We start from the raw sequence: 115,343 nt of genomic DNA, 5'->3' as shown, positions 1-115,343 counted from the left end.
CTGCGCCGTTAGCACCTTGCGTGACGGTATCAACCGGGGATACTTCGCCGTTATCGACGTCAGTATCGTTCGCCGTAACATCAATCGTCACAGGTGTATCTTCATTCGTTGTCGCTGAGTCAGCAACCAATACCGTATCATCTGCGATTGGATCTACCGTCACAGTGACCGTTTCAGTAGTGCCATCTTCATTGGTATAAGTAAACGTGTCCGTACCATTGAAATCGGCATTCGGCGTGTAAGTAACCGTGCCGTCATCATTAATAGCCACAGAGCCATTCGCCCCTTGCGTGACCGTATCAACTGGGGATACTTCACCGTTATCAACGTCAGTATCGTTCGCGACTACATCAATGGTAATTGGTGTGTCTTCATTCGTTGTCGCTGAGTCAGCAACCAATACCGTATCATCTGCAATTGGATCAACCGTGACCGTCACGGTTTCAGTATTACCATCGACATTGGTATAAGTAAACGTATCCGTACCATTGAAATCGGCATTCGGCGTGTAAGTAACCGTGCCGTCATCATTAATAGCCACAGAGCCATTCGAGCCTTGCGTGACCGTATCAACGGGGGATACTTCACCGTTATCAACGTCAGTATCGTTCGCGACTACATCAATGGTAATTGGTGTGTCTTCATTCGTCGTTGCGCTATCAGCGACTAATACGGTGTCATCTGCAATTGGATCTACCGTCACAGTAACCGTTTCAGTATTGCCATCGACATTGGTATAAGTAAACGTGTCCGTACCATTGAAATCGGCATTCGGCGTGTAAGTTACCGTACCATTATCGTTGATCGCAACTGTACCATTCGAGCCTTGCGTCACGGTATCAACCGGTGAAACTTCGCCGTTATCAACGTCAGTATCGTTCGCGACTACATCAATCGTAATCGGCGTGTCTTCACTCGTCGTTGCGCTATCAGCGACTAATACGGTGTCATCTGCAATTGGATCAACCGTGACCGTCACGGTTTCAGTATTACCATCGACATTGGTATAAGTAAACGTATCCGTACCATTGAAATCGGCATTCGGCGTGTAAGTAACCGTGCCGTCATCATTAATAGCCACAGAGCCATTAGAGCCTTGCGTGACCGTATCAACGGGGGATACTTCACCGTTATCAACGTCAGTATCGTTCGCGACTACATCAATGGTAATTGGTGTGTCTTCATTCGTCGTTGCGCTATCAGCGACTAATACGGTGTCATCTGCAATTGGATCTACCGTCACAGTAACCGTTTCAGTATTGCCATCGACATTGGTATAAGTAAACGTGTCCGTACCATTGAAATCGGCATTCGGCGTGTAAGTTACCGTACCATTATCGTTGATCGCAACTGTACCATTCGAGCCTTGCGTCACGGTATCAACCGGTGAAACTTCGCCGTTATCAACGTCAGTATCGTTCGCGACTACATCAATCGTAATCGGCGTGTCTTCACTCGTCGTTGCGCTATCAGCGACTAATACGGTGTCATCTGCAATTGGATCTACCGTCACAGTAACCGTTTCAGTGTTGCCATCAATATTGGTATAAGTAAACGTGTCCGTGCCGTTGAAATCGGCATTCGGCGTGTAAGTCACGGTGCCATCATCGTTAATCGCAACTGCGCCGTTAGCACCTTGCGTCACGGTATCAACCGGTGAAACTTCGCCGTTATCAACATCAGTATCGTTCGCTAACACATCAATCGTGATTGGCGTGTCTTCATCGGTCGTTGCGCTATCGGCAGCCACAACCGTATCATCGGCCATCGCTTCAACCGTCACAGTGACCGTTTCAGTGTTGCCATCTTCATTAGTATAAGTAAACGTATCAGTGCCGTTGTAATCGGCATTCGGTGTGTAAGTCACGGTGCCATCATCATTGATCGTCACAGTACCGTTATCACCATCGGTCACAGAAGCGACAGGCGAGACCACGCCGTCAACATCAGTATCATTCGCTAACACATCAATCGTAACCGAGGTATCTTCACCCGTTGTAGCAATATCAGACGTTACAATAGTCGGATCATCTACCGTGGTCACACTTGGATCATCACTGACGGTGTCGCCATCGGCTGTGCCGTCGTTCACGGTTAAGGTATAAGCCGATAACTCTTCACCACTATTAACTAATGCTGCGCCAGCTTCGGTTAAGACAACCGTATTACCCACAATTTCGTAATTAATCGTATCGCTTAAGGTCACCGTGACGTCATCGCCATCTTCATCGGTCGTTTCAAACGTTGATACCACTGCGCCTTCTACGGCACTGCCATCATCTTCAGTAAAGTCATTTGAGCTGGTAATGGTGATCGTTGGGATATCGTTTACTGTCGTGACACTTGGATCATCACTGACCGTGTCACCATCAGCGGTGCCGTCGTTCACGGTTAAGGTATAAGCAGATAACTCTTCACCACTATTAACTAATGCTGCGCCAGCTTCGGTTAAGACAACCGTATTACCCACAATTTCATAATTAATCGTATCGCTTAAGGTAACCGTGACGTCATCGCCATCTTCATCGGTTGTTTCAAACGTTGATACCACTGCGCCTTCTACGGCACTGCCATCATCTTCAGTAAAGTCATTTGAGCTGGTAATGGTGATCGTTGGGATATCGTTTACTGTCGTGACACTTGGATCATCACTGACCGTGTCACCATCAGCGGTGCCGTCGTTCACGGTTAAGGTATAAGCAGGTAGCTCTTCACCACTATTAACTAATGCTGCGCCAGCTTCGGTTAAGACAACGGTGTTACCCACAATTTCATAATTAATCGTATCGCTTAAGGTAACCGTGACATCATCGCCATCTTCATCGGTTGTTTCAAACGTTGATACCACTGCGCCTTCTACGGCACTGCCATCATCTTCAGTAAAGTCATTTGAGCTGGTGATTGTTAGAGTAGGTACTGAATTATCACTTATACCATCGGCAGTAGCATTAATATTGTTTAAACTATCATCTGTAAATGTGACGATTGGGGAAGCGTCATCATCTAAGCCTGTAGTTTGAAAGTTAGTGGTTGCGATTGTTTCTTGTGCATCTCGCTCGAAATCAACAATTGTAAAACCACCGCCCGATTCTTCACCAGCCGCGGTTTCGATATCTAAATCAAAAACTTCTTCACCAAGTGCAAGTATCGCTTCGAGATCATTCACATCAATGTCGGGGTTTATGTCACCTGGAGCAGCAGATTCAGGCACATTAGGTTTCGCAGCATCAGAATTGACAGTTTCGTCATCGATTAGTGGGGGGAATTGTGGTTCGGCTGAGGTTAATGCTTCTCCAGACTGATTTAATTGATCTTTAGCTTGAATTAACTGCTCTGTCGTTAATTCAACATCAGTATCTTTGCTTTCATTAACTGGATTATTCTGTTCGGCCATGATTATTCCCCACGTGACTTTTAAAACTTCTAATAATTATGTACGACATAATTGATAATAGAATCAGCATTACAATTAATTATTTATGCTGTCCTTTTTAATACTTTTTTCTTTTTTCTTAAAAAGATAACGTTAAAAATGAAATAGAACACTCCTAAAGTAATAACTATAGACAAAGCCCTTACAATAGTAAATTTGATTATTAATTAATCTTTGCGTAAAACACAAAAAATAACCGAATAAAAAAATCAGGGTTTTATCCCTCTATTATTTACTAAAAATATGACAACTCATATTTAGCTAGTACAGAGAAAATCCTAAATTAATTCAATAGAAGCAACTCAAATGTAGTTATTTATTTTCAGGAATTTTTATTAAAAAAGCGCAAAACAGTAAGAGTTTAAATATTCAATTTTTTGGTTATGGTTAATACAATTTAGATATTATTAAACAACAGCCAATAATCTATTAGCTGTTGTTCAAATTAATTTTTGGTATAGGAATTTTACTTCACTATAATATTTAGAGGTTTAATTAAAGAGTAATGTAAGAGTGGATATTGAACTACCTTTAAAATAAGTAATTACTAACCAATATTAGGCCCCAACCAACGTTCTGCTGTTTGCATATCCCAACCTTTACGTTTGGCATAATCTTCAACTTGATCCTGTTGAATCTGAGCTATCGCAAAATAACGACTTTCAGGATGAGAGAAAATCCAACCTGAAACTGCCGCACCTGGATACATTGCATAACTTGAGGTTAGCTCCATACCAATCGCTTGCTCAACATTCATTAAATCCCAAATAACTGATTTTTCAGTATGTTCAGGACAAGCAGGATAACCTGGTGCAGGACGAATACCTTGGTATTTTTCGCGAATTAAATCATCGCTACCTAGAGTTTCATCAACCGCAAAGCCCCAATAGTCTTTACGTGTTTGTTGGTGTAAATACTCAGCAAATGCTTCGGCTAAACGGTCACAAACAGCTTGTACTAATATGGCATTATAATCATCGTTATCTGCTTTATAACGCTCAGCAACTTCTCGTTCACCAATACCACCAGTTACCGCAAAAGCACCAATGTAATCTGCAACGCCCGAAGACTTAGGCGCAACATAATCTGCTAGACAATGGTTAACAAACGGTGCTTTTTTCTCTGTTTGTTGACGTAATTGATTACTCACTTGTAAAACTTCAGTTCGTGTTTCATCGGTATAGATTTCAATATCATCACCCACGCTGTTAGCTGGGAATATACCAACAATACCAGCGGCGCTAATTTCACCTTCCGCTTCTACCGTATCTAACATCGCTAATGCGTCTGCAAATAAACGCGTTGCTTCTTCGCCAACGACTTCATCTTTAAGAATGCGTGGATATTTACCCGCTAATCCCCACGTCATAAAGAAAGGCGTCCAATCTATATATTCACGTAACACGCTGATCGGCATAGTTTTAAAGACTTGAACACCTAACTTGTTAGGCACTTTAGGTTGGTAATTTACCCAATCTAATTTAGCAGCATTCGCACGCGCTTGAGGCAAGCCAATTGGCGCACTACGCGGACGTTTATTTGCATGTTGCTCACGAACACGTTCGTAATCTAAATTTAATTTATCAACAAACTCAGGCTTATGCGCAGGTGTTAACAACTTCTGACAAACACCAACAGCACGCGAAGCGTTAGACACATAAACAACAGGTTGATCGTAATTCTGTTCAATTTTAACTGCGGTATGCGCTTTAGATGTTGTCGCTCCACCAATCAGTAATGGAATAGTTAAACCTTGACGTTGCATTTCTTTTGCAACATAAACCATTTCATCTAATGAAGGTGTAATTAATCCCGATAAACCAATTAAATCAGCATTATGCTCTAATGCCGTTTTAATAATTTTTTCAGTCGGCACCATCACGCCAAGGTCGATAATTTCATAGTTATTACATTGTAAAATAACACCCACAATATTTTTACCAATATCGTGCACATCGCCTTTAACCGTTGCCATCACCACTTTACCGTTAGTGGCGCCAACCGCTTTTGTTGCTTCGATATAAGGGTTTAAATAAGCCACGGCTTGTTTCATTACTCGCGCAGATTTAACCACTTGCGGTAAGAACATTTTACCTTCACCAAACAAATCACCCACTATATTCATGCCGTCCATTAATGGACCTTCAATGACTTCGATAGGCATGTTCACAGCTTGTCGTGCTAATTCTGTATCTTCTTCAATAAACTCAGTGATGCCTTTTACTAAAGCATGTGCAATACGTTCATTAACCGGTAATGCTCTCCATTCCAGTGCTTTTTTGTCATCAACTTTAACGGCACCATCACCACGGTATTTTTCAGCAAGATCTAATAATGCATCTGTTCCGTTGGCATGTTTGTTTAATACAACATCTTCAACGGCATCTTTTAATTCTTTAGGAATATCATCGTATATAGCTAATTGAGCCGCATTAACAATCCCCATATCCATACCATTTTGAATACAGTAATAAAGGAATACTGCATGAATCGCTTCTCGGACGGGATTATTGCCGCGGAATGAGAATGATACGTTAGAGACGCCACCAGAAATCATTGCATGTGGTAGGTTATCTTTAATATCTTTAACGGCCTCGATAAAATCAACCGCATAGTTGTTATGCTCTTCAATCCCTGTTGCGATTGCAAATATATTAGGATCAAAAATAATATCTTCAGGAGGAAAACCAACTTGATTAACTAAAATATCGTAAGAACGCTTACAAATTTCAAATTTACGTTTACGTGTATCTGCTTGGCCATCTTCATCGAAGGCCATCACAATCACAGCAAAACCGTAACGACGAATTAATTTAGCTTGGTGAATAAAGTTATCAACACCTTCTTTCATGCTGATTGAATTTACAATCCCTTTACCTTGCACACACTTCAAGCCCTCTTCTAATATTTCCCATTTAGAAGAGTCGACCATGATTGGAACACGTGAAATATCAGGTTCAGAAGCGCATAAATTTAAGAATTTTTTCATCGCATATAATGAATCAAGCATCGCTTCATCCATGTTGATATCGATAATATCAGCGCCGGCTTCTACTTGATGTAACGCAACTTCAAGTGCTTCATCGTATAATTCATCTTTAATCAAACGCTTGAAACGTGCTGAGCCCGTTACATTAGTTCGCTCACCGACGTTTTGAAATAGGGAATCATGACGAATGGTTAATGCTTCAAGACCACTTAAGCGACACGCTATTTCAATTTCTGGTAATTGACGAGGCTTGATATCAGCAACCGCATCAGCCATAGCTTTAATATGTGCAGGTGTAGTACCACAACAGCCACCCACTAGATTTAAGAAGCCACTTTCAGCCCATTCTTTAATATGAACTGTCATTTCGTCAGCTTCTAAATCATATTCACCAAAGGCATTCGGTAAACCAGCATTAGGGTGAGCAGAAACATAGGTTTCTGAAATACGCGACATTTCTTGAATGTATTGACGTAATTCGTCAGGACCTAACGCACAGTTTAAACCAAAAGTAAGTGGTTCAGCATGGCGTAGGGAATTGTAAAAAGCTTCAGTCGTTTGGCCTGATAAGGTACGACCCGATGCATCCGTAATTGTGCCGGAAATCATCAATGGTAATTTATAACCAAGCTCTTCAAATACTGTTTCAACAGCAAAAACAGCGGCTTTTGCATTTAAGGTATCAAAAATAGTTTCAATCAGAATTAAATCACAACCACCTTTAATCAAGGCTTTAGTTGATTCGATATAAGCAACCACTAATTCATCAAAGGTAACATTACGATAAGCAGGATCATTAACATCAGGAGAAATAGAACAAGTACGGTTTGTTGGGCCTAATACACCTGCTACAAAACGAGGGCGATCAGGTGTTTCATCTGTTTTTTCATCGGCAACACGTCGGGCAATACGAGCCGCTTGTAAATTAATTTCTGCCGATATGGATTCCATTCCATAATCAGCCATTGCGATGGTCGTTGCATTAAATGTATTGGTTTCAAGAATATCTGCACCAGCATCAAGGTATTCTCGATGTATATTGGCAATGACTTCAGGCTGAGTAAGCACTAATAAATCATTATTACCTTTTAAATCAGAATTCCAATCTTTAAAGCGTTCGCCACGAAAGTCTGCTTCTTCAAATTTATGATCCTGGATCATGGTGCCCATACCACCATCAATCAAAAGAATGTGTTTTTCTAGTTGTGCTTTAATCAACGCACCACGATCGCTTACTGACATAGAGTTCCCTGCTACTTATTCTAAGATAAAAACCAATTCGTATAATAACATAAAAGTCATCAGCAAACCCTTTCAAAGCGGATAACGTCTTGAAATATTCTGTTATAAATTATGAATTTTTTGATAGTTGTAATAGGAGGAAATGATGGAAAAAATCAGTATCGACAATAATTAAACATAAAAAAGCGAGCTAAGTAGCTCGCTTTAAAAATAAAAGAACAATTTAATTGTGATTATTAAAAGTATCATTGATATTCATAAAAAATTAACTACTTACCAATAAACCTTTACAAATAATCCACTATCTAATTCGATAAAAATAAGTGTTAGAAACGCCCATTGGCAATGAGTTTTAAAAAATAAACTCCTAACTCTGACACTTACTTTTAATAAAATGATAAAACGTAATAATAATTAAGCTCCTGTATATTTGAATACAACCAGCATTAATTCCTAAAATCCAAGATGTTCCCTATAGAGGGGCTGAGCGCTTAGTATAACAACTCAATAGTTAATGATTTTAGAACACTGGTACGAGTAAAATTTAAAATAACTGTATACCTCCGTCTTATTTTTATTAAAAAATGTGAAAACCAAATAATGGTATTTCACGTAATAATAACGCTATGTTAAAAACCAATCTGTGAACTTCACAGAACCTTTTCGAAATAATCTATATTTCTATAACAACTTATTCGTTAAGCTCCTCGCTATTTATTTATCACTAAATAAGTATAGGATAGGTTTTAATCTTTGCCAGTTTATTGTTGTAATTATGATTAAAAATCTTAAATAATAATTATATGCTATTTCAAGTCGGTTAAATCATATGGTGTAACCTGATAAACACAATAATTTAACCAGTTATTATATAAAAGATTTCCATGACTACGCCAAGTGGCACGAGGTGCTTGATTGGCATCATCATTTGGAAAATAATTAACTGGAAGTACAGGCTCCAAATCTTCTTCGATATCTCTTAAGTATTCATTACTTAAAGTATGAGCATCGTATTCTGGATGCCCAGTAATAAATACTTGACGACAATCCGGGCTCGCAGCTAAGTAAACACCTGCATCTGGTGCATCAGCAAAAACGGTTAAATCAGTTTTACTTTGAATCTCATTGCTATTAAATTCTGCATAGCGCGATAAAGGAGCCCAAAATTGGTCATCAAACCCTCTAACAAGTGGATGCTGATGATGGTGAGTATTATGAGAATAAATACCAGATAACTTATCGTCTCTCGTTACTTTTTCTAAATCATAAAGTATTTTTAAGGCCGCTTGTGCAGCCCAGCAAAGAAAGAGTGTTGAAGTCACGTTATGACGAGACCAGTTTACGATTTCAGTAAACTTATCCCAGTAATAAACGTTTTCAAATGGAATTGTACCTAACGGCGCACCAGTAATAATGAACCCATCCCATTTCTGACTTTTTATGCGCTCAAAGTCACCATAAAATTTATCGAGATGCTTTTGCGGTGTATTTCGACTCGCTCTTGCATCAACACGCAATAACTCAATATCAACCTGTAACGGTGTATTTGATAATAAGCGCATTATTTGCGTTTCAGTTTCAATTTTTTTAGGCATTAAATTTAAAATTAATACTCGCAGTGGACGAATATTCTGATGACTAGCTCGTGATTCAGACATAGTAAAAATATTTTCAGATTTTAAAATATTTGATGCGGGTAAATCATCTGGAATACGAATTGGCATAGTTGTTCCCTTTAGAATTTTTCATTTAGACATCTAGAAGTCTAACACTAAAATTGAATTTAAAAACATAAAATTTAAATAAGGCTTTTACTGGTATCCATATAACCCATTAGTTAGACTGAAAAAGAGTATTAATTATCAGATATAAAAGGAATTAAGATGTTAGAGATTCAAACGGTTGTAGCTGACTTAAACAATAAACAGCACGCAGATGCTTACCTTAGTTTAATGTCGCATTATGCTTGTGATCCAATGGGCGGTGGCGAAGATATTAATGACTTTGCAAAACAAAATTTAGTCTCAACACTGCTAAAGCGAACAGATATTTTTATCGTTTTAATTTTTAGTAGTGAAAAGCCTGCTGCTTTATTAACAGCCATTGAAGGTTTTTCTACTTTTGCCTGTAAACCGTTATTTAATATTCATGATGTCGTTGTACATAGTGATTTTAGAGGGAATAAATTAACTCAACATTTATTCGAAAAAATTGAAGAGATTGCTAAAGCTCGTGATTGTTGCAAAATCACATTAGAAGTATTGAGTGGCAATGAAGTTGCTTGTAAAGCTTACCAACGTTTAGGCTTTTCTGATTATCAACTTGATCCAGAATTTGGCAGTGCTTTATTTTGGACAAAGAAAATTTAATCTACGTTACGTTAATTCTTCGCTTAAAGATGAATAAACCGCTTAGTCTTAGTTAACTGCGCGGTTATTCTAAAAACGGGTCAATGTTAGCTACCCTATTGATTAATTTCATTATTATATTGTTGCTGTAATTCTTTAATATCTTCAACCATTAAATCCATATCTACGCTATTAATACCTTGCTTATTAGGCACAGACTTAAACGTTGCATGCAACTTTCCATCCGGGTCAATTAAAACAATAGATGCACTGTGATCGACCAAATAAAAATCATCTGTATCACCCGCTTCAACAATGCCATAAATTAAACCAAGCTGTGTTACAAAAGGCCATAGTTGTTTATGTGTGCTCGTTACACCGATAAAGTTTTTATTAAAATAATGAACATAGTCTGCGAGTTGTTCCGCTTTATCTCGATTAGGATCAACAGAAACAAATACAACTTGAGTGGTTGTATTATCATCATTAGTTAAACTAGGATAAATACGATCTAAATCAGCGAGTGTAGTAGGGCAAACATCAGGACAAAAAGTATAACCAGCAAAGAAAAGCGTCCATTTCCCTTTTAATGATTCATTTGTAAAAGCAACTTTTCCCGCTTTTTCAAAAGCAAACTCATTTAAAATAATACGCGGTTTAGCTAAAAATAAAGCATTATTATCTGTTTCAAATGTATCACCATTTTTAGCATTTAGATTAATGGCTTCTAATCCACCTAACGCAAAAAATAAACCCACGATTACAATACTGCATATAATTATTATACGTTTCATTTTTTTACTCTATTTGCTCAAAGCAAGTGATGAAAATGCCAATAAATAGAATAACTATTTATTGGCATTTTCTTCGCTTTATTAATTTATTTACTGCATTTACTTAAGCGATTAAGTTACAAAGCAGATAGATAAACGTTTACATCCAATCAGCAGTACGAATAACACCAACTGCAATACCTTCAATATCAAATGATTGAAACTCTAAATCAACCTTAATGGGATCGAATAATGTATTTTCAGCTTTTAATGTTATTTGCTTACCATCACGATAAAAGCGTTTAACGGTTACATCATCTTCAACTCTTGCAACAACTACTTGGCCATTATTGATATTTTGGGTTTTATGTACAGCTAATAGATCACCATCCATAATACCAATATCTTTCATGCTTTCGCCCTGAACACGCAATAAAAAATCTGCCGCAGGATGAAATAAAGTAGGATCAACATTGTAATGAGTTTCAACGTGCTCTTGAGCTAAAATCGGCTCTCCGGCAGCTACTTTACCGATTAAAGGCAAGCCTTCGTTGGCTGCTTCATTATCTTTATGCTCACTAATAACGCGAATACCACGAGATGTGCCAGATAATATTTCAATCGCCCCTTTACGTGCTAATGCTTTTAAATGCTCTTCTGCTGCATTGGCACTTTTAAAACCTAGAATTCTTGCTAATTCCACGCGTGTTGGTGGCATGCCAGTCTTTGTAATTTGATCTTTTATTACGTCTAGGACTTCGCCTTGGCGTTTAGTTAACTCTTTCATTAGGATCTCCACGCGATAATAAACTGTAAACAAACACAGTGTATATCCATACATGGTTAAATACTAGTTAAGACTCTTCTTTTTATTATTAGATAGGAAATAAAGTCCAATAATGCTAAATAATGACCCAACAATACTCTATTAATTCATTACTTAAAGTTGTCCACTAAAGCTAAGTGTCGTTGCCCCACTTTCGTTTTTTGGGCCAATCCACGTTAATGATTTAGCAATCGAAGGAGCCAACTTATCGGTTCCTTGAATCTCTCCATTTAACTTATATATGCCGCCTTCGCCTAAACTAATATCTAAGGTTGTTGCTAATTCATCTGACTCTTGAGTAACAAATGCCGTAACCTCACCATTATCACATCCGAGATCAACAGTAGGAGAAGCTAAATTGACTACGCCTAACTGACTAGATACGACAGCATTTTGCCAAAGTACGTTACCTTGTAATTGTTCACAATAGGGTTTGCCTTGTGTGAATTCTTTAATGACTGCGGAAAAATCTCCTGAAATTTTAGCCGGCAAACGCATTGGCAATAATGTTAATAATTCTTTTGAACTTAAATCTAAAATAACATTTGATGCGCTTATCCCTGAAAAACCATAACGAACAATACCTTTACCAGACATAGCTTGAGAACCGTTGTTAAATGAAGCATCGGCCTCTAGGTTTAATGTAAGTAATGCCATTAACTGCACATCCCATTTTACATTATCAAAGCGCAATTTACGGTTAACTACAATTTGCTTGGCTTGCCCTTTCCAGATCGTACCTGTGGCATTATTAACTTTAATCGCTCCTCTAGGAAGCCAATCAACCACAACAGCCAAAGGCAAATTAACCACTAAAGTAATTAAGTAAACGAATACGACCAAAATGGCGATTTTAAATTTCATTTGAAACCTTTATTATGCTTGAATTTAACTCTAATAACTTAATGATAAGCGACTAACTTTAATCATGCCTTGAACTTTATCTTGGCTTATATCAACACTCGCAATCTGTACGTTATGTTGATTTTGCAATACGGTTATCCACTCTATAAATTGATTAAATTCAATTTGGTTTATAGAAAGATCAACTGTTCCATTACGACTTTGGATACGTGCGATATTAATCTGATTGCGTTTAGCTGTACTATTAATAAGCTGTGATAAATTTTGTGGTGTTCCCGTTTGGGTGTCAATCAGTCCAGCAGCAATAATTTTATTTGAATTAACTTCAACCCATTGTAAAGTTTGTTGAGCACTATTTAGTTTCTGCTGGCTAATCGCTAAATTATTAGCTAGTGGTTGCCATAAAAGAAAATAGACGACAGCGATAAAAACAACCACGGCAGAAATAATCGTTAATCTTTGTTCTCTTTCAGTGGTGTTTTCCCACCAATCTTTGATTTCTTCAAACATTATTTTACCCCTACAGTCACAACACCACTAATGCGATTTTTATTGTTACTTAATGCACCTTGCTTAAAGCTATATTGTGTTGGTATTTTTGACGAAAACTGCTCAAAAGCTTGAAAACTATCCGCACTAATCGCTAAGCTAATTTCTTGATTTTTACCATTAAATTTTAACGTTGATATTTGTAAACTTGGTACAGCCTTTAAACTAGGAAGAAGGTCATTTAACATAATCAATAGCCCAGAATCTTGCTCTGTAATTGATGCGTTAGCTAATAATCCCTTTAACTTTTTCTTAATACGGCTATATCTTAAAGGACTTTGTTCAGGAAAAGCTTGTTTATACACCGTCTCGACTTGCCCTTTCACTTGTAAGGTTTGTTTATCTATTTGCTCTGTTTGTACAAATAAGTTAACTAATAGCAGAACAAATAATACTAACGCCGCGATCGCTGGCGCTTTCCATTTATACAATTGTAAATTTCTTTCTTTCTTAACTGAAAATTCACCGGTTAACAGGTTGAAAGAATGTTGAAAACAACCTTCTGCTAATAATTGCATCGGTAACATCGCTTGCTCAGCTTGCCATTGTCCGAATGAATGCTTAGGTACAGGGCTATAACTTTTAATAATTTGTTGTGGATTATCTGATAGACGTAGCTGTAAAATATCATTGAGCATTTCACTATCACAACTCCAACCTTGGTATACGCTTTCACGTATCAGCCATTGTTTTTCTAATTGTAACGCTTGCCATTCATGCTCTTCTGGTAATGGTAACGCTAACGCTTCTGGTAGTAATCGCTGACAAAAAATATCTGCATCAGCTAACCAATCTAACCACATTTGTAATTTGCTTTTAAAACAGATAGCAACATCAACTAAATCAGTTTTTTTAGCCAATACTGAAAAATGTAGTTTATCCACATCACTGGCTAAATCATCTTCAAGCATATAAGGTAAAGCTTGTTGCATTTGACGCGTAAAATTGCCTTTTATCACCACTGATTTTAAGGTGACATCTACACTAGGCACTAAACAAATCACTTTTCGTGACTGTGCTTTTTCAGTTAACAATTGTAGGTCTTGAGCATTTTCTAAATCACCAGAAGCAATGATCTCTTTTTCACTATCAGACCAAATCAACCAATGAATAGTTTGATGTGCTTCACTTGCTAGGCGAATAATTAATTGTTCACTCACTGCGCATCTCCATTTCCTACCATGTCTTCTATTCCTGCAAATTGGAAACGAACCGTAGTTGCTTCCTCATCTTCTACTTTAAATAATGACTTTAATGCAATTGTTCGATCATCAAACTCTGCTGACCCGTATAATTGAAAATAATCGCTGGTTACACTTAATTGTGATTGTACGTCTTCCGGTATTATTTTATCTGTTAACAAATCTGTCTCTAAAAAGTCTGCGACCGAACTCCAGCCACTAGTAGGTCTATCATTTAATAAGTCTTGAAAGTCTTCTATTGATAAACCTAGTTCTTCTGGAAATAAAGCATATAAAACCTCGGCTTTATCTTGTTTGACCGTATTAACATTAATCAATTGTTCTGACGTGGGTAAAGCACACAAGTGTCTTTTTATATGATCATAAATATTACCCGTCACTCCTTGTACAGCTCTTAACTCAGAGATATCAACCATCAAATCATTGGCCGCTAAATGAGGGACATTTTGAGCTTCATAATATCTATCTTCTGCACCTTCTGACTCATCGACGGTATCATTATTATCAAGCCAATCTCGAGTTGACTCTGCAATAACATCAACACTAAAGTCCTCAACCTCTAAAGCATTTAGCAGTAGTTTAAATTGAGTCAAAGCTAATGGTTCAGTATCGTCTTCCTCTTCTACTGAAAGCGCATTAATATTAAAACAACTACGATAATCAACAATATTCCCAGTGATAGTGCCTTCATCGACAGGAAAAACCAGATCAGGTGTCGCCCAAGTTTGATCTAAACTGATCACTTCACTATCTTCAAAGTCACTCTCTAAAATCATACGACCAAGCTCTATAGTTGCTTGTCCATACCAATAAATTTTTTCAGAATAGTTGAGCCCTTCAGTACGTAATAAACTAGCTGTCATTCTGCCAGTCATAGTCGCAGCGATCGTTACCATAATAGCCAAAACCAGTAATACTGTAATTAATGCAATGCCTGCTTGTTTTTTATGGCTAGTCATTAATCACCCACCACACTATTAGGCAATATAAAAACACGTCTTAACTCACCATAATGCTTACTAGTAATAGTAATTTCAATACCTGTTGGTATTTCTGAAGAGGAGTTCCATGAGCTTACCCAATCGTCACCCCAGAATCTAAAGGTTAAGTTTTCAATATCATGGAGAATTACTTGCTGTTCAGGTTCTTTGCCCGATATGGTATCAGGGTGTAAATAATATAAACGCTGTAACTGCCCTTCTTGCACTCGATAGCCAACACGTAAAATATTTGATCGAGGCAATAAATTAAGAGGGTTAGCCCAGCCTAAGCGATTAAATTCAATACCTTGATAATCTGAATCTAAGGTATTTTTTCCTGCATATAAAACTTGTAAGTTTTCATCGTCAGTACTGCCAGTACGAGAGGCCCTTGCAACCATTTGCACAAAATCTCGCTCAATCAATAGCATACCTCGTTGAATTTCAACTAAGTTGTGGTCATGTTCTTTACTAATTTCACCACTACGTAAAACACCCTGTAAAATCTGATAAGCAGCAAAACTTAACACTGCAAAAATAGCAATAGCAATCAACAGCTCAATAAGTGTGAAACCACTATTTTTTTTATACTGATAGTTTCTATTGTTTAGCAACATAAGTCCTTATGTAACCAAGAGCTTGGCCATCTTTTCTGTCACTCACTTCTACATCTAATGCTCTAAATCTTGAGTTCGCTGTCTCTACTCCTTCATAGCGTAAATACCATTTAACACCGGCAAACTCTACTTCTTCTCTAACCCAAGCCAAACCAGGCCACTTTTCTTCTAATTTCAATTCGGCAAGACGATTACTTGCTATCCAAGTAGCAAATGTTTTTTGTTGTAAATAATTTTGATTATTTAAAGATTGAGATGCGGCTTGCATAACTGCCAATCCAGCTGTTGCAAGAATCACTAGTGCCAACATGACTTCTAATAATGTCATACCGCTTTTATTGTTGAGAGAGTGTTTATTATTAATTTGTTTTGTCATGCTACTACTCACTTAATATTTCGATTAAGCCAGTCATGGCGACTTTAACAGTGACAGTATGTTCTTCGTCACCGACATTAGAAAATTGATAACTAAAAGGGGTCACTTCACCACTGGACATAACATACACACTCGGCTGAATAGTACTTTCCTGTTCTTCTCCAATATCCACTGTATATGACTCATCGATGAATGAATCATCATTAACCGCACTTTGTGCAGCTTCAAGTTCACCCCAAACACTACCCGCTAAGTTATATTCAGCAATCACAGTATCAGGGAGTATTACATCGGCTTCGATACGAGAATTAATCAGTGGTAACCATTGTCTTTTATTAACGTCATACGAAGCAAATGTATAGCCTTGCTCATTAAATTGGATGCCAAATTCAGTGTTTAATATTAACGCCTGATCTTGGGCAAGTTGTAATAACGTACTAAAACGTTGCGCATGCCATTGGCTACCTTGGGCAGTACTACCTGAACTGGGTAAAGTCATTACTACACCAACAGAAATCATCCCCATTAATAACATAACAAGCATGATTTCTAAGAGAGTAAACCCTTGTGCTTTACGCATCGTTATCAACATTAATAATATAAACTATTATTTGTCATTTAAGTTCCAGTTACCGATGTCATCATCAGTCCCTTCTTCACCATCAAGACCAACAGAAAGAATATCGACTTTTCCTTTTTCACCTGGACTATTTAACACGTAGTCATTTCCCCAAGGGTCTTGAGGAAGACGCTTAATGTAACCATCTTCTCGGTAGTTACGTGGTGATGGAGTAGAACTTGGCTCTGTAACTAATGCTTCTAAACCTTGGTCAGTTGTAGGGTAAATACTATTGTCTAATTTATACATATCTAATGCATTTTCTAATGCCACTACATCAGATTTTACTTTTTGAATATCAGCTTTATCTTTATTACCGATTAAATTAGGAACAACCATGGCTGCTAGTACACCTAAAATCACGATAACCACCATGATTTCTAATAAAGTAAAACCTTTTTGTTGAGTAGTTGATTTGAAATTTCTCACTCTTTAATCCTTTTTTATTATATAAAACAAATGGCTCAGCTAACCTGATACCATATTATTAAGTGCCAAAATAGGCTGTAAAATAGCAGCAACAATAAACAAAACAACACAGGCCATCGAAATAACCAGTGCAGGTTCAAATAAACCCAACGCTAATGTTACTTGTGCTGAAAACTGTTTGTCTTGATTATCTGCAGATCGTTCCAACATATTGCCTAATTCACCGCTACGCTCACCACTCATGATCATATGTAACATCATAGGAGGAAATAGCTTAGTACTTTCTAATGCCCTACCTAAACTTGTCCCTTCACGAACACGTTCGGCAGCTTCACCTACTTTTAAACGAATGTATTGGTTACTTAACACATCCCCTGCAATACTCATAGCATCCAGTAATGGAACAGCACTACTGTTTAAAATACTCAATGTTCTTGCAAAACGAGCGGTATTTAATTCATTTGCAACTTTACCAACAACAGGCACAGTTAATAAATAGCGATCAAATCGTAATTGGTTCTTGGCTTTTTTGAGATACTGTTTAAACAGTAAAGAAGCAATAATACACAGAACAACAAAATAGAAACCATAAGCACTTACCGCATCACTAGCGGCAATCAAAAAAGTAGTCGAGCCAGGAAGATCTGCTCCCATATGTTGAAACTGTCCAACAACTTGAGGCACAACAGAGGTCAATAAAATAGCCACAACCGATATAGCAACAAGCGTTAAAACGATCGGATAGATCAAAGCTTGCATCATTTTACTTTTCATTTCTTGTCGTTGCTCAGCGTAATCAGCGAGCCGATCTAATACTTTTTCTAAATGTCCTGATTTTTCACCGGCGGCAACCATTGCACAGAATAAGTTATCGAAGATCATCGGATAACTACGCATACTATCAGCGAGACTATGTCCTTCAATCACGCCCCCACGAACCGATGAGATCATATCTTTTATTTTTGGTTTATCACATTGATCTGCAACGGCTTGTAATGATTCTTCAATAGGAATAGAGGAAGCAACTAAGGTAGATAATTGACGCGTAATTAAAGCAAGATCAGCGGTTTTAATTTTGCTTTGAAGAAAGCTCTTACCTGCTTTTTTACGCTTAACTGAAATAGCCTCTACTTCTAACGGAGTCATCCCTGCATTACGTAATTGTTGTCGTAACATACGCGCAGAGTCAGCCTCTTGAGTCCCTTTTTTTTGTTTACCTTTTGCGTCTAGCGCTTTATAAGAAAAAGTAGCCACACTAATCCTCTCTAGTTACACGTAAGATTTCTTCTAACGTAGTCAAACCCACTAAGACTTTCTGTAGTCCATCGTCTCGAATACTCTGAGAGGTTTTACGTATTTCACGTTCAATGGCTTGTTCGCCAGCACCAGTATGAATTAATTCACGTACCACTTCATTCACCACTAATAATTCATGAATACCTGTACGTCCTCGATAGCCTGTATGATTACAATTATGGCAACCAGCAGGTCGATAAATAATAGCTTCTTCGTTTTCAGCTTTACCTAAAATAACTTTTTCAGAAGCACTCGCTGGATGAGCCGCTTTACATTTCGGACATAACCGTCGCACTAAACGCTGCGCTAACACACCAAGAATACTTGAGGATAAAAGGAAAGGTTCTACCCCCATATCACGTAAACGGGTTACCGCACCAACGGCCGTATTAGTATGTAAGGTAGATAATACTAAGTGACCTGTTAAGCTGGCTTGTACTGATATTTCCGCAGTCTCAAGGTCTCGGATCTCACCAATCATAACAACATCAGGGTCTTGCCGTAAAATAGCACGCAGACCCCGCGCAAAGGTCATATCAACCTTTGTATTAACTTGTGTTTGACCGATACCGTCAATGGAATACTCAATCGGGTCTTCGACGGTTAATATATTCCTATCTCTAGAATTAATTTCTAATAAACCCGCATAGAGAGTGGTACTTTTACCCGAGCCAGTAGGACCAGTAACAAGGATAATACCGTGTGGTTTATGAATGAGGTTTTGCAATAAAATATGGTTTTGCTTAGTCATACCAAGCGTTGATAAATCTAATTTAACTGCATTTTTATCTAATAAACGTAATACAACACGCTCGCCATGGCTAGCAGGCATAGTTGACACACGAACATCAACCGCTCGACCACCGATACGTAATGAAATACGGCCATCTTGTGGGATACGTTTCTCTGCAATATCAAGCTTTGCCATTACTTTGATACGTGAAACCAATAAAGCCGCTAATTTACGTTGCGGTTTCAATATTTCACGTAATACACCGTCAATACGAAAACGAATAACTAATGTTTGTTCAAAGGTTTCGATATGGATATCTGAGGCTTCTTCTTTAATCGCTTCGCCTAACATCGCATTAATCAACTTAATGATCGGCGCATCATCTTCGGCTTCTAATAAATCGTCGTCCGAGGGTAACTCTTCAGCTAACGTAAAGAAATCATCAGCTCCCAAGTCTTGCATTAATTGTTGCGCTTCCAATGATGATGATTGATAAGCACGGGCAACAAGTCGGTCAAAGGTTTCATCATCGACCTGCTGAGTAGTAAAGGAGTGTCCAATAACTCGTCTAGCTTCTACTAATAAATCTACAGTAGGCACTTGCTTAAAACATAGCGCACTACTTTTACCATCGTGAGACATAACGAGCTCATGCTTTTTAGAAAAAGCAAAAGGCAATTGTCCCGAAGGCGTAAATTCAACGACCTCCGGATCAACAATCGCAGCATCAACATCGCTTAAATCACTCATATTGGTCGATCCGCTTCTTTAATTACACTTTCAACTTTTTTATCAATAAAAGCATCAGAATGCCCTATAAAAGTCTCAGGATCAATTTCAACTGGTTGTCCCCATTCAGGTAGAAGAGGCACATTACTATCAGGCATTAAAGCAATGCCTTTTTCATCTTCACCAAGTTGCACTTCTCGCATTAAGCTATACTTACGCTGGCTTAATTCTCTCATCGTTTGGTCATCACGAATAATGGTTGCACGTAAAAAGATCATTAAGTTACGTTTTTCAGTACTGCTTTTAGTCGAACGGAATAACCAACCGATATAAGGGATATCACCTAAGATAGGCACTTTATCAACGGACTCATTAACTTCTTCATCAATTAACCCACCAATAACGATGGTTTCGCCTGATTTTGCTAACACAGTGGTTTTAACTGAACGGGTTGCAAAAACAACATCCACAGAGGTTTGTCCTTGGATACTCGACACTTCTTGCTCAATGACCATCTGCACCGAGTCACCTTCATTGATTTGAGGTGTCACTTTCAGCTTAATACCAACTTCTTTACGTTCAATTGTTTGGAAAGGATTGGCATTTGTTGAGCTAGATGTAGAACCTGTTAGTACAGGTACTTCATCACCAACAATGAAACTAGCTTCTTGATTATCGAGTGTTGTTAAACTTGGTGTTGCCAGAATATTTGATGTACTAGTACTGCTTAAGGCTTGTAAAATCGCAGCCCAATCACTACCAACATAACCAGCAATTCCACCTGAAATTGAAGAAATAGTTGAGGCTAAATCTTCAAAATCATCTGAATCATTATCAATAGCATAAGCACCTGCTGCTAATTCACCAATAGAAGCTCCGTTATCATTAAACTGAGTACCAAGACCTGAAGTAGAAGCCCATTGCACACTTAAATTTACACCGTCACCTTCAGATACTTCAACGATAATGGCTTCAACTAATACTTGCGCTCTACGAATATCAAGCTGATGAATAATGCTGCTTAATGATGACATTAACGCGGGTTGTGCAGAAATGATAATTGAATTAGTCGCATCATGCGCTTGAATATTTACATTCGGTTGTTTATTTGTTGAGTTAGATGATTTACCTGCTTCTTCAAGACCTTGACTAACACCACTTAACACCTGAACAACCTCTTTGGCGTTGGCATATTTCAGATAAAAAACACGTGTATTACCATTATTTTTTAATTCGTTATCTAATGATTTAACTAGCTTAATAACACGTGCTCGCGTATTTGGTTCTCCACTAATAATAACTGAATTAGTTCTTTCATCAGCCACTAAGCGAGGTTTAAGCACACTAGTAGAGCTATTTTTTGAACTAGTAGATGTTTGTTGAATAGAGTTGATCATATTCACCATATCTAAGGCACTAGCAAACTCTAGCTTAACAATATCAACTTCTTGGTCACCGGCCCTATCAACACGCTGAATAATTTTGACTAAACGGTTAACAACCGCAGCACGCCCAGTGATCATAATTACATTTGAAGGATCGTAATGCACAACATTACCACCGCCAGCACTATCATTAAGTTGACGTAATAAAGGCGCTAATTCTCTTACTGAGACATTGATGACGGGCACAACGCGCGTAACCATTTCATCACCTTTGTATTGATTACCATCATCAATAACAGGAATGGCGGCTACTTTGGCATCTTTCGATTTAATAACTTTAAGGATGCCATTATCCATTTCAACGACAGCAAAACCATAAACTTCTAATACATTTAAAAAGAATTGATAATATTGCTTTTCATTAAGAAGGTCATAACTACGTACATTAATTTTACCTCGTACAGCAGGATCCAAGATAATTGTTTTCTGTAAGTTTTTACCAACAATATTAATAAACTCATTAAGATCGGCATTTTTAAAACTTGCTGAAAACTCAGCCGCTTGCACTAGAGTGGACTGTGAAAGTAAAATAAAAACACTGGCCCCTATTAGTCTGACCAGTTTTTTCTTAATCCCTAAAATCATTACACCAACCTCATTTTTACATATTTCTGTATATAGTCATTAGTTAATAAACGACTGTTATTAGTAGTTTAGTTGTCTAAACTTATTTTTATACTTGCTTTTATATTATGGAATACTAATAAATAACTCATTTAACTCACCATCACGATCAACCGTTAAGCTCATTTCCGTCATGGTAGGGAACTCTTTCATTAAGCCTAATGCTTGAGTTATATCGGTTAAATCGACCCCATTTAGTTCAATGACTAAATCATCTGCTTGTAATCCAGCTTCTTCAAATAATTCTGGTTTTTTACCTGGGTTAACTTTATAACCTTTAATCAGATTTCCATCTCGTACAGGAGAGATATTAATATAATCAAGTAATTTTCCTGGGTCTTCGACTAATAATTCTCTATTTAGATCTATCTCTGTTGTCTTTTTTGTACGGCTTCTACGTTTTTTAGAAGGAACATTAACTTCCTGCCCTTTTTCGATAGTATCCATTCTTTTATTAGCTTGTTCTAACCCATCTAAGATTAAGGTTTGCTTTTCACCATTAACATTAATAATGATTCGATCACTATAAATTTCAGTCACGATTGCATCTGTGCCTGGAATTTCAGAATCTATAAAATAGCTATCTTGCATTCTTTTATATTCAATAATGACACTTGAAAATTGTGGTTCAGACGATGCGACAATACCCACTAAGGTAAGTTTAAGACGTGTTTTAGGAGCTTCAGTCAGACTTTCGTTATTAACGACTTTATTACCTTCACCTTCATACTTCCCAAATAATAATTGCTGTTGTAATTTTTTAGTATTTAACGCAATCGCTTTATTTTCTATTTTTTGAGCCGTTGGACTCCAATTATAAGATGATTCTTTAACTGGGTATAAAGACCAAGTTAATACACCTGATTGATAAGCGATTAAAGCACAGATCACTGCCAGTATTATTTTCGGTAGTAGGGAAATCATAACCTCTATTCTCATCCTGTAACTAAATCATTAAATATCAATTCTTATTGCTGTCATATTAATGCTAACGAAGCTGTTTATAAAAAGATATCATAAGACAATTTCAATAATGGGACTTAGGCTATAAGTTTAAGGTGCAGTTGTCGATAAAATAACGACTTTATAATCAATATTATGGCATAAACACGCCTTGATTTATCTGCTTTTGACCCCATCTATAAATAATCAGTTCATTATTTTGTTTTAGTTTAGTAAATAAGTGCTTTTTGCTATACTACACTTCGCTTTTTCGAGTTATAAATTATGACAAAATCAACAGTCAGATTAGATAAATGGTTATGGGCATCTCGGTTTTATAAAACTCGAGGCTTAGCACGAGATATGGTGCAAGGTGGCAAAGTCCATTACAACGGCCAACGCTGTAAAGCGAGTAAAATAGTAGAAATTGGCGCAACACTATCAATACGTCAAGGCGAACTTCTGTTTGAGGTGACTGTTGAAGCAATTTCAGAGCATCGCAGAGGTGCTCCGATTGCACAAACGCTATATCAAGAAACAGAAAAAAGTGTCGTTAAACGAGAACAACACCAATTGCTTCGTAAACTAAGTTTACAGAACGCGCCACATCCAGATCGTAAGCCAAATAAAAAAGAACGCCGTGAGTTAATACACGCAAAAACACAACGTAACACAGCGAATTTTGACTAGCCGCTGCAGAATATATATTGAGAGACTTTATGACAGACCAACTACAACGCTTCCTATTTGATGATTTTGAAATTCGTGGTGAAATTGCACAAGCACACAGTGCATTTGAACAATGCATTGATAACCACGACTACCCTGCTGAAATAGCGAATACTATTGGAGAACTGCTAATAGCAACTAGCTTATTAACCGCAACCTTAAAGTTTGAAGGAAAAATAACCGTACAAATTCAAGGTGATGGTCCACTCAGCATGGCAGTCATTAATGCGAATCAAGATTTAGAAGTACGTGGAACAGCGCGTTATGAAGGTGATACAACAGGTTTATCATTTTCACAACTAATTGGTAAAGGTAATCTGATGATTACTATCACACCCGAAGATGGTGAACGCTACCAAGGCATAGTCGCACTTGAAAAAGATACGCTAGCGGCATGTTTAGAAGATTACTTTGTTCAATCTGAACAACTCGCAACTAAAATCAGTCTATTTGCAGACAGCCAAGCAACTCCTGTACAGGCTGCTGGCCTATTAATTCAAACATTACCTGCTCACAGTGATACGCATGAAGAAGACTTCGCTCATGTATGTGCATTAGCGGGGACGATTAAAGCTGAAGAAATTTATACATTACAGAATGATGAATTATTATTCCGTTTATATCATCAAGAGAAAGTACGCTTATTTGAAATGCAACCAATTAGCTTCAAATGTGGTTGTTCACAAGAACGTTGTTTATCATCATTAGCATCACTTAATGAAACAGAAATAAAAGAAATATTGGAAGAGCAAGAAAGCATTGATATGCGTTGTGAATATTGCGCAACAACTTACTCTTTTAAAGAAAAAGATCTTCAAATTTTATTTACTTCTACAGACCCAAAACATTAATTATCATACAAAAGTGTGACCTCACAAAGTTGCCATAGATATTTTTCTGTGGCATCTATTTGATCAAGAATCAGACCCAGATCCCACTTCTTTTCCCATAATTCACTTACTCTCCAAATTCTTACTTCACTTTTTTTTAATAGAAAGATCATAAGTTATAAGGGGAAAAATAACATGGCTCAGACAGTACTATCGACAACACAACTGGAAAAATACGGCATAACAGATATCTCTGAGGTTATTTACAATCCTAGTTATGAAACCCTATTTATAGAAGAGACAGCGACCTCTTTAAGCGGCTGTGAAAAAGGTATCATTACTGAGAATGGAACCGTTGCTGTTGATACTGGCATTTTTACTGGTCGTTCTCCTAAAGATAAATATATATTAAAAGATGACACGACTCGCGATACTGTTTGGTGGAGCGATCAAGGTAAGAATGATAATAAAGCCATTGACCAATCAACTTGGTCGGCGCTTAAAACAGTCGTAACAGACCAACTTTCTAATAAAAAACTCTTTGTGGTTGATGCTTATTGTGGTGCTAATGTTAATTCACGTTTAAAAGTGCGTTTTATTATGGAAGTTGCTTGGCAAGCACATTTTGTCACTAACATGTTTATTCGCCCAACTGCGGAAGAATTAATTGATTTTGAACCTGATTTTGTAGTGATGAATGGGTCAAAAACAAATAACCCAAACTGGAAAGAGCAAGGGTTAAACTCTGAGAACTTTGTTGCCTTTAACTTAACTGAAAAAATACAAGTTATTGGTGGTACTTGGTACGGTGGAGAAATGAAAAAGGGTTTATTCTCTGTCATGAACTACTTATTACCTCTCAACGGTATGGCCTCTATGCATTGTTCAGCTAATGTCGGAAAAGCTGGCGATACGGCTATTTTCTTTGGTTTATCTGGCACCGGTAAAACAACACTTTCAACAGATCCTAAACGTCAATTAATCGGTGATGATGAGCATGGCTGGGATGATGATGGTGTATTTAACTTTGAAGGTGGGTGTTACGCTAAAACAGTACGTTTAAGTGCTGAAGCTGAACCAGATATCTTTGGAGCGATTAAACGTAATGCTCTACTAGAAAATGTGATGATAGATGAACAAGGTGTTGTTGATTATGATGATGCCAGTAAAACTGAAAACGGCCGAGTTTCATACCCAATTTATCATATTGAAAATATCGTGAAACCTATCTCAAAAGGCGGTCATGCTCAAAAAGTAATATTTTTAACCGCCGATGCATTTGGGGTTTTACCGCCAGTATCTAAACTTACTAAAGCACAAACACAGTATCACTTCTTATCTGGCTTTACAGCTAAGTTAGCGGGTACAGAACGAGGGATCACAGAGCCTACTCCTACTTTTTCAGCGTGTTTTGGCGCCGCTTTTTTAAGTCTGCATCCAACACAATATGCAGAGCAATTAGTCAAGCGTATGGAAGCTTGTGGCGCAGAAGCTTACCTCGTAAACACTGGATGGAATGGTTCTGGCAAACGTATTTCAATTAAAGACACTCGCGGTATTATTGATGCTATTTTAGATGGATCTATTGAAAAAGCAGAAACGAAAACTATCCCATTATTTAACTTAGAAGTGCCTACTGCATTACCTAATGTAAATAGTGCGATTTTAGATCCACGTGATACTTACGCTGATACTGAAGAATGGAATACTAAAGCAGAAAAACTAGCGCATCTATTCATTAAGAACTTTGATCGTTATACCGATAAAAAAGAAGGTAAAGTATTACTTTCTGCCGGGCCAATATTTACAAGCTAATCAACACTTAGTTATTAATACCGATTACATTAAATATGTTATCTAAATTTCGCGCTGAAAAAACAGTTCAATTCAAGGTGTAAATTGACGTAAACCGCTGTTCTATTTACGAAATTTACAACGAGGTAGTGGGCTGTTTTAACCAGTAAAATAGATAAACTATTTATTGTAATTGGTATAGTAGGCTACCAAGCCCATATTCATATGTTTAACGTTATATTAAACAGTGCATATGGGCTTTTTTTATTTAAGTGTTTTATTTTTTAAATCGCCTCCCCCAAAAAAATATACAGTGGTTCAGGTGAGGTTGAACTTAGATTAATAGGACTTGTCTATTTTTTCCAGAAAAAGGATTTAAATATAATTGCTTATTTCTAACTAAGAAAATTTAGATAATCAACGACTCTATAGGAAATGATAAAATGAAATATTGGTTAGCCTCTTTACTTTGTATATTGATGATCACTGGATGTGGTAGTAATTCATCAAGCAGCACAACTGAATCAACGAGTGATGAGGGTATAGAAAACACCTCAACAAGTTCATCCGATGATATCTCTACTGATGTCGATGAATCAAATAATGAAAGCACTACTAATGAGACTTCTGTTGATGATTCTGCGACTACAACTGAGACTGAGACTTCAAACGTAGATTACAGCCTAATGACATGCGAAGATAATTTATCTGAGGTATTAGCATTAATTAATCAGCTTCGTATTGAGAGTCAAACCTGCGGTAATACAAGCTACCCTGCTGTGGCAGAAGTAACTTGGAGTAGTACGTTAACCTTAGCGGCCAGTGAGCATTCAAATAACATGGCAAATTATAATTTTTTTGATCATACAGGTTTAGATGGAAGCACAGTTGGTACCCGTGTTACTGCACAAGGTTACACTTGGAGTCGTGTTTCTGAAAACATTGCTGGCGGTCAAATTTCAGCACAAGAAGTTGTTGATGGGTGGATGTCTAGTGAAGGTCATTGCATTAATATTATGAATTCAGATGTGACTGAAATGGGGTTAGCTTGCCAAGTAAATAGTGACTCTGACTATCAACGTTATTGGACTCAAGTATTCGCTAAACCAAGATAACTAGAAAATTTAAAAGGGATTACTCTTAATCCCTTTTAAATCATTACTTAGATTAACGACTATACATACCCATTACCATTAAAGATGCAAAAATCAGCAAGTCTTGCAGGTCGCCAACTCGAAAACCAATACTGCGTTGCAACACTCGATAAGGACTAGCCATTATCATTATGTTACGCCTTGTATTGATGTCCAAGTTAACGACTGGATAATGTATCTTGATTGGTAATCGGTATACATAATGACTTTGAACGAATAAACCTCATTTAATTTAGCTTAACAACATTCTTACCCACATACCAAATGGACTAGTGAAACCAGTTGTAACAGAAGTCACTTCACCTTTACTAATCACAATAATGGTCGGCGTTAAACTAATTCCCCATTCACGACCTATCTCCCCTTTGGGATCATTGACCACAGTAAAGTCATAATTTTTAGCACCTAGGTATTGTTGAATGCGCTTATTTTCACCAGAGTTCAGAGCAACAGTAACCACTTGCATCTGACCACTTACAAAATCAACAGAGGGGGAAACGGTGCTACAAATACTGCACCATGTGGCCCAGAAATAAACCAAAACAGGCTTATCTTGGCTCATTGCGATCAAATCAACTTTGTTGCCTTGTACACTAGTTGTCACTAATTCAGGTGCTTTACCAGATGCAATCGATTGAGCTCGCCATATATCAACACCCCAACCTAATGCCAATGCTAATAGCACATAAACAGCCAGCGATCTTAGTCGTGAACCCCAGCTTTTTTTTACTTTCGACTCTTGAAGGTTTGGTTCAATCATTTTATTGCCCTTTTGCTTGTTTTAATGCATCGATAACATCATCACTATTTAAAATAGTAGATAACTCAATACCATTAGGTGCCGCTGGGCCATAAACAATATTAAAAGGAACACCATAACGTCCAAATGATTGTAAATAGGCAGTCACCGAGTCAGAACGTACTGTCCAATCACCACTCATCGCTATAACACCATCTTCTTGTAATGCACTGTAAACAGGATTTTGCAATAACACACCAATTTTATTGGCCTTACAAGTGACACACCATTTTGCAGTCACATCTACAAATACAACATTGCCTTTATTCACTTCTTGTTCTATTAATTGTGCATTTAATGGTACCCAAGTGATCTCATCTTGTAATGGGTTGGCCCAATGCTTAGCCGTTAAACTACCTACAATCAAAACAATAGCTGCCACGATCATAAATATACCAAAAGCGATAAAGAATAAACGTTTACCATGCTTTTTCAGGATTAAAGCGGCAAATATAATTAAAATAAGCGCAGCAACTAAAATGGTATAAAGCAGTCCGATAAAACTACTTAACAAACTCACTAACCATAGACACGTTGCTAAAATAAGTAATCCAAACACTAACTTAATAGTCCCCATCCACTTGCCTGGTTTAGGCATTAACAAGGCAATACTTGGGAACAAGGCAATGAGTAACCAAGGCAATGCCATCCCTAAACCTAATGCAGTGAAGACAGCAAATAATTGCCATGCCGATGCACCTAATGCAAATGCAACAGCGGTTCCCAAGAAAGGTGCGCTACAAGGTGTTGCTAATAACGTTGCAAACATACCTTGTAAATAATGGCCTAGATAAGAATGCCCTCCTTTTGTTGCTAGCCATGTCTGCATTGAAGAAGGTAACTGAATTTCAAATAAACCAAGCATATTCGCGGTGAATATTGCGGTGACAATAATCATGAAAGTAATGAAGTAAGGACTTTGGAACTGAATCCCCCAGCCTAACGCTTCACCTGACAACTTGAGTATTAATAAAAACAGAGCCAGTAACCAGAACGAACTAATAATACCAGCACTAGAAGCTAAAAACTGTTTACGTACTTGTGAACGTTGACTGCCATCGACACCTAATACTGAGCTCAATTTCATGCCTAATACTGGTAATACACAAGGCATGATATTTAAAATTAAACCACCTATTAATGCCACCAAGAAAATAGACCAAATAGACTCGCCAACTGTTGAAATGGTCTGATTGCCTAAAGTAGTGGCAACTTCTACAGCAATATCAGCATCAACCACTGTAATGTTGACATTGGCATTACTTAAATCAACTTCACCACCCCAACTGCTTGCATTAAACGTCGCTGTAACTTGTTTTCCTGACACGGAGAGAATAGGTTTAGAAAAGAAGACATTCTCTAATTCAGGATCATTACTATCAATGAATACGTCAGGAGTTTCCCAGCCTATTTGATGTGATAGTTGTACTGATACTTCTTGATTAAATTGGTCCCATGAACTGATAATATTTGTAATATTGGCATTATTCTTTTGTGCTTTGATGGCACTTTGATCAACTAAAATCGGTACACTACTGGCGGCTTGCGCATAAGCAAAAGCAACATCTTCATTAATACTGAGGCCATTAGGATCAAAACTTAAATCAATTTCGTAATCAGTTAACACACAAATCGTGGTACATGACGCTAGCGTTAACGTACCTTTTAATCGACTGACTTGTTGAGGATCTTTCAGTTGTAACTGAATGGGGAAATGAATTTGATCTTTATAACCAACTGTTTCAACGCCTAATACAGGATAACGTTTAGGGGTTGGCCAAGACCAATCAACCGCATCAATATTATATGATTGATCAGTCCACTCAAATGTAGGAGCAACCCCACCTTCACCTGGAGATCGCCAATATGTTTTCCAATCTTTCGCTAAATCAACATTCAAAATACCATTCACAGTACTTTCTTGAACTTGCCCTGTTAGCTGCAAATTAACTTTAACAGGTAGGTGGTTAAAATTAGTGATCCATCCTGTTTCTGGCGCTTGTGCAAATGCACTACTGGAAAGACTGACAATGAACAGTAACGATGAAAAAAAATGCTTTAAAAAGGGCATGAAAACTCCGAGAAAATACCAAATGAAATAGTTTGTAGCATAAATACAGTCTGTGACCGAATAAAAATTAAAAAGTTCGCCACGATCACCCACAGTTGACCGTCAATAACCTGAATTTATTGCACTTTAAATGCAATAATTAATGAAAGAATTTATATCGTTATTTATATGTTTATTTATATAACAACAAAGTAATCCCTTTGCTTAAGTTACGACGTATAAGGTGTACAATTGTAAAATATAAAACAACAATAGATATTACTGTATTGCTGTTATTGATTAAAAGTACGATTATTTTGTTACAACATTACTTTTCAACACGGAGTTACCTTTATGAAAGTCGCAATGTTCAGTTCCCGTAGTTATGATATTCAGCATTTTAAACCATTGATTTCAGACCCTATCAGCATTAACTTTTTTGATACTCAACTTAATTCACACACCGCAGCATTGGCTACAGGTTATGATGCTATATGTGCGTTTGTAAACGATGATTTAAGTGCGCCTGTTTTAAATCAACTTCACGAGTTAGGTATTAAATATATTGCCATGCGTTGTGCTGGTTTTAATAATATTGACTTATTTTGTGCAAAATCACTCGGTATGACGATTGTTCGTGTTCCCGCTTACTCACCAGAAGCCGTTGCAGAACATGCCATTGCATTATTAATGACACTTAACAGACGAACACACAAAGCATATCAACGTACTCGTGATGCAAACTTCTCACTAGAAGGCTTAGTGGGCTTTAACCTACATGGTAAAACAGTTGGTATTATTGGTACGGGTAAAATTGGCCTAGCAACAATGACCATCTTTAAAGGCTTTGGCTGTAAGATATTAGCTTCCGACCCTTACCCATCTGATAAAGCTAAAGCGCTAGGTGCGGAATACGTTAGCTTAGAAACTTTATTTGAAAACAGCGACATGATCAGTTTGCACTGCCCACTCACCAGTGACAATAAACATTTATTAAACAAAGATACATTTGCATTAATGAAAGATGGCGTGACTATTATTAATACTAGTCGTGGTGGTTTATTGAATGCGCATGATGCCATTGAAGCATTAAAGTCAGGTCGTATTGGTGGCCTAGGTTTAGATGTATATGAAGAAGAAGAGCATTTATTCTTTAATGACCACTCGAGTGAGATCATAACCGATGATATTTTCCGCCGTTTATCTGCTTGTCATAATGTGATCTTCACAGGTCATCAAGCTTTCTTAACAAAAGAAGCATTAACCAGTATTGCACAAACAACGCTTGATAATTTACGAGAGCTATTAGAAGATAACAGCAGCATCAATCAAGTTAGTGAATAGCCATTAACCACTAACTCCACTAGTAAGCAGATAAAATCTAGTAAGCAGATAAAATCTATTTTCTTCCCCGTTTTATCTGCTACTTTTACATCCTAATCTCTAAAGCCAACGTCTAACTTTTTGTTTATATGTAATAAATGAATTCTCAAAAAGGATCAACAAAGCAGCTTCCTCCGGTCTAATAAAATATTTATTCATCGTATGAATATAGATGGGCAATAAGACTAAACATAATAAATTACTCAACAAGAAAGCTTCAGCTATTAAAAAGCCCAATAAGCCTAAATACATAGGGTTTCTAGAATAACGATAGATTCCAGAAGTCACTAAATGAGTCGTTTTTTCAGGAGTAGTAGGGTCTACCGTTGTATTTGCTTTCTTAAATTTCCATCCACTACTGATAATAACTAACACAGATACAAACAATGAAGTGGTTGATAACCAATCAAAGCTAAATGAGTTAACATTAAATAAAGGAGCCAAGATACTCATCAAATACATCATGATCATAAATGAAAGGGTTACCAATGGTGGATATTTCATTATTCGTTGCATTTTATTTCCTCTTTTTAAAAAATAGATTATTAATACCAATCACACTAATTAATTGATCTATTTCGCTGGTTAAAGTCACTTATTTCTTCGTTGTAAATTTCGTAAAGGAAGCAGCTATTAAAGAATTAACCTCTTTTAGTTAATCCTCCAACAGACGATTAACGAAGTTATACCAATGGAATTAAATAAGTGATCAGAGATTGCACAGGAAAAATTAACACTAATAAGGCGTGAGTTGTAGGAGATAGTTGTTCTCACTTCAAAACTCACAACGCTGTTAGGGGTAATTTTAACCAGCAAGAATGTTCACCTTATTAATTATTTTGGTATTAATCTTCAAAAGGCCTCAATTTACACCTTAAACTAAGTCATTATTCCTACGTAAAATTTAGATCACTTATTGAATGTAATCGGTATAAATAAAGACTTACCAATACTAAGATCAATAAAAGCAACATCATTAGATGTCATAATGAATAATAGTAACGTGTTTAAAATCTATAACTTACCTTGCGTAGCCATTATTTTATAGGATTTTTAGCATGCAAATTGTGCAGAGAGGTCTTTTTTAGTTTAAACTGCGCGACTAAATTAATTCCAGAGGAAAATGATATGTCTGATAAAGTCTTTATCACTGCACAACAATTACTTGAAGACTCATTTCGTCTTGCAGCACAAGTTTACGATAGTGGTTTTCGCCCACAGTTTATTGTTGGTATTTGGCGTGGCGGCGCTCCAATCGGTATTGCAGTTCAAGAATTCTTTGACTATCAAAAAGTAGAGACAGATCATATCGCAGTACGTACTTCTTCTTATTACGGCATCGGTAAACAAAGTAAAACAATTAAAGTACACGGTTTACATTACATTATTGAAAATGCTAATGCCGATGATGGCTTGTTAATTGTAGATGACGTATTTGACTCAGGCCGCAGTGTTGTTGCGTTAACTGAAAAACTAAATGAAGTAATGCGCTTAAATATGCCACGCGACGTACGCATAGCAACGCCTTATTACAAGCCTAAGAACAAAGCCGTATCTATTGTGCCAGACTACTATATTCATGAATCAGATGAATGGTTAGTATTCCCACATGAAGTATCAGGTTTGTCACCTAAAGAAATTTCTGAAGGTAAAAGCGACTTAAAAAATATCGCACACTTGTTTACTAGAGAAGACTAAATAATTACTTATAGTTAATTAAGCTTAAAGTAGCTTAAGCTTAATAATACGATTTTATAAAGGAGACAATTTAGTCTCCTTTTTTGTATCGAAAAAATTAAAAAACAACCAAAAAAGTGAATAATCACTTACCTTTTAACCTCTATAAATTCTTGGCTTGCTTTTAGCACATCCTCATATAAAGCAAAAAATACGACACTCAGATCTGCATAATTTTCCCTCAATACTTTTCCTGTTTCAGCTAAAGGTGCCATTCGTTCGCTTCGTGTTGCCATACGTTTTAAAGCATATTCAATATTTTCTATCTTTTGATAGGACTCGAGCCACTTATCTTTCCAAACCCAACCATTAATACGTTCAAAACGTTCTGGTAAAATAACGTCCTTTACTTGTGTTTCACTAACAATCTTTTGTTCTGCTAATTGGCAAAATTCAGCTAAAGTTAAATGATGAAAAGTGGTCCAATGTCGAGCCAAGAAATGATCCCAGAACATATCAAGTGCAATGGGAGCGTAACGCCGTAATACTTTAGGAAATAGTAATTTAGCAGCGAGTACTTGTGGGTGCTTATCCGTAAAACTATCGACATAACGATGTAAACGGATACCTTGGACTATATTAGTAGGAAATTGACCATCAGGATTGCCTTTAACAAAATCTCCTAAAAAATTACCACTAAAACTCGTATTGGTAGAAGCCGCGATATGTAAATGTGCAAGATAGTTCATAATGGCTTTACCTTAATCGCTATTGAGTTTGTATGTTTTGGCTAACGTTAGCATGGCGTTTACTGACCACGATACCAGTAAAAACAACAAAAATACTTCCCCATTGCCAAAGCGTTAATATCTCATTTAGTAATAATGCCGATAATAATAAAGCAAAAATAGGGACTAAGTTTGAATAAGCTGCGGCGGTTAATACTGAGCTTTTTGCAAGTGCATAGTTATACATCCCATAAGCACCTATTGTCACCGCAGAACCTAAATAAACAATATTCATTAACGCATTAATATCATGTTGTGGTGGTAACTCAATAAAGAATAAAAAAGGGGCAAAAAACACGGTACCTGAAAAACCTTGTAAAGCGATTAATGACAAAGCGGAGTATCTATTCAATAAATGTTTCATACTAACAACATAGAAAGCAGCACATACCATGGCTAAAAATTCTAACGTATTTCCGAGTAAAGGATTCGGAGCATGATCAGTATTAGGAGACACGACGCTTAGTAATACACTTCCCGTAATACACAAGCTGAAACCAACAATGATCTGTTTACTCAGCTTTTCTTGAATCAAGAAAAATGCAAACAAGGCGACCATTAACGGCAAACAAGAGACAATAATACCTGCCTGTGAAGCCGAGGTATATTGCATTGCATAACCTTCAAATAAAAAATATAAACAGGGTTCAGCTAACGACATGACCAACAACCATTTCCAATCTCCTTGCTGATATTGAAAACGTTTTATCCAACGCCATAAACATAAACAAATTAGAAGAGTGATTAGCATTCGTAAAAAGATAACAAAAGACGGTGGATAAATATCAATCGCCGCTTTCAAAGCAACAAAGGAACTACCCCATAAAAAAGTAGCAATTAAGAAACAAAGTCCAGCAGGCATAGATCATCTCTAAAAAATAAATTAAGGACGGTAAAGTGATAATTTTCTGCTCATTCTTATTTTCATCATCACTTTAAAAGTACACTATTAACACACGTTAGGTAATAGGCGTTAAGGTTTTACTAGAAGGTAATAATATCCATATTTATTCTATTTCTTGATGATATAACACGAATCCTCTGGCTTGATAATTAGCGAGTGCACTAGGATGGTCCAAACTACAGGTATGCACCCAAAGTCGCTTAGCATTGCACACTGTCCAAGCTTGTTGAATCGCATACGTTAATAAATAGCCGCCAAAACCTTTACCAATAAAAGCAGGCGCTAATCCAAAATACTTAATTTCAACGTCCTGTTCGTCACTCACTTCTAGCTCAAAATAACCCGCAATAGCACCTTTATAATAAGTGACCCAAGTACGTAAATTATCGCGTTCAGCATAAGCTTTCCAAGATTCATCAGACTCATTTAATTTGTCCAACCACTGCCATTTCTCGCCGACTAAAGAATATAAGAAACGATTAAAACGATACTCTTTGATAATAGACTCGGAAATACTTAACCCTTCAACTTTTGGTTTTTCATTAAGTTGTTCCGCTTGGTTCATTTCTAAATAATAGATAGTCGTTTGACTCATTCTGTTCCCTTAATAACATCATCTCAACTATAACTTTATTCTTATAACAATGCATTTAAGCGCTACTGAGTAGTCGCTTTCTCATATAATTCTTTAAAACCTTTAGTACTAAATACAAAACTTTCTTCGCCTGTATAAGGTTTTAATTTAACGACAGTGTTCTTCATGAATTGATCAAGTACAAAGTCGTTGCCTTCTTCTGTATCTGCATAAAAGGCCACTATTTCTCCTTTACATAAAAGGGTGAATTTAACTAAATCATCATTAACATACATAGGCACTGACTGAGATTTCTGAAGAGATTCATCTTCACACCCTTTTTCCGCACTTGCTTGAAAGAACACGCTCAGGTGCTGATATGATCCCCTACCTAATATAGCGACTAATGATCCACTAACCACTTCTTTAGTAATAATCATTTTCTGTTTTTTATTAATATACCAACCTTTACTATCTTCCACTTTCGTTTGTATAGAAATGTTATCTAAGTACTTAGGCATATCGTCAACATAAATATCTACCGATCTTGCAAAATTTTTCCAACGTTCTTTTACAGGGACATAATAATAAGCTAAATCAATAGCCTGACCATTAACCGTCAACTCCCATAAACCTTTGTAATTAGCATCTTGTATTGCGGCCTGGTCAATAACAACATTTTGAGGGAGCACGTCACCACATGGACTGCATAGTTTTTGAATAACATGGATATTTTCAGTTTGTAAAAGCTGCAAAGCGGCATTCGCTTCTTTTTTGCTTATCCGCTGAGCTTGATCTGCATAAACAATCGTATAAATAGTGCATCCAAGAAACACGACCAACAAACGTTTGATGATACTCATTAGTTTTAACCTTATTCGTATAAGCAATTTATTTTTAAGAAATTGTTTTTTAAGTAATTTTTCTATTAATGATTTTTTATATTAAGTTTCTTATATTAAACTTTTTATATTAAGAGTAGTGAATAATATTAAAAAAACGTAAAGGGATATCGCCAATATTACGATAAATATGTGACTGATTTGCATTAAACTTAGCTTTTTCGCCTGTATTCAATGTCTTCCATTGTCCATCAGCAAAATAGTCCATGCAACCACTGGTGACTACAATATGTTCAATCACACCTATTTGATGAGCCTCTGAATGCTGTTCATGACCCACCGCAAAAGATAATTCAAACATCTCAATACCTGTCTTTTCATCATATTCAAAAACAGTTTCAATACTGACTGTTTGGTCTTGATTAAAACCTGTGGTGTTCGTATCTAGTGGATTTTTTTGACCTAAGAAGTCTGATAAAGGCAGCTCAAAACCTGTCGCTATTTTCCACAGCTTAGCAATTGTCGGACTTGACTCCCCTCGCTCTATTTGCCCTAACATTGCCTTGGAAACACCGCAATGTTGACTTGCAGTATCTAAACTCCAACCTTTATTGGTGCGATTTTTTTTCAGCTGCGTGGCCACTGCTTTATTTATTGAATCAGACATATTTACCTTGTGCGTTATAACAGTCAATGTTAACTTTGGTTTTTTGTACGTTAAAACGCACAGGTCTATTATGAAAACACTTTTCCAACAGGTCAACTCAATAATTGCAGCGATGAGTGCAGGGTTAGTCGCCGTGATCGTCGGATTTTCTAGTTCAATAGCATTAATATACCAATTGGTGATTAATCTAGGCGGTGACAGCCACCTTGTTGCAAGTTGGCTTCTCGCCTTAGGTATTAGTATGGGTATTTTAAGCATTCTACTATCATACTGTTATCGCATTCCAATACTCATTGCTTGGTCTACGCCCGGAGCCGCATTACTGATTGCCAACGTACAAGGCTTTAACCTCAATCAAGCAGTCGGAGGCTTTATTGTCAGTGCATTGTTGCTGTTTATTTTCCCATTATTAATGCCGTTGGATAAATTATTTAAATGGTTACCTACACAGTTAGCTTCAGCAATGTTGGCTGGTATTTTATTGAAGTTTGGTTTTGCTGTTTTTGCACAAATGGAACTGCAACCGATTTTAATTATTAGCATGTTTATCAGTTACTTATTAGCAAAAAGATTGATACCACAATGGACGTTATTAATTGTAATCGCTGTTTCAGTGATCTTAGCTTGGCAGTTACAATTGATTGAAAATAAAGTTATTGAATGGCAATGGAGTGAGTGGCAATTTATTCAGCCAACATTTTCGTGGTCAATTATTGTAGGCATCAGTCTGCCTTTATTTATTGTCACCACTGCTGCTCAAAACTTACCAGGCATAGCAATGCTACAAAGTTTTGGTTATCAAGCTCCTATTAAACGAGTTTTATCAATGACTAGTTTGTTTAATATTATCGTTGCCCCCTTTGGTGGTTATGCACTCAATCTAGCGGCTATCAGTGCTTCAATCTGTATGACTGAAGATGTACATAAAGATGTTAATAAACGTTATTGGGCAAGCATTTGGGCTGGTATTTTTTATATTATTTTAGGGCTGCTAGCTGCCTATATCATTGCTTGGTTCGCTCTTTTGCCAGAGTCGTTAATATTAGCCTTAGCAGGCATTGCACTATTCGGGACCATTACTCATAGCTTACAGCAAAGTGTTAATAGTAAATCTAAACATATTAACGAAGCAGCAGTGATCACCTTACTTATTACAGCCTCACCCATTGCTTTATGGGGATTAAGCTCAGTAATATGGGGCGTTATTGGAGGGCTATTAGTTTTATTTTTCAGTCAATTATCATTTAAAAAACACGATTAAAAAGTTAACGAGATGCCTGAATTAAAAGATTACGAGGGGTAATCTTTACATCACAAAACCTCGATATTTTCACTTGGTAACCCACTTCTTGCAAACTTAAGGCTCGATCATAAACTAACCATAACTCTAAAGGATCACGGAAAAATTGTGACACTAATTCACAGCGTCTTAAGCGATTAAAACGTTCTCTTCCTTGATCTAAATACACTGATAAATCGCCTGGTAATTCGATATTTAGTTGTTTGTATGCTTTAACCCATTCTACAAAACCTCTAAAGTTATTGGATAACAACGTTTTGGGGAAACTGGGTACAGTTAAGTAGTCTTCTGTTTTTAAAAGTGCTTTTTGTAAACAATCAAAACTTAAACGCCACCAAACTTCTTGATCATTTAATTGTGTTTGCCTTTCTCCAGACGTACTTTGTTGTACCACTGCTAACTTTAAGTCTTGCTTGCTTAAAGTGATTGATGACAACAATTGGCTTTGTTGTAAAGCATAAGAGGACACCGCTTGGTAATTGTCATGTTCAGTCAAATGGTAGCAACATGGACTTATGGTTACTTTTTCTGTTAATGCTTTTTTAACACCATTAATAAGATGCACATGTAAATCACCACAAGCATGCAAAGCAACAACATGCTGTTCTTTATTAAGTAATTGGTTCCCCTCTCCCAACAAAACGTTAGCAACAAAGAAAGGTTGTAATATAGATTGTTGTTCGGCTAAGGCCAGACCTTGATTGCATAGCTCAGCATTCCATTCCACTGCACTGATTTGGTTTTTTGTTTTATAATGGATCAATCTTCCTAAATGCCCTTTACCAGCACACCACTCTAAAACAGGCAGGCTCTCACCTATATAATGAGAGAATTGATCTATTTGAACCCATTTTCGTCCTTTAATTCCCTTTTTTAACCAAAAAGGAATCTCGGTATGACTACTCAATTGATCGTATTTAATATCGAAGAGCACATCATTTACATTTAATAGATCGGGAATAAATTGCTTTAATAATGGATATAACAAAGTAGGATTTTGTTGATAACTCATTAATTTAGTGTCATCTATACCGTGTAAAAAGTTAATTAATTCTCTGTTGTCAGAAAAGGAAGGGTAATCATGTAAAATAAAAGCGTTATAATGCCAATATTGTTTCATTGTCGTTAAGTAGCGATCAATTCCATCAAAATTATGTTTTAACATGCGACTTCCCACCACCATTTCAAAAAACATTAAGATTGTTAAACTTTTTCAACACAAACTTTAATCTCAGAACTAATTAATAATTAATATCTAACAATCAATAACATATTACTGAACAACGAAATGATAAAATAATGATCTTAATTTCCACCTCATAAATAAATAATAACGAGTCTGTAACTCTGTCCCAAAATATCAACTAAAAAAATAAACATTTTAAATCAACACCATACTGGCAATAAATATTATTTTAGCAATTAAAGTCAACTATCTCCAATTGGATATCGAAAAATTTTACACTCAATTCACTTCATTACCATCTATTTAATATAAAAATTAAACTAACCAAAAAGAGTTATGATATAAATATCAAGTAAAAATAAACCCATTAAAAAACAAAAGGTTAACGAAAACTTGTAAATTCATAAAAAGTATTACTGCTTAAAATTTACATTATAAATTTATCGGAGGTAAATAATCACCGTTGAATAACTTTACAACTTAAATAAAACATCAAATAAAAAGCACCATTAAACATATAAACAACTGATAAATAACAACTTAATAAGTTGGCACATTACATGCTCTATATACATATGGAATTATCCATTTATACGAAGGAGAGAACACATGAAAAAATTTATTACATTAATCACTAGTTCATTTTTACTTTTTTTAGCAACCAGCTCTGCTTATGCAACGCCTATTGAAGGTGTTATACGATTTACAGGTTCTGCAACAGTGACTGGTACATACCCGACAATTAGTTCAATTGCGTTTACTGATACTTATGTTAGTTTAACTGATGCAAATGTAACAGGTGATTTTGATGGTTTAGAAGGATGGGCTGCAACATTCACTGACTATACTTTCGGAGATTCTTTACCTTATGTACTTTGGGCAGTAGATTCTTTTACATTCACAGCAACTAATTTTTCAATTGATAGCCTTACTCCAGCTCTAGGTGGTGGATTAACAGGTACAATTTCTGGTTCAGGATTCCTTACCAGCATAGACCCTCTATTAGATACAACTAGTGGATTATGGGCAATTACTGGTGAGTTATTAAATGGACAAGTATCTTTCTCTGCGACTACCGTTCCAGCTCCAGCTGGTGCAGCATTATTAGGTTTATCTTTATTAGGTTTTGGTTTCGCTCGTCGTAACAAAAAAACTAAATAAGACGCTTTTCTTTATAAACTGAATAATTCTATAAAGCCTAACAGTCGTTTGATTGTTAGGCTTTTTTATATCAACACTGACTAGTATTAAATATTGATTAAGAAATGCGTACTCAATATATCTTACTTTTTGTCATTAAGTTTAGTATTAGCTTCACTATTTATTTCACAGGCTTTAACTTTATTAGGCTCTTCATTATCTGATGCCACAGGGTCGCTACAACAACTGCCAAAGTGAACGCCATCTAACCATTGTTGCAACTCTTCTTCGCTCGGTTTGTTAGCTTTATTTATTTGTTCTTTTTTATCAGTCATATACTTTCCTTTACAAATAAAAAGATTATTTATTAGAGAATCTTATTAGAAAACCTTAAATACCAATACTATCTAGTATTTCTAAGAACACATCTTCTCGAGTTTTAGGAGTTAAGTTCGGATACAAACGACATAAGCGGATTGCTTGGCTAAACTTCTTTTTACCTAATACACTCAACACTCTTGTAAACAATGTTTCATCTAAAAAGAATGTTTTAACGGCATGTGTTACTGCGTCATCTAAAGAAACATATTGCACACCATCAAACTCAAAGCTTTCATTATCACTGTTCACTTCTAATGCTTCGTTATTAATCACAAGCGCCCAACCTTGATAGTTAATACGCGCTTGCATCATTTCAAACATAGGCCATGCACTACGCTTAAAGCCCTCAAACGCACTACCTTCCAACTCTGACTCTTCTAACTCTTGTTTCGTCCAATTAGACCCGATACTAAGTACTTTCTGATGTTTGGTAGTAAGTGCTTGTTTAACCGCATCACGATAACTATAAATAGAAGGAAATGCAGAACGTTTTACGATACTCGCACACTCTTTACAGCTAGGTAAACTCAGTGCTTGGTGATCTAAGATATTGATTTCGTATTCATGCTTAGGGAACTTAATTTTTTTATCGCTTGGCTCACCACAAAACCAGCAAGTATTGCGATAGTTAAAAGGAACTTCGACAGCAGAGAAAGTGGCCATATTATTTACCCGTAAAAAGAGCTAAGAGTACGTTTTGAATCACCAATAATCAATGATCTAATTTCTTTCGCTACAGATGAGCTAATAAATATTGAGGAAGTGTTGTTATAGAGTTTAATTAAAGTAACGCGATGTAACGATAAAGTTTTTGCTAATACGTAAAAACAGGAAAGGGCAGCCTAAGCTGCCCTAATTTAGTCACACTATCAAATCCATGATAGAAGTTGCTCCATGCAATAAATCCATTTGACTACTGCCATACTAGGCATCCTCTTCCCAAATCCTTTGAGCTTCTTCCTTGTTTCATATCCTTATCCGACAAACATCCAGTTCATCAATCCAACATCCTGCTGGCTTCTTCCATGACACATCCATATTTAATAAACATCCTGCTTATTAACTGCTCCCTATCCTTGGAAGGTGTCCTTTCTACATCCTATAATATCTTCCGTGTTCTTCCTTAACGATAAACATCCTGCTTATCTAACTCCGATCCTTGAAGTGTCCTTATTACATCCTGTAATGCCTTCCGTGTTCTTCCTTAACGATAAACATCCTGCTTATCTAACTCCAATCCTTGAAGCGTCCTTATTACATCCTGTAATGCCTTCCGTGTTCTTCCTTAACGATAAACATCCTGCTTATCTAACTCCAATCCTTGAAGTGTCCTTATTACATCCTGTAATGTCTTCCATGTTCTTCCTTAACGATAAACATCCTGCTTATCTAACTCCAATCCTTGAAGTGTCCTTATTACATCCTGTAATGTCTTCCGTGTTCTTCCTTAACGATAAACATCCTGCTTATCTAACTCCATCAACCCTTGAAGTGTCCTTATTACATCCTGTAATATCTTCCGTGTTCTTCCTTAACGATAAACATCCTGCTTATCCAACTCCAATCCTTGAAGTGTCCTTTTATCATCCTGATAGGATAAATAATCTTTATTTACCCTTTAACAACATCCTGTTGTTTCTTTGCTGTCCGTTGCTGATTTACATCCTGTAAATCATCTACGTTTCTTGTTTGCGGGAGAGATAATACGATGCATTTCTTAAATAAAACCAAGTAAATAAAGAACATACCGACAACAAAGCGAACAAAAAACAAACTTATCATTTAATTTCAAAGACTTAATTTAAAATTAAATTTTTAAAGTGTCTTAAATTAACTATTTAAAGTGAGGATCTACTACGTTGCTAATGGTCGATCTCGCACAAAGGGAAATGAGGGTAAAGTTAATATTGAAATAAACGGGAAATTATTATCGATCTAGATCACAAAGAAGAGGCAGTGATGTTATAAAAATGAAGATATAAAACGTATTTATTGAGTTATTTTAAGAATATTAGTGAATCAATTATAGATTCGGTCATGAATGACTAAAAAACAATCAATAAGCTTATAAAAGAGTGAACTAAGCATAGTATTTGATATAATTTCGCATTATATTCACACTTTCTTTATACCTCAGGTTATTACTATGACAGTTTATGCCACCTTTTGTTTCCTCGCCGCAGCAGCAATGTTAATTACATTCGTTAATAGTAAATTAGGTAAATGGCAAAATACCATTGCCATCACAGCTGGATCCTTACTTTTATCACTTATTATCGTTATTGCGGGTAAAAATGGCTTTACTCAATTACGAGAAATAGCCGTTACCCAACTTACAGAAATAGACTTCGAACATTTTTTATTAAATGGTTTATTAGGCTTCTTACTCTTTGCAGGTGGTTTAGGCATTAAGTTAGAAAGTTTAAAAGATCAAAAGTGGGAAATTACTGTACTTGCTTTAGCTGCAACACTCTTTTCTACCTTCTTTGTCGGCTTCGTATTGTATTATATTTGCCAACTTATCGGCTTACCTCTCGACCTCATTTATTGTTTATTGTTTGGTTCATTAATATCACCTACCGACCCTATTGCTGTATTAGCTATTGTTAAAAAGCTAGACGCTCCAAAAAGAATATCGACTCAAATTGAAGGTGAGTCTTTATTCAATGATGGCTTTGGATTAGTTATTTTTGTTACTTTATTTAATATCGCATTTTCTGGACAACCATTAACAATAGAAAGTGTTTCGATGCTTTTTTTACATGAAGCTATTGGCGGCATCGTTTACGGTTTTGCACTTGGGTTATTATTCCATTACTTAATCAGTGCGACCAATGACCATGCAATGGAACTCTTGCTTACCATTGGTGTGCCAACTGCTGGATTTGTATTTGGTGGAATGATTGGCGTTTCTGCTCCACTGGCGATGGTTGTTGCAGGTATCATGATTGGTAATTGGACTAGAAAAAATGGATTCTCTAAAGAGAGCAAAGCCCAGTTAGACCATTTTTGGGAATTAGTTGATGAATTCTTAAACGGTATATTATTCCTATTAATTGGTTTAAGCATGTTGCAATTCAGCTTCTATAAAGAAGATTGGATTATAATGCTTATTGCCATTCCTTTAGTATTATTAGCGCGTTACTTAAGCGTTCGCTTAGCTTATCTAGGTTTTAACCGCTTCCGTAGTTACAACCCTTATTCTGTACGAATTTTAACTTGGGGCGGATTACGTGGTGGACTTGCCTTAGCAATGGCAATGGCAGTCCCTGCCGGTGTGTGGGTATTACCTGAAAAAAATATTGATGTACGTGAAATAATATTAGTAATGACTTATGGCGTTGTATTATTTTCAATACTGATACAAGGCTCTAGTATTGTGCCATTAATCAATAAAGCTAAAGAATGGCAAAACAAAAATCAGTAATTAATCGCTCATTATTATCAGGCCATTTTATTAATAAATGGTCTGATAATGCCTCAATAAAGCTGAGTGAGACAAAATAATTAAAGTGTTTTAAGTCAAAATCCTCTATCCATATTACATCCCTTCAACCACAAGAATGACTAAACAAACAATTTAATAATACTTAACCTCAGCTCTAGTTAATGAAAGCGGAATTATATTTAAAATCAGAAGGTACTATTTTTTACTATGCAGTGCCGTTAGTTTTACGTAGTTCAAGGCGAATTATTGAAGCAATAACGGGTTATTGAAAAATAATTTAACGAAGAAATTCGCGGAAATAGCGATGTTGTATCGCTTTGCTTATCCAGAGCTGAGGTTACTTAGTAACGTTAAATAAAAAATATTTCTCTATCTTCAAAACAATCCCAATCATATATAAAAACATACAAAATAACGCATCAAAAACGATCTAATTTAAACCCAGTAAGAAATGAAATTAATACGAACAAAAACAGATATTACTGGTCGAATAAGAAGCAATGTATCCGTCGTAATCAATTTCAAGCTCAGATACAAAAATATGAATGCTTAAATTAACCAAAATAGATAAAAAGACATTATTTATAGCACTCACAAAACCATTAATCTGTAAAAACATTACATAATAAATTTTCAGGATGAATCATGTCTTCAAAGACAAAAAAAACAACACGCTCAATTCGCTTTACATTAATTAGAACTTTCATCTTCCTTTGTTTTTTGGTCACTACTGTCGCCATCGGCCTACAATATTATACTAGCCAATCAATTGCACAAAAATCAGCTTTACAACTTTTTAATACTAAAGCGCTTATTATTAGTAATAACATTAAACAGAAAGATAACGTAATAAATCACTACAGCACTCTACTTTCCAAGTTTAATAAATTAATCATTAATCAGAAATTACACCCTGATGCACTACAATTATTTGCTAATATAATGGAAGAAAATAAATCATATAATTCAATCTCTCTTGGATTTAAAAATGGTGACTTACAACAATTAATACATTTAAATAAGCCACAAAATAATCAGGACTTGCCTAAAGTAGAATCAGCAACATGGTTACTAGTATCAATTGCAAAGCAAGGGGATCAGAAAATACGTCAATTTTCTTATTTCGACGACACGTTTCATTTTATTAGCCAACATCAAGAAACGACAGATGATAACGTGACAAACCTTTCTTGGTATAAAGAGGCTAAAATACTAACAACGAATAAGTCTAAACTATTTCCTCTAGCGAACTCTTCTTCGTTAGGTCAAACCTCCTCAATCACTATCCCCCATACAAAAACAGTATTAGCAATAGATATCACCTTAGATCCATTCTCAGAGTTCGTGCAAAAAACAAATGATAATAATCAAAATCAATTATTAGATGAGATTTATTTATTTAATGGTACAGGTCATTTATTAGGGTCAAATCAAAAGCTCATAGAACTCAATAATACCGATAAACTATCATTTATCCCTTATCCAGAATTAACTGAATTGGCCTTACATCAAACGAGCTTAAACAAACTTAATAGCATCATAATTAATGATAAGCCTTATTACGCTTATGTAGCTGAAGTTGATGATAAAACCACTATTAATAGCTATTTAGCTATTTTAGTACCAAAAGAAACCCTACTTCTACCAAGTATCAAAACATCAATACAAATTTCAGCTCTCTGTTTAGCACTGTTATTAATTCTCTCATGGTGTTTTTCTTCTCCTTTAACGAATACGATTAAAGCATTATTGGGCGAAACCAAAAAAGTAAAATCACAAGATTATACACAGCTTCAACATATTGTAAGTCGTGTCACTGAGATCAAAGAGCTGAACAGTTCAATGGTTGAAATGAGCCAAATAATTGAAGAATACCAAGTGCAACAAAAGCAAATGACAGCTCTCTTTATTAAACAAACCGCACAGGCAATGGATGATAAATCGCCTTATACCTTTGGACATGCCAATCGAGTACCGGAATTAGGACTCATGTTAGCGAAAGCTAGTTTAAAATCTGACTCACCTGCTTTTGAGCTAGCAAACGAAGATATGTTAAACGAATTCTCTAGTAATGTTTGGTCGCATCACTATGGCAAGCTTACAACTGCTCAACAAGTTGTCAGTAAAGGAACTAAATTAGAAGCCAGTTATAACCGTATCCATGAAATTAGAATGCGTTTTGAAATACTATGGCGAGATGCTGAAATTAACTACTTTAAACAAAGTAGAGCTAATCCAGAACAAAATAAACCACTTAAAGAAGCACTGATTAAACAACAATTACAATTAATGCGAGATTTTGGATTTGTTGCCAAAGCGAATCTTGGTGATACAGAAATAACTGAGCAAGACCTCCTTCGCTTACATAAAATAGGCGCGCAAACTTGGTTCCGTTACTTTGATGATAGACTAGGCTTATCGTCTATTGAAAAACTTAACTTAACAGGTAAAAAACAAAAATTACCTGCTCAAGAGACTCTATTAAGCGATAAAAAAGAACATATTATTAAGCGTAATAATATCACTCAAGTAGATTCCGGAATCAAAATAGAAGTAGCTGATCACCTCTACAATTTTGGTGAACTATATAATTTATCGATCCCACACGGCACCTTAACGGTAGAAGATAAGTTCGAGATAAATCAAAGCATTATTAACACTATTAATTTGCTAAAAGCATTACCTACAACTCACAAGCAAGCCACTGAAATAAAAGATCTTTCAACATATCACCCTGCATTAAAACGAGTTATTTCCCCTTCTAAATTAGAAGAGAAAGAATTTTCTATAACGCAAAATATCCTACTTATCACTGATATTTTTGAAACGTTAACCTCAATAAAAAAACCTCAACAACCAGTCGAGTCGCTTAGTAATGCTATTGATATTTTGCATCAATTAGCTATCGACCAAATCATCGATATCAACCTATTTAAACTATTTTTAAGCAGTGGGGTTTATATAAAATATGCAAACAAGTTTTTACATGAAACACAGATCGGTGAAGTGGAGATCAGTAAATATTTAAATTAACCTGATAAAAATAGAATATTAACCAAGATTAAGTACAATTCGCTTACTATCAAATAAGCATGGTTTTCATATTGAGCGATACTCCGACGATAAATTGGTCTTGGTTAATTAAACAAGCTAAACAACATAAAAAACGCCTTATTACTGCCAATTTTATCGCGATTTTAGCTACGTTAGTGAGTGTCCCAATCCCATTGTTAATGCCATTAATGGTAGATGAAATTCTATTGAACCAGCCAGCATCTGGCGTGGCATTCATTAATCAATTTATTTCCGCACAGTGGCAACAACCCGCTAATTACATCATTTTTATATTTTTAACCGTGCTGGTGATGCGCATTACTAGTCAACTGCTCGGTATTCTCCAAAGTCGCCAATTTACCTTAGTATCGAAAACCATCACCTGTGAAATTCGTAAGCAACTACTTGATAAAATAGGACGTATTAGCATTCGCCAATATGAAACGCGTGGTAGCGGCGGTATTAACTCTCATCTCATTACCGATATTGAAACGATTGATAGCTTTATTGGCAGCACATTAAGTCGTTTCATTGTTAGCTTTTTAACCGTACTGGGTACTGCGGTCATTTTATTATGGATTGACTGGCGATTAGGTTTATTTATTTTACTGGTAAATCCTTTGGTCGTTTATTGCTCACGTAAACTAGGGCATCGCGTTAAACATCTTAAAAAACATGAAAACCAAGCTTTTGAATCATTTCAAAATCGCTTAATTGAAACGCTTGACGGGATCTATCAACTACGTGCATCGAATCGAGAAAAAGCTTTTCTTAATGACCTTAAAAATCAAGCTAATGATATCCGTAGTAGTGCCGATAAATATGCATGGCAAAGTGAAGCTGCAGGCCGTTTTTCATTCTTGCTATTCCTATTAGGCTTTGAACTTTTCAGAGCAGTTGCCATGTTGATGGTGTTATTCAGCGATTTAAGTATTGGTCAAATGTTCGCTGTATTTGGTTACCTATGGTTTATGCTGTCTCCAATGCAAGAATTACTCAATATTCAGTTTTCTTGGTATAGCGCCTCGGCGGCATTAAAACGTATTAATACATTAATGCATATTGAAGAAGATGACCGCTCTGTGAGTAAAGTAAATCCTTTCTTACAAAAGCAAGCCACTGAAGTTCGCATCGAAAATATCAACTTTGCTTATGATGATGAAACAAAAGTACTCACCAATTTAAGTTTAACTATTCCAGCGGGTAAGAAGATTGCGCTAGTTGGTGCGAGCGGAAGTGGTAAATCAACACTAATCCAATTATTAATTGGTGTTTATAAAGCCAATAGTGGCAATATTTTATTTAATGGTGAAAACAGCAAGGATATTGGTTTCGATGTCATTCGAGACCACCTTTCCGTTGTATTACAGCAACCAGTATTATTTAACGATACTTTACGTCAGAACTTATCACTTGGATTACCCTACACAGATCAACAACTATGGCATGCTTTAGAAGTCGCACAACTTAACGATGTTAGTAAAAAATTAACAGATGGATTAGAGACACAATTAGGGCGCCAAGGCTTACGTTTATCTGGAGGACAACGACAGCGCGTTGCCATCGCAAGAATGGTATTAACCGATCCGCAATTAGTTATTTTGGATGAAGCAACTTCAGCCCTAGATACACAAACAGAAAGTACATTACATACTGCACTCAACAACTTCCTAGCAGGACGAACAACCTTGATTGTCGCCCACCGATTATCTGCCGTTAAACAAGCTGATAATATTTATGTGTTAGAAGAGGGTCAAGTTAGCCAATCTGGGACACACCAAGATTTACTTTCGCAAGATGGCTTATATCAAACCTTATATGGTGGACTTCAAAGTCATTAAATTTGATTCAAGAAGAACAATTATTAATAATGCACTCCCACAAATAAAGCGACTAATATTATGATCAAGCGATATGAATAAAATTCAGCTACACCAACAACTAATGACACATTTACAGTCTCTTTTAAATAATGCAAAAGCAGCGGCTAAACGTGCCCATGAAACAGCAACCAGCGAAGAAAATGTTGCTGAAAACAAATACGATACATTGGCTTTAGAAGCCGCTTATTTAGCACAAGGTCAATCGCAACGTGTCACACAATGTCAGGCTGACATTGATACTTGTATAAGCTTACCTATTAATAAATCGACAATCGGTGGCCTTGGTGCTTTAGTCGTACTAGTAAATGAACTTGATGAAGCCAAATATTTATTAATTTGCCCAGTGGCTGGCGGTGTTAAATTACAATGGGAACAGCATACCGTACTGGTTATTACGCCTGAATCACCTATTGGAGCAGCTTTACTAAATCAACAAACCGATGATCAAGTCAGTATTACAATCAATAACAAAAAACAGCACTTTGAGATCTTACAAATTATTTAACGAATAGCGCTTATTTCAGGAATCTATGGTTTGAAAATTTATTTTAGAAAAATTAATTATAAATATTTCCATAAAAAAATAAGCGCCAACTTCTCCTTCCATTATAAAACCTCTACGTTTTTAACTATATAAAACAAGTAACTAAAAGATATAACTTCAAATATATCTCAAAAAATTAAGGGTTTTCATCAAATATCCTCTATTCTTATCTTCCATCTAACATAAAGGACTTAACATGATTGAAGAAAAAGGTATTTCACCAGATCGTAGACATTTTTTAAAAGTATCAACAGGGATCGCAGCAGCAGGACTCACCGCAAGCTTATTACCATCACAAGCGAGTGCTAAATCAAAAAATAACAAACACCAACATAAAGATAAAAAATTATGGCATAAAGTACAAAAAGAATTTGTGTTAGATAAAAAAACAACTTACATGAATATTGGTACCACTGGCTCAATGCCTAAAGATATCTTAAAAAATTACCAAGAAAATAATCAAAGTGTTGCAGAAAATCCATGGGATATGCAAAACAAGTTTGGTGAATGGCCTTACGTAACAGAAATGACCACGAGTATTGCTCAAGGGTTTGGCGCAAATGCTGATGAAATCATATTAAACCGTAATACAACTGATGGTATGTGTAGCATTATTAACGGTCTACATTTTGAATCTGGTGATGTGATATTAACAACACACCATGAGCACGTAGCAGCGAATTCGCCTTTATATGTTGTAGCCGCACGTTACGGTGTAGAAGTCATTTATTTAGATATTCCAGTGGATACTGGCGATAACAGCATTACAGAACAACAATTTGTAGACTTATTTATTGAAGCAGCCAATGAATATGCTGGTCGAGTACGTTTAATTACTTTCTCTCATATTACTTATAAAACAGGCACACGCTTACCCGCTAAACGTATTTGCCAAGAAGTCGCGATTCCGAATCAAATACCAACACTTATTGACGGTGCACATGGCATCGGTATGTTAGATCTAGATTTCCATGATATCGGTTGTGACTTTTATACCGGTGCAGGGCATAAATGGCAATGTGGCCCAGGTGCAACAGGGATATTATTTGTATTAAACAGCGCAAAGCGATTAGACGAATATTGGTCTGATCGAGAAAACCCTTTATGGTTTATTAATTCATCATTAGGCCATGCTGATTATTTAGGTACGCAATTACAATTTCAGTATATTGGTAATGATAACTACCCAGCGAAACAAGCATTAACAGATGCATGTGATATGTGGGATGAGATTGGACGTGATGTCATTGAAGAGCGAGTTTTATCACTTAGTAAGCTTTGTAAGCAACAAATAAAAGCAACATTCCCAAATGCTGCAATATATTCGCCTGATATTGATGAGTTAGCGAGTGCCATTACTAGTTTTAACCCATTTGGTGATGTTAATGACTTAGAAACATTAACAGAATTTAGAGACCGATTACGTGAAGAAACGGGATTTATTATTCGGACAACGGACTTTAAAATACAGCAAAGTGATACGGAAGACACGCATGCATTAAGAATTTCAACTCACCTATTCCATGATGAAGATGATGTAAATGGTTTAGTCGAAGTGATGCTTCATATTTACAATCAGATGGCGTAATACGATCTAATATAACTTCAATACCTTGGTCACTTAACAATAAGTGACCTTTAGTTTTAATCCATTGTAGGTATAATAATGACTTCCCTTAATACTAAGGAGTCCTTGTTATGGATGTACCACAATACAGGCATCTTAAAAAAATCACCTTTTTACTTTTATTTTGTTTTTTTAGCAGCGTCGGTCATACCCGAGATTTAGCTGACATTAAAGCCGATGGAGTCTTACGCCATATAGGAATCCCTTATGCTAATTTTATTATCATTTACAAACAGGATAACAAAACGATAGTCGATGGTTTTGATGTTGAGTTAATGAAAGGCTTTGCAAAACATTTAAGTGTCGAGTATCAGTACATAAAAGCAGGTTGGTCTAACGCATTTACTTTACTCACCGGTCGAAATGCACATTATGCTAATACAGGGCTAATCAGAGGCCACATAACCCATGAGATTAAAGGTGATCTACTTGCGAGTGGCACAACCATTTTACCATGGAGAGAAGAGGTTGTTGATTTCTCAACAAACTACTTCCCATCTGCCGTTTGGTTAATAGCAAGAACAGATTCAGATCTTAAACCGATAACACCATCAGGCTCTGTTACTCAGGATATTATTGCAGTAAAAAAATTGATAAAAGATCATAATGTTTTAGCCATGAAGCAAACCTGTCTTGATCCTAATTTATATGATTTATACGATACAGATGCGAATATAATATTGCCTGTAACTGAACTTAAATTAAACGAAATGATACCTGCTATACTAAATAATGACGCAGAAAGCACACTGCTTGATGTCCCTGATATTTTAATTGGTTTACAAAAGTGGCCAGGTGAAACCAAAGTTATCGGTCCTATCTCAGAAGATCAAAAAATGGGCGTTGGGTTTCGTAAAAATTCACCAAAACTACGCGAAGCTTTCAATCAATACTTAAAAGGCATACAGCAGACGGGTGAATATAACGTATTAGTTAAAAAATATTACCCTTCAGTATTTAATTTCTACCCCAATTTTTTTAAGATTGAAAACGAATAAGGATGACTATGCGACCTTGGTTTACCAGTAAAAATGCCATTGTAATGGCTAGCATAATGCTAGCAGGGTATTTGCTGTTAATATTAACGGTCACCAACGTAGGGCAAAAAAAATTAGAAGAAGCCAAATATAATGAGCAGCGTTTAAAGGTAGAGCATTACGCAGAGTTATTAGGTAATTATTTTGAGCTTGCAAAACGCGATTTGAACATAATTTCAGCAGACAGGACACTTACTACTTTTTTTGCAAATAAGAGCTCAGGTATGTCAATGACCTATGGGTTAGGTGCCAGTTTATTTAATGTAAAACAATTAATTCAAAGACAAGTGGCGTCACGTGAAAAAAAATTAAATCCTATTTTCTCTCGTATTTCATTATTAGCATTAAATGGTTCAATCATCGCCGATAGCGAACAAAATAAAAATGAATTGATATTCAGTGACTTTAATATCGATCTATTACAACTGAAAGCATCCGATCAAAAAATACTTATTGACGACAGCCAAGAAGAAATAAGTATCCGTTTATCCACCACTGTTTATTTCAATTATCAACCGATTGCAGTGCTCATCGCAGAATTTGATAAAGCAATTATTATATCACTCGTTACCGCTCAAGAATATGAAGGTAGTGGCAGTCATATGACATTACGAAGCCAATTTGGCGACTTATTCATTTGGGACTCTTTGGGGAATTCTAAAACCTCCCATTCCAAACATGCTCACGACACCTCTCAACATAGCTTCGTGTTAAAAGCAGAAGTTGCAGAAACACCTTTTATATTAGAAACTTGGTTTGAAAACATTAACAATACGGAACTATTCACTTCTAAATGGTTTGTTTTAGTTATTTCCTTATTAGCAATTCCAGTATTTTTAACATTATATTATTTATTTTATATCGAGCGAAAAAACACGCGACTCAATACACAAATAGCAAATTCAACTAAACACCGCAAAGAATTGTCCGTACATAATGAATTATTGGAAGAAGAAGTTAAAAAACGTAAAGAATCAGAAGAGAAGTTAGTCTACCAAGCAACACACGATTCATTAACAGGATTGCCTAACAGAAGCTACAGCTTACAAAAATTAAATTATGCGATAGATTGCAGTGAACGTAGTAATAAAAAAGTTTTACTAATGTATATCGACTTAGATAACTTTAAACAAATCAACGATACATTAGGGCATGCCGCAGGCGATATAATACTGCAAGAAACAAGTAAACGACTGCTTAATGCTTGTCGTAAAACAGATACAGTTGCACGTCTAAGTGGCGATGAATTCATGGTAGTCATTCATGAGCTAGAAGATCTCGAAAAAGCGGCTCAACTAGCTTATAAAGTGCTTCATCTATTCAATAAACCTTTCCAAATGAATAAGCATCTATTGCATACCTCCACTAGTATTGGCTTAGCTATATACCCTGATGATGCCAATAATGCAGAAACGCTATTAAAAAGTGCTGATATGGCACTTTATAAAGTGAAGGGAAATGGACGTAATAATTTTAGTTTCTATGAATCTAAAATGAATGATGAAGTGAATCGCAACGTAGCCATTAATATTCGTTTACATAAGGCAATAAAAGAAAAAACACTCGAAATGTATTACCAACCTTTAATTGACCTTAACACACAAAAAATCATAGGTGCTGAAGCATTAATGCGCTGGACAGATAGTGAACTTGGCTTCGTACCTCCTGACGAATTTATTGCTATTGCAGAAAAAAATAATTTAATAGAGCAATTAGGCAGTTTTGCTTTGAATACTGCAGCTGAGCAAGCAGCACAATGGCAAGTAATCACCCCGTTACAAATGGCAGTCAACTTTTCTAGTGTGCAATTTAGACACTGTGAAAAATTGTTAACTGAAATTCAACAAGTATTACTAAAAACCGGACTACCACCCAATAAACTAGATGTTGAAGTAACTGAAAGTTTACTGATTAACCAAGAAGGTGAATTATTTGATATGCTGAAGTCTCTACGTAATATGGGAGTCGAACTAAGCATTGATGATTTTGGAACAGGTTATTCTGCACTAAGTTATTTACAGAAATTTTCTTTTACTAAATTAAAAATTGATCGTGCATTCATTATGAATTTAACTAAAAACAAAGCAGATCAATCGCTTGTTACCGCTATTATTGCAATGGCCAAAGCGCTCAATTTAAAAGTGGTTGCAGAAGGCATTGAAGAAGATGAACAAAAACAATTCCTCATTGATATTGACTGTGAATACGGGCAAGGTTATCTATTTAGCCCACCAGTAACAGCGAAAAAATTTGAAGCATTATTACACCAGCAAGCCAATTCAAATAGTACTTTTACTTAAACCGACCTTTTGTTGTTAACTATATCCGTTACTGTTCAAGGTGCTTTGTTCAGTCATTAACTTGGACTCCAAATCAAGGCGCAACATGATGACAGTAACTAATCCTCTAGTTCTTATTGAAGGTTGCAACGCCGAGTCGATTTTTAAGCTAACGACCCAGAGGGTAAACAGTAAAGCAAACATCTTCGTTGTTAGAAAGTGTCAACTTAACCCGTTAGATCTTCCTCTTTCTACTGAGCACCTGTTCACTTCATTGCGGCTGAATGTTGCACCTTGAGTGGTAACGGATATAGATAATATTTTACCTAGCTAACAAATTTCTCATTATTTAAGCTCTGCTAACAGTTCTGTTAATACTTGCTTATAAGCTTCAACAGGTTGCGCACCAGATAATGCACTCGTGCGGTTAAAGACAACAGCTGGTACAGCTGAAATACCTAAACCTTGCCAAAACCTTTCATGTTCTACCACTTGGTCACGATATTTAGCTTCTTCTAATCGAGTTTTAGCTTGTTCAGAATCCAACCCAATTTTTTCTACTTCATTAAGTAATGTTTCACGATTAGAAACATCTTTTTGATCAGTAAATGCAGCGGTAAACAAAGCAAGTTTTAACTCTGTTTGCTTACCGTGTTCATCTGCATACTCTAATAAAATATGTGCATCACGCGTGTTAACTATTTTCATTTCTTCAAAAAAGTTAAAAGTAAAGCCAACTTCAGCGCCTCGTTGACTAATATTAAGTCGAGATTTGTCACTATCTTCCCTTGATGAACCGTACTTTTCAGCAACATGTTCACGTAAATCTTGGCCTTCAGGAGGCATGTTTGGATTTAACTCAAAAGGTTGCCATTGCAACTCAATCTTATCAGCGACATCTAACTCATCGATTGCAGTTTGTAGGTTTTTATAACCAATAATGCACCAAGGACAAACAACATCAGACACAATATCTAACTGAATTTTATTACTCATAACAACCCCACATAATGTATTTTCCCAATATAACCGAACATAATATTCAGAACTAAAATGACGATATTGGTATAGTTAAAATCTAATATAACCGCATAAGAACGATCGTTCAACATCTTATTAAAACAATCCTTACTTTCTATCTAATAAGTTAATAGAAACAAAAATAATCAAAGAATTAGTGTAAATTCGGTTGTTTACCATCAAACCCACACCATGAAAAGTGACCTAGATCCGTAGCTGCAACACACTGAAATAATGAACAAAAGTGACTTCAATCTCATAAACAACGCCATATTTGTACTATTTTATGATTAATATCCAACTTTATAAAAACCTGATTTGTACAAAAAAATACCAAAGATAAGCTACTTCCCACTTGCTAAAAGGCCAATTAGCAAAAAATATAAACTTATTAGCTACACATTAATTTCACTAATATGAATAAAAAAGGATTCTCCAATGAAGCAGTTTAAAAAAAGGATTTCACTCTCAGTCGTGGCAGTTGCAACATCTGTATTTTTATTACCAATGCAAGCAATAGCGGACTCTGCGCCTTATGATTACGGTACAAAATACCAATCAGTATTGAATGATTCTAAACTTCAAGCACCAGACAGCTCAACAGTTGCGATTGCACAAGGTGACTTTGAGGGTGCTTATAATGAGTATTTTTATATTCCTAGTAGTGGTAATAAATGGCTAACATTTCAAATTGGACCTGATGAAAAAATGCGTTCTGAATTACGCCAAATGGAAAATTGGTACACGGGTGATACAAGCTACAACAAAATGATTGGTGAAGTATTGTTGTTAGAAAAAGGCACTGCAGATGAAGTGACATTAATGCAGATACATGATGATGCTAATGCAGCAGTGGACGAAGGTGAAGATAAAATTAATAAGCCATTGGTACGCATTGCTTGGCTTGAAGAACAAAAAGAAACAGGTGCATCATCAAAAACTTACGATTCATATTTTGCAATCGTAAAAACCGGTATTTGTGCTTCAAGCTGTTCTGACTACGTAAAATATAAATTAGCAGACTATTCTGCAACAGAAGCGGTTAAGTTTGAAATTAAAGTAGCAAGCAACAAGCTAACAATTAAAGTTAACGGTGTCGCTCATGAAGAGTTTAATAATTTTGATGTAAGTTACTGGGATGGCCTACCAAGTTACTTTAAAGCAGGTGCTTACATTCAATCTGATACCTCGCCGGACGTCGAAGTTCAATTCTCTAGTTTAAAATACTACGACTAAACATAACCTTAATAACAAGGGTCTAATAGGCCCTTTAGTACAGAACTTAATTAATACACGCTAACATTAGTAACCTTAAAAAATCGTTATTAATCGATACGAATAAATACAGATAATCATCGATATGAAATTATTAAAACACCCTCTTTGTATTATTTCTATATTAATATTAATAACACTATTTTATTACGTAATTACTGCAACCTCCTCTTCCGAAGAAACAAACCCATTATTACCTAGACAGAAACAGCAAAGTATCACTCAACAAAAAAAATTGTCCGTTAAACAAGAAAATGCCATAACACCAAAACAAAATACAATACACATAGGTACTGAAACAGAGATAGATAAGCTATACACCGAGTTCATTGATATTTTGAAAATAAATGATCAGGCAATACAGCGGCTCTGGTTACAATTGCTATTCCAACAACAAATTCAGAAAAGCCCGATTGATTTAATTAAATTTTTAGCCAATTTAAATAATAAAAAACAAAGAGAAATTGCCTATATTGCAACATTTACTATTTGGGTTGAAACCGACTTAAATGGATTTAAACAATGGCAACCGTTTATTATTATCGATGACAGTACTGATCAAGCTTATGCGGCGATATCTGTATTACCATCATCCATAATCGATATATCAGATACACTGCTTTGGGTTAACCATATTCAATCAGCAGTATTGCGTGACACCACAATACAACAGGTAATAACAGAAAATGCCCCCTTCCAAGGTGAAAAGCTAATCAGCTGGGCTTTATCTAACGAACAAAATAAAGGTTACTTAACAACTATATATAAGAGTATTAATAACAGCTCCCCGATTCTGGCTTTACAATTATTTAATGAAGTAGAAACTGAAGAGCTACAATTACAAAAAAATATTTTGATGCAAATTGGTTTGTCTTTACCTACGAATAAAATAGATAACGCTTTTATAACAGCGATTGAAATGATGCAAAATAAAGACTTACGTGAATTTATGGTACATATAGCACTACCACGATTGATCAAAAGTGGTGTGATTGAAAATGTAGATCAATTATTAAAAATTGTTTATTCCGCTAAAGCCTATCCAATACAACAAAGTCGCCTGGTAGCAAAATGGGCAAAAACATCACCCGATGTAGCAATACAATACAGTGAAACCATAAAACCAGAACAACAACGCCAAATAGCGATAGCATCAGTCATTAAAGAATGGGCAATAAGTGATCTGCTGGCGGCACATAGCTGGCTTAATCAGCAGAGTCAGTGGGATGATATCGAACTTGCTGCTGTTAAAATAGCAACTATTGCCGCTTCATCTGAAGTATCGATAGATATTGCCTTACAATGGATACCTTCTATCAAAACCACTCAGCTACAATACGAAACCCAACAAAGGGTCATTAAAAGCTGGTATAGCTACGATCAACACAGTGCTCTTGAGTATCTCGATCAAACTGAGTCATTAACTTTTCAACAAAAAACAATCATCAACAACGCCTTAACTAAAATACCTTTTGAGCAATAAATAAGGTATAAATTACTTAAATAATGAAGCCAATCAAAGCACTGATAAATTAAAGTTATTATAATACTATTAAAAGCAATATCACCCAGTTATTATTATGCTAAGAACAGTGAAATTATAATGACATATATTTTATAAATGCTAAATTTTCGTATAAATATTGCTTTCTGTTAACATTTTCCAAGAAAAAATAATTGATTCTCACTAATGGCTGCCCGGCAGCCCATCAATAGTAGAAAAGTTGAATTGTGATTTCTTTTAATTGCTATTAAGTTAAGGTTTATCTGTGTCCTCCCAATCCTATGTCAAAAAGAACTTTTCACTTGCTTGGCCACTAGCGTTAAACGGTCTATTAATGCAATCAATGCTGATGATCGACACTTTATTAGTGTCTCCGTTAGGCGAAATTCCTTTGGCAGCGATGGGTATAGCAACAACAATTGTTGCTGCTATTTTGGGCATTCAAATGGCATTAGCTAATGGAACTCAACTGGTATTGAGCCGTGCTGTCGGTGCAGGAAATCAAACGTCATTATCTAAAGGGCTTTGGTCTGGAATGTTTATTAATGGCTCTGTCGCACTACTTTTTTGGGTCTTATTAACATTATTCGACCTGCCTTTAATCGCCGTTTTAACCGACAATATATCGCTACATCAAGAAATTTCAGACTACTTAACCATATCAAAATACATCATACTTTTTACTGCTATTACGCAAGTTATGATTGCGTTATTTAATGGCTTAGGGAAAACCAAAATCCCTTTTAAAGGTTACCTTATTGAGTTACCTATCAATGCTTTACTCTCTTATTTCTTAATACACGGTTACCATTTTTCAGGAATGATGCAGTTTGAAGGTTTAGGCGTTCAAGGGGCAGCAATAGGTAGCATAATCGCCATAACAGTGCGTATGATTTACCTAGGTTTATACGTGTATATCGATCCTGATTTAAAGTTAACTGCACCACGTCGAGACATCTCGATGTTACGCAATATTCGTTCACACTTTATCGAAATATTTCCCATTGCAGCCAACGTAACTATCCTATTAATAGGTGCTACTATTTACCAATTGTTATATTCGCAATTAGACATTAATGCATATGTAGCGATAACATTAGTCATGCCGTGGATCCGAGCGGGCACACAATTTATAGCAGCATGGTCTCACTCGTCAGCCATTACCATTAGCCAAGCTATTGGCTCTAAAAAGATGGATGACTTAACCAAAAATGTAGATACCAGTATTGATATTGCAGTCATTATTTCAGCTATATGTGCTGTTCTTTTTGCTGTTATGAGTTTCTTTATGGCGGATATTTATCCTGAATTGGATGATACCACCTATCAAGCGTTAGCTGTTATTGCGCCACTTTATATCTTTTTGCCTATTGTGCGAGGATACAATACAGTCCATGGCAATATCTTACGTGCCGTAGGTAAAACCACCGCAGTATTTAAAATCAATTTTACTGGGCAATGGATTATTTCTATTCCATTATGTGCTTTTATTATTTTAGGATTAGATGCCTCTATTTTCTGGGCATTTGCAATTCAACCCTTTGAAGAAGTGGTAAAAGCTATACCATTTAGACAGTTGGCAAGAAAATCATTAAAAGAATTTGATTTAGAAAAAGCACAAAAATTGATGTACGACTGACCTTAACGCATCATTACAATTAGACGATTAACAACTTATGATTACTTTCTTATTCGCATGGACAGTCATTCTTAACCCAATAAAGTCTCTTTATTTAAACGTTAATCAATCAAAATATGATTCAGTAGTTTATAAACTGATCAATGAAGTCACAAACAAAGAATAAGCCGATCGACATCTCAAATTTCTGACACAGATATCTCAAATATTTGATCTAACCATAAGAACTGATTTTTAGTATGTGATCAATCAAACACATCCCATCATCTTAACTTTCTTTCAAATTACGCCTGATTATTATGTGTGACAATAATACATAAAGGGGTTATAAAATGAAAAAAACACTAGTTCTTGCTGGTTCAATCTTACTCACATTACCTACGGTAGTATTAGCAGATATTGCTAATAATGGCGTTTCGTACCCTGTTCCTGCAGACAAATTTGATATGACAAATTGGAAAATCACTATTCCTTCAGATATCAACCAAGATGGCAAAGTCGACGAAATCGAAGGCGTTGCAATGATGAGCTATTCTCACGAAGATTTTTTCTTCTTAGACAAAGACGGTAATATGGTTTTTGAAGTTCAAAATGAAGCAGTGACAACTAAAAACTCTAAAAATGCTCGTTCAGAGTTACGTCAAATGCCTCGTGGCGCTAAATTTGATATTGACACTGCAGCACCAAAAAATAACTTTGCACTAGCAAGTAACCTTAAAGCAGCTGACTACAGTAAAGTCGGCGGTACTTTAGCTGCAACATTAAAAGTTAACCACGTATCTGTTAATGCAAAATTCCCAGAAAGACCAGCAGCTCACTCAGTAGTTGTAGGTCAAATTCATGCTAAAAAATACAATGACCAAATCAAAGCAAAAACAGGATTCGGACACGGTAACGAACCACTAAAAATATTCTTTAAAAAATTCCCAGATCAAAAATATGGTTCAGTTTTCTGGAACTACGAACGTAACCTAGCGAAAAAAGATCCAAACCGTGCGGATATTGCTTATCCAGTATGGGGTAACACATGGGACAACCTTGCTGCACCAGGTGAAGCAGGTATCGCATTAGGTGAAGAGTTTAGTTACGTAGTAGATGTTAAGGGCGATATTATGCACTTAACTTTTGAAACTGCACGTCATAAAACAGTGACTTATAATATTGACCTAAGCAAAGGTGTTGACCAAAAAGACTCTCCAACGGGTTACGCACAAGATGCTTTCTACTTCAAAGCGGGTGCATACGGACAGTGTAGTGTAAATGATACACACCCTGTTTGGGGTCCAGGCTGTGCTGGTACTGGTGATTTCGCTGTGGATAAAAAGAATGGCGATTACAATAGCGTAAGCTTCTCAGCACTTAAATTAAACGGTAAATAATCGAGTAACTAGCTATATTACATAGCCTTACTAAATGAAAATTTTACGTACACATAAAAGTCTATTTCATTGAAATAGGCTTTTACTATTCCATTCCTTATAACTGGCATACCAATAAACTCAAAACAAGCCTAGTTCACAACTGTTACATATCATTTTTTAAAAAACGACCTTTGGTAAACCAATTGCAGTATAATAATGCCATTCTTAACACTTCCATTAATATCGGTCAGAACAAACAACCTTTTAATTAAACAATTAAGAACACTTAATATAAAAAGCACTGACATAAATATAAGGCTTTAATCAGGAGAGCATCTTATGCATTACAAAGGACAATTAATCACTTTCGCACCTAACAGGGTGTGGCGCTCTTATGTTGGTGGAAAAACACTTGATAGCCTACAAAATATGGAAGAACCAACTGATTCTCACTTTCCTGAGGAGTGGATAGCCTCTACCGTTCGAGCAGTAAACCCTGATAGGGAATCGCATGTAGAAGGGATATCAACAGCATTAATATCATCACAAGGCACTGACTTTGCAGCATTAATTCAGTCAGATCCCGATTATTTTTTAGGCCCAAAGCATGCTAAGAAATACACGAAGAACCCAATGGTACTGGTAAAGTATTTGGACTCTTCTGTAAGATTACACTTTCAAGCCCATCCAACGGCTGAGTTTGCAAAACAGCATTTAAACTCAAACTCCGGCAAAGCAGAAGCTTATTACATACTTGATATTAGAGAAGATGTCTCAGACCCTTATATTTATTTAGGTTTTCAAAATCCACCTAGCCGCGAAGATTTTAAAGAGATGATTGAAAATCAGGATATGGAGAAAATTGAGTCCTGCTTTAAGAAAATTCCTGTCAAACCAAATGATTGTTTTTACATTCCAGGTGGCATGCCTCATGCGATTGGCGAGGGTATTTTGATGATTGAAGTGATGGAACCTTCTGATTGGGCTGTTAGATTTGAGTTTGAGAAGTCTGGTTATACCTTACCTGAAGAAGCACGGTTTATGAAAAGAGGCTTAGACTTTTGTTTAGATGTATTTGATTATACTCAATATACGCCTGAATATATCAAAGAGCATTTTCAACAAAAAGCACAAAAATTAACGCAATATAATGATCATTCTTACAAAGAGTCTTTAGTGGGTAGTCAAGCTACTGATCGATTTAGAATCTGTAAATCGACAATTAAAGGGAACGTCCAAAAAATCGAAGATGAGTTCTTTATCGGCGTGATCACTAAAGGCTCATGTACTATAAAAATGGAAACAGAGTCTTTAACGCTATCACAATATGATACGTTCTTCTGCCCTTATGGCCTTGAAGCCTTTACCATTACGTCAAGTGATGGCGTAGAGATTATCGAGTGTTACCCACCTTTAAGCGATTAACTAAGTATTATCCTTACTGTTTACTAGGAGCGAGACCTTTATTAGTAAAGTTATTTATATGCGAGGTAAATAACGACTCTTTATTTATTAATGGTGTTTTCTTACTACAGTTGAAGCTGTAGGTATGAATAAATGAGTGTAAGGATAAAAAAACCGAGCCTTCAAAAGGCTCGGTTGGCTTAAAATAGAAAGGGGATATTTATGACTCTATTTAAAAAAGCTACGTTTTAACCCCATTTCTAAACCTCTAATCTCCGCTAACCCTTTTAATCTACCGATTGCAGAGTACCCAGGGTTCGTTTCTTTACGTAAATCATCCAACATTTGATGGCCATGATCAGGACGCATTGGAATAGAACGGCCCTCTCCATTTTTTTCTCTACGATGCTCTTCTTCAAGAATCGCCATAACAACATTGTACATATCAACATCACCATTAAGGTGTGCCGCTTCATGGAAGCTCATTGGATTATCTTCACGCATAGTAGAACGTAAATGAGTAAAATAAATACGGCTTCCGTACTGTTTAATCATATTAACTAAGTCATTATCACCACGTACACCGTAAGAACCTGTGCACATAGTTAAGCCATTTTGCTGACTTGGAATTTCAGTAGTTAGCCATTCAATATCTTCAATCGTTGAAACAATACGCGGTAAACCAAGAATAGGGCGTGGTGGATCGTCAGGATGTACCGCCATTTTTAAACCAGTCGCATCACAAACAGGCATTAGAGACTTTAAGAAGTAAGCTAAATGCTCACGTAACTTGTCTTTACTAATCCCATTATAACGATCTAACTGTACTTGAAATTCAGTTAACGTATAACCTTCTTCTGCTCCAGGTAAACCTGCGATAATATTAGAGGTTAACTTATCAATATCAGCTTGAGTCATGTTATCAAAGTAAACTTGCGCCTGTGCAATCTCTTCTGAGCTATAAGCTGACTCTGCACCAGGTCTTTTTAATATATGGAGTTCAAATGCAGCAAAAGCGATTTGATCGAAACGTAGTGCACGAGATCCATCTTCCATCTCAAAAGCAAGATCGGTACGTGTCCAATCTAATACTGGCATAAAGTTATAACAGACTGTATCAATCCCGCTTTTAGCAAGATTTTCAATAGTTTGCTTATAATTATCTACCCATTGTTGAAAGTTACCCGTTTGTGTTTTAATTTCTTCATGAACAGGAACGCTCTCAACAACAGACCAAGTTAAGCCTTTCGCTTCGATAATGGCCTTACGCTTTAAAATCTCTTCAACGGTCCATACTTCGCCATTTTTAATATGGTGCAAGGCATTCACAATACCTGTCGCGCCAGCTTGCTTAATATCATCCAAAGAAACGGGATCGTTTGGTCCATACCAACGCCAAGTTTGTTCCATTACTTACCTCTCTACATTCATTTCCATATTCATTTCTACGTTAATATCAGCTTATGTTTTATTGCTAAATTAACGATAACAACAATTGGAATTCCAATTAAAAGACCTCTTATCCAATAAATATAAGGGATAGCCGTGATTTTCGCAATATAAAAACACACATTGGTTTACCAAATAAGCAAAACAATATAGATTGTATACCAATAAAGGCGATATTGCTCTACCACTTATGCTCTAATATTCAAGTGTTTTAATATTTACATAGCGCTTATTACTTAGATTTAATAGCCTAATAATGAAAACTAATAATAAAATCTCAGTTCAGTAAAATAGATAATTTTTTACCTATGTTGATAAATCTCGGAGAAATTATGTCAATCACAAAGCCACCTTTAAAAACAACGGTAATCGACAGTAAAGTTAACCAAGCGATGCTAAAAACACGTATTGTACATATTGGATTTGGTGCCTTCCATCGAGCGCACCAAGCGTTATATACCAATGAAATGCTTGAAAAAACACAATCTGACTGGGGTATTTGTGAAGTTAATTTATTCAGCGGTAGTGACATCATTAAAAAACTCCGTTTACAAAATCATCGCTATTTAGTGGCGGAAAAAGGCGCTAACGAAAACACCATTAGAACGGTCGGTTCGATCAAAGAATCACTCCATCCTAAGCTTGATAGTAAACAAGCCATCATTGACAAAATGGCTGAACCACAAGTTGCGATTGTCTCTATGACGATTACAGAAAAAGGCTACTGTGTTGACCATTCAACAGGTCAGCTAGACCCAACTAACTCACTTATTATTCATGACTTAGAAAACCCAAGTGAGCCTAATTCAGCGATTGGTTATATTGTTGAGGCATTGCGTTTACGTAAGCAACGAGGGCTCAAAGGTTTTTCTGTTATGTCATGTGACAATGTACAAGAAAATGGTCACGTAGCTAAAGCAGCTGTATTAGGTTTTGCCACATTATTAGATGGTCAACTTGCTCAATGGATAGAAAATAACACAAGCTTCCCTTGTACTATGGTGGATCGCATCGTCCCCGCAGTCACACCGGAAACGCTGGCAGAGATAGCAACATTATCAGGCATTAACGATCCTTGTGCCGTTGCTTGTGAACCGTTCCGCCAATGGGTCATTGAAGATAACTTCATTCAAGGTAGACCTGACTGGAATGTTTCAGGAGCAGAGTTTGTTAAAGATGTTGTCCCATTTGAAGAAATGAAATTAAGAATGCTAAACGGCACGCATTCATTTCTTGCTTATTTAGGCTATCTCGGTGGCTATACTCACATTTCAGATGCTATGACCAACCAAGCATACCGAAATGCAGCTTTTGATATGATGTTAAAAGCGCAGGCTGTTACTTTAAATATGCCAGAAGGGACTGATTTAGAAGAATATGCTTCTTCACTTATTCTGCGTTTTGCCAATCCATCGCTAAAACATCAAACATGGCAAATTGCGATGGATGGCAGCCAAAAAATACCACAACGCTTTGGCGCTTCTCTCCAGTTTCATTTAGAACATGGTAGTGATTATAAATGGATAGTCATGGCAATTGCTGGTTGGATGCGCTATGTAAAAGGAATTGACGAACGAGGCAATGCAATTGATGTCAAAGACCCATTAGCAAAAACCTTTTGTGCTATTAATGCCAATCATATTGACCCGACAGAGCGAGTTAAAGCATTTCTTTCAATTGAGAGTATTTTTGATCAATCATTATTATTAAACTCTCAATTTATAAGCAAATTAGCTAGCGCTTATATGCTTATAAATACTAAAGGAGCATGCCACGCAGTCTCAACATTATAACCAAATAATAAATATTGAGTGTAAAATTAGGGATCGAAGCGGCTTAATTTCAAAGCTTATTTGATACTTTATTTACCCTGATTTTTTATTTAGCCAAGATAATTTTAAAGGCAAACAGTCAAAGAAACCAAGTTATCGTTTATTCTCTTCAATATTGAAATAGATAGAGTTATTTTGGTTTTTCTATACACTATTCAGTTCAAATTTAATCAACAGAGAAACTATTAAAATGTCTATTAATCATGCTGAATCACAGTCACCTAACACTCGACGTTATGTGGTCATTGGTACTGAATTAAGGGACAAGTTATCTCAAAACTTTTATAAAGTGGGTGACCGTTTACCGACAGAACGTGATATTGCTGAATCCTATGGTGTTAGCCGTACGGTGATTCGTGAAGCTATTATTATGTTAGAAATAGAAGGCTTAGTAGAAGTGCGTAAAGGCTCTGGCGTTTATGTTATCAACTTACCACAGCCTGATAATACCCCTCAGAATGACACTAACAACTCAATTGACTCCACAATACTATCTGCCTTTTCAGGTTTAACGGGTACCGATATCGGGCCTTTCGAACTATTACAGGCACGTCAATTAATAGAAAGTAATATCGTAGAGTTTGCGGCGCATCAAATCACTAAATCTGAAATCAGCGCAATGCGTAAAGTGCTTGAAAAAGAAAAAGAAGCATTAGAAACAGGTGATAGTAACGAAGAATACGATCGTGATTTTCATATCTTGATTGCAGAAGCGACAAAGAATACTTTTCTAGTGGATATGGTCAAATTGATGTGGAGAATACGAGAAGAAAGTTTAATGTGGGCACAATTACATGCACATATTGATACTAAAGATTACCGACAAACATGGTTAAATGACCACGCCTTAATCTTAGCTGCGTTACAGAAGAAAGATGCAGTAACCGCTAAAAAAGCGATGTGGGATCATTTAGAGAATGTAAAAACCACCTTACTTTCATTATCTGACGTAGAAGATGAAAATTTCGATGGTTACTTATTTGATTCTTACCCTTTAGGAAAGTAGTTAAATCAATCTCTTAATGGTTTATTAAAGACCTTATTCAAGGCTTGAATTCAAGATGAATAAACTTTAACTTAAAAAAATAAAGCGCTTAACTATCCAATTTCTGCGTTTCAATCGCATCTAATAATTGTTCTTGAATGGTGCTTTCTTCGGGTTTATCATCAATCGAAGTACTTAAATCACTGCTATCAACAGCTTCTGTATCTTGTAATAACTCAACCATTTCAGAAGCCACTTCAGGTACAGAATCAATAAAGGTACTGGCAACATCAACTGCATATTCAGGCATACTTTCTACCACTTGAGATAAATAGTCGTTAACTGCATCTTCGATATTTTCAGCTGAATCCGCATTATCTTGTTGTTCATTTTCACCTTCAATCAGGTTGCTCACGTAGGCTTCTGCAACCATATTAGAAGATTCAGGCAATGCTTCTGATACCGTTAATGCAATCTCAGCAGAATGCTCAGGTGATACGTCACTTAAACGATTATATAGCTCAGTTGCCGTCTGTTCAGATTCTGCAGCGCTTCTATCTACCGGACGCATTTCATCTAAAGAATCAGAAAACTCATTCATGTATTGCTCTGTCATTTTCAATAGTTCTTCAGGATCATTGCCTGACATATTCTCAGCGGCAAACTCCATCACACCAATACCGTTGTCTGGCATTGAGTTCGCAATCGCAACAATAATACTGGTTAATTGTTCAGGATGGTCATTAGTTATCCAATCCACTAATTCTTCAGCTTGTTCAGGAGAGGCAGTGGTTAATGCTTCAGCTATATGTACAGCCATATCAGGCGCAGCAGTTGTAATCGCCGCATATAATTTACCAATATTAATTTCATCAATGGTACTTAAAGCCGCCGCTAAGTGTGATGCATTTTGAGGGTCTTTTAATGCCAACGCTTTAGCCATATTAACGGCAATAGCTGGGTTCTTAGTAGCAAGGCTAATCGCCACATCCACTTCTGCACTTTGTTTAAATACTGGCTCAATATAGTCGGTACGTGGATCAAGCACAGAGACAGCACCAGAAGGCGTCTGCATGACGAAGTTATCTTGATCTTGTTGCGGCAATGCAGGGCGTTGTTTCATACGGATAAGAATAAACACCAGCAAAGTGCTCGCGCCGATAATCATAAAAGAAAACAACGCTTCGCTGCCGAACCACTTCATGGTTAAGGAAGCTAGATACGGCCCTAAAATACTACCAAAGGCATAAATAACTAATAGTGAGGACATCGCCGATAAAATTTGTGTTTTTAATACTTTATCAAAAGTTTCCGACATACTCATCGGATACAAACAAGCCGCAACTCCGGTGATCACTGCGATGGCAAATAGCGTTAAATTAAACATATCTAATGCCATTAAAAACGGAATGCTTAAGGAAGCTAAGATAATCGTTGAGACCATGCCCAACATGATTTTTCGACGATCAAAATTATCAGAAAGATAAGCAATAGGATATTGGAATATGATGGCTCCTAAAATCGCAGACCCCATAAAGATCGATAAATTAAGATTCTGAATACCGTGGTCATTAGCAAAAATAGGTAACATATTCAGTAAACCTGCGTAGAGCAAACCACAGTAAAAACAACTTACTACACCAAGAGGCGATAGTTTTGCGATGGTAATCAAAGACATCGACTCACTGTCTTCAATAATCGGCCCTTGTTGCTTACTGATCACAATAGGCGTGATCGCCAAGCTGAATAAAACACCTGAGATAACAAATAAAACCATGCCATCAATAGGCGCAACACTGAGCAAAAACTGCCCTGAAAATAATGCGCTCATTAATACCATCTGGTTAATAGAAAGTATTCGTCCTCTATTTTTTTCCGTCGCACTAAAGCTTAACCAACTATCAAGCGTTGCATTGGTACAAGCAATACAAAAACCAGTCAGCACACGCATAAGACCAAGCACATAAGGGTCAGGGAAAAGGCCAGAAACTAAAATAGCCACAGACGTTAAGCTACCGCACATCGCAAATATTCTAATGTGCCCGACTCGTTGCAACAACTTACGGCTGTAATATGAACCGGCTAAAAACCCCACTGACAACATCGATAATACGAGACCAATATTATCAACACTAATACCATCATTCTGCATACGCACAGGCAATAAGATATTGCTCAAGCCATAACCTGTCATTAATAAAAAACAGCTTATTAGCAGAAGAAAAAAAGGTTTAATCGTCATTATCACGGGGCAATTCTCTTATTTTTTAGCGGCTTTATTGCTCCTAAACAAATACTAACGTTCGGTACTTTTCAGAAGAAAGGAAATAGGTCACCGATTGTTCAAACAATCGACAAGAAAGTTAAATATAAAGGAAAAATAGACAACAAAAAAGACAAAAATGAGTCCACCAGCATTATATTAATGCTTTATAACACCATTTAAATTTTCCAACTAAAAAAACATCATTTGAACTGATAAAAACCTTTTGTAACAACGCTATTTTTTTATGTTGAAGCATTTAAACAAACAGCAATAACCAATCTAATCAGTTTCAAAATAAGAATTTTGTGTTCAAGATCTCACTTTTCAGCCTTCTTTATTCTCTCAACGAATATCAACACCTCTTTTTATAACAAAGCATTACAAAGGATATCGCGACTACCATTGTGAAAAGCGCCTCTCAAGAGGATGATAATTATGTAGCGTTTATGTTTATCATTTTCTCTACCACTCACAATATATTGTATATATAAATTTAATACTGAGGAGCATCTTAATATGAGTCAAAGTATCGCAAGTTTTATTACTCAAACCCTTGAACAAGCTGGTGTAAAGCGAATTTGGGGAGTAACTGGCGATTCACTCAACGGAATAAGTGATAGTTTACGAAAAATGGGCACAATAGAATGGTTAGGAACACGCCATGAAGAAGCCGCTGCCTTTGCCGCTGGTTCAGAAGCACATGTATCAGGAGAACTCGCTGTTTGTGCAGGCTCATGCGGACCTGGTAATTTACACTTAATCAATGGTTTGTTCGATTGTCATCGTAATAAAGTACCGGTATTAGCAATTGCAGCCCATATACCCTCCTCTGAGATTGGCTCGAATTATTTCCAAGAAACTCACCCGCAGGAATTATTTAAAGAATGTAGTGTTTATTGTGAGTTAGTCTCTAATCCAGAACAAATGCCTTACATGCTAGAAACAGCAATGCGCCAAGCTATTTTACACAATGATGTTAGCGTACTTGTTCTACCCGGTGATGTGGCACTAAAAGCGATGCCTGAAACTGCCCAAGCCAAATGGAACGTACCTAAGCTTGCAACTTATACACCTGACGTAGCCGATATAAAAACGCTAGCAACTCACTTAAACAGCAGCAAAAAAGTCACCTTATTATGCGGTGCAGGCTGTAAAGAGGCACATGATGAAGTGGTTGCTTTAGCAGCTAAACTACAGGCACCCATCGTTCACGCCATGCGCGGCAAAGAGTTTCTTGAATACGATAACCCTTATGATGTTGGTATGACCGGCTTTATCGGTTTCTCATCGGGTTACCATGCCATGCAAGAAGCTGATACATTATTGATGATAGGCACTAGCTTCCCTTACCGCGCTTTCTACCCTGAAAAAAGCACTATTTTACAAATAGATAATCAACCGGCATCACTAGGACGACATGTACAAATAGACTTTGGTGTGATGGGCGATACTAAAAATACCGTTGCTTCACTTCTTGAGCATATCAAAGAAGATCGCTCTGACTCTCATTTAAAAAAATGCGTTAAAAATTATAAAGAAGCACGAAAAGACTTGGATTTATTGGCGAGTGGTAAAACATCGCATAATTTAATCCATCCACAATATCTAACACGTTTGCTCGATGAACAAGCCGCCGACGATACTATCTTTACCTGCGATGTTGGTACACCAACAGTTTGGGCTGCACGTTACCTCACTATGAATGGCAAACGTCGTTTAATTGGCTCATTTAATCATGGCTCAATGGCAAATGCGTTATCACAAGCAATGGGCGCACAATCTTTAGACCGTAACCGACAAGTAATAGCAATGTGTGGCGATGGTGGTTTTTCAATGTTAATGGGTGACCTCCTATCTCTAAAACAACTCAACCTACCGATTAAAATTGTTGTTTATAATAATCGTTCATTAGGTTTTGTTGCTATGGAAATGAAAGCCAGCGGCTACTTGTCAGATGATACCGACTTAGATAACCCAAGCTTTGCAAAAATTGCAGAAGCTTGTGGCTTAAAAGGTATTAACGTTAGCGATCCAGAGAAATTACCACAAGCCATGACTGAAATGATGGCTCATCCAGGCCCTGTGGTACTTGAAGTAGAAACAGCAAAACAAGAACTCGCCATGCCACCACAAATTAAATTTGAGCAAGCCAAAGGCTTTAGTGTTTACATGATGAAAGCGTTAATTAATGGTAAAGGTAATGAAATAGTCGAACTCAGTAAAACAAACTGGCTTCGTTAATACCTTTAACGGTAAATGATAGAGTGGATCAAGCAGCTATAAACTCGCTATCCACTTTATTATCGAATACCGCGTGTCATGACTAATCATCTTTAAGAACTAATGGCGTTAAGAAGTAAAAGCATAAACTTTCATATCTAGAGACCCCTGCTAAATCACAGACATTATCATTATCTTAAGTTATAAATAAAATTATTCGTAATCTTTTATCTAAGTCAATGGAGTCTTATGACACATCCACTTATTTAAACTATCATGATAAGACTTTCTTATCTCACTTTGCTCGTGTTATAAAAAAGTTGTTTACTACTTAACACCTATGCCTAAATAAAAAACAGGAAACTTATTATGAAGAAAATTGTTCTCGTATTATCTCTGCTTATAGTTTCACTTGGTGGAATACAACATGCTGTTGCTGCTGATGGTGTCATTACAAGCGGACAACTAAGCGCAGGATTTTCATCTTGGGGTAAAAAATCATTAGCTGGCGATTGGAAAATCGTAGAAGAAAATGGAAAGCACTATATTGAATTAGCAAATAATTTCAAAGCAACAAAAGGTCCAGATGTAGAAATATTTCTATCACCGAAAGCGAGTTCAGCAGTGAATGGCGATAATGCGACTGACGGTAGTGTTTTTATTAAAATAATTAGCAGCTTTGAAGGTGAAAGTCGCATAGAAATACCTGCAGATGTAGACCTTAGCAAATATAAAACATTAGTGTTCCATTGCAAGGAATATAGTAAATTATGGGGTGTATCACCGCTTTAATTCTTCATTTATTGAAGAAAAATAACGCTGAAATTACTTCAACCATGATCAGTGATATCTAGCAGACAAACTAAGTTATTTCCCACTCATTGAGTAAATCATTATTGGGAAGTAACTTAATCTTAACGTTAAAAATACATACTATTTAGCCTCGCTCCCAAGCATTCCCAACTCCTCAGTTATATTTCGAATATTTCATCATAATAAATAGCTAATAAATGACCAGCAGCACAAAATTAACGCACTCAGTACTCACATGGTGCGTAAAACTTAATAGAAAAATAACCAAACAATCCAACAAAAAAACTCTCTGTGCAACGGTACACAATACAAGACTAATAGAATATTTGTTGCACAAGATAATGCCTTACATTCTCTAATTATTAAACTGGCACAGATGTTGTTAATTACTTATACCAATGGAATTAAATAAGTGCTCAGAGATTGCGCAGGAAAAATTAACACTAATAAGGCGTGAGTTGTAGGAGATAGTTGTTCTCACTTCAAAAATCACAACGCAGTTAGGGGTGATTTTAACCAGCAAGAATGATCACCTTATTAATTCTTTTGGTAATATTAACCATTGCTTAGTCATTACTAACATTCTGTTTTTTAACAAGGAGCACCTGATTTTCATAACCCAACAGGTGTGTGTTGGTCATTATCAGTACGCCAACAAGTAGCCCAATTATGCCAACAGTACGATGTCACACTCATTAAAGTGCGCCGTAAAGAGAGCTTCGTTTTACAGGTGAAGCATTGCCACTTGCATCAAGCTTTTGCCCTAATCACTCCATGGTATTACGTTCCTTTTCTAAAATAGCAACACCGGGTATTCGCTTAGGGTTAGTGACAGGCAAAACCGAATGGATAGAAGCGATCAACACTGTAAAACAAGCAACAGATTTACACTCAAGCGCTCCCATGCAAGCAGTGTTATTCGCCTTATTACAACATGGCGCCTTCCCGTTTCACTTAGAAAAGTTGAGAAAGCTATACCAACAACGCTATCAAGCACTAGTTAATAACCTCAAACTAACATTGCCTGTAACTTGCCAAGTAACCCCTGTCGATGGCGGCATGTTTATTTGGCTATTATTACCTAATTGTGATGTTGATGCCTTAGCAAAATCCGCACTAGAAAATGGTGTTGCTGTTGTACAAAGTAGCGTGTTTTACCAAGATAGGAGAAATGTTAAACCTGCTTTACGATTAAATTTCACTAATGCCAACGTCGAAGCGTTAGCTGAAGAAATTGAACGTTTATCGAAAGTGATTGAAGAATTTTGTTAAGCCAAAATGATAATCTTAAATTAAAATAATGAATTTTTAGAAGGTATTTAACCTTAAAAAATAAAAGAGAAAATTAAAATGTGAAATTGTATTAAATAATGATGGCTCATCCAGGCCCGGTAGTACTTGAAGTAGAAACAGCAAAACAAGAACTAGCCATGCTAGCACAAATTAAATTTGAGTAAGCTAAAGGCTTTAGTGTTTAGTGTTTAGTGTTTAGTGTTTAGTGTTTAGTGTTTAGTGTTTACATGATGAAAGCGTTAATTAATGGTAAAGGTAATGAAATAGTCGAACTCAGTAAAACTAGCTGGTCACGTTAATAACAAACTTAATCTACCGATAACTCACTCACAAATTAATCAGAGTTTACTCTAAGAATACATAACACTACGTAGCGTTATGTCATTGTTAGATTTAACAATAAATACAGACTCCATACGCTTGCTTTTATCCCACTCACCTCCTTCCCATCTTATCTTTTTAACATTAAATCACATTTCAATTATAAAAAAGTAACCGGTTACATTAAAAATACTTATACTGTATTATTTACATTTAAACCTAAGCGTTATCTATTATAATCGGTGTAAAGTAGGAAGATGAATGAGTACGATTCTAGACGTATGTAGATTAGCCAGCGTGTCTAAAGCAACGGTGTCGAGAGTAATTAACGGCACAGGACAAGTTAAAGAGTCGACTCGAGAAAAAGTGTTTTCTGCTATGCAATCTTTAGGCTATAGACCAAACAGATTAGCACAAGCCTTAGCGACCAATAAAACCCACACTATTGGACTCGTGGTGTCTGACTTTGATGGTATTCACTTCGGTTTATTATTAAAGCAAGCTGCTGCTAGCGCTGAATTTGCCAAAAAACAGTTAATTGTTACCGATGGCCATAATGATCCAGATTATGAATATGAAGTGATTATGCAGCTAGAAGCGCAATGCGATGCAGTGGTACTTTATAGCCGTACATTAACAGATGATCATATTCAGCGTTTACATCAACAGTTAACCATTCCTATTGTTGTCATTAATCGAGACTTACCTGAACAGCTTTTCCATTCTGTTTCCTTTCAACAGGAAGACGCCGTTAAGTTAATGATGAATCACTTATTAGATAATGGACATCGGCAAATCGCTTGTATTACCGGCCACATGATGAACCCGACAGGGATCGCACGAGTCAATGGTTACAAACATTCATTAACACAGTTCGGTATCGCTTTTAATGAAAAGTTGGTTAAGCATGGCGCTTACGATATGAAAAGTGGATATCAAGCCTGTAAAGAGCTGATCAATGATGGTACCCCGTTTACCGCTATTGTTGCTTTCAACGATTGTATGGCATTAGGTGCATTAAGAGCCTTGACTGAAGTAGGTATACAAGTCCCTGAGCAAGTATCCATTATTGGCATAGACAACGACCCCGTCTCAGAGTTTTTCACTCCAAGATTAACGACAGTTAAATTGCCTATCGCGGATATGACCAAGCAAGCTGTCGAACTAGCTATTACGTTATGTGAAGAAACAAAAGCAACGCATTCTTACCAATATAAAGGACAACTCATTGAAAGAGAATCGGTAATGCCTGTTAAATCGGCCTCAAAAAGTTAAAAAAGCCTACTATCTCCCTTGATAATAGGCGTTTAAATAGAATGAAAGCGCCTTTTTAAAGATCTTCACCTCGATTATCAATCACACTTTTATACCAATGAAATGACGCTTTTTTCTCACGTTTTAAATCATTTTTATGATCAACATAAATGAACCCGTATTGTTTTTTATAGCCATTTAACCAGCTTAATAAATCAATTGCTGACCAAGCGTAATAACCTTTAATGTGAACACCTCGGCTTATTGCTTCTTTTACTGCACTTAAATGCTCTTCAATGTAGTGAATACGTGCAATATCACAGACTTCACCTTCAATAATCGGGTCTTCGTCGCCTAAACCATTTTCAGTAATATACAGTTTAATATCACCATAAAGTGCTTTCAGTGAGACTAAACCATCAATAAAACCTTGAGATGATATTTCCCAATTCCATTTAGTGTATTTTTTATCGGCCATTTGAACTGTGCGGTACACACCATCATAGCTTGGATTGCCCGGTGACCCCGTTGAATTCTCACGCGTCATCACAAGATTTTTAACTTCACCTTGAATCTTTTCAACGCGCATCGGTTGATAGTAATTTAAGCCCATAAAATCATTCAGTGGTGCAGCTTCGGCTATCACAGCCAATTCAGCTTCCGTCCAATCAGGCTCATTACCTTCGACTTTCAGTTGTTTAACAACATACTCAGGGTACTTACCTAATAAAATCGGGTCATAAAACCAATTTAAGTTAAATTGATTAGCATGCTCCGTGGCAAAGATATTCTCTTCATTATCATCAACACTAAAAGCAGGACTGAATACATGACTTAACCCAATTTCACCGAATTGATTCAGTTTTTTATAGGCAATGACAGTCTGCGCATGCGTATAAAAAACATTATGAATGGCTTGGAAATACTTTTTAGGATCATTTTGAATGCCAGGTGGATGTGCACCCGCTAGATAACCTAAATTACAAAATACGAAGGTTTCATTAAAAGTGATAAAGTTTTTAACACGGTCGCCAAATGCTTCAAAACAAATGTTAGCAAAATTCAGATAGGCTTCACCGGTTTCTCTGTTTAACCATGCACCCTTTTTCTCTAAAGGCAAAGGTAAGTCCCAGTGATAAAGTGTCACAAAAGGGACGATGCCATATTTTAAACATTCATCAATAATATTATTATAAAAATCAATCCCTTTTTGATTTACCTCACCGGTACCTGTCGGTAAAATACGAGCCCAGGAGATAGAAAAGCGGTACGACTCTAACCCCATTTCAGCCATTAACGCGATATCTTCTTGGTAGCGGTTATAATGATCAATAGCGACATCACCATTCGTGCCTTCAAAAGTTTTACCTGGTATTTTAGTAAACTCGTCCCAATTGGTTGGGCCTTTGCCATCTTGATCCCACGCCCCTTCAATTTGATAAGAAGCGGTGGCAGCACCAAATAAAAAATCATGTGCAAACTTCATAATAAATTCCTAGTGATATACCAACCACAGTAAGTCGATGCTCTATTTTACTGTCTAAAACAACTTACTTGTGTGTATTACATTCTTAATGTAATTGGTATTAAATGTTCAATAAACAGTGAGAGAAGATACGTTATAATATTCATATCCTTCTGATTAATAAGTACTAATTATCTACAAACCATTTTTCGTAATCAGAGATTGATACCAATAAAAGCTCTTTTTCTTGCTGCGTTTTAAGGCTTTAAGATCAAACTCTTCTCGATCAACATGAATAAAACCATAACGTTTTGAACAGCCTTGATGCGTACTGATTAAATCAATGGCAGACCAGGGGCTATAACCAAAAACTTCGACTCCATCACTAATCGCTAACTGCACTTGCTTAATATGTTGTTGTAAATAAGCAATACGATAATCGTCATTAATCTCACCGTTCGCTTCCACTTTATCGAAAGCGCCTAAACCATTTTCAGTGACGATCAGTGGTAATGCATAACGTTCGTAAATTTCACGCATCGTTGTACGAAAGCCCACAGGGTCTATTTCCCATCCAAATTCATTTTTAACTAAATGCTTATTTTCAACGCCTTTGTAAGCGCCAATCTCTCCGATAGTAATTTGTTGATCACCTGTAGAGTTAATATCACTTGCATCGCCTGCACTTTGCGCAACGGTTTGAGAGTTATAGAAATTAAAGGCAATAAAGTCAGGCTTTGCCTTTGCGAGTATTTCCATGTCGCCAGAAGCAATAGAAGGTGTTGCACCACGTTCTTCAAGGAAGCGCCATGCCGTTGAGTTATAACGCCCATAAACCGCCATATCTAAATATAACCAGTTACGAAGTGCAGAAAAAGTGTTTGCGGCCAATACATCTTCAGGTTGACATGAAGCCGGATAAATAACCGAAATATTAGGTGCAGGACCAATCTTGGCTTGCGGTAGTAATTCATGGCAAAGTGACATCGCTTTAGCTTGAGCCACCAGCATATGATGATTTTGTTGGTATAAATCTTTCATCGGGTTACTAGCATCAACATGTTTAGTCCCCAATGCATCACCATGTAAAATCATCATGTTTTGTTCATTAATAGTCAGCCAGTATTTAACGCGATCACCAAAGGCTTCAAACAAGGTTCTACTATAGGTTGCAAAGGCTTCCACCGTCGCTCGATTCGACCATCCGCCTTTTTCTTGCAAAGCATAAGGCAAATCAAAATGATACATAGTGGCTATAGGTTCAATGCCATTAGCAATTAACTCATTAATCAAATTATTATAGAATTCAATACCTTTTGAGTTTATCTCTCCTTCGCCGCTAGGAAATATTCTCGTCCAAGCGATAGAAAATCGATATGCTTTTAATCCTAATTCTGCAAATAATGCGATATCTTCTTTATAACGATGGTAATGATCACTGGCGACTTTAAAATCTGTCGTGCCTTCAACCACTCTCCCCATATCTATTACTGATGGACCTTTGCCATCTTCGTCCCATGCGCCTTCAACCTGATAAGCTGAAGTAGAACCACCCCAGAAAAAATCACTTGGGAAACCGTTAAGATGTTTACTTTGCATGTTCACTCCTCATCATTTAATACTTAACTTTTAATAAATAACTATGCTGTTACGATTTACACAGATAATCACTTCAATTTACGATGGATATCTATAATCTCTTCAATTAATTCACGGGCTAACATAGCCGTCATAATATGATCTTGGGCATGTACCATAATCAAGTTCACTGGTACTTTTCCTTCACCTTCATCCAAACCAATTAACTCTGTTTGTACTTTATGTGCTCGTTTTGATGCCTCTGTCGATTCCGCGAGCAAACTATCAACCTCTGCCCATTCACCTTTTTTTGCTGACATCAATGCCTGCATTGCTAAACTTTTTGATTCACCGGCATTGATGATTAACTCCATCACTGTCATTTCTAAATCCATGATAAAACCCCTCGACTTATTAGCGAGCTACAGCAAGTAACTCCTAATAAATGTAAATTGAGAATGTACGATTAACACTTATGCGTTAGCTTCACTTTCTTTTATTTCTTCAGCGATAAGTTGCTTCTCATAAATCTTGAAGAATGGGTAGTAAAGCACCATATTGATACCGATGAGAATGAACACCAGTATGGCATTGTTGATCTGCCAACCTGCCCCCCATGCAGCACCAATTGGTGCAGGAGCTGTCCATGGGACTAATGAGATCGTTTTACCAATTAAATTCCAGCTTGCTGCACAATAAGCGATAGTCGCATTCACCATAGGAATACATACAAACGGAATAAACATAGTCGGATTCATCACGAAAGGCGTACCAAATATAATCGGCTCATTAATGTTAAATATAGAAGGGACTAAACTTAATTTACCAATCGCTTTGAGGTGAGCTGACTTGCTGCGTAAATACATCAATACCAAACCAAATGTTGCCCCAGAGCCGCCCAAGGTCACAAAGAAAGACCAAAATGATTCGATAAAAATATGTGGTAACTCCATACCAGCCGCTAATGCTTCTTGGTTTGCACCTAAGTTAGAAAGGAAGAACGGTGCCATAATACCGCCAACAATCGCAGCTCCATGAATGCCTGCAAACCAAAGCACGTGTGCAACTAATACCGCTAACAAAATAGCCGGAAGTGTGTCAGATGCTGAGATTAAAGGTTGGAACACTGCCATGATTGCGCCAGGGATGATCAAATTAAATTCATGTTGCACTAATAAATTAATTGGATAAATGGTTAAGATAATAATCAATGCAGGAATTAATAAATTAAATGACTCTCGAATCTTATCTGGCACTTGCTCTGGCATTTTAAAGCCAATGTTTTTTCGATTAAGGAAATAAGCTAATTCTGTCACTAAAATTGAGATGATAATGGCAGTAAATATCCCTGTACCTCCTAGATATGAGGCAGGAAGTGCCCCCTCTTCCATCGGCGCAGAAATTAATAAAAACGTCATTAACGCTAACATACCTATTGATAAACCATCGAGTTTGTAGGTTTTTGCTAAGTTGTAAGCGATACAAGTACAGATATAACAGGACATAATGCCCATCGTCATATGGAAGGGCGTCATTATCTCACCAAAGTATTGCTTAGATAACCCTAGCCACCATTGACCAAAACCAAAAGTGGTTTCTGGTGAAAATGGTGGGAAAGCAAATACGAGGAGAAAGGAACCTACAATCATAAAAGGCATTGCACCAATAAATCCGTCACGAATAGCACAAATATGCCTTTGAGCAGCGAACTTACCAGCGATCGGCGTTAACGTATTTTCTAAAAATTCAAAAAATTTGTTAGACATTGTATAGCCCTCTTTAATTAATCATCGCTAATGCGTCAGCTAAGATTTTTTCGCCTTTCATCATGCCGTAATCCATTTGATTGATGACCGCGATTGGCTTACCTGCTTGATCAGCCTTAATCTTAAAATCATTTAATTTATATTTGATTTGAGGACCCAATAAAAAACAATCATATTCCGCAAGATGTGAATCAAACTCTTCCAAGCCGATAGCATCAATTTGAACTTCAATGCCTTTATTAGTAGCAGATTCACGCATCTTTTTAACAACCATACTGGTCGACATACCAGCAGCACAGCAAAGTAGAATTTTAGTCATAATATTTACCTTTTATTGGGTTGATAATTAAAAATCCATTGGATCTTTGTATTCAGATCTTAATGTAATACTTTTATGTAACCGGTTACAGAAAGCGGTTACATTTTTGTGATTAAGTTCTTTTTATTGCTAATTAGGATTATGTTTGGTTGATTTGTGAACGTTTTTCGAGATAGATCACAGATAAAACTGGGTAAGGTATGCTTGTTTAAAAAAGTAGTTTGCCATAAGAATAAAGCACATGAGACTGGTTAAGGAGTTGCTAGCATTAATCACATTAAATTCATTATCATTTTACCGTATGGATATTGGCATAACAGGGCATTAAAAGGATTAATAATAAAAACACTTGTTATAAAAATAAAAGTCATTCTTTATAACACTAAATGAGATGCCATCTGTTTGACTAATAAAGCTTAGTTTTTCATACTTCTAGTGTGGACCATGACAATAGCTACTTCCACTAATAAACCAATTTGATCAGCTTTCACCAACAGTTAATTGCGCGTGGATAACGTCAACATTAGACAGCGAATAATCTACTGCAAAAATATGAATGGAATTCATATAGTCGATATACTCTGCCGTTACATTAACATTTGATCGCTCAAATACTGTTTATTTAAGTCATCACATTCACTAATGTACAGTCATTTCATTCATACCGGTCTGTACATACCTTCCTGCATAGTTAAATAATCAAGATTAACCGCACAAAATTAAAGCATTTATTGCACTCTTTGGTGCGCAACTGTTTATTAAATCTTTTTAAGAAAATAGATTAAAAAACTCACTTGTGCACCTGGTACACAAAGAGATGCTGACTGATGCTTTATTGCACAATATTATTGCAGCTATTTTTTGTTTACTAAACTGGCACAGATGTTGTTAATTACTTATTAACCATTGCTTAGTCATTACTAACATTCTGTTTTTTAACAAGGAGTAAAAAATGCAAAATACAAATGATTTCCCCCTAAGTGCAGTGCCCGCAGATCAACGTAAAAGTCTATGGTCAATGATGTCAGTATTATTAGGATTTACCTTCTTTACCTCTACTATGTGGGCTGGCGGTAACCTCTGTACGGCCTTTGGTTTTTAAGGTTGGTATGCATGGGGAACAGCAACACTTGCTATCGTGTTGGTTAAACTATTGGAACCATCCCAATAATGTTATGCATATATTTATCCTCACTAATTAAAGGCTTGATAATTGTCAAATAAATATATAAATACTTACCACGCCGCCTTAAAAAAATACCCCTAATTATATAGTAAATTAGAGGATTTCAACTATAATCAAATAATTATTTAACCAATCACTTGGATATTGTATTTATGGACATTAATATAATTCAACTTACAACAGCAGCTTCAATTATTATTTCAACAGTATTATTTGTTGGAATCTATACAATAACTCGCCTAAATATACTTCAAAAAGATGTTGCTGAGCAAGCAAACCTAAAATTTTTAGAGCTAGAAAACAGACATGAGACTCACTCACTACAACTCAAAAGTTTATTAGAAAAACAACATGAACAGCTAATAATAGTAAAACGGTCTTATGTAGGCCTAAAAAAAGTAAACAACGAACAATTATCTCAAACTGAAGAGCACTTCAAAAATATCAATAAATACTCAGCAGAAAACTTAGATAAATTAAATGCAATAAATAAACAAAATAATATTGAATTAATAAATAAATTAATCGAGTCTGAAAAACTATCTTTAACAACAATGTCAAAAATCCATAAACAACTCATATCAGAGATTCAAGGTTCGAAAAGTGACTTAGTTAAAGAATTGCAAAAGAACATATTTATCAATAAACAAGCTCAAATATCGTTAAAAGAGCAAATTGCAAGTAATGTACAGAGTATGAAAATTGAAAATGCAATTGACCTCACAAATAAACTTACAGAGGGGCGAGACCTGAAAGTGGAAACCAAAGACTTTATTAAGCACTTAGGGGGTTGCAAAGTAACAAAAATTGAAGATAAAGCAGCTAACCAAAAGACTGAAATAATTTATAAAGATGGCCTTAAAGTCGCATCTGAGACATATGCAAATAATAAACTAAAATACATTATGTCTTACGATAAAAATGGAAAACTAAGCAAAGGCGAAGAGTTTTGTGATCAAGGAAAACTGGCTTTTGAATACCAATATAACGAAGCTGGTGAAGTATCTAAACGTATTGACCACTAATAACCACTTTCTAATAAATAAAAAATTCAGCAAGGATACTTAGATGTATTTAAATGTATTAACTAAAAATGAGCGAAAAGATTTTTTAAACCTAGCCAAACATTCAATGAGTTTAAATGGTCAAATCAAAGAGGAAGAGGAAGAAATCTACCACTCTTTTGTCCACGAATGTGAGTTACATGGGTACCAAGCGAAGGTAGAAGATGAACATATCCGGAAATCTATTTCGGCATTTTCAACAGCAGAGCGTACAACCAAGCATGCAGTTTTAATTGAGTTATTTGGCATTCTATTAGCTGATGAAGAAATCTGTGAAGCAGAAAGAAAATTTATGGACAAGTTAACAATCGCTTTTGACTTTGCTGAGTATGAAGTTAAGAAAATAGAACGCTGGGTTTTATCTATGAACGACCTAGTACGTGAAGGTTATAGAATGGTAGGAGGTTAAGATGGGATTTTGGAGTAGTATAATAAGTGCATGTTCTCGAGTTGCGGATAAAGTTAAATCTACTTGTTCAAAAGTATGGAATGGAATAACTGGCAAAGATAAATTCAATGAAGCAGAGGAGTTACATGCAAAAATAAAGGAACGCTACGATAAAGCTAAAAGTAATTATGAGAACTCCGTATCTTCCAAAATAAGTTCTATTGAGTCGAAGCTTAAAGCAATCAATTACCACAAGAATAATATCTATAACGAACATTTCCCTCGCTTTGTTAGTTTAGGTAATCGTATACATAATATTCGAGTAGCAGGTAGCCACTTTGAAGAATTCTTTGATGACAAAATTTTAGAGATAAAAGTACAAACAGGTGTGCAGTCTAAAGCAAAGTTATTTGAAATTGATTTTAACAATCTGTCTTTTAAAGACGTTGCATTTTCAATCCTAACACTTGGTTTTTTCTCACGCAAAAAAGCAAAAGAGTCACTTCAACAGGTCAAAGATGAAGAGAAACGTATTGATGAAGAAATCAGTAAAATGAACTCGCAGCTAGGAAAGATAGATCAAATCGTTAACTCAATTGATAACGTGTCTGAATTTTTCGAAGAACTGGTGCAAAACTATACTCACTTATTAAACCGCTTCGAGTTCGGAATTAATTCTCAACGTATGATTCAAGTGGGATTAAACCCTAATATATTCACTGAGAAATTAGACTTTAAGTTAATGCCAATAGCACATATTGAAGAGTTTCAATCTCTCTTTAATTTATCCATCGTGCTTAAACAAATGTCACAGCTAGGTTACCTATCGCAACAAGGAGAGGTTTCCGAACAAGATACTCAACAAGCTAAAATACTATTTACTCAAGCTAAAGAAATCGCTGCATAGGTGTAATAATGGACGAAAAATACCAAATCAAAGGTTTTACGGTAAATGAAATAACACAGGCTCTAGCTAAAGCATCACCTTTACAAGTCAGTAAGGTAATGATTGATATGGAACTCTATGATCAAAAAGATTCATTAGCTGTATTAAGTAATATTTATCAAGACTTTGAATCTAAAGATAGCGTTATTGATGAGCTAGTTACGCCTATTGGTTTGAGTATTTTAGATGGAATCATTAGCCATAAAAACCTCAAATTAAACCGGACTGGTTTAACAGCCTCTAGAGTATGGTCTGAAATTAAGGATTTCTCTTATTCAACTTATGATATCAACGCTCAATCTTTAAGTAACAAGCAACAACTTGAAGCAATGCGTGCACCTCGAGAGTACAATAAAGACGTTAGAAAAACGATGACTAAAAGGGAGCATTTAGAAGAGAATAAAGATCAGCATTTTGGAGATAATAAGCAAGCTTATAGCTCAATAGAAGTAAATCCAGATGGGAGTAAAGTAACTGTTTACCGTAAACAAAATACCGCAAAAGCTAAAGGACAAAAATGGAAAGCATCAGATACTGATCACATCGTTCCAGTAAAACAAATAAATGATAAGTATGCCAAAAACTCATTTATTTCCGACTCTGATATACAAGCGATAACAGATGGAGAACATAACTTCATTGAGATATCAAACAGCCTAAATCGTGCAAAAGGAGCAAAAAATTTCTCTGATATGTTAGATCAAAAAAGAGAACTTAAAAATTCAATTAATGCAGGAATAAAGCTCAGCGCGGAGGAGGAAAAGCAGTTTAAAAAATTGTCAAAACATACAGATAAAACATTAGAGGAAGGAGTAAAAAAGCAAAAAAACGCTGAACAAAGAATTCATAGAAAGGCGCAGGAAAAAGCATTAGACAACCTAAAAAATGATAAAACAGGGGTAGCTAAGAAAGCAGGAGGACAAGCTTCAGAGCAAAGTGCTTATCAAGCTATCGGTCACACGATTATTATGTTTATCAAACCATTATTTTACGAACTCAATGATGCAATTAAATTTGGTTTCAGTGAAGGTGTTGGTAAAAGCTCTACGATAGAAGGCATTAAATTTCGTTTCTCTCGGCTAATGGTTTATGTCAAAAAAGAAATACTGCCGACGTTAGGTCAAGCAGTAAAAGATTTTTGTAGTAACTTTTTTAAAGTCATCATTGAAGGAGTCTTAAATCTTGTTACTGGACTATTTAAATCAGTAATGAAAATAATCTCAGAAGGTTTCTCGGCTTTTGTTGGTGCAGTAAAAATACTGAACAAAACAGAAGATGAGATGTCATCTGCAGAAAAAGCGGATGCGATATTAAAGTTATTTGCCTCGACTGTAGTTACATTTGTAATATTTTACTTCGAAGCCACCATCCTTCAAGCTTTACCTGATAACTTCGTCAAAGACATCGCACTAGCAATGCTCAGCGGTGTTGCTTCAACAATTGTTGTCTACCTATTAGATAAGGCGGACTTATTCTCAGCGAAAGAAGAAAAGCGTTCTAGACGAGTTAACGAAGTATTTGATTATAGAATCAAACAAATAAAAGAGAATACAGATGCTTTTGAAGAAGCCAGTATTAAAAAACTAGCTGAAGATAAATTACAATTTAGAAGTATTTCTGAGCAGATGCAAAATGCAATACATGGAAAGAGAAATGTAAACCAATCAGTTTATGATTTAGCTAATTTCCTTAAAATTGATTTAGAGGTAAAAAATACCAATCAGTTTTTACAGCTATTAACAAAAAATAAAGAATTAGTGGTTTAATGCTCAATTTCAATAACAAAAATGACCTAGTTATGGATGCTAAAAAGATAACTAGGTCCACGGAGAGTGATTCTCCAATTAATCTCATTTCGGTATTGATCATCATTCAATGTAGTTTGTTTTTTCTTGAGGGCGTAATAAATTGGGGTTCGAAAGAACTTATTAATTTAATACAGTTTTCAATTGATCTCATCTTTTTTATTGAAGTTATCTTTAGGCTCAAATCCCTCGGTATAAGCTTCTTCAAAAGTTATTTGAATATTTTCGACCTCTTATTGATAGTCGCTAGCCTAATCCTATTTACAATACCAAATTCAAATACATCAACACTAACAATATTAAGAGTATTTAGGTTAATAAAATTACTGAGAATTATCACTCTAATTCCCAATTTTGAAAAGGTACTCAGTGGTGTCGTAAAAGCGCTTAAAGCATCAAGAGCAATATTTATTATGCTAATTGTACTTGTTAGTTTCTTTTCTATTTTAGGCTACTTACTCTTTAGTAATTCAATTCCCCAGCACTTTGCAGATCCCCTTATTTCTGCTTATACAGTCTTTTCATTATTTACTGTCGAAGGATGGAATGAAATACCGGCATCTGTAGCGGTAAAATCTATTGATTATTACTTAATTCGAACATTTGTAATTTCTGTGATTATATTTGGTAGCTTCTTTGCTCTCTCACTTGCGAATGCAATTTTTATAGATGAAATGGTACTTGATAATAATGAAGAATTGGAAAAGAAGGTCGATCAATTGTCAATGCAAATAGAGAAACAATCAGAGCAAATTGAAAAATTACTAAGGTCAGCAGAAAAAAGACTTGAGAAATAATACCTACAAGATGTTAAGGCGCTTTGATCTTTGTTGACTGGTTCTTTGCCGATGACTCAATCGTTCGACCTCACCAACATGGCACAGACGTAGCCACACAAGATAGTGTGTGTATTGGAAAAAGTCGAGGCGGAAACTCAACAAAGATTCATCTGGTCGTTGATAGCGGGTTCTTACCAATTTACTTCGGACTATCAGAAGGACAGAGGCATGATATTACTTATGCAGAAAGTCTTGTAGACCACCTTTAAAGAAGTAAATGTTTTTATTGCAGACAAAGGTTATGACAGTGCTCCATTTCGATACTATGTAGCGTTTAAAGGAGGTAAAACAGTCATCTTAAAAAGAAATTATGGCCAAGATATTTAAAAAAGCAGCATTGATTGGCGCTTATATAAATATCTCCACTTAGTAGATAATGTATTTTCTAGAATTAAATATTATAGAGCAACATCAAGTAGGTATGACAAGTTGACCAGAAATAATGTCAGTATATTATCTCTGGCATTATTAATGATTTGGTTACCGATGCATGGATAATACAAAGATCAACACGATCTACTTATTTCATATATTTATTACAGTAAACAAAGTTAATGCTAACTTTTCTATAGCTTCTAATCCCTTTACCATAATCGTATAGATCATACACCCCTTCCACCTTTCAACTTATGATTCGAGAACGTTCGGCCACATGGCCGAGCGTTCTTTGTGCAGCGAGTAGACTTCGTTAAGTACGACTTAAATCAATCATGTGCTCCATATCCCTATTTGATTATGAGGTTGCTTCTTCTACGGTGAGGAAATACGTAGCCTGATCCACAGGCTTTTATTTGAAGATATTTAAGCCATTCTAAGACGACTTCAGATAACGGCATATAATGCCAACACCTGACTTACTTCGCTCTTTAGGAAGAATCCACTTGCCTTATTCTAAATCAAACTCCTCTCATAACGCTTCGGTTAACTCTCCTTTCCTAACACCTAATACCACCAGCAATGCACACGCTAAATAATTATCACGACTAAAGCTATCACGATTCTCACACGCCTTTTCAAAGAAGAACTTAAGCTCATCAAGACTTAGTGCTCTATCTTTACACCTGCATCCGTTACAGTAAATGCACTTGCTGGGTTAGCGTCTAGCAGGTCCAACTTTATGCCGTGATTAAAGAGTTGTTTGCAGTAGCCTAATGTATCATTAGAAATAGCTGGACTTATATGGTCACTCTTTGTAAATCAAGATTAGATTGATTTTTATTTGCTGCTTAATAATCGATTATGTACAGAAGACTCGTCCCACTTATTAATAAAGGGGTGTTTTCCTGATTAAACTTGTCTTTTGTACAGATCGTTTTAGCCGATAAATCACCTCTGTCTAAACTGCTCTTTACATCATAGAGATAACGGTTTCTTGACATATATCCGGCGTCTTAATGGCTACTTTATGGGAAGCCGCGCCCTCCTGAATTCCAGAAGAAGTCTTACTCGCCTTTGCACCCATTATGCCTTAAAAGGCAGAAGTCCAGCTGAGGTTCCGAATAAGACAAACCGTTTTAAATCATCAATGCTTATTACCGTTTAGGGTGGTGGATTAATTAAATCGTTTTTCATATTCTATCTGTTCATTGTGATTTATTATGCACAAGCTTTAGTCACATCAAAGGGCTGTTTAGTCGTTAATACCGACCAAATTATTCTGGCTAGCTTATTCGCCAAAGCAACCACTGCTTTACACCCATGCATTTGCTCTTTTAGAGTTTTCAGCCAACAACTCAATACATCGTCTTTTTTCTCACACCAGTTCAGTACCGTGCGCGCACCATGAATTAGATACTTTCTAAGCGAACTATTGCCCCGTTTACTTATTTTACCCATTCGATTTGTTTCACCACTAGCATATTGTGTCGGTGTTAGGCCAATCCAAGCGGCTAGCTGCCTGCCATTTTTAAAGGCTTCCCGCATCACCGACTGATGCCATTAAAGCGGCTGAAATAATAGGCCCGATACCTGGTATGCTTTGTAATAATGCATATTCATCTTTGTCTTTAATTAGGTCGATCAACTCTGTTTTCACTGCTTCAATTTGAACACTTATTCGTTGTATATTACGATAAATACGTAGGATAAAACTGCGTGCTATCGACGTTAATTCATTATTCGCATCTTCAACGATATCAGGTACTGCGTTCATCAAAGTCGTGATACCCGTTCCAACCACTACGCCGTACTCAGACAATAAACCTCTTAACTGATTCACGTCACCCGTTCTTTTTTTTTACCAATCGTTCAGCAATCCGTTGTAGTGATTGAATGTCTTGTTGCTCAGTCGATTTAACCGCAACAAAACGAACTGTTGGTCTTAATGAGGCTTCAGCAATAGCGAGAGCGTCATTAGCATCATTTTTATTGCCAATCACAAAAGGTTTAACGATAAAAGGCGGAATTAATCTGACAGTATGCCCTAGCTTTTCAATTCTTCTTCCCCATGGATTTGAGCTATAACAAGCTTCCATCACAACTAACGTAGGTTCAAATTGTCTTAGTTCGTGTAACAGTTCAGAGCGTTTTACTTTTTTGTTAAACAGCACTTTTCTGTTTTCATCTAATACACATATTTGAAAAATATTCTTTGCTATGTCGATACTAATTACGCTACATTTCATTTTGGTCACTCCATGGTTAGATTGATTTGCTGAACACTTATCCAATCTTGGCACATTGCGATGCCTTCGTGGAGTGACCATCTCAGCACCCTGAATCATTAGTTGAAGTTATTACTCGCCTGACATCTCGGGCATTAATACTATCAAGTTTAATTTCGCCAATAATAGGCATAATGTATTTGCGATAGTGTTAGAGGGTGCTTTAAGCGTTTTACATTACCTTAATGCCAACCATCAAAAAAACATCAAATTTTTCGATTGTAATTTGTTCACCGATGAGACGTTTTTCTAATAGGGGATTAACACCTTGACGAAGGTGTTGCATTTTAAGAAGTACTGTAGTTCGATCATCAGCCAAAGACAGATATGTATACTTAGCTAGCGTCATCTTTTTGTATTTTTTATTGAAGGTAAACCATAGCATCCAATGTGGCTTACTAGATTTGGGGAAAACAAAATACAAGCAGTCTCCCATCTGCGAATCGTCCAATCTTACCCTTTGCTTTAGCTTCTATTTCTTTTGCTATTAGATTGCCCATTAGCGCATCCACTCCAATTAAATAGAGGGAGGGCTGTTACCCCCCACCCGCGATCAACCGAAGTAGAACATACCCGCCACATCAACACGAACTACGACGGACAACAAAACAATATAAAACCAACAAAATAAACACATAAGAATCCTCAAAGAACCTCTCGGACATCATTCTATGTTTTGTACCTGCTCGCGCATTTGCTCAATTAAAACCTTGCACTCAACCGCTGCGGCGGTGATGTCAGTATTGATTGCTTTTGAACCTAGCGTATTAGCTTCACGGTTAAACTCTTGCATCATGAAGTCTAAACGGCGGCCTACTGCACCGCCTTTTTTGAGGACGTTGCGAGCTTCTGAAATGTGAGAGTCTAAACGGTCTAACTCTTCTGCTACGTCTGATTTTTGTGCTAACAATACCAGCTCTTGTTCAACACGTGTGCTGTCTAAATCAACTTTAGCATCTTCGAATTTTTTTAGAATACGTGCTTTTTGCCAAGCGTGTACCTCAGGCATAAAGTCACGGACTTTAGCGGCTTGTTCGCCAATGCTTACCAAACGTTGGTCGATAAATACTGCTAGGTTTGCACCTTCTGCGGCACGCGCTTCAACAAACTCGTTTAAAGTTGTTTGAAAACCAGCCATTAATTCTGCACTAACCGCGTCAGCATCTTGCTCTGGTGCTTGCATCACGCCCGGCCATTTTAAGATATCTACAGGGTTTACTGAACCCGAGCCCATTTGTTCAACAACCCATTGTGCATTTTGCATCAATTGGGCAGCTAACTCTTTATTCATGCTTAATGATGAGCTACTTTCTGAGTTTGTTTCAAAGCGTAAACTACATTCGATTTTTCCGCGCTCTAAACGTTGTCGGAATGTTTCTTTTAATTTAGCTTCTAAACCACGAAATTGTTCTGGTAAACGAAAATATGTCTCAAGATAACGCTGGTTCACAGAGCGGATTTCCCATACTGCTGTACCCCAATCACCTTTTAATTGTTTGCGTGCAAACGCCGTCATGCTGTAAATCATATTTTCCCCTTTAAATTTGAATTCAGAGTATAACTGACTAACTGCTAAACATGCTACGATACGCTTCATTTTGAAGTCGATTTAATATAACAAACAATAAACTGTCACCTAACCGCTGGATTTTTAGGAGCAGGGAAAACTCACTTTATTAAACAGTTAACGACTAACAAACCAACCCATGAACGTTGGGTTATTTGAGTCAATGGAGTCGGGCAAAAAGCTATGTAATCGATCAACTGAAAACATAGCCGTTAAAACAGTATTAGGTGAAGTTTATGTTGGGAAAGGTGTTAAACAAGCAGGAATAATGGCTAAGCATTTTGCTAAACCATGAACTATTTTACAGAGCAATAAACAAGATTATCGTTTATTGCATGCGGTCGATTAAATAACGTTGAGTAGTGTTGGCATAAAACAGTTAATAGTTATCTATTATTCTTTGATCATTCGAACTAAATCTTGGCCTTCTTCTATCATGCTAGAGAAGGTGTCTAAAATGCCATCTTTATCCAGTTTAATTGCATTGGTTAGCGGCTCAGGAAAGCGTTGGACGATCATTTCAGGTGGTAATCCAGCAGCCCATGCAAAACGCATAAAGACTGATAAGCGGATCAAAATCGCGGCTTGTGAGGGATTATCATAAGATAAGGGATCAAGTTGTTGTTCAATCGCATTGCAAAAGGTCGATGAAAAGTTCCAGTGTTTAGCTAATTCAACGCCTACCTCTGTGTAGTCGAAACCAAAAAACTCACGTTGTGCATATAAGCGAGGTTGGCCAGCTTCAATTGCGGCTTTTATTAACGCACACTCTTCAGGTTTGATTATTTGTAATAATAGTTCACCAATATTATGCATCATGGCACAAGTAAAGGCCGTTTCATTATTGATAGTGGTATGTTTTGCTAAGTTTTTTGCAATGCTTGCTGTTATAAATGTTTCTTTCCAAAATTTATCTTTATCAAATCCAGCTATCTCAGGAAAAACATTAGAAAACGTTGCTGCGACTACAATACTTCTTACTTGATTAAAACCTAAACGGATCACCGCTTCTTCAATGGATTCAACTTCTTTACCACGACGATAAGCGGTTGAATTCGCCATCCGAATTACTTTTGCGCTAATTGATTGGTCTTGAGCTACCTTTTTTGCGATGTCTTCTACTCGTGCCTCTTCGTCTGAAAACGAATCCATAAGTTCAACCAATATATAAGGTAAAACGGGTAGCTTTTTTACATCTTTAAAAAGTTGTGCAGTTAACTCCATGTGAATATGTTGCCTATTAAATAATGAATTAGATAAAATAAGCCGAAACGCATATAAAATCAAATATTAACTCTTAATGGGTATTAATTAATAAGTTAAATATGACGATGTTTGCTAAGAAATATGTAGAAATAGCTATTAATATCAGTTAATAAGAAGGTTAAGAGAAATTTAAAATAAAATACAAAAACTCATAAGGCACTATTGCTAATGATAATGAAATACTGTGTATTTATGCTAGTTGAATTAAGTTAGCTTATTAACTTAATCGCTTCTGAAAGTTGGACTGGTTTGCTAAATAAGAACCCTTGGTATTTATCAACACTTAACTTTTCTAAAATTATTAACTGTTCTTTCTTTTCAACGCCTTCGGCTATCACTTTACAACCAATCATATGCGACATTTTAGTCACGGCTGAGACAATACTTTCATCTTTTGAATAGTCACAAATGTTATCAATAAAAGACTTATCGATTTTAATATAATCAACAGACAATTCTTTTAACACAGAGATCGAAGAGAAACCTGTACCAAAGTCATCAATCGAGATATGTACGCCAGTATTCTTTATTTGAGTGATCACTTTAGATAGATATTCTAAGTTTTTAATCATCACCGTTTCAGTAATCTCTAAGTGAACATTGCTTGGTTCAACGGCATAAGTTTCTATTAAATCAGCTAATAGCGCTAAAAAATTATGATTTTCTAGTTGCAAGACAGACACATTAATTGACAGTGCAATACGAGCATCTAAATCATTTAACTGACTCAAGCTTTGAATGGCTTGTTCAAGAACAAACTCACCTAGGAAATTAATTTCCCCATACCTTTCAGCAATATCAATAAATTCAGATGGGGGAATAAATTCATCATTAAACTGCCATCTCAATAAGACCTCAAATGAAGTTATTTTATTACTCGTAATATCAATAATAGGTTGGTAACAAAGATGAAAGTCTCCTTTTTCAATACAATCTTTAATTGAGCTGCGTAATGTTTCTTCTCGTTTTAATGAGGCACACATACGTTCATCAAACACAGAAATTTCATTACGACTTTTTTTGCCTTCATACATAGCAACGTCAGCATATTTTATTGCTTGGGTAAGATCGAATGCATCATGTGTAAAATACAGTCCAATTTTAAAAGAAGGTTTTACCTGATAGTGCATGTTGTTAACAGGTTTGGTTAATTCATCTACTAAATCAGTAATACAGTCAAATAAGGTTTCTTTTGAGTCTTGACGAGTGTAAAAAATAAATTCATCGCCACCCCACCGACAAGCAATAAAACCACTATCCTTCTCTGAGCTAACTAGTCGTCTACCTGTTTCAGCTAAAACAAAATCTCCAAAATCATGACCATATTTATCATTGATAACTTTAAAATAATCCATGTCTAAAAATAAAATAGCTTTGATACCATTACTATTTTCAGCTAAATCAAGTTCAACATTAGAGACAAAACTTTCTCGATTAAATAACTGTGTGAGATGATCTCTTTGTTCTAAAAGGATTATTTTGTCTGTTCGTAATTGTACTTCTTTTTCTAAATCATCAATGAATAGATCTAATTTTAACTCATTCATTATTGATGATTTAACATCTTTAGCGGTACGTACAGCGGTTACAAAACAAAGAATAAACCATAATACGAGGCCTAATACACCGAGCATTCGCTCATCGCCAATAGGTTGCAATAATAATAAAATACTAAAGGGAACGAGTAAAAAAGTGATGTATGAAATAGAAGAACGAATATCTGACGCTAAAACATTAACACCACCACCGGCCAGTGAACTGAATACAACCAACGATATGAATTTTTCTTGCATCAACATTTGTTCAAAAAACAAAATTGGGAAAAGCCCCCATGTAAAAGCAGTTAATAAAACACCGATAAAATAAAAATTGTATTTGTTTTTATTGTCATTACTAACATAAAGATGATTAACGACACGAAGAAGGGAGATAAACGTTAAGGCAATAAACCAATATAGTTTCGCTTCAGCACCGCTATGGTTGATGCCGCTGAACACAACAACACAAGATACTATTGTATTAATAATGATAGCAGAGCTAAAGTAAGAACTAACGAAGGCTAATCGCTTGTCGTGAAAGTTATTTGTTTTCATCGTTATCTTTGTTATTTAAATAGACCATTTATTATGATTAATAGTCTACTTAAATTACATAATTTTAAACAGTGTATAAAAACGTTAATACCTAAATAGAATTAAAAATAAGGAGCAAGTTTCGTTTTCAATGTAACTCGTTAAACTGTTTAATCATTTTTAGTCTCTAGGTTTTGACGCTTTAAAGGAGCACCTAGACAGTTAAAAAATCGTCTAAATGCTCATTCACATTTATCGGAGCATCTATTCTAAAGATGATATTTCCAATGATAAATTAACGGTTAATTAAGCGATTATAATCAAACAATCCATATTCAATCGGATCTTGTTGTAAGTACAAATCGTGTAAATGATCACTTACTTCCCAAAACTTAGTATCACTTCGCCTTACACCGTATCGAGTGATTAATTCTTGAAATTTTTGCGAGTCATTAGCTTGTAAGAATAAGCTAACAAAGTCTCCTTTATCAGCAGAAGATACTTTAAATATAAGCCCTGGATAGGTTCCTAAAAAGCCTTTAAATACTTCAGCGGTGTCTTCAGACACTAAACGATTTGCTTCTTCATTAAGTAAGCTAGCAACATTTTTATGTGCGTTATGACGTATTAGCGTATAAGCTCTATCGTCGTTCTTTTTATCTTCAATAATGACAAAAGAGACTTGAGGTAATGCGACAACAACTGAATTATCCAAGCTGTTCAAACGTTTTAGCTCAAGATCTTGCTCAGGCACTCGATATTGCTCATTTTTGGCTTTCAACATAGGTTGTGTATAGACATAGTGTTTTAAACGATTTAGTAACTCTTCTTTTGGGAATTCCGTTTGATATTTAATACCTGATGGGCGAGCATGCATTAGATTCCTGTCATTCAAATATTCTTTTAACTCTTTAGTTGCACCTAAGTACCAACTAGCTAACACAGGCTTTCTAAACTCATTTGGTATAAAAGAGATAAAGTTAGTTTCTGACTCAATACGTAAAAAGTCCATGTATAAACGAGTCGTTACTTGATGTCCGACATTACCGTAAACATCAAAACCCGCCACCAATAGATAATGAATTCGTTCTAGAATTGGATAATCAATTAACCAAGCTGTTTTAGGCTGTTTACCTAATGCGCCTTTGACTACCGTCGCACTATCAATATGTCTGAAAACAGTTAGTGCCGCATTTTCATTACCAGACCAAATATTAGAAAGATTTAACCCAGTATCATGATTCATAAAGCGTTTAATGTACTCGCTTTTTGCTTTCACATATTGACGACTACCTTTTGCATAAGAAAGCCATTCGATTACCGATAGGTTATTACTACTTGATTCCGCAGGTAGCCTTAGATTATTGGCTTGCTCATAAACAAAATGATCAACATCTGCATTACTTGTCGAGTCAGGCTCTACAAAAAACACCCAGAATTTATCATTAATAACATTCACAGCCACTTGCCCACGACAAACAGGCCCTTTAATAAAACCACTTATCGTAAAGTAAGCTTCTTTCAACATAAACTGATAACGCGCGCTGCTTGGAATATCTTTAAAGACGACGAAAGGATTGAAGTCTTTATAATCAGGCAACGTATCGATCGTAAAATCTGCGTTATAAAATAATTTGTCCCATAATTGTTCTCGCTGCTCATTAAAGACATAAGGTAAATTAGTTTTAGCTAACGTTGTTGCACGATCTAGCATTAAACGATAGTAAACACGATCCACTTTAGGGTCGTCGTAAGGACGGCGTGTTGGGATTATTTTTAATGGCTCACCTGGCGGTGTTGACGAGCGCACTAATTTGAAGAATCGAGGAGGCGTATCAGTGCTGATAGGCAATGCATCAAAATAAATATGCCCAATAAAAAGGTGTTCATAAATATAACGAGCTACTAGCTGTTCTTTAGGTGAATCGCCATTTAATTTTTGTTCCCAATGAGCAACTAGTTTTGAAGTGGCTTCAGATAAAGGCAAAGGCTCCGACATCGGCGCCCCTTTGGCAATCCATGCTTCTAATGTTTTAAACTCATGGTTGCTTAAGTTAGGTAATCCGTATGGCATTCCACCTAATGGGAAATCTTCTTGGTAATCATCTAATTGATTAATGTCTGGACATTGATCTTGACGATCTAAGGAGTAATTAAACTCTTCCGGTAGGATGCCTTGCAGCTCAGGATTATTTTCTTTTTGTAATAACAGCTTATACATTATGCTGCCCTGTAAATTAGCCAGCATGGTTTGATCACGTTCATTCAATACCGATGAAAAACCTTTTTCACGCCATTGTTCCGTATCATGTGCATCGATAAACAAACGTGAAGGTTTCGCACCTAATAAACGCTGACCGTTATAAACTTGATCTTTACTCGCTCCACGATCGATTCCTTCAGGTGAAGATAGTTTTAACTGGCAAGGTGCATCATAACAACCATGACAAACAACACAGCGTTTCTCAAGAATAGGCATAACTTGATCTCGATATTCCTGTGCTAACAAATCATCTATAGATAATTGTCTAGGTCGTGCTTGGTCTTTACCATAGTCTTCGTTCAGTTGATCTTCTGTATCAGAGCAAGCACTAATAAGTACGCTGCATAGTAATATAATTAATGCTTTAAAAGTCATGAAGCTGCTCTCTAAAATTGCTAGAATATATAATCAGTTGTTAATGCGAATGTTAACAATTATCTAAGTTACTATACAGCTTGATGTATTTAGATAAGTAAATAAACCATTATAGATACTAAAAAATGTATGTAAGCAAAGAATTAGTATAATAATCAGATAATTTAGTATGAAAGAAACAGGATACATCAAATGAAATTTAGTCCATGCACAGGTGACTGTACGAGTAATGAAGATCGTTGCGGCGGTTGCGGCAGAAGTAGAGAAGAAATTACTGAAACACAGTTGATCACCAAGCAACTGGTAGAGCATTTAGTTAAATATAATTATGATGATCCTGAAAAGTTTTTAGAAAATGTAAATCGAAAAGCAATTAAGCGCTCAAAGAAGGCTCAAGAAAGTAATTAAGGCTTTTAAAAGGTAAAATCCAACTATAAAAGCTCATTCACATTCTAAATACAGAAGATATCAAATGGCCAAACATCATAAACCAGCCGTATCGCAAGAAACACAAGATGAAGCACTCGCCATGGCAAAAAAAATACAAAAACCAGGGCAAACGAAAGAACAAACACGATTGATTGCATTAGGCATTCAAAAAGGTATTGCTGAATATAAAAAGCTAGCAAAGAGCAAGCAACGAGAAGCAGATAAAGCCAAAAAAAAGAAAGCGCCTGTAGTTGATAATGAACCAGAAATAGATACCAGCGACAATAAATCTACAAATCACATTCTACCTTGGACACTACTGGTATTAAGTTGGATTGGATTTATTGGCTACCATTTTTTAAATTTATAAATGAAGTAAAGGAATAAACATGGTTAAAGTAATTGTAAACGGCGCAAAAGGTCGTATGGGTGGAGAAGCCGTTAAAGCCGTTAATAATGACGCTGAGTTAGAATTAGTCGGTGCTTGTGATTTTGGTGACGATTTAGCAGCCTTAATAAAGCAAACAGGCGCTCAAGTTGTTGTTGATTTAACCGCAGCTTCAGCAGGATTCAATAATACACAAACCATCCTTAATGCAGGTGCTTGCCCTGTTATTGGCACCAGTGGTTTTCTAGAGCAGCAAGTAGAAGAGCTACAAGCACTTGCTAAAGAGAAAAAGCTGGGTGGATTAATTGCACCTAACTTCTCAATAGGTGCCGTATTGATGATGCAATTTGCTGTACAAGCTGCAAAGTACTTACCTGACGTAGAAGTCATTGAAGCGCATAGCCCACAGAAAGAAGAAAGTCCGTCAGGTACAGGTATTCGTACTGCTGAGTTAATTGCAGCTGCGCGCACTAAAGCGGTAACACCTTGTAGTGACAAAGAGTTAATTGAAGGTGCTCGTGGCGCAGAGTTAAATGGTGTGAAGTTACATTCGATTCGTTTGCCAGGTGTCGTTGCCCAACAAACTGTCTTTTTTGGCGGTTTAAGTGAAACCCTTAAAATTGAGCATAATTCACAGCATCGTGAATCGTTTATGCCAGGGATCTGCTTAGCTTGTAAAGAAGTCGTAAAACGCGCTGAGTTAGTTTACGGTTTAGAATATTTAATGGATTAATAATTCGTTAGATGCTAGTTAATAAAACGCCAGCTTCTTGCTGGCGTTTTTGTTTGTTTTACTTCGTTATAAGTACGATGTAAAAATATTCATTACGCATGTGAGCATTGATTGGACGATTTATTACCATAAATAAAATAGACTAAAACAAGCGGGATACACAAGTAATATAAGACCTGTAATTGTTGTAATGCATGCCCTGTCGATACGGTAAAAAATCCAATAACACTGAACAACAGCATCAACATAAATTGAGAGTAGTAACTTTTACAAATAATATAACGTGTCGGTTGTTCACGACGGGCAATATCATAAAAGCGTTTATTAAAAGCCAATCTAAAAAAGTTACTCAAAAAAGCAATTAATAATAAGCTGCTGTATAACATAATCGCGCTCGACTCTTCATTTAACTGAGCTCGAAACAACCATGAACAAGCGTAACCAATCACTGCAATGCTATAAATAACTCGCACATTAATACGATCAATTTGTTTTTTTATAAAGAAGAAAATAAGTGCCAATAAAATACTGAGCGCAACTAAAATCAACCCTAATTGCATTACGTTTTCCTGTGTCAGCATGTAAATAGTTAACATCCAAAAGTAACTTTCTAAAAACAAAAATAAACCATCAACAGTAAAAATCATCACTGAATGATGCGAATCTTTAAATCCAACAATTTGCTTTAAGCTAAAGGCTGGTACTTGCTTTAAATCGTATAACTCACTTTTCCCTTGTAAGCTTTTATCAACCAAACTAAATCCTAAGAAGGACAGCAATAAAGAAAGTACAAGCAATCCAATAAAATATTCCATGCCTAAAAGGTAACTACCAACTAACACACCTATTTTTAACGCAAAAACAACTAAGATTTGAAAATTGCCAAAGGTGTTACCAGTATTTTTATCTTCAGTAATGGCTTGAAATAAAAGGCGTTGTGTAGACCAATAAAAACAACCTGCAGCGCCATTAATTAAAGCACCTATTGTCACTAGAGCTAATTGGTTATCCCACACTAATAACAGCACAAATAGACTTTGGAAGATAAACGATAAGCTTATTAACTTGCGCCAACGATGAGTCGCTCGAAGGCGGTCCCAATAGTATAATGCAGCAACAAACCCTGCTGCAGTCAGCGCAATAAAATAAGAAATATGACTAATGGTTAAGCCTTTATCCCATAAAATAACGGCAATAAATAAAGGCAATAACCCTAATAGGAAAGAATGAAACCCTGTAAATAGATAAAAGGTACGAGTTAAACCTGACACTTAGAAGGTGTCTGACTGTTTAACATCTAACGCATCTAATTGATTGAAATCATCACTTAAATCTTCAGCTTCACCATAACGAGGATACGCATGCATTTTTAAATACGGGCGAGAATTAACCTCAAGGAAAATACACTTTTGATCGCGATAATCAAATTCAATACCTTTTTCCAAAATAACATCAATACCTAGAATATTGGCATCAAATAAATTGAGTACGTTTTTAAATAGTGCATTATTAACTTCTGGTAATAACTGTTTATTAATCACTTCAACCACACCACCGGGCGCTAAAGAGATACGGTAAAATAAGGTCACACGTTGCTCAGCTTTAAGCACGGACTCAAAATTTAAACCTTGTTTCGCTAAGAATGCTTTAGTTTGTGCACTTTCTTTTAATGGATAGATGACAGGATATAACTTCATCTCTTCACGAATTGCATTTTCTTTTAACATCAACTCTCGAATCGTTGAAGTACCATCGCCTTTAACAGCGGGTGCGTAACGTTGTAATACAGAAACAATTTCTCCGTTAGCCACAACAACGCGATAGTTGTTACCTTCTAAGAATTGCTCAACCACTGTAAATGGCCACCAAAGTTTCGCTAAGAAAATAGCTTTCCACAATTCTTTATAATCTCGAATGGGAAAATGACTACCACGAGAAAAGCCACTCACATTAGGCTTAATGACTAAAGGAAAACCATGCTGTTTAGCAAAACGGATAGCTGCAAAAGGGTTTAAGAAAATTAAACCTTGAGCATGAGGGATGCCACCTAATTTAAACTTGTCACGAGCTTGCTCTTTACTACGGCAGCTTCTACGAACTTCTAAGCTGTTGTAGTTACTACAACCACCCATAAATTTTTTACTGATCCAAGCATATATTATTTTTTTTATGTTCATTAAGAGAGCTCATTTTTTATATTCGATTTTAATAACCGAGCTGATTGTAATTTTTGAAAGAAGATAGACTTAACCGGTTGTGAAGCCGGAATATCTTTTGTTACTAACGATAATTGTTTCATACCTGAAAATACAAACTTAAGTTTAGATTTTAAGCTCATCTCTTTCGTTAAGAGTATGAGTGGCATCGGTACATAAACATTAATTTCTACAATAGAAAACTGTTCGTCAAGCAAAGCTTGTAACGAGTCTGCTCTCGCACAAAAACGGGCGATTTTGAAATTGCCAATTTTAGAGAATAATGATTCAATTTTTTGCAGTTGCTCTGCATTTAAATGCGGCATACAAGATTGGTAATAAGTATCGCTATTATAAATACCGTTCACTGGCATTAAGTCATCACTATTATTACAGGTTTCAGTCACTGAAATAATGGCAGAAGATTTATTCGTCGTCGCTCCTGGAATATAGAATATTTCAAATTCTCGCTTCCCTTTTGCTGCCGCTTGTATTAAATAACGAGGGCTTTTTTCTGCACGATGTTGGCGATGCTCTTGTAGGTCTGCAAAACTATCAACGCGACAAACACCCTGTGAGTTCTGTCCCCATTCAGGTTTCAGAAACACAGGATAAGTATCAGGCTGTTTATTAGTTTCCTCATCACCTTGATCAACGAACTGCATTAGACGCCATTTTTCAGGTATTAGCAGATCCATATCTAACTTAGAAAAAATATGTCGATGCTGATTAAAGTAATTGGCATTTAATTGAAAGTACTTCCAAGGTGCAATCAAAAATCGACAGCACCATAAGATATAAGAAAGTACTAGCAGTATACGTATTAGCAAAATTGTGCCTTATTGATTTTATTTATTTTTATAATCACGGTAGTTAGTAACAAAAAGGATAAATCCTAATATTACGATAGAAACTGCAGTATAAAATAAACTACCGCCATCGCTTTGACCTTCATGAATAACTTCAATACCTAATGGTGTAAATAGATGAAAGAAAGCCGCACCAGTCATCACACCAAAAGCCATTAAACCGCCAATCGCATGCATTAAACTGCGGCTTGGTGCACATCGTAATAGGCCAATTTTTTTCAATACCCAAAATAAAGCCGGTATTAGTAAAACAATTGAAGTAGTTAATTCGACAGTCCCTACAGCATAAGAACCATAGTTTGCGAATAAGGTTCCAATGGCATTACCAAATAAACCTTGCATCCATACGCCAATCGTACCAAAAATATGTTGTGTGTCTGGATGTAACGTAAACTTATAAGGTAGCGATAATACAAAAACCTTTGCTACCCACAACACAACAACCCAACTAAAAATAGGTAATACTCTCATTTTTATTCCTTGTCTAATGTAGACCAATTAAGGTCAGCTTTTTTAATAAAACCATCTTTATCTGCAACCCATGCATCTTGAATAGATTGGTCATAATTTAAGTATAGTTTATCATTATAAACAGACCAAAAGGCAGGTTTACCTGGAGCAGTATCATTTCCTGCCATCGCCCATGCACAATATCCACCATATTGTGGTGCATATTTTTCAGGGTTATTTTTAAATAAAGCTAAATGTTCTGCACTCGAAAAGTACCAATCTGCTCCGTTATATTCTAATTGATATTTACTGCTACCTTCTACTGGTTTATTTTCAGTAAAGTAAGCAACAACATCATAACCACCAGCCGCTTTATCACTAAAGTAGCTTGTATACACAGCATCAGCAGCATTCGCACTTTGAAACAAAGCAAAGCTCATTAATGCTATCACTTGGAAAAGAGAAAATATTTTTTTCATGTTTAGTCCCACCTTTTTTGAATTAATATATCTAACAGACCACAAAAGATACTTTTTTATTGCTAATAATAGCTAAATAATAAAAATTTATTTAAATTATTTCATTTAAACAAGATGATATAGAAAGCTTTAATGAGAAATAGTGGTTAAAAGGTTGGGTAAAATTGATTAGCCTTACTTTTTAAAAGGCATAAAAAAACCTCACTTAATGACTTAAGCGAGGTTTTAGCAATAAACAAAAAGTTTAAGTTATAACACTGATAGTTTATCTTTCATTTCTTGATGTTTTGCTAAGATACTCTGACTTGGTGTTTTGCTTAACAAGCTCACAACAACAATCGCTATTAGTGCGAAGATAATGCCAGGTACAATTTCATAAACATCAAACCAACCGCCCGTTAATTGTTTCCAAACAACGATAGTTATACCACCAACAAGGATCCCTGCTAAAGCGCCATAACGCGTCATACGTGACCAGTACAAGCTTAAGATAATAACAGGTCCAAATGCAGCACCAAAACCGGCCCAAGCATACGATACTAAGCCGAGCACTGAACTCTCAGGGTTAAACGCAAGTGCTAATGCAATCAGTGATAGACCAACCACACCTAAACGTCCCACTAATACGACTTTTTCAGAACTTGCTTCAGGATTAATATGTTGTTTGTAAAAATCCTCTGCTAACGCTGAAGACGATACAAGTAATTGCGAATCAGCCGTACTCATTATTGCCGCAAGAATTGCCGCTAACAAAATACCAGCGATCACAGGGTGGAACATACCATTCACTAAAATCATAAAGATAGTTTCACTATCTTCTAAAACACCACCTAAGTGAGAATCTACATAAGTGATACCGATTAACCCAACAAAAATAGCGCCAATGATTGAAAGAAGAGTCCAAATCACCGAGATACGACGTGCTGTTGTTAATGATTTATTACTACTTGCAGCTTGGAAACGCGCCAATATATGTGGTTGTCCAAAGTAACCTAGCCCCCATGCAAGTAATGAAATAATAGCAATAACGCTCATTGGCGTGCCGTCATTATTAGTAAAAGCATCTAATAACTCAGGATTTTTAGTCGCTAATGACGTAGTTAAATCACTTATTGAACCATCTAATGCCAAAATAGGCACTAACATTAGTGCAGCAGCCATTAATAAACCTTGTACTAAATCCGTCCAAGATACAGCTAAGAAACCACCAAATAAGGTATAAGACACAACACAAACAGTACCGATGATAACGGCTAACTGATAGTTAAGATCAAATACAGTTTGGAATAATTTACCGCCAGCCACTAAACCTGCACTGGTATAAAAAAGGAAAAATAACAGGATAAAAAAAGCTGAAATAGTTTGTAACATTTTGCTTTTATCTTCAAAACGACGAGCAAAATAATCAGGTAAGGTTAATGAGTCATTTGTAATAATGGTATAAGTACGTAGACGTTTCGAACATATTATCCAATTTAACCAACTACCGACTAATAAACCACCAGCAAGCCAGAACGATCCATACCCTGCAACAAGAGCGTAACCAGGTAAGCCAAGTAATAGCCACCCACTCATATCTGATGCACCTGCTGATATAGCTGTTGGCCAAGGTCCTAGCTGACGTCCACCTAAAAAATAATCCGAAGAATTAACGGTCTTTCTGAAAGCCCAATAGCCAATACCCATCATCATTGCTAGATAAAGGATAAAAGTCCCAATAACCGCAAAAATTTTGTTCTATCATAAAAATTAAACTCCTAAACACAGCCTTGTGATAATTAGTATTAATAAGAACACAATCATTCCTTAATCACAGTCCCTAACAATACCCTAACAAAATCACCAGTTACTAATCTAGTCTATTGATATTTCACAGAGGATTAAATTTGATTAGGTTGCCTTTAACAATTTTTATGCGATCTAGATCACACTTTATTTGTGAGTCAAAAATAACACTGACATTATGATCCAGAGATGAGAAGAATAGCGTAATCGCTAAATTTGCTTATTTCAAACGATACTCGTTCACTAATTAAGCAGTAATAAGATGTTTAAAATTTATATAACAAGCCAGTAGAAACAATAAAACTTTTGCTATCGTAAAAACTAATGTCTGAGTTTTCTTGGCTATATCCTCCCATCATAGTCCAAGTCCAACGATCCCAATCAAATGGCCTCTTATAGCTATAAATAGAAAAAATACCTGCATGATTTAGATTTTGCTTAGCATCAAAAATGGGATTAATTTGCTGATACGTTCGAGTACCCGCATTAATAGTGGTAATTAAAGTATGTCGGTCTCGAAAAATTAAAATAGATAACTGTACCGTATAATTATCATAACTATTAGCGTTACCTTCGGCATTACGGTGAGTATATTGAAGGTTAGGTTTTAACAATATACCTTTTGCCACTGGGAATAAGGTTTCAACCTCTACCCTTTGATACACACTATCTCGTTGTAGTGAGGCAATTTCAGATGCATCCGTTAACTGACTTTGACCACTACGTTCGTTATCAATACTGCTGCTTGCAATCGCATACTTTAACGTCAATGGACTACCAAAAATTCTCTCTACAGCAATTCGCCCTCCTCCCACTTTTTCATCGGTAGTTTGTCGGTCACTACCCACTAAAAAAGGGTCTTCCCAAGTTTCATTCAACATTGATAATTTTGGAAAAACAGCAAAAGTTAATTTACTGTCGTTATTAAATTGATGAACAATACCAAGCTCATATTGAAATTGCGCCGTTGAAACTTGTTCCCGGCTATTACCAAGAAAGAACTGTGTTTTAAGGCTATCTAATGTGTATTGCACTCGTCCTAATGGATAAGCTAATGTAGAAGACTGAGATTGACCATTATTATTCAGATCATTAGTCGTCTCGTTATCACTGTCCGTATCAAATTGAGACTCTCCACCGCTGTAACCAACATTTAGACTTAAGGTAAACTCCCACCCTGCTTCTTTACTTAAAGGTTGAGCGATAGCAGAATAGCTCATAAGAATACCAGCGGTTAAACAACTTATTCCTTTTAATCTCATCTTCTTCCCCTAATTATCGTTTTGGAGTACCGTGCAGCTTTATCTCTATCACGGTAATACGTAATGAATTTTTTAAAGTTCACCTATGAAGCCCCCAGGAAAACTTAGAATAAAATTAAATCAACAATAAAATACTTAAAAATTTTTTTAGTCTCTCATGACATCATCATTCAGGTTAGGTGTTACTTAATCAATGGCGCAAGCATGGTCTCTAGTCCATTTAACTTAACTTCATACATCAATGCTAACTGCTCACCTAATTTGCCTTCAGGAAAACCTTTACCATGAAACCACACTAAATAAGGTTCTGGTAAGTGAATCAATTTTCGACCTGCATATTTGCCGAATGGCATGGTTTGGTTAACCGCCTCGCTGAGCGCTTTAGGGTTATCTAACATGGTGTATCCTCTGAACAAATTTTAACTAATTTAATTAAATCACTTAATTGTAATTTAACCTCTGCAGCAGTCATACTAAAACCAATATTCAATCTAAAGCAATGTGGGTACAAACCTAACGTACTAAAGCTATTACCCACACGTATATCTAGTTTCTTTTGTATGCCAAGTTGTCTTAATTTAGGCGTATTTAGGTTAGGAACCTCAATCCATAAAACAAAACCACCAGCAGGTTGGCTAATTTTACTGTTGCTTGGTAAGTGTTGTTGCAAATAAGCAATAAACTGCAATGTTTGTTGCTGCAAGTGTAAGCGTATTTTTTTAAGGTGATTTATATAATCACCACGTACAATAAAATCTGCAATAGCAAGCTGTAGTGGTGATGTCACACCTTGATTTGCAAATAAACGTTGTTGTAAATAATCTTGCAAATAACGACCAGGTAAACACCAACCTAAACGATACCCTGCCGCAATGGTTTTAGAAATAGAACCACACCATAAAATATAGCCTTCTTGGTCCCAATGTTTTGCAGGTAGCGGAATAACTTTTCCATAACCTAATTCGAGATAAACATCGTCTTCAATAATAGGAATTCTATACTGAGTCGCTAATTCAACAAGTTTTTGTTTTTGCAGCGAACTCATTGACGTTCCTTGTGGGTTCATGTGTGAAGTACAAAACAAACCTGCTTTTATCGCCCCTAATTGCATCTGCTTTTGTAATTGTTCAAGGTCAATGCCCTCCATAACCGAAGGGATCTCAACCACACGTCGTCCCATCACCCCTAATAACTCTAATAAACCAGAAAAACACGGTGAACTGATAGCAATAGCATCACCGACTTCTGTGGTGATTTCAATCGCTGTTCTGATGGCATCTAAACAACCATGTGTGATCACACACTCTGTAGCAGAAAAGTGAAAATCAACCGTTTTAAAGTGCTCACTCAAGTTATCGCGTAATGTCATTTCTCCTTGTGGATTAGGGTAATGACTAAGTTGATTGCCTTGTTGCTTCATTGCGCGCCGAAAGCTTTGTTGTAGTTTATCCACCGGTATTAAATCAGGATCATAACGTGCAATACCTAATGGGCAAGGATCGATAAAAGGATTATACAAAGCCGGTAAATGTGGTTGTGTAATCGAGCTTTGAAAACTAATGACAGTAGGTGTTTGTGGCTTTTCTACTAACAATGATCTTTGAGCTACATAGTATCCTGACTGTGGTTTTGCTATTAACCACCCCAGTGATTCCAAATGCTGATAGCAATTTAACGCCGTCGTCATACTGACATTATGCAACTGTTTAAAATTACGTAAAGAAGGCATTTTGCTGTTTACAAGGAGTTGCCCAGATTCAATCTGCTGTACGCACTGTTTAGCTAATTGTTTATAACGCATAAATTGTACCGCTTTAATTTATAATTTTTGTATCTGTTATCTTTTTTAGTTTGTTTGATAATACACATAAGCGCAAGAACGCATTATTCAAAAGAAAGGATCTGGCATGAAAAAGAACGATTTGATACTAGGTATTTTAATCATGGTTGTCTGGGGGTTAAATTTCTCAGTGATCAAGTTAGGCGTAAACGAAATTGATCCTTTGTTATTAACGGCATTAAGGTTCACTTTAGCAACATTACCCGCTATATTTTTTGTCAAAAAACCAGATGTGTCATGGTATTACCTAATCGTCTATGGCTGGTTATTCGCGATTGGTATTTGGGGAATGGCTACATGGTCTATCCAAGCAGGGTTAAGCGCAGGCATGGCCTCAGTCTTATTACAAATGAATGTAGTATTTGGTTTGTTCTTAGGTTATTTTTTATTAAAAGAATCTCTTCCTATAAATAAAATCATTGGCAGTGGCCTTGCTTTAGGAGGTTTATTATTAAGTTTAACCGTAACAGATGGTTCAGTAACACAATTAGGACTCATGCTAATTTTATTCGCTGCTATATCGTGGAGTTTAGCGAGTATTACAGTCAAAAAAGCAGGCACAAAACAGGTATTTGCATTTAGTTTATGGGCAATGGCTTTTGCGCCTATTCCTCTATTCTTAATCGTCTACTTTCAATCAGGTAGTGATGCTTTCGTACAATTATCAACACAGTTTAATGATCGTGTTATTTTCTCGGTATTATTTCAAGCTTATCCGGTAACTTTATTGGGCTATTGGATTTGGAACCGACTACTAGTTACCTATCCACTAACTACTGTGGCCCCACTTACCTTACTCGTTCCTATTTTTGGTTTATTAGGAGGTGTTTTGTTTTATCAAGAAGAAGTTGGAATGATTAAGTTAGTTGCAAGTTTGTGTGTGATCAGTGGCATTTTAATTGGCTTTGTTAATGTTAGAAAACTTAAGAAAATTTAAAAGTAGAGACCATTAATAATCACTCACTTTATAGATCATAAAAAGTAGGTACACTAGCTCGCAATGTTAATTATTGATTGAGAATTTTATGTCCTACCAAGCTGCTATTTTTGATATGGATGGCCTACTACTAGATACCGAACGTGTTTGTATGCAAGCTTTCGAACAAGCTTGCATACAACTATCACTGCCTTTTGTTAAAAGTGCTTATTTGAAAATCATTGGTCGCAATGCCAAAGGGATTGAAGAAGCAATTATGTCGCATTATGCACAGTACATTGAGTATGCACCTTTACGTAAAGCTTGGATGGATGGTTATTGGCCCGTCGTAGAGAATCAAGCTATCCCTGTAAAATCTGGCGTCATTGATTTATTAGAATGGTTTAAAACACAAAATATTCCCGTGGCTGTGGCGACCTCAACACACAACAAGTTAGCAGCGACCAAGTTAAGGTTGGCTAAAATAGATCATTATTTTGAACATATCAGTAGTGGTTGCGAAGTCACTCATGGCAAACCACACCCTGAGATTTTTTTGTTAGCAGCAAAACGCTTAAATATTCCAGCAGAGCAATGCTTAGCTTTTGAAGATTCAAGTAATGGGGTTTTATCAGCGCTAGCAGCAAAAATGCAAGTTTACCAAGTCCCTGACCTAGTCATACCAGATCAGGAAATCATTGCTTTAGGCCATCAAATTCAACCATCACTCGATGTCGTTTTAACTCAACTTAAACAGCAAAAAAAAGCTGATTAGTGATGAAAGCACCTGCTGTATGATAGGTGCTTTATTTGGTGTCTGTATTGGTTGTCATTTGATCAACAAAAATAAGTTGATCGGTTGAAAAGCCATATTCAGCGGCAGTATTAATAAAGTCTTGCTTCACTTCATCACTTATCTGCGGCGTACGCGATAATAACCATAAATATTCGTGGTTATAGCTACTAATGAAAGCATACTGATAATTTACTTGGTCCATTTTAAAAATAATATACGATCCATAAAATGGGCCAAAGAAAGACACTTTTAAGTGACCAGTGTTTTTATCATCAACAAAGTACGCTTTACCAACCGCTTCTTTCCATTCTTTATCTTCTGTAGAGTATCCTTTGTTAACGACTTTAATGCCGCCATCATCACGCATTGAATAAGTCGCTGAAACTTTTTCAAGCCCTCTTTCAAAAGAATGGTCTAAACGTGCAATTTCATACCAAGTACCTAAATAACGTTCACTATCAAAGTTCTTAACGGCTTTCATTCCATCCGGAATACCAGTACAAGCTGTTTGTAATAAAATTGCTACGATTAATAATAAAAATTTCATTTTTACCTCTAATAATAAGCCACTATGGATTCATATCTATTCGTTACTATCCAAGGTGCAAAACTCAACAAGCGGTGAAGTGAAAAGATGCCAGGCAGAAAGCGAAAGATCTAATGGATTAGATAGATACTTTCTAACAACCAAGATGTTTGCTTCGCAGCTTACCCTCTGGATCGTTAACTTGAAAACCAACTCTGCGTTGCAACCTTCAATAAGGACTCGCTATTGTCATCATGTTACGTCTTGATGTAGAGTTCAAGCTAATGACTGAACAAAGTATCTTAAACGGTAACGGGTATAGTTTAGTACGTATTATTATACGATAAAGCTCACCATGCCTCATTCTTTTTCAATAATTCTATATTACGCAGGCGTATATATTCCCTTGGCGTAATGCCACTCCAGCGTTTGAAGGCACGTACAAAGTTATTTGCGTGTGTATAAGAAAGCTTTTCAGCTAACACATCATAATCATGTACATCTTGTTCAATTAAGTCACATGCTTGCTGAAAACGAACTTCATCAAACACCTTACGTAACGATGTACCCTGGCTATGTAACTTTCTTTTTAAAGTACGAACACTCGTCTCTAGCGCCGTGGCTATATTTTCAGCCAACCAACTCTGTCCAAAATAGTTTTGCTTTAAAAGTAACTTAAATCCTTGTACAAAGGAATCAGGAATATAATCAAGACTAGAAGGTTTAGGAAACTGGCTTATTAATGAACGGTCTTTTAATAAAATGTGATCAATTGCAATGGCGGAATAAGGTTGTCCTAACTTAATTTCTGTATTTTTAAAAAAACGAGATCGCTCTATTCCTACAGCTTTATTATCTTGTAACTTTATTTTCTTAGGAAGCCAGCCCTCTCCTGCATAAAATTCAATTAACATACAAAGTAAACTCATTACATGCTGTTCAACTTGCCATTGATTATCTTTAATATAAGGATGTTGAGGACGACAAATCCAAATGCATTCCTCACTTTCTTGGATCCAAAAATAGTTATTATTATGGTGTAAATTAATTTCTTGAATTAAAAACTGTAAAGCCTGATAAAGGTTATCTGCTTTTAATAAATGTTCTGTAAAACCACCATATTGAGATAAATGACTTTGTTCTGTTAAAGAAGTCGCTAGATGTGGCATATTATTAAATTCAGCGGCGAGCTCTAGAAACCGCCAAACTTTCTTTTCTAAAATTAATTGGTTAGGTTCTACTAATAGGGCAAGACTTAACTCAGCTTCCTCAAGTAAAGACTCTACTGGCATAGATAATGTTTGCATATACTGAATGACAGGATGTAGGTGACTTGCTCTAATTAAATGTAATCGCGTTGGCATTTTACCCCTCCATGCTTATAAATCAGAATTCTCTTTTTAATTAAAAAGCGTATTAACAACTAAAACAGTATAGACATTAATTGTTAATCATCTATAAAATAATACCTCCAAAAGGGTAATTTCATTTAAAATTGATCATTAGATTTTATTTTTATCATTTTAATTGCCTAAACATTAAAGAATCAAATCAACTAAAAATAGTTATTAATATCAATTACAAACAAAGTATTAGAAAATATTTGGATAAATTTCATTCAGCTTTGTCATTAAAAATAGAGAATAAAATAACAAGCTTAATTGTGCTTGGGCAAATATTGAAGATACCTTTAGATGAGATGATTAATCTAGTAACCATATTTTCTAAGAATTAACGTCCGATTGGTTTATTAACTTATAATTAGAAGAAGAATACTCAATAATAGAAGAAAGTTAACGAGCTCAAAAAAGACAAAGATAGTCAGCTATTGTCTGAAAACATGTTACGTTTCAAACGTTAATCCCAAGAAGCGAGTAAATTCAAGGCTTCAAGGCATGTTTACTTATTGGTGAAAGGTAATATAAAAATTGCTTATAACATTTCTATTCGTATAATGCGTGGCTGAATTTACGTTTCAGTTCGTAGAACGAGGAAAAAAACATGTCAAATACAGTTGTTTGTGCTTTATATAGGTTTGTTGATCTAGCAAATTACGAAGAGATCCAAACCCCACTACTTAATATATTAAATGCAAACCAAGTTAAAGGCACTTTGTTGTTAGCAAGCGAAGGCATCAACGGTACGATCGCAGGCGATCAAGAGGGTATCGATAATGTACTTAACTGGTTAAAATTTGATCCTCGTTTAACAGATCTAACGGCAAAGTTTTCATTTGATACAGAAAACCCTTTTTACCGTACTAAAGTAAAACTGAAAAAAGAAATCGTGACGATGGGTATCGAAGGTATTGACCCAAATCGTGTCGTAGGTACTTATGTAAAACCAAAAGATTGGAATGCTTTAATAAGTGATCCCGAGGTTTTATTAGTTGATACACGTAATGATTATGAAATCAGTATTGGTACTTTTGAAAATGCAGTTGATCCAAAAACGACTAACTTCCGTGAATTTCCAGCCTACGTAAAAGAAAACCTTGATCCTGCAAAGCATAAAAAAGTAGCTATGTTTTGTACTGGTGGCATTCGTTGTGAAAAATCAACAGCCTACCTAAAGGAGCAAGGCTTTGATGAAGTTTATCATCTTGAAGGTGGTGTACTTAAGTACCTTGAAGAAGTACCTGAAGAAGAGACAATGTGGAAAGGTGAATGCTTTGTCTTCGACAATCGTGTATCAGTAAATCACAAACTTGAAAAAGGTCAATATGATCAATGTCATGGTTGTCGTTTACCTATTACTGAAGAAGATAAAAAGTCAGAAAAGTACATGCAAGGTGTAAGTTGCCATCAATGCCATGACAGCTTATCAGAAGAACAAAAACAACGTTTCCTAGAACGTGAAAAACAAATACGTTTATCGCTTGAACGCGGACAAGCGCACATAGGTTCAGCAGCGGTAACACAGTTAGAAGAAAATAAAGCTAAAAAACAAGCGAAAAAAATACTGCAGCGCGAAAAAGTATAACCTACAAATTATAAGCCAACAGCAACCTTTCGTTGTTGGCTTTCCCATTTTTTACCCAGCTAAATGTTAGTATTTACTCCTCCCATAAAACAAAAAACACAATAATGCTATTAATTTAATGTCCCTTAATTATCTGTCGCAATACCGTTAGCATGTTCATTTATTGTTTAATAATAAAATAATCACTACAGTAGTATTAAATAATTATTCTTATCGAAAATAGAAATACAGCCTACAAACATCAAAAATAAACCACAAAAAAGACTAATAAACCATAAAAAAGTATTAATAGTGATCAATAAAGTTCAACTTTATTAAAAGATCGCCGATAGTAATAAAATAGAATTAACAAATGGGTAACTTTAATCCATTCCATATTATAAACATTCGTTTTTAGTAGGCAGTATGTGGACAACTTTTCTCATGCAAACTTTCAATAAACACTTATTTTCATCAATAATATCGATCTGCTATTTAATGACATTTGCATAAATAACTTATCCTTTTATAAAAAATAGAATGTCTTTTTCTTTAATAGTGGTGCTTAACATATGTTAGAACAGATCCTAGAGATTTTTAATTATAACGAATCCAACTTATTCGTGCTCTCCAAGTACAACCCATGGCTTGTTACTCTATCAATTTCTATTGCTATACTTGCCTCCTTTATGGGGTTTCAAGTTGCACACCAAGCGCAATATGCAACGCCTATACGCAAAAAAATATCTCTTATTATTGGCAGTATAGTTTTGGGTGGCGGTGTATGGTCAATGCATTTTCTCGGTATGTTAGCGTTAGACCTTTGTACCAATATTAGCTATCAAATAGATACCACGCTTATTTCCGTTCTTCCTTCTATTGCCGCATCTTGGGTAACGCTGAATTTAATAACTCGTAAAGAAATAAAGAGTTGCCAATTAGTCTTTGGTGGCGTGCTTGTTGGATCTGGTATAGGTGCAATGCACTACATTGGTATGGCTGCGATGGAAATGGCACCGCTTTTACGATACGACCCAGTGATGTTTATTGTCTCTATTTTAGTTGCTGTGATTTTAGCAATATTAGCGTTATGGATCAGCTTTGGTTTAGATAAGCATAATATACCTCGCCTTAACAAAAATATAAAAATAGGCATCTCGAGTTGTGTAATGGGTGCAGCTATTGCAGGCATGCATTACGTCGGTATGCTTGCAGCTCGCTTTGTGTTGCCGCCAGGTATGGAGCTATCTGAACAAACAAGTGAAATTTCCACTATCTTAGCGTTAATTGTGACGGGTATTACTGTTGTCGTTATATTTCTCGTTTTAGGTGCCAATATTATTTTCCGTTACAAAGATATCTCCGCTACGGCGATGAATAACGAACGTCGTTTAATTGCAACAATGAATACTGCGATAGATGGGATCATAACGATTGATTCAAAAGGCATTATTATTAGTGTCAATAAGGCGGTATCTACCTTATTAGCTTGGTCGTCAGAAGAGCTCATTGGTCAAAACGTTAAAATAATTTTGCCACTGCCTTATCAAGCAAGTCATGATCCGTTTATTAATGATTATTTACAAATTCGAGAAGCAGAAATTATAGATGAAGGCAGAGAAGTAGAGGCATTAGCAAAAGACGGTGAAAAAATTCCAGTTCGTCTCGGTATTGGACATGTAGAATTAAATAATCAACTAATGTGTGTTGCTTTTATTTCAGACTTACGTGAACGAAAAGCAATGGAAAGTTCATTACGTAATAAAGAAGCTAAAATACGCTCTTTAGTGGCTAATATTCCAGGCATTGCTTATCGTCATCTAGATACCCCAGGTTGGCCAAGTATCTTTATTAATGATGAAGTAGAAAAAATGCTTGGTTACCCTGCTGAAGACTTTTTATTACCTAATGCCAAACGTACTATTGCTGATTTTGTACATCCTGAAGATATGCAAATTATCCTTGATACTGACCTATATCATCCAGATGGCTATCAACTAGAATTGAGAATCATTGACCGTTATAAAAATATTAAGTGGGTATTAGGCTATGGTAGAGCAGTACAAGGGGATACGCCTGAAGAGAGATACTTTGACGGTTTCATTATGGATATTAGTGACCGTAAAAAAATGGAATCAGCATTAATTTCAGCAAAAGAAAAAGCAGAACAAGCCGCAACTACACGCGCTGCATTTTTAGCTAATATGAGTCATGAAATCCGTACTCCAATGAATGCGATTATCGGTTTTAGTGATATTTTACTAGACGAAAAATTAAATAATAACCAAAGAAAACAATTAAATACTATTAACCAGTCTGCAAAATCACTTCTACATATCCTCAATGATGTTCTTGATAGTGCAAAGTTAGACAAAGGTAAATTCCAATTAGAATATCGAGACTTTTATTTAGTAGAAGAAGTCGATTCAG

The 115,343-nt window shown here is 36.0% G+C and carries 95 protein-coding genes and 2 pseudogenes (2 of these 97 only partly in view); 44 read left to right on the top strand and 53 right to left on the bottom strand.

What is annotated here, in order from left to right:
* The 3 genes from GQR59_RS18410 to metA form a co-directional block, all read right to left on the bottom strand.
* Positions 1-3,394 carry part of the coding region annotated (locus GQR59_RS18410; RefSeq protein WP_160065113.1) for a beta strand repeat-containing protein on the bottom strand (this coding region is incomplete at its 3' end). 801 nt of the annotated region lie to the left of the window's left edge, so 3,394 of the 4,195 annotated nt are shown.
* Positions 3,395-3,980: 586 nt separating this feature from the next.
* On the bottom strand, positions 3,981-7,664 hold the full coding sequence (metH, locus tag GQR59_RS18405; protein ID WP_160065111.1) for a methionine synthase: 3,684 nt from the start codon (positions 7,662-7,664) through the stop codon (positions 3,981-3,983).
* Positions 7,665-8,470: 806 nt separating this feature from the next.
* Positions 8,471-9,388 carry a homoserine O-acetyltransferase MetA gene (gene metA, locus GQR59_RS18400; protein WP_160065109.1) on the bottom strand — a complete coding sequence of 306 codons (918 nt, stop codon included), beginning with the start codon at positions 9,386-9,388 and terminating at the stop codon, positions 8,471-8,473.
* 159 nt (positions 9,389-9,547) lie between these two features.
* On the opposite strand from metA, the gene GQR59_RS18395 reads away from it, so the two are divergent.
* Positions 9,548-10,033, top strand: coding sequence for a GNAT family N-acetyltransferase (locus GQR59_RS18395; protein ID WP_160065107.1), 486 nt, complete (start codon positions 9,548-9,550; stop codon positions 10,031-10,033).
* A 95-nt stretch (positions 10,034-10,128) separates the two neighbouring features.
* On the opposite strand, the gene GQR59_RS18390 is transcribed toward GQR59_RS18395, so the two are convergent.
* The 14 genes from GQR59_RS18390 to gspC form a co-directional block, all read right to left on the bottom strand.
* Entirely contained in the window at positions 10,129-10,806 is a 678-nt protein-coding gene (locus GQR59_RS18390) for an SCO family protein (protein WP_160065105.1), read from the bottom strand.
* 139 nt (positions 10,807-10,945) lie between these two features.
* The gene (gene lexA / locus GQR59_RS18385) at positions 10,946-11,572 is read right to left on the bottom strand and encodes a transcriptional repressor LexA (protein ID WP_160065103.1); all 627 of its coding nucleotides are present in this window, start codon (positions 11,570-11,572) and stop codon (positions 10,946-10,948) included.
* Positions 11,573-11,725: 153 nt separating this feature from the next.
* Positions 11,726-12,475 carry a type II secretion system protein N gene (locus GQR59_RS18380; protein WP_160065101.1) on the bottom strand — a complete coding sequence of 250 codons (750 nt, stop codon included), beginning with the start codon at positions 12,473-12,475 and terminating at the stop codon, positions 11,726-11,728.
* A 30-nt stretch (positions 12,476-12,505) separates the two neighbouring features.
* On the bottom strand, positions 12,506-12,985 hold the full coding sequence (gene gspM, locus GQR59_RS18375; protein WP_160065099.1) for a type II secretion system protein GspM: 480 nt from the start codon (positions 12,983-12,985) through the stop codon (positions 12,506-12,508).
* On the bottom strand, positions 12,985-14,184 hold the full coding sequence (gene gspL / locus GQR59_RS18370; protein WP_160065097.1) for a type II secretion system protein GspL: 1,200 nt from the start codon (positions 14,182-14,184) through the stop codon (positions 12,985-12,987). Before gspL ends, gspM begins: the two co-directional genes overlap by 1 nt.
* Positions 14,181-15,185 (bottom strand): type II secretion system minor pseudopilin GspK, encoded by a 1,005-nt coding sequence (gene gspK / locus GQR59_RS18365; protein ID WP_160065095.1) that lies wholly within the window; start codon positions 15,183-15,185, stop codon positions 14,181-14,183. The genes gspL and gspK overlap by 4 nt, the downstream gene beginning before the upstream one ends.
* Complete coding sequence (gspJ, locus tag GQR59_RS18360; RefSeq protein ID WP_236546813.1) at positions 15,185-15,820, bottom strand: type II secretion system minor pseudopilin GspJ; 636 nt, start codon at positions 15,818-15,820, stop codon at positions 15,185-15,187. The genes gspK and gspJ overlap by 1 nt, the downstream gene beginning before the upstream one ends.
* The gene (gene gspI / locus GQR59_RS18355) at positions 15,807-16,199 is read right to left on the bottom strand and encodes a type II secretion system minor pseudopilin GspI (protein ID WP_201288139.1); all 393 of its coding nucleotides are present in this window, start codon (positions 16,197-16,199) and stop codon (positions 15,807-15,809) included. The genes gspJ and gspI overlap by 14 nt, the downstream gene beginning before the upstream one ends.
* Before the next feature lie 4 nt (positions 16,200-16,203).
* On the bottom strand, positions 16,204-16,779 hold the full coding sequence (gspH, locus tag GQR59_RS18350) for a type II secretion system minor pseudopilin GspH (protein ID WP_160065091.1): 576 nt from the start codon (positions 16,777-16,779) through the stop codon (positions 16,204-16,206).
* Positions 16,780-16,806: 27 nt separating this feature from the next.
* Positions 16,807-17,247 carry a type II secretion system major pseudopilin GspG gene (gene gspG / locus GQR59_RS18345; protein ID WP_160065089.1) on the bottom strand — a complete coding sequence of 147 codons (441 nt, stop codon included), beginning with the start codon at positions 17,245-17,247 and terminating at the stop codon, positions 16,807-16,809.
* A 39-nt stretch (positions 17,248-17,286) separates the two neighbouring features.
* A complete protein-coding gene (gene gspF / locus GQR59_RS18340) occupies positions 17,287-18,501 on the bottom strand; it encodes a type II secretion system inner membrane protein GspF (RefSeq protein WP_160065087.1) in 1,215 nt (404 codons plus the stop codon).
* A gap of 1 nt (position 18,502) precedes the next feature.
* Positions 18,503-20,026: a type II secretion system ATPase GspE gene (gspE, locus tag GQR59_RS18335; protein ID WP_160065085.1), complete on the bottom strand. Its 1,524-nt coding sequence runs from the start codon at positions 20,024-20,026 to the stop codon at positions 18,503-18,505.
* Positions 20,023-22,035, bottom strand: a complete 2,013-nt coding sequence (gene gspD / locus GQR59_RS18330) for a type II secretion system secretin GspD (protein ID WP_160065083.1) — start codon at positions 22,033-22,035, stop codon at positions 20,023-20,025. Before gspD ends, gspE begins: the two co-directional genes overlap by 4 nt.
* Positions 22,036-22,140: 105 nt before the next feature.
* Positions 22,141-22,998: a type II secretion system protein GspC gene (gspC, locus tag GQR59_RS18325; RefSeq protein ID WP_236546812.1), complete on the bottom strand. Its 858-nt coding sequence runs from the start codon at positions 22,996-22,998 to the stop codon at positions 22,141-22,143.
* 303 nt (positions 22,999-23,301) lie between these two features.
* On the opposite strand from gspC, the gene hslR reads away from it, so the two are divergent.
* From hslR to GQR59_RS18305, 4 genes are all read left to right on the top strand, one after another.
* On the top strand, positions 23,302-23,706 hold the full coding sequence (hslR, locus tag GQR59_RS18320; RefSeq protein WP_160065079.1) for a ribosome-associated heat shock protein Hsp15: 405 nt from the start codon (positions 23,302-23,304) through the stop codon (positions 23,704-23,706).
* Positions 23,707-23,735: 29 nt separating this feature from the next.
* A complete protein-coding gene (gene hslO, locus GQR59_RS18315; RefSeq protein ID WP_160065077.1) occupies positions 23,736-24,596 on the top strand; it encodes an Hsp33 family molecular chaperone HslO in 861 nt (286 codons plus the stop codon).
* Between the two features lie 174 nt (positions 24,597-24,770).
* Positions 24,771-26,390 carry a phosphoenolpyruvate carboxykinase (ATP) gene (gene pckA / locus GQR59_RS18310; RefSeq protein WP_160065075.1) on the top strand — a complete coding sequence of 540 codons (1,620 nt, stop codon included), beginning with the start codon at positions 24,771-24,773 and terminating at the stop codon, positions 26,388-26,390.
* A gap of 422 nt (positions 26,391-26,812) precedes the next feature.
* Positions 26,813-27,484: a CAP domain-containing protein gene (locus GQR59_RS18305; protein ID WP_160065073.1), complete on the top strand. Its 672-nt coding sequence runs from the start codon at positions 26,813-26,815 to the stop codon at positions 27,482-27,484.
* Between the two features lie 271 nt (positions 27,485-27,755).
* Here the strand turns inward: GQR59_RS18305 and GQR59_RS18300 are convergent, their stop codons facing one another.
* Positions 27,756-28,283, bottom strand: coding sequence for a protein disulfide oxidoreductase (locus tag GQR59_RS18300; protein WP_160065071.1), 528 nt, complete (start codon positions 28,281-28,283; stop codon positions 27,756-27,758).
* Position 28,284: 1 nt separating this feature from the next.
* The gene (locus GQR59_RS18295) at positions 28,285-30,393 is read right to left on the bottom strand and encodes a protein-disulfide reductase DsbD family protein (protein ID WP_160065069.1); all 2,109 of its coding nucleotides are present in this window, start codon (positions 30,391-30,393) and stop codon (positions 28,285-28,287) included.
* Between the two features lie 333 nt (positions 30,394-30,726).
* Here GQR59_RS18295 and GQR59_RS18290 point away from each other — a divergent pair, with 333 nt between their 5' ends.
* Complete coding sequence (locus GQR59_RS18290; protein WP_160065067.1) at positions 30,727-31,716, top strand: 2-hydroxyacid dehydrogenase; 990 nt, start codon at positions 30,727-30,729, stop codon at positions 31,714-31,716.
* 99 nt (positions 31,717-31,815) lie between these two features.
* Here GQR59_RS18290 and GQR59_RS18285 read toward each other — a convergent pair whose 3' ends face one another.
* The gene (locus tag GQR59_RS18285; RefSeq protein WP_160065065.1) at positions 31,816-32,271 is read right to left on the bottom strand and encodes a methyltransferase family protein; all 456 of its coding nucleotides are present in this window, start codon (positions 32,269-32,271) and stop codon (positions 31,816-31,818) included.
* Positions 32,272-32,883: 612 nt separating this feature from the next.
* Here GQR59_RS18285 and GQR59_RS18280 point away from each other — a divergent pair.
* A complete protein-coding gene (locus tag GQR59_RS18280; protein WP_025564559.1) occupies positions 32,884-33,453 on the top strand; it encodes a phosphoribosyltransferase in 570 nt (189 codons plus the stop codon).
* A gap of 128 nt (positions 33,454-33,581) precedes the next feature.
* On the opposite strand, the gene GQR59_RS18275 is transcribed toward GQR59_RS18280, so the two are convergent.
* The 5 genes from GQR59_RS18275 to GQR59_RS18255 all read right to left on the bottom strand — a co-directional run bounded on the left by GQR59_RS18275 (position 33,582) and on the right by GQR59_RS18255 (position 37,207).
* Entirely contained in the window at positions 33,582-34,181 is a 600-nt protein-coding gene (locus GQR59_RS18275; protein ID WP_160065063.1) for an acyl carrier protein phosphodiesterase, read from the bottom strand.
* A 19-nt stretch (positions 34,182-34,200) separates the two neighbouring features.
* Positions 34,201-35,082, bottom strand: a complete 882-nt coding sequence (locus GQR59_RS18270) for a DMT family transporter (protein WP_160065061.1) — start codon at positions 35,080-35,082, stop codon at positions 34,201-34,203.
* Between the two features lie 145 nt (positions 35,083-35,227).
* Positions 35,228-35,719: a GNAT family N-acetyltransferase gene (locus GQR59_RS18265; RefSeq protein WP_160065059.1), complete on the bottom strand. Its 492-nt coding sequence runs from the start codon at positions 35,717-35,719 to the stop codon at positions 35,228-35,230.
* A gap of 62 nt (positions 35,720-35,781) precedes the next feature.
* On the bottom strand, positions 35,782-36,561 hold the full coding sequence (locus GQR59_RS18260) for a hypothetical protein (protein ID WP_160065057.1): 780 nt from the start codon (positions 36,559-36,561) through the stop codon (positions 35,782-35,784).
* A 109-nt stretch (positions 36,562-36,670) separates the two neighbouring features.
* On the bottom strand, positions 36,671-37,207 hold the full coding sequence (locus GQR59_RS18255; RefSeq protein WP_160065055.1) for a helix-turn-helix domain-containing protein: 537 nt from the start codon (positions 37,205-37,207) through the stop codon (positions 36,671-36,673).
* Between the two features lie 70 nt (positions 37,208-37,277).
* Here GQR59_RS18255 and GQR59_RS18250 point away from each other — a divergent pair, with 70 nt between their 5' ends.
* Positions 37,278-38,468, top strand: coding sequence for a benzoate/H(+) symporter BenE family transporter (locus GQR59_RS18250; protein WP_160065053.1), 1,191 nt, complete (start codon positions 37,278-37,280; stop codon positions 38,466-38,468).
* Positions 38,469-38,472: 4 nt separating this feature from the next.
* On the opposite strand, the gene GQR59_RS18245 is transcribed toward GQR59_RS18250, so the two are convergent.
* On the bottom strand, positions 38,473-39,672 hold the full coding sequence (locus GQR59_RS18245) for a methyltransferase (protein WP_160065051.1): 1,200 nt from the start codon (positions 39,670-39,672) through the stop codon (positions 38,473-38,475).
* A 630-nt stretch (positions 39,673-40,302) separates the two neighbouring features.
* Between GQR59_RS18245 and GQR59_RS18240 the strand changes: the two genes are divergently transcribed.
* Positions 40,303-40,854, top strand: a complete 552-nt coding sequence (locus tag GQR59_RS18240) for a PEP-CTERM sorting domain-containing protein (protein WP_160065049.1) — start codon at positions 40,303-40,305, stop codon at positions 40,852-40,854.
* Positions 40,855-40,976: 122 nt separating this feature from the next.
* On the opposite strand, the gene GQR59_RS18235 is transcribed toward GQR59_RS18240, so the two are convergent.
* Both GQR59_RS18235 and GQR59_RS18230 read right to left on the bottom strand, forming a co-directional pair.
* On the bottom strand, positions 40,977-41,168 hold the full coding sequence (locus tag GQR59_RS18235) for a hypothetical protein (RefSeq protein ID WP_160065047.1): 192 nt from the start codon (positions 41,166-41,168) through the stop codon (positions 40,977-40,979).
* Between the two features lie 55 nt (positions 41,169-41,223).
* Positions 41,224-41,877, bottom strand: a complete 654-nt coding sequence (locus GQR59_RS18230) for a hypothetical protein (RefSeq protein WP_160065045.1) — start codon at positions 41,875-41,877, stop codon at positions 41,224-41,226.
* Between the two features lie 501 nt (positions 41,878-42,378).
* On the opposite strand from GQR59_RS18230, the gene GQR59_RS18225 reads away from it, so the two are divergent.
* The 8 genes from GQR59_RS18225 (at position 42,379) to GQR59_RS18190 (ending at position 55,107) form a co-directional block, all read left to right on the top strand.
* The gene (locus GQR59_RS18225; protein WP_160065043.1) at positions 42,379-42,885 is read left to right on the top strand and encodes a hypothetical protein; all 507 of its coding nucleotides are present in this window, start codon (positions 42,379-42,381) and stop codon (positions 42,883-42,885) included.
* A gap of 475 nt (positions 42,886-43,360) precedes the next feature.
* Positions 43,361-44,641, top strand: coding sequence for a cation:proton antiporter (locus GQR59_RS18220; RefSeq protein ID WP_160065041.1), 1,281 nt, complete (start codon positions 43,361-43,363; stop codon positions 44,639-44,641).
* 666 nt (positions 44,642-45,307) lie between these two features.
* Positions 45,308-47,695, top strand: a complete 2,388-nt coding sequence (locus tag GQR59_RS18215) for an HD domain-containing phosphohydrolase (protein ID WP_160065039.1) — start codon at positions 45,308-45,310, stop codon at positions 47,693-47,695.
* 71 nt (positions 47,696-47,766) lie between these two features.
* Positions 47,767-49,557 carry an ABC transporter ATP-binding protein gene (locus tag GQR59_RS18210; RefSeq protein WP_236546811.1) on the top strand — a complete coding sequence of 597 codons (1,791 nt, stop codon included), beginning with the start codon at positions 47,767-47,769 and terminating at the stop codon, positions 49,555-49,557.
* A 73-nt stretch (positions 49,558-49,630) separates the two neighbouring features.
* Positions 49,631-50,104: a GreA/GreB family elongation factor gene (locus GQR59_RS18205; RefSeq protein ID WP_160065037.1), complete on the top strand. Its 474-nt coding sequence runs from the start codon at positions 49,631-49,633 to the stop codon at positions 50,102-50,104.
* Positions 50,105-50,339: 235 nt separating this feature from the next.
* Positions 50,340-51,731 carry an aminotransferase class V-fold PLP-dependent enzyme gene (locus GQR59_RS18200; protein ID WP_160065035.1) on the top strand — a complete coding sequence of 464 codons (1,392 nt, stop codon included), beginning with the start codon at positions 50,340-50,342 and terminating at the stop codon, positions 51,729-51,731.
* Between the two features lie 110 nt (positions 51,732-51,841).
* A complete protein-coding gene (locus GQR59_RS18195; protein ID WP_160065033.1) occupies positions 51,842-52,768 on the top strand; it encodes a transporter substrate-binding domain-containing protein in 927 nt (308 codons plus the stop codon).
* A gap of 8 nt (positions 52,769-52,776) precedes the next feature.
* Positions 52,777-55,107 (top strand): putative bifunctional diguanylate cyclase/phosphodiesterase, encoded by a 2,331-nt coding sequence (locus tag GQR59_RS18190; RefSeq protein ID WP_236546810.1) that lies wholly within the window; start codon positions 52,777-52,779, stop codon positions 55,105-55,107.
* A gap of 324 nt (positions 55,108-55,431) precedes the next feature.
* Here the strand turns inward: GQR59_RS18190 and GQR59_RS18185 are convergent, their stop codons facing one another.
* Entirely contained in the window at positions 55,432-56,082 is a 651-nt protein-coding gene (locus tag GQR59_RS18185; RefSeq protein WP_160065029.1) for a DsbA family oxidoreductase, read from the bottom strand.
* Positions 56,083-56,544: 462 nt separating this feature from the next.
* Between GQR59_RS18185 and GQR59_RS18180 the strand changes: the two genes are divergently transcribed.
* The 5 genes from GQR59_RS18180 to GQR59_RS18160 all read left to right on the top strand — a co-directional run bounded on the left by GQR59_RS18180 (position 56,545) and on the right by GQR59_RS18160 (position 63,310).
* Entirely contained in the window at positions 56,545-57,342 is a 798-nt protein-coding gene (locus tag GQR59_RS18180; protein ID WP_160065027.1) for a polysaccharide lyase family 7 protein, read from the top strand.
* 124 nt (positions 57,343-57,466) lie between these two features.
* Positions 57,467-58,864, top strand: a complete 1,398-nt coding sequence (locus tag GQR59_RS18175; RefSeq protein WP_160065025.1) for a hypothetical protein — start codon at positions 57,467-57,469, stop codon at positions 58,862-58,864.
* Between the two features lie 286 nt (positions 58,865-59,150).
* Positions 59,151-60,524 carry an MATE family efflux transporter gene (locus GQR59_RS18170; RefSeq protein ID WP_160065023.1) on the top strand — a complete coding sequence of 458 codons (1,374 nt, stop codon included), beginning with the start codon at positions 59,151-59,153 and terminating at the stop codon, positions 60,522-60,524.
* Positions 60,525-60,856: 332 nt separating this feature from the next.
* Positions 60,857-61,903, top strand: a complete 1,047-nt coding sequence (locus GQR59_RS18165) for a polysaccharide lyase family 7 protein (protein ID WP_160065021.1) — start codon at positions 60,857-60,859, stop codon at positions 61,901-61,903.
* 321 nt (positions 61,904-62,224) lie between these two features.
* Entirely contained in the window at positions 62,225-63,310 is a 1,086-nt protein-coding gene (locus tag GQR59_RS18160; protein ID WP_160065019.1) for a class I mannose-6-phosphate isomerase, read from the top strand.
* A gap of 207 nt (positions 63,311-63,517) precedes the next feature.
* On the opposite strand, the gene uxuA is transcribed toward GQR59_RS18160, so the two are convergent.
* The gene (gene uxuA, locus GQR59_RS18155) at positions 63,518-64,699 is read right to left on the bottom strand and encodes a mannonate dehydratase (protein WP_160065017.1); all 1,182 of its coding nucleotides are present in this window, start codon (positions 64,697-64,699) and stop codon (positions 63,518-63,520) included.
* 371 nt (positions 64,700-65,070) lie between these two features.
* Between uxuA and GQR59_RS18150 the strand changes: the two genes are divergently transcribed.
* Positions 65,071-66,531 carry a mannitol dehydrogenase family protein gene (locus GQR59_RS18150; RefSeq protein WP_160065015.1) on the top strand — a complete coding sequence of 487 codons (1,461 nt, stop codon included), beginning with the start codon at positions 65,071-65,073 and terminating at the stop codon, positions 66,529-66,531.
* 229 nt (positions 66,532-66,760) lie between these two features.
* The gene (locus GQR59_RS18145; protein WP_160065013.1) at positions 66,761-67,576 is read left to right on the top strand and encodes an FCD domain-containing protein; all 816 of its coding nucleotides are present in this window, start codon (positions 66,761-66,763) and stop codon (positions 67,574-67,576) included.
* Positions 67,577-67,664: 88 nt separating this feature from the next.
* Here the strand turns inward: GQR59_RS18145 and GQR59_RS18140 are convergent, their stop codons facing one another.
* Positions 67,665-69,797, bottom strand: coding sequence for an MFS transporter (locus tag GQR59_RS18140; RefSeq protein WP_081695322.1), 2,133 nt, complete (start codon positions 69,795-69,797; stop codon positions 67,665-67,667).
* Positions 69,798-70,337: 540 nt separating this feature from the next.
* Here GQR59_RS18140 and poxB point away from each other — a divergent pair.
* From poxB to GQR59_RS18120, 4 genes are all read left to right on the top strand, one after another.
* The gene (gene poxB / locus GQR59_RS18135; protein WP_160065011.1) at positions 70,338-72,062 is read left to right on the top strand and encodes a ubiquinone-dependent pyruvate dehydrogenase; all 1,725 of its coding nucleotides are present in this window, start codon (positions 70,338-70,340) and stop codon (positions 72,060-72,062) included.
* A gap of 348 nt (positions 72,063-72,410) precedes the next feature.
* Positions 72,411-72,833 carry a DM13 domain-containing protein gene (locus GQR59_RS18130; protein ID WP_137297461.1) on the top strand — a complete coding sequence of 141 codons (423 nt, stop codon included), beginning with the start codon at positions 72,411-72,413 and terminating at the stop codon, positions 72,831-72,833.
* A 759-nt stretch (positions 72,834-73,592) separates the two neighbouring features.
* Positions 73,593-74,126 carry an aminotransferase class I/II-fold pyridoxal phosphate-dependent enzyme gene (locus GQR59_RS18125; RefSeq protein ID WP_236546808.1) on the top strand — a complete coding sequence of 178 codons (534 nt, stop codon included), beginning with the start codon at positions 73,593-73,595 and terminating at the stop codon, positions 74,124-74,126.
* A 603-nt stretch (positions 74,127-74,729) separates the two neighbouring features.
* Positions 74,730-75,743: a LacI family DNA-binding transcriptional regulator gene (locus GQR59_RS18120; protein WP_160065009.1), complete on the top strand. Its 1,014-nt coding sequence runs from the start codon at positions 74,730-74,732 to the stop codon at positions 75,741-75,743.
* 55 nt (positions 75,744-75,798) lie between these two features.
* Here the strand turns inward: GQR59_RS18120 and GQR59_RS18115 are convergent, their stop codons facing one another.
* From GQR59_RS18115 to GQR59_RS18095, 5 genes are all read right to left on the bottom strand, one after another.
* The gene (locus GQR59_RS18115; protein ID WP_160065007.1) at positions 75,799-77,208 is read right to left on the bottom strand and encodes a glycoside hydrolase family 1 protein; all 1,410 of its coding nucleotides are present in this window, start codon (positions 77,206-77,208) and stop codon (positions 75,799-75,801) included.
* A 174-nt stretch (positions 77,209-77,382) separates the two neighbouring features.
* A complete protein-coding gene (locus GQR59_RS18110) occupies positions 77,383-78,786 on the bottom strand; it encodes a glycoside hydrolase family 1 protein (RefSeq protein ID WP_160065005.1) in 1,404 nt (467 codons plus the stop codon).
* Between the two features lie 68 nt (positions 78,787-78,854).
* On the bottom strand, positions 78,855-79,160 hold the full coding sequence (locus GQR59_RS18105; RefSeq protein ID WP_160065003.1) for a PTS lactose/cellobiose transporter subunit IIA: 306 nt from the start codon (positions 79,158-79,160) through the stop codon (positions 78,855-78,857).
* A gap of 78 nt (positions 79,161-79,238) precedes the next feature.
* Positions 79,239-80,531: a PTS sugar transporter subunit IIC gene (locus tag GQR59_RS18100; protein WP_160065001.1), complete on the bottom strand. Its 1,293-nt coding sequence runs from the start codon at positions 80,529-80,531 to the stop codon at positions 79,239-79,241.
* 13 nt (positions 80,532-80,544) lie between these two features.
* Positions 80,545-80,850, bottom strand: a complete 306-nt coding sequence (locus GQR59_RS18095; RefSeq protein WP_137297467.1) for a PTS sugar transporter subunit IIB — start codon at positions 80,848-80,850, stop codon at positions 80,545-80,547.
* A 952-nt stretch (positions 80,851-81,802) separates the two neighbouring features.
* Here GQR59_RS18095 and GQR59_RS18090 point away from each other — a divergent pair.
* The 7 genes and pseudogenes from GQR59_RS18090 to GQR59_RS18775 all read left to right on the top strand — a co-directional run.
* Entirely contained in the window at positions 81,803-81,952 is a 150-nt protein-coding gene (locus GQR59_RS18090; protein WP_236546807.1) for a hypothetical protein, read from the top strand.
* A 236-nt stretch (positions 81,953-82,188) separates the two neighbouring features.
* Positions 82,189-83,061 carry a hypothetical protein gene (locus tag GQR59_RS18085; RefSeq protein WP_160064999.1) on the top strand — a complete coding sequence of 291 codons (873 nt, stop codon included), beginning with the start codon at positions 82,189-82,191 and terminating at the stop codon, positions 83,059-83,061.
* A gap of 43 nt (positions 83,062-83,104) precedes the next feature.
* Positions 83,105-83,509, top strand: coding sequence for a hypothetical protein (locus GQR59_RS18080; RefSeq protein ID WP_160064997.1), 405 nt, complete (start codon positions 83,105-83,107; stop codon positions 83,507-83,509).
* Between the two features lies 1 nt (position 83,510).
* Entirely contained in the window at positions 83,511-84,395 is an 885-nt protein-coding gene (locus GQR59_RS18075; RefSeq protein ID WP_160064995.1) for a DNA repair protein, read from the top strand.
* Between the two features lie 8 nt (positions 84,396-84,403).
* Positions 84,404-86,200 (top strand): hypothetical protein, encoded by a 1,797-nt coding sequence (locus GQR59_RS18070; RefSeq protein WP_160064993.1) that lies wholly within the window; start codon positions 84,404-84,406, stop codon positions 86,198-86,200.
* A gap of 32 nt (positions 86,201-86,232) precedes the next feature.
* Positions 86,233-87,036, top strand: coding sequence for an ion transporter (locus GQR59_RS18065; RefSeq protein WP_160064991.1), 804 nt, complete (start codon positions 86,233-86,235; stop codon positions 87,034-87,036).
* A 32-nt stretch (positions 87,037-87,068) separates the two neighbouring features.
* Positions 87,069-87,576 (top strand): annotated as a pseudogene (locus tag GQR59_RS18775) (IS5 family transposase); the annotation flags it as partial.
* Positions 87,577-88,674: 1,098 nt separating this feature from the next.
* On the opposite strand, the pseudogene GQR59_RS18060 reads toward GQR59_RS18775, so the two are convergent.
* From GQR59_RS18060 to GQR59_RS18050, 3 genes and pseudogenes are all read right to left on the bottom strand, one after another.
* Positions 88,675-89,702, bottom strand: a pseudogene (locus GQR59_RS18060) (IS110 family transposase).
* A gap of 211 nt (positions 89,703-89,913) precedes the next feature.
* Positions 89,914-90,192, bottom strand: coding sequence for an Arm DNA-binding domain-containing protein (locus GQR59_RS18055; RefSeq protein ID WP_160064989.1), 279 nt, complete (start codon positions 90,190-90,192; stop codon positions 89,914-89,916).
* A 213-nt stretch (positions 90,193-90,405) separates the two neighbouring features.
* Positions 90,406-91,269, bottom strand: coding sequence for a YicC/YloC family endoribonuclease (locus GQR59_RS18050; protein ID WP_160064987.1), 864 nt, complete (start codon positions 91,267-91,269; stop codon positions 90,406-90,408).
* A gap of 96 nt (positions 91,270-91,365) precedes the next feature.
* Here GQR59_RS18050 and GQR59_RS19075 point away from each other — a divergent pair, with 96 nt between their 5' ends.
* Together GQR59_RS19075 and GQR59_RS18045 are read left to right on the top strand one after the other, a co-directional pair.
* A complete protein-coding gene (locus tag GQR59_RS19075) occupies positions 91,366-91,467 on the top strand; it encodes a GTP-binding protein (protein WP_442966210.1) in 102 nt (33 codons plus the stop codon).
* Complete coding sequence (locus GQR59_RS18045) at positions 91,448-91,603, top strand: hypothetical protein (RefSeq protein WP_160064985.1); 156 nt, start codon at positions 91,448-91,450, stop codon at positions 91,601-91,603. Before GQR59_RS19075 ends, GQR59_RS18045 begins: the two co-directional genes overlap by 20 nt.
* A 98-nt stretch (positions 91,604-91,701) precedes the next feature.
* Here the strand turns inward: GQR59_RS18045 and GQR59_RS18040 are convergent, their stop codons facing one another.
* The 3 genes from GQR59_RS18040 to GQR59_RS18030 all read right to left on the bottom strand — a co-directional run bounded on the left by GQR59_RS18040 (position 91,702) and on the right by GQR59_RS18030 (position 97,284).
* On the bottom strand, positions 91,702-92,532 hold the full coding sequence (locus GQR59_RS18040) for an HDOD domain-containing protein (protein ID WP_160064983.1): 831 nt from the start codon (positions 92,530-92,532) through the stop codon (positions 91,702-91,704).
* 251 nt (positions 92,533-92,783) lie between these two features.
* Entirely contained in the window at positions 92,784-94,667 is a 1,884-nt protein-coding gene (locus tag GQR59_RS18035; protein WP_160064981.1) for a putative bifunctional diguanylate cyclase/phosphodiesterase, read from the bottom strand.
* A 274-nt stretch (positions 94,668-94,941) separates the two neighbouring features.
* Positions 94,942-97,284 (bottom strand): fatty acid cis/trans isomerase, encoded by a 2,343-nt coding sequence (locus GQR59_RS18030; protein WP_160064979.1) that lies wholly within the window; start codon positions 97,282-97,284, stop codon positions 94,942-94,944.
* A 192-nt stretch (positions 97,285-97,476) separates the two neighbouring features.
* On the opposite strand from GQR59_RS18030, the gene GQR59_RS18025 reads away from it, so the two are divergent.
* The 3 genes from GQR59_RS18025 (at position 97,477) to dapB (ending at position 98,834) form a co-directional block, all read left to right on the top strand.
* Positions 97,477-97,692 carry a DUF1289 domain-containing protein gene (locus GQR59_RS18025; RefSeq protein ID WP_160064977.1) on the top strand — a complete coding sequence of 72 codons (216 nt, stop codon included), beginning with the start codon at positions 97,477-97,479 and terminating at the stop codon, positions 97,690-97,692.
* A 64-nt stretch (positions 97,693-97,756) separates the two neighbouring features.
* A complete protein-coding gene (locus tag GQR59_RS18020) occupies positions 97,757-98,083 on the top strand; it encodes a DUF2956 domain-containing protein (protein ID WP_160064975.1) in 327 nt (108 codons plus the stop codon).
* A gap of 19 nt (positions 98,084-98,102) precedes the next feature.
* The gene (gene dapB / locus GQR59_RS18015) at positions 98,103-98,834 is read left to right on the top strand and encodes a 4-hydroxy-tetrahydrodipicolinate reductase (RefSeq protein WP_160064973.1); all 732 of its coding nucleotides are present in this window, start codon (positions 98,103-98,105) and stop codon (positions 98,832-98,834) included.
* 92 nt (positions 98,835-98,926) lie between these two features.
* Here dapB and GQR59_RS18010 read toward each other — a convergent pair whose 3' ends face one another.
* From GQR59_RS18010 to GQR59_RS17970, 9 genes are all read right to left on the bottom strand, one after another.
* Positions 98,927-100,105 carry an MFS transporter gene (locus GQR59_RS18010; RefSeq protein ID WP_160064971.1) on the bottom strand — a complete coding sequence of 393 codons (1,179 nt, stop codon included), beginning with the start codon at positions 100,103-100,105 and terminating at the stop codon, positions 98,927-98,929.
* On the bottom strand, positions 100,106-101,011 hold the full coding sequence (locus tag GQR59_RS18005; protein WP_160064969.1) for a cyanophycin synthetase: 906 nt from the start codon (positions 101,009-101,011) through the stop codon (positions 100,106-100,108).
* Positions 101,011-101,859 (bottom strand): hypothetical protein, encoded by an 849-nt coding sequence (locus GQR59_RS18000; RefSeq protein WP_160064967.1) that lies wholly within the window; start codon positions 101,857-101,859, stop codon positions 101,011-101,013. Before GQR59_RS18000 ends, GQR59_RS18005 begins: the two co-directional genes overlap by 1 nt.
* A gap of 18 nt (positions 101,860-101,877) precedes the next feature.
* Entirely contained in the window at positions 101,878-102,369 is a 492-nt protein-coding gene (locus GQR59_RS17995) for a hypothetical protein (RefSeq protein ID WP_160064965.1), read from the bottom strand.
* Between the two features lie 2 nt (positions 102,370-102,371).
* Positions 102,372-102,827: a YHS domain-containing (seleno)protein gene (locus tag GQR59_RS17990; protein ID WP_160064963.1), complete on the bottom strand. Its 456-nt coding sequence runs from the start codon at positions 102,825-102,827 to the stop codon at positions 102,372-102,374.
* Positions 102,828-103,076: 249 nt separating this feature from the next.
* Positions 103,077-104,513 carry a sodium/proline symporter PutP gene (putP, locus tag GQR59_RS17985; protein ID WP_236546806.1) on the bottom strand — a complete coding sequence of 479 codons (1,437 nt, stop codon included), beginning with the start codon at positions 104,511-104,513 and terminating at the stop codon, positions 103,077-103,079.
* A 365-nt stretch (positions 104,514-104,878) separates the two neighbouring features.
* Positions 104,879-105,874, bottom strand: coding sequence for a DUF2860 domain-containing protein (locus GQR59_RS17980; protein WP_160064959.1), 996 nt, complete (start codon positions 105,872-105,874; stop codon positions 104,879-104,881).
* 182 nt (positions 105,875-106,056) lie between these two features.
* Positions 106,057-106,272: a DUF3820 family protein gene (locus GQR59_RS17975; RefSeq protein ID WP_160064957.1), complete on the bottom strand. Its 216-nt coding sequence runs from the start codon at positions 106,270-106,272 to the stop codon at positions 106,057-106,059.
* Positions 106,266-107,675 (bottom strand): aminotransferase-like domain-containing protein, encoded by a 1,410-nt coding sequence (locus GQR59_RS17970; protein WP_160064955.1) that lies wholly within the window; start codon positions 107,673-107,675, stop codon positions 106,266-106,268. Before GQR59_RS17970 ends, GQR59_RS17975 begins: the two co-directional genes overlap by 7 nt.
* Before the next feature lie 106 nt (positions 107,676-107,781).
* On the opposite strand from GQR59_RS17970, the gene GQR59_RS17965 reads away from it, so the two are divergent.
* Positions 107,782-108,651 (top strand): EamA family transporter, encoded by an 870-nt coding sequence (locus tag GQR59_RS17965; protein ID WP_160064953.1) that lies wholly within the window; start codon positions 107,782-107,784, stop codon positions 108,649-108,651.
* A gap of 88 nt (positions 108,652-108,739) precedes the next feature.
* Complete coding sequence (locus GQR59_RS17960; RefSeq protein WP_160064951.1) at positions 108,740-109,405, top strand: HAD family hydrolase; 666 nt, start codon at positions 108,740-108,742, stop codon at positions 109,403-109,405.
* Between the two features lie 31 nt (positions 109,406-109,436).
* Here the strand turns inward: GQR59_RS17960 and GQR59_RS17955 are convergent, their stop codons facing one another.
* On the bottom strand, positions 109,437-109,973 hold the full coding sequence (locus GQR59_RS17955; RefSeq protein ID WP_160064949.1) for a lipocalin family protein: 537 nt from the start codon (positions 109,971-109,973) through the stop codon (positions 109,437-109,439).
* A gap of 329 nt (positions 109,974-110,302) precedes the next feature.
* A complete protein-coding gene (locus tag GQR59_RS17950; protein WP_160064947.1) occupies positions 110,303-111,316 on the bottom strand; it encodes an AraC family transcriptional regulator in 1,014 nt (337 codons plus the stop codon).
* 637 nt (positions 111,317-111,953) lie between these two features.
* Here GQR59_RS17950 and trhO point away from each other — a divergent pair.
* Entirely contained in the window at positions 111,954-112,934 is a 981-nt protein-coding gene (gene trhO, locus GQR59_RS17945) for an oxygen-dependent tRNA uridine(34) hydroxylase TrhO (protein WP_160064945.1), read from the top strand.
* Between the two features lie 551 nt (positions 112,935-113,485).
* A protein-coding gene (locus tag GQR59_RS17940) for an MHYT domain-containing protein (RefSeq protein WP_160064943.1) crosses the window boundary here: on the top strand, positions 113,486-115,343 show its 5' portion. 1,466 nt of this gene lie beyond the right edge of the window; only the first 1,858 of its 3,324 coding nucleotides appear in the window; the start codon lies at positions 113,486-113,488; the stop codon falls past the right edge of the window.

Origin of the sequence: Psychromonas sp. L1A2 (genome assembly GCF_009828855.1) — a bacterium.
Classification (GTDB): Bacteria; Pseudomonadota; Gammaproteobacteria; order Enterobacterales; family Psychromonadaceae; genus Psychromonas.
The sequence above is the reverse complement of the archived record's forward strand: the minus strand, read 5'-3'. Positions and strand labels throughout refer to the sequence as shown.

Coding starts and splice junctions, on each gene's coding strand:
- GQR59_RS18110 (WP_160065005.1), bottom strand. CDS start 78,786: ATGCAAAGTAAACATCTTAACGGTTTCCCAAGTGATTTTTTCTGGGGT.
- GQR59_RS18195 (WP_160065033.1), top strand. CDS start 51,842: ATGGATGTACCACAATACAGGCATCTTAAAAAAATCACCTTTTTACTT.
- GQR59_RS18160 (WP_160065019.1), top strand. CDS start 62,225: ATGCATTACAAAGGACAATTAATCACTTTCGCACCTAACAGGGTGTGG.
- GQR59_RS18020 (WP_160064975.1), top strand. CDS start 97,757: ATGGCCAAACATCATAAACCAGCCGTATCGCAAGAAACACAAGATGAA.
- GQR59_RS18200 (WP_160065035.1), top strand. CDS start 50,340: ATGATTGAAGAAAAAGGTATTTCACCAGATCGTAGACATTTTTTAAAA.
- GQR59_RS18115 (WP_160065007.1), bottom strand. CDS start 77,208: ATGAAGTTTGCACATGATTTTTTATTTGGTGCTGCCACCGCTTCTTAT.
- GQR59_RS18270 (WP_160065061.1), bottom strand. CDS start 35,082: ATGCCTGCTGGACTTTGTTTCTTAATTGCTACTTTTTTATGGGGTAGT.
- GQR59_RS18100 (WP_160065001.1), bottom strand. CDS start 80,531: ATGTCTAACAAATTTTTTGAATTTTTAGAAAATACGTTAACGCCGATC.
- GQR59_RS17980 (WP_160064959.1), bottom strand. CDS start 105,874: ATGAGATTAAAAGGAATAAGTTGTTTAACCGCTGGTATTCTTATGAGC.
- GQR59_RS17970 (WP_160064955.1), bottom strand. CDS start 107,675: ATGCGTTATAAACAATTAGCTAAACAGTGCGTACAGCAGATTGAATCT.
- metA (WP_160065109.1), bottom strand. CDS start 9,388: ATGCCAATTCGTATTCCAGATGATTTACCCGCATCAAATATTTTAAAA.
- GQR59_RS18255 (WP_160065055.1), bottom strand. CDS start 37,207: ATGTCTGATTCAATAAATAAAGCAGTGGCCACGCAGCTGAAAAAAAAT.
- GQR59_RS18090 (WP_236546807.1), top strand. CDS start 81,803: ATGCAAAATACAAATGATTTCCCCCTAAGTGCAGTGCCCGCAGATCAA.
- GQR59_RS18045 (WP_160064985.1), top strand. CDS start 91,448: ATGAACGTTGGGTTATTTGAGTCAATGGAGTCGGGCAAAAAGCTATGT.
- uxuA (WP_160065017.1), bottom strand. CDS start 64,699: ATGGAACAAACTTGGCGTTGGTATGGACCAAACGATCCCGTTTCTTTG.
- gspD (WP_160065083.1), bottom strand. CDS start 22,035: ATGATTTTAGGGATTAAGAAAAAACTGGTCAGACTAATAGGGGCCAGT.
- dapB (WP_160064973.1), top strand. CDS start 98,103: ATGGTTAAAGTAATTGTAAACGGCGCAAAAGGTCGTATGGGTGGAGAA.
- gspE (WP_160065085.1), bottom strand. CDS start 20,026: ATGAGTGATTTAAGCGATGTTGATGCTGCGATTGTTGATCCGGAGGTC.
- GQR59_RS18065 (WP_160064991.1), top strand. CDS start 86,233: ATGGATGCTAAAAAGATAACTAGGTCCACGGAGAGTGATTCTCCAATT.
- GQR59_RS17990 (WP_160064963.1), bottom strand. CDS start 102,827: ATGAAAAAAATATTTTCTCTTTTCCAAGTGATAGCATTAATGAGCTTT.
- gspI (WP_201288139.1), bottom strand. CDS start 16,199: ATGACAAAACAAATTAATAATAAACACTCTCTCAACAATAAAAGCGGT.
- hslO (WP_160065077.1), top strand. CDS start 23,736: ATGACAGACCAACTACAACGCTTCCTATTTGATGATTTTGAAATTCGT.
- metH (WP_160065111.1), bottom strand. CDS start 7,664: ATGTCAGTAAGCGATCGTGGTGCGTTGATTAAAGCACAACTAGAAAAA.
- poxB (WP_160065011.1), top strand. CDS start 70,338: ATGAGTCAAAGTATCGCAAGTTTTATTACTCAAACCCTTGAACAAGCT.
- GQR59_RS18030 (WP_160064979.1), bottom strand. CDS start 97,284: ATGACTTTTAAAGCATTAATTATATTACTATGCAGCGTACTTATTAGT.
- GQR59_RS18150 (WP_160065015.1), top strand. CDS start 65,071: ATGTCAATCACAAAGCCACCTTTAAAAACAACGGTAATCGACAGTAAA.
- GQR59_RS18300 (WP_160065071.1), bottom strand. CDS start 28,283: ATGATTGAACCAAACCTTCAAGAGTCGAAAGTAAAAAAAAGCTGGGGT.
- GQR59_RS17955 (WP_160064949.1), bottom strand. CDS start 109,973: ATGAAATTTTTATTATTAATCGTAGCAATTTTATTACAAACAGCTTGT.
- GQR59_RS17960 (WP_160064951.1), top strand. CDS start 108,740: ATGTCCTACCAAGCTGCTATTTTTGATATGGATGGCCTACTACTAGAT.
- GQR59_RS18205 (WP_160065037.1), top strand. CDS start 49,631: ATGAATAAAATTCAGCTACACCAACAACTAATGACACATTTACAGTCT.
- GQR59_RS18190 (WP_236546810.1), top strand. CDS start 52,777: ATGCGACCTTGGTTTACCAGTAAAAATGCCATTGTAATGGCTAGCATA.
- GQR59_RS18305 (WP_160065073.1), top strand. CDS start 26,813: ATGAAATATTGGTTAGCCTCTTTACTTTGTATATTGATGATCACTGGA.
- GQR59_RS18395 (WP_160065107.1), top strand. CDS start 9,548: ATGTTAGAGATTCAAACGGTTGTAGCTGACTTAAACAATAAACAGCAC.
- gspM (WP_160065099.1), bottom strand. CDS start 12,985: ATGTTTGAAGAAATCAAAGATTGGTGGGAAAACACCACTGAAAGAGAA.
- GQR59_RS18120 (WP_160065009.1), top strand. CDS start 74,730: ATGAGTACGATTCTAGACGTATGTAGATTAGCCAGCGTGTCTAAAGCA.
- GQR59_RS18140 (WP_081695322.1), bottom strand. CDS start 69,797: ATGACGATTAAACCTTTTTTTCTTCTGCTAATAAGCTGTTTTTTATTA.
- gspC (WP_236546812.1), bottom strand. CDS start 22,998: ATGATTTCCCTACTACCGAAAATAATACTGGCAGTGATCTGTGCTTTA.
- GQR59_RS18085 (WP_160064999.1), top strand. CDS start 82,189: ATGGACATTAATATAATTCAACTTACAACAGCAGCTTCAATTATTATT.
- GQR59_RS18180 (WP_160065027.1), top strand. CDS start 56,545: ATGAAGCAGTTTAAAAAAAGGATTTCACTCTCAGTCGTGGCAGTTGCA.
- GQR59_RS18075 (WP_160064995.1), top strand. CDS start 83,511: ATGGGATTTTGGAGTAGTATAATAAGTGCATGTTCTCGAGTTGCGGAT.
- hslR (WP_160065079.1), top strand. CDS start 23,302: ATGACAAAATCAACAGTCAGATTAGATAAATGGTTATGGGCATCTCGG.
- putP (WP_236546806.1), bottom strand. CDS start 104,513: ATGGGTATTGGCTATTGGGCTTTCAGAAAGACCGTTAATTCTTCGGAT.
- GQR59_RS18260 (WP_160065057.1), bottom strand. CDS start 36,561: ATGAGTATCATCAAACGTTTGTTGGTCGTGTTTCTTGGATGCACTATT.
- GQR59_RS18095 (WP_137297467.1), bottom strand. CDS start 80,850: ATGACTAAAATTCTACTTTGCTGTGCTGCTGGTATGTCGACCAGTATG.
- trhO (WP_160064945.1), top strand. CDS start 111,954: ATGTCAAATACAGTTGTTTGTGCTTTATATAGGTTTGTTGATCTAGCA.
- GQR59_RS18050 (WP_160064987.1), bottom strand. CDS start 91,269: ATGATTTACAGCATGACGGCGTTTGCACGCAAACAATTAAAAGGTGAT.
- GQR59_RS18040 (WP_160064983.1), bottom strand. CDS start 92,532: ATGGAGTTAACTGCACAACTTTTTAAAGATGTAAAAAAGCTACCCGTT.
- GQR59_RS18245 (WP_160065051.1), bottom strand. CDS start 39,672: ATGTTAAAACATAATTTTGATGGAATTGATCGCTACTTAACGACAATG.
- pckA (WP_160065075.1), top strand. CDS start 24,771: ATGGCTCAGACAGTACTATCGACAACACAACTGGAAAAATACGGCATA.
- GQR59_RS18005 (WP_160064969.1), bottom strand. CDS start 101,011: ATGAACATAAAAAAAATAATATATGCTTGGATCAGTAAAAAATTTATG.
- gspK (WP_160065095.1), bottom strand. CDS start 15,185: ATGACTAGCCATAAAAAACAAGCAGGCATTGCATTAATTACAGTATTA.
- GQR59_RS18275 (WP_160065063.1), bottom strand. CDS start 34,181: ATGAACTATCTTGCACATTTACATATCGCGGCTTCTACCAATACGAGT.
- GQR59_RS18285 (WP_160065065.1), bottom strand. CDS start 32,271: ATGCAACGAATAATGAAATATCCACCATTGGTAACCCTTTCATTTATG.
- GQR59_RS18265 (WP_160065059.1), bottom strand. CDS start 35,719: ATGAGTCAAACGACTATCTATTATTTAGAAATGAACCAAGCGGAACAA.
- GQR59_RS18240 (WP_160065049.1), top strand. CDS start 40,303: ATGAAAAAATTTATTACATTAATCACTAGTTCATTTTTACTTTTTTTA.
- GQR59_RS18380 (WP_160065101.1), bottom strand. CDS start 12,475: ATGAAATTTAAAATCGCCATTTTGGTCGTATTCGTTTACTTAATTACT.
- GQR59_RS18165 (WP_160065021.1), top strand. CDS start 60,857: ATGAAAAAAACACTAGTTCTTGCTGGTTCAATCTTACTCACATTACCT.
- GQR59_RS18235 (WP_160065047.1), bottom strand. CDS start 41,168: ATGACTGATAAAAAAGAACAAATAAATAAAGCTAACAAACCGAGCGAA.
- GQR59_RS17950 (WP_160064947.1), bottom strand. CDS start 111,316: ATGCCAACGCGATTACATTTAATTAGAGCAAGTCACCTACATCCTGTC.
- GQR59_RS18295 (WP_160065069.1), bottom strand. CDS start 30,393: ATGCCCTTTTTAAAGCATTTTTTTTCATCGTTACTGTTCATTGTCAGT.
- GQR59_RS18105 (WP_160065003.1), bottom strand. CDS start 79,160: ATGGATTTAGAAATGACAGTGATGGAGTTAATCATCAATGCCGGTGAA.
- GQR59_RS18175 (WP_160065025.1), top strand. CDS start 57,467: ATGAAATTATTAAAACACCCTCTTTGTATTATTTCTATATTAATATTA.
- GQR59_RS18215 (WP_160065039.1), top strand. CDS start 45,308: ATGTCTTCAAAGACAAAAAAAACAACACGCTCAATTCGCTTTACATTA.
- GQR59_RS17965 (WP_160064953.1), top strand. CDS start 107,782: ATGAAAAAGAACGATTTGATACTAGGTATTTTAATCATGGTTGTCTGG.
- GQR59_RS18290 (WP_160065067.1), top strand. CDS start 30,727: ATGAAAGTCGCAATGTTCAGTTCCCGTAGTTATGATATTCAGCATTTT.
- GQR59_RS18145 (WP_160065013.1), top strand. CDS start 66,761: ATGTCTATTAATCATGCTGAATCACAGTCACCTAACACTCGACGTTAT.
- lexA (WP_160065103.1), bottom strand. CDS start 11,572: ATGAAAGAGTTAACTAAACGCCAAGGCGAAGTCCTAGACGTAATAAAA.
- GQR59_RS18130 (WP_137297461.1), top strand. CDS start 72,411: ATGAAGAAAATTGTTCTCGTATTATCTCTGCTTATAGTTTCACTTGGT.
- GQR59_RS17995 (WP_160064965.1), bottom strand. CDS start 102,369: ATGAGAGTATTACCTATTTTTAGTTGGGTTGTTGTGTTGTGGGTAGCA.
- GQR59_RS18035 (WP_160064981.1), bottom strand. CDS start 94,667: ATGAAAACAAATAACTTTCACGACAAGCGATTAGCCTTCGTTAGTTCT.
- gspH (WP_160065091.1), bottom strand. CDS start 16,779: ATGCGTAAAGCACAAGGGTTTACTCTCTTAGAAATCATGCTTGTTATG.
- GQR59_RS18185 (WP_160065029.1), bottom strand. CDS start 56,082: ATGAGTAATAAAATTCAGTTAGATATTGTGTCTGATGTTGTTTGTCCT.
- GQR59_RS18250 (WP_160065053.1), top strand. CDS start 37,278: ATGAAAACACTTTTCCAACAGGTCAACTCAATAATTGCAGCGATGAGT.
- GQR59_RS18390 (WP_160065105.1), bottom strand. CDS start 10,806: ATGAAACGTATAATAATTATATGCAGTATTGTAATCGTGGGTTTATTT.
- GQR59_RS18230 (WP_160065045.1), bottom strand. CDS start 41,877: ATGGCCACTTTCTCTGCTGTCGAAGTTCCTTTTAACTATCGCAATACT.
- GQR59_RS18220 (WP_160065041.1), top strand. CDS start 43,361: ATGACAGTTTATGCCACCTTTTGTTTCCTCGCCGCAGCAGCAATGTTA.
- GQR59_RS18025 (WP_160064977.1), top strand. CDS start 97,477: ATGAAATTTAGTCCATGCACAGGTGACTGTACGAGTAATGAAGATCGT.
- GQR59_RS17975 (WP_160064957.1), bottom strand. CDS start 106,272: ATGTTAGATAACCCTAAAGCGCTCAGCGAGGCGGTTAACCAAACCATG.
- GQR59_RS18070 (WP_160064993.1), top strand. CDS start 84,404: ATGGACGAAAAATACCAAATCAAAGGTTTTACGGTAAATGAAATAACA.
- GQR59_RS18080 (WP_160064997.1), top strand. CDS start 83,105: ATGTATTTAAATGTATTAACTAAAAATGAGCGAAAAGATTTTTTAAAC.
- GQR59_RS18280 (WP_025564559.1), top strand. CDS start 32,884: ATGTCTGATAAAGTCTTTATCACTGCACAACAATTACTTGAAGACTCA.